We start from the raw sequence: 109,587 nt of genomic DNA on the forward strand, positions 1-109,587 counted from the left end.
GTGCTTCGCATTATACACCGCGTAACACAACGTAACAAGATAAATACTTAAAATTTGACATAAAAAATGCCCATCTAGCTGGGCAAGGGGTGGGAGGTCAGACTAGGGCAACTGCAAAACTACGGAGTGCTCGCAGCTCATGCCGCCAATCTCAAAGTCAGCCTGGTAGGGATAGTGGCTCTCGTTGGTGTCCTCGATCTTGGTGGCCTTGAACCGCTTGACGTTGGACTTCTTCTTCGCCCCGCTGCAGCAGTCGCGCGTGCCCGTTGCCGTGCCAATGAAGCGACGGATGGCAACGACAAGGATGGCGATGACGGCAGCGATGAGAATGACGTCGACTGGTTTCATGGCTTACTCCTATCTCCGCCCAGCAAGTCACCACGATGAAACGACAAAGCCGTAGCGACAATTTGTTAACGATGGATAACTATAACATCGCCGAGACGTACGAGGGCGCGGCAGGTGCCGCAGCGAATATGTGACTTAACTACGAGTCGAGGCCCATGCTGCTGAGAGAAACAGGCAGCGAGCTTGCAACCTTCCCGGCACACGCAATTACGTCACGGGCTTGCTCCGCTGGCGCGTAAGTTGGGTCGTGCGTACGCACGACCAAGGAAATCCACCAAGCCCCTGTCGTTCTCCCCAGTTGGGCGAGAGGGACATGGCAACAGACGAGAATCGTGCGTACGCAGGATGGTGGTTTCCTGCCAGCAGGAAGCTCCTAGAGGGCTGAATTGGCGGAGAGTCGCAGTCGTGTGTACGCACGATGTCGAGTTTTTGCCATCGGAGGCCACCACCCCCTACCGCTCCGCCATTAAACCGCAGATTTCCCTCAGGTCGAGGCCCGTGGACCCGCTGTGGACCCGCTCACCTGCGCCACTCACGCGTCCGCGTCCGTAAAGCCCTCGTCCTCCACCAGCGCATCGCCATCCGCCGCCAACGTGGCAAGCTCGTCGCAGCGCTCGTTGAGGTCGTGCCCGGCGTGGCCCTTCACCCAAATAAAACTCACGTCGTGCGGCGCCATGGCGGCCAGCAGGCGGTTCCACAGGTCCATATTCATGACCGGCTTCTTCTCCGCCGTCTTCCAGCCGCGACGCAACCAGCCGTCGATCCAATGCTGGTTGAAGGCGTCCACCACGTACTTGGAGTCGGAGTGGACCTCCACGCTGCACGGCCTCGCGAGCGCCTCCAGGGCGGCGATGACCCCCATGAGTTCCATGCGATTGTTGGTGGTGTGGCGATACCCCTGCGAGAGCTCGCGGGTGTGGGTCTTGCCAGCGGGGTCGGTGTAGAGCAGCACCGCCCCATAGCCTCCGTTACCGGGATTGTGCCGAGAGGATCCGTCAGTGTACACCACCACGCTCATGCGCTTCCCTGCCATACGTCCCCTACTTCGCGTCAGCCCATGTGGGACCATACGAGACCTCGGCGATGAGCGGCACCTTGAGCTGGGCCACGCCCTCCATGGTCTCCTTTACCAGCACGGATGTCGTGCCTATCTCGTCCTTAGGCACCTCAAGGTCCAACTCGTCGTGAATCTGCAGCGCAAGCTTGGAGCGCAGCCCCTCCTCGGCCAGGCGCCTCTCCACGCAGACCATTGCGATCTTTATGATGTCCGCTGCCGTCCCCTGCATGGGGTGGTTCATGGCCGTGCGCTCGCCAAAGGCCACAAGCTGCTTATTTCTCTGCGAGAACTCCCTGATGTGGCGCTTGCGGCCGTACATGGTGATGGCATAGCCGTGCTCGTGTGCAAATGAGACGGACTGGTCGAGGTAAGCGCGAACGCCTGGATACGCCTCAAAGTAGCGGTCGATCATCTCCTGCGCCTCGGCGCGCGGGATCTTGAGCGAGGTGGCAAGTCCATAGGCCTGCTGACCGTAGACAATGCCAAAGTTCACGGCCTTCGCACGACTGCGCAGCTGAGGGGTGACCTCCTCTACGGGAATCCCAAAGACGCGTGCAGCAGTTGTTGCATGGAAGTCCGCGCCCTCGTTGAAGGCCGCAATGAGGTGCTCGTCTCCGGAGAGGTGGGCAAGCAGCCTCAACTCGATCTGTGAGTAGTCGCAGGCGAGAAAGACCGAACCCTCCGGCACCGTAAAGGCGGTGCGCACGCGATGCCCCAGCTCGGAGCGGGTGGGGATGTTCTGCAGGTTGGGATCAGAGCTCGAGAGACGCCCCGTGGCAGCCACGGTCTGGTTGAACGTGGTGTGGATACGCCCGTCTCCCTTGACGAGCGCCGGCAGCGCATCCAAGTACGTGGACTTGATCTTGGCACGCTCACGGTACTCCAGCACCTTGGCTACCAGCTCGTCTGTCTGGGCAAGGTCGGCCAGGACCTTGGCGTTCGTGGAGTAGAACCCACGCTTCGTGCGCTTCATCCCAAAGGTGGGAAGCTTCCGCACATCAAAGAGGATGTTCGAGAGCTGCTGCGGAGAGTCGATGTTGAACTCCTCCCCTGCCATGGCGTATATGTCGGCAACCATCTGGTCAATCTCGGCGCCAAGTTCGGCAGACTGGCGAGCAAGAATGCCGGGGTCCACCGAGAGGCCGATGCGTTCCATCTGCGCAAGCACCGGCAGGAGCGGCATCTCCATCTTGTTCATGACGTCCGCGGAGCCGTCGTCGGCAAGGCGCTGCGCAAGCACGGGCACAAGGAGCCTTACGGCAACGGCCTCGATTGCTGCGAGGGGCGCCGTGCCCTCCTCCGGAAGCGCAGGCGAGAGGAACTGTTCGGCAAGCCCACGCACCTCAAAGGACGGACGGTCGGATTCCAGCAGGTAGGCTGCCACACCTACGTCGAAGATGCGCTCAGAAGACACTTCTTTCGCCGCCATGGACTCAGGCAGCGACGAGTCAACCGGCGAGAGATGGTGGAAGAGCGCCTTGACGTTGCCCGAGGCCACGTGACCCTCCGCAAAGGCGAGCTTGAGCGCGGCATCCGCCATGTCTCCGGAAAAGCGTAGCAGCGTATCGCCGGAGGCGGAGACCCACAGCGTGTAGCCTTGCGAGAAGAGCGTGCCCGCAGACGGGTCCTCCTCGACGGCGCAGCCGAGCCACTCCTCGCCCTTGACCACATCCTTGAGTGCCGAGAGGGCGGCATCGTCCTCGAGAGGCTCCGGAATCGAGACGGTCGCTGGGACCGAGGGTGTCGCGTCGTTCTCGCCCACGCCGGCAACGGTACCGCTCTTCGCGCCAGCAGCCGCAACGCTACCAGCAATGCCGCCCAGGCGTGCCAGTCTGCCCGTGAGCCCCGTGAACCCAAGCGCCGAGAAGGCCTTCGTGACCTCGGCAGGGTCAAAGGTCGGGAACTTGGCGTCGGAGAGCTCGATGTCGATGGGGGCATCGGTGCGGATAGTCGCGATCTCGCGGGACAGGAGCGCGTCATCCACGTGCGCGCGGAGGTTCTCGCCCATCTTGCCCTTGACCTCGTCTGCATGGGCAATGACCTCGTCGAGCTTGCCGTACTTCACGATGAGGGCTGCGGCCTTCTTGGGGCCGATGCCCGGCACGCCGGGGATGTTGTCCGACGAATCTCCCTTGAGACCGTAGAAGTCTGGCACAAGGTCGGGCGTGACGCCGTGGTAGAGGTCATCGACGCTCTCGGGGGTCATGACCTGGACCTCCGAGACACCCTTCTTGGTGGAGACGACTTTCACATGGTCGGTGGCAAGCTGGTACATGTCGCGGTCGCCGGTAAAGAGCAGCATGTCGTAGCCTGCTGCCTCGCCACGCCGCGCGAGGGTGCCTAGGATGTCGTCTCCCTCCCAGCCCTCGAGCTCGCAAACGGGCACGTCAAGGACATGGAGCAGGTCCTTCACCATGGGGAACTGCTCGTGAAGGGCGGGGTCCATGGGAGGGCGCTGCGCCTTGTACTGGGGGAGCTTCTCCATGCGGGCCTTTGGCTTTCCCTTATCGAAGGCACAGATGACGCCATCCGGGTGGAAGGACTCCACCATCTTGACGAACATGTTGAAGAACCCAAACAGGGCGTTTGTGGAGCGTCCGTCCGGCGCGGTCATGGGCTGCATGATGGCGTGGTAGGCACGGTGCATGAGCGAGTTGCCGTCGATGACGGCGATGGTGCGGCAATGCGGCTCGGCCACAGCGGTCGCAGTGGTCTCCTCGGATGCTGACATGAGTAATCCCCTCTCGTGTTTGACCAATCCATTCTACCGGGGAGCCGGACGGAAATTGCACGGCAGTTGCAGCTGGCGGAGAGATACACTGAGGAAGGCAGGCTTGGCCCATCTCACGAAAAGGCGCAAGTACACCACAGCTCCATGTTGTGGTACAGGGAAAAGTCATCGAACCCGAGGCGCTCAGATGCCGTTTGTTCGCCTGAGCAGACCCTCTCTAACAGCTCGAGAAGGCGTCTCCCCTCTTCGCGAACGCTTCTCCCCTGAGTTATGACCCCAGAGGCATCAAAGTCGATGTTTTCTCTCATGGATGAGTATGTTTCGTCATTGCCGGTCACTTTTATCACCGGTGCCAGTGCACAGCCCGTGGGAGTTCCCCTGCCTGACGAGAATACGACGACTTGGGCACCACCGGCAACCATGCCCGATACCGATTCGATGTCATACCCAGGCGTGTCCATGATTACGAGCCCCGGATGGGTGGGTCGAGCGCCATATTCAATGACCTGCTGGACATTGGTGGTGCCTCCCTTGCTTATGCCGCCAAGTGCCTTCTCTTCTAGCGTGCTAAGGCCACCCCTCATATTTCCCGGAGAGGGATTCGCCCCACGGACATCAGCCCCCGAGGCAACCAGATCGTGCTCAAGCGTTCCAACCAGTCGCAAGATGTCATCGCGCACGCGAGGCGTTGCTGCGCGACGGGCAAGAATGTGCTCTGTCCCGATGAGCTCGGTCGTCTCGCCCAGCAGGACCGTTCCCCCTGACCGAACAACGGCATCACTCACGACCCCAATCGTTGGGTTTGCCGCTATGCCACTCGTAGCATCAGACCCACCGCAGTTCGTACCAAGAACGAGGTCCCCTAATCCCATAGGAGTCTGAGCTGCGTCTGCGGCCTGCGCGACGAGTTTTCTGACAAGCGCGCGTCCCCTCTCAATCGCTGCGCTGGAGCCGCCCTCCTCCTGGATTGTGATGTCATAGACTGGCTTTTCAGAGAGGTCTCGCATGCGTTTTGCAAGCCCATGGGGCTTCGTGGTTTCGCATCCAAGGCCCACAACCACAGTGCCAAAGACATTTGGGTTCTGCGAGAGGTTCACGAGGCAACGGGACATCATCTGAGCGCTTGCCCCAAGCTGGCCGCAGCCCTTTGCATTGCGAAGCGATACAACGCCCGGGAAACCCCTAGCGATACGGTCCGCAACGTGATTTGCACACCCAACGCTCGAGAGCACAAGGACGTAGTTGCGGACACCGTATCTGCCGTCGGGCCTGAGGTAGCCCCTCACCTGCCAACACCAACTTTCGCGCTCACGATATTGTGCGTGTGTACGTAATCACCGCGAGAGATTGGCGCGCTGACAATGCCTATTACCTCGCCGTATTTGTGGAGAGGCTCACCGACGCACAGGCTGCGAAGCGCTACCTTGTGAAACCGGGGGACATCCCCATGGGCCTTGACTTGGTCGACTTCAATGCCCTTCGTATCGTACACGTCAATCATCTCTCCGGCCCATGCAGGCATGAGGACACAGGCCACATCGTCTCTATCGCTCATGCAAAGGGCTCGGACACTGTGGCCATGCGCAGCATTCATTTCCCCATCACTCCTCATCGCCCCCACCCATCGACGCCCCCTCCTCTGCGAGCCGCTCTCTTACCTCGCGTTCACGACGCCTCTGCTGACGCTCGAGACGCTCTCGGCCCCTTTTCGAGTGAGTGGCCAAGCTATCTTGGAAGCCCGTGCAGACGATAGATGGGTTATAGCGAGCGGCGAGCACGGAGATGTCATCGAATGCTTGCTCTATTCGCTTACGAGAGACCCACATGCCCGAGAGTTCGAGGGCGAAGTAGCCCCTGCCGTCGTTTTGCTCAAGCATCTGCCTCTGCTCTTTTGAGATTCCGTCTATCTCATCAAGCGTCTTGAAACCGACCACGTCCAGCATGAGGGCTTCGTTGTTAGCGGCCTTCAGGTCTATTCGCTCAATGTTGGCCCAGGGCAATGAGACTATGTCATCCTCTTTCGAGTAGTCCGTAACCCCCTCTGAGTCAGCCTTGAACAGGACCCTGGGGTGCATGAGCTCCCGCATATTGTGGATAATGCCAAGTAGGGCAACGACTGCAACGACATAACACAGGATTGCAACTACCACATCGTCAGCAACTGTTGCTCCCAGCCATGTGAACAATACGCCGAAGGCGCCATATGCAACCGATATGGACGCGAGCTTCCCCGCGTCGGTGCGAACGACAACATCCTGCATGCTCTTCCTCCCGAACTACGTGTTTGATTGCTTGATGATCGCGATGACCTCCTCGAGGTCATGAGGTTTGTAATCCGCGTATCTACCTGCGTCATGCGGGTCTGGCAAACCAACCAGCATTGGGTAGCCCTCCTCAAGGACGCCCAATCGCGAAACGTCGTCAAAAATGAACCCGCTCTGGAACCCACCCGCACGGGCGGCTTCAATACCCGCACGCGAGTCCTCTAGAACAAGCGTCTCCGGTGGGGCAACACCAAGACGAGTGGCCGCAGCCTCGAAAATCTCCGGATCGGGTTTTCCATGCGTGACCATATCTCCGCTCACAATAACGGGAAAGGCATGGATGAGATGTTCGGTGGCAAGAAGCTGATGGATCTTCTCCCTTTTGGTAGAGCTTGCCAAAGCGTAAGGAATTCTCATCTCGTTGAGAAAACAGATGAGCTCAAGCAGCCCCGGCTTCTTGCCGGCGCGACCACGCTCGCGGAGGATGGCGTCTTTTTGCTCGTTGATGTAAGCCCGCCATCCCACTATGTCCTTGTCATCACCAAACACGCGCCTAAGCTCAGCGATGATTTCAGGCTCGGTACGCCCCCCAACATCCATGTGAAGACGCTCGTTGACCTGGAATCCATACCTCTTCCCAGCACGAAGGTATGCTTCATATCCTATTGACTCGGTGTCGAGTGTGAGCCCATCCATGTCAAACAGGACGGCACTCACGTGTCCGCGTGGCATGAAAACCTCCGGTTGCAAAGCGGTGCCATCCCGCAATGTCGCAAGACAGCACCGCATCCTTACTACATTCTGGCACCAGCCCATCCAGATGGTTAGCCCCTCGGCGCGGGCTCGTTCTTCGCGTTGACAGGCTCCTCTCCCCTGACGTAGCGCTCAACGTCATCGACGCACTTCTCGCCCATCTCGGCAAGACACTCACGCGTATACGCAGAAATGTGAGTTGTCACAAGGACCTTTGGATGATTGAAGTATGGGTCGTCAGGTTTTGGCGGCTCGTCATGCATGACGTCGATGGCTAGGCCGGCAACAGTTCCATCCTCAAGGGCCTTAAGCATGGCACCCTGGTCGATGAGGTCCGCGCGTGCGTTGTCGACTACATACACGCCCCTCTTCATCTTGGCAAACTGCTCCTTGCTAAGGATGTGGTAAGAGGTGGAATTGAGGTCGGCATTGAGGGTGAGCACATCGCAGTTTCTCACGACAGTGCCCAAGTCGGTGTATTCGACGCCCAGAACGTCCGCCCAGTGATCGAAGTGCTTGGGATCGCAGGCAAGGACGCGCATGTCAAAGCCTCGCCTGAGAATCTCAACGACCCTGCTGCCGATGTTTCCGCAGCCAATGATGCCAAGCGTCTTGCCGGAGAGGCCATTGCCCAGGAAACTAGCGCGCTCCGACCAACGTCCCTCCTTTGCAGCCACGTGGGAGTCGCTCACGCGGCGCATACAGTCCATGAGGGTTGCCACGGCACCCTCTGCGACCGCGTCTCTCTCGACCCTGGGGGATACCGTGGTTACGAGAGTACCACAGGCAGCGGCGGCATCGACGTCAACGTTGTTGTAGCCGATCCCATGCCTGCTCAGGAGGAGAAGGTCGCGCTTGCGGTCAAAGAACTCCTTGTCGAAGAAGGGGGTCACCGATGCAATGACGATGTTGAAGCCCCCAAGTGCTTGGGCAAGCTCCTTGCCATGACAGTCACCGGGAACCATAACCCTCTGCACCGTGCCAATCTTCTCCAAGCGCTCGATATGCTCAGGGAAATGCTGCCCGAACGAAGACGAATTGACTATGGCGATCCGATACTCCATATCCTTACTTCCCCATCTTCTTGGCTGCATCAGCCATCGAGAGCCTCTCGCTTGATGGAATGTTCTGGAAATAGACTTCGACGCCCTTATCGGAAATCTCCTTGAGGTCTTCGTAGTCCTTATCTGAGAGGTATACGGTCTTGATCACCTGAACGGTATTGGGCTTGTTGCAGACGTTGCCCACATCGACAGAGGTAATTGGCACACCACCTTCGACCGCTGCCTTTACATAGTCAGCGTTCTTGAAGACCAGCATGAGCTTGCGATTGCCAAACTGGTTCTTCTCGTATTGCCTCACAAGCCCTTTTGCAGAGAACACTTTGATCTTGAGTCCTCCAGTGGACTGAGTGGACTCATAGATCTCTTTCATGAACGGATCTTTTGCAGTGGCATCGTCAACAACATAGATCGTGTTGGTGCCGTTGCCCTTTGACCAAACCTGCATGACTTGTCCATGGATAAGACGGTCATCGATTCTTGCCAGGTTGATGGTTGCCATTTGTATTACCTGCCTTATCTTCTACTTCTTGCCGAGCAGGGTTGCCCTGTCTTTCACAATGACGCCATCCCGGCCTGCCTGTGCGCCAGCGCTGACGAGACCATCGAGGTCCTCCGTGTCATGGATGTCCTGGACCAACTGGACGAGCATGGGCATATTGGCGCCAAGCATGACCTTGCAGTCGCTCTTGCCGAGACAGGACAGCGCAACGTTGCTGGGGCTACCTCCAAACAAGTCACAGCACACAATCGTATCGACACCGTCGGCGTCGTTCTTCGCAAGCGCCTCGAATGCCCTTTCCCTCAGGTCATCGACGGATTGCCCGGGAAGAAGCCCCATAGCCGTGATGTAGTCCTGCGGCCCCATAATCATCTCGACGCTCTTCACAAGCTCCTCGCCAAAGCGACCGTGGGTGATGACGAGGACTCTTCTCTCCTTCAACAGATGACCTCCCGTAGACAGACGATAGATGGTTTCCTTTGGGTGTCACTAGAGGACGTTCACAAGCCCAAGGGCGAGAAGCACGATGGTATAGATGATCATTGCCTTCGTAATCTTCAGGCCGTTCTTCTTGAAGTACAGGTAGAGGAAAACAACGGCGAGAAGCGGCAGGAATCCAGGCAGGATTCCGTTGAGGATCGTTTGGATGGCGAACGTCTTCCCAGAGAGCTCGAAGGAGATCGGGGTGCTGACCTTTACGTAGCTTGCGGCAAGGATTCCCATCATGAACAGGCCGAGGACGCCCAAGCCATCAATGACGGCCTTGATCTTGGAACCCTTCATGACCTCAAGGGCAGCACGACGGCCCATCTTGTAGCCGAGCCTCACAAACGCAAAGCCGTAGATGAACGTTGCAGCCGTAAAGCAAATCCACGGGAGCAGGGCACCCCAAGCACTGCCTTGCTGAGCAAGCGGCAGGAACATTGCAATGAAGATGTACTGGACCGTGCCGGAGTCGATGGAGTCTCCAATGCCGGCGAGCGGGCCCATGAGGCCAACCTTTGTAGCATTGATAATCTGCGGGCCAATGGCATCCTCGACCCTACCCTCGTGAAGTGCCTTCGCGCGCTCTTCCTCGAGTGAGGCAACGATTCCGGTGATAAGGCCTTGTCCCCAGATTGCCTGCGTGTTGAAGAACACCATGTGACGCTGGTATGCCTCGCCGAGCATGACCTTGTTCTTATAGAGCTTCTGGAGGATCGGCATGAGACCAAAGAGGAATGCCGGCGCAATCATACGGTCGAACGAGTGTGGAACCTCGTTTGCCCACCATCCGCGGAACCAAGCGTGAAGCAAATCGTGCTTTGTGATCTCCTCCGGTGCGTTCTCGTCGCCAAGCATAAGGGCCGGATTGCCCTCGATGATGCCGTCAGCGTTGAGATAGTCATGATAGTCGTTAGAGAACGTCTTTTCGGAAGTGCCTGTGGCTGCGGTTGCAACCTCCTGGCCATTCTTCTCTTCACTCATAGCAGTGCTTTCCCTTCTCGTCTGTCTTAACTGGGAGAGTCGTCGCTTCGCAGCTAATCCTCATCGTCCTCGTCGTCCTTGTCCTCTTCCTTCCTTGCGGTGAAGAGGGTGTAGAGGAAAGCGATGATGATGCCGAAAGCAGCCCAGGTAACAGTCGTAATGCCGGACATGGTGACATCAAGAGAGGCAGCGGAGCTCACGTTGTTGATTGCCGTGACAAACTGGCTGGCAGTGACAACCAGGAAGTAGCCCAGGAAGAAGAAGGGCAGGAGCTTCTGGTTGCCAATGACGTGCATGGTCACTGCGATACCGAGGGCAGCAAGTCCGCCACCAACCGTGTTGAGCGCGTGCAGCACTGGACCGTTGCTAATCGAGTTCATGAAGTCGGAAATAACAGGAGCGCCAAGGTATAGGGCGATGAACATGGTCGGCACGAACAGGGCGAAAGAAATCATTGTGGGAACTGCACCAATCCAGAACCCAAGCCTTCGGCTGTCACCCTCTGCCGCATAGACATCCATCTTCTGGATCGCAAAGGTGTTCAGGAAGAAACGGAGCTGGTAGAGATAGCTACCAAGAAGTCCAACAGGAACCGCGATGGCGACGGCTGCGTTTGGGTCGAGATTTCCAATGACTGCCGCAGAGACGGCGACTGCAGCTGAAATCGAGGGCTCAGAGGGAAGCGGGCCACCAGGCGCGACAACACCCATGTAGATGAGCTGGATGGCAGCGGTAGTGACCATGGCCGTCTCCATATTGCCCAAGACGAGACCGACCCACATTCCTGTCATGAGGGGAGAGAACCTCATCGTCAGAGTCGCATAGCCCAGGGCTCGAGACTCGATTGCGGCAACAAATACCGCAATAAGCAGTGCTTGTGTAATGCTCATACTCTCACCTTTCATTCGCCATGTCTGCCCACGCGGCAGACACACAGACACGAACCGGCATCGAAACGACAAGGGCGCGATGGTCTAGACGAGCTTCTCCCACGTGTGGTGGAAGGACTCATCGTGCGGGCGGTCGTCGCGACGGAACGTGTGCGCGCCGAACCAGTCACGCTGCGCCTGGCACATGTTGGCCTCAAGCCTCTCCGAGGTGTAGCCGTCGAAGTACTGCAGCGAAGCCGCCATCGTCGGGATGTAGAGGCCGCACTCGATTGCCCTAGCCACAACGCGGCGGTAAGCGGGGATGGCGGCCCTGATCTCATCGCGGAACTCGTCCGCGAGGATGAGGTTCACGACCTCCTTCCCCTCGCTGTACGCGGCCTTGATGCGGTCGAGGAAGCCGGCGCGGATGATGCAGCCCTCGCGCCAAAGAAGGGCGATGTCGCCGAGCTTGAGGTCCCAGCCGTGCTCGTCGGAGGCCGCGGAGAGCAGCTGGAAGCCCTGGGCGTACGCGATGACCTTGTTCGCGTACACCGCCTGCTCGAGGTCGGCAAGGAGGGCCTCCCTGTCCTCGACGTGAGTCGCCGGCCTCTCGGGGAAGACCTTGGCCGCGTCGACGCGCTGGCTCTTGATTGCGGAGAGGTTGCGGGCGAAGACCGCCTCCGCCATGGTCGGGATGGCCATATGCATCTCGAGGCCGTCGATGGCCGTCCACATGCCGGTACCCTTCTGGGCCGCCTCGTCCAGAATGTGGTCGATGAGGTCATCCCCGGTCTCCGGGTCCTTCTCGCGCAGAATCTTGTAGGTGATTTCGACGAGGAACGAGTTGAGACGACCCCTGTTCCACTCCTCGAAGACGTCTGCCATCTCGGCGTTGCTCATCCCGAGGAGCCGCTTCATAATCCAGTAGGCCTCGTCGATGTTCTGGATGTCACCATACTCGATGCCGTTGTGCACCATCTTCACGTACTGGCCAGACCCCTCTGGCCCGATGTAGTCGCAGCACGGAGTGCCATCATCGGTATGGGCGGAGATATCGGTGAGGAGCTTCGCCAGATACGTGTCGTACAGCCTCTTGTCACCGCTGGGCATGATGGAAGGGCCAACGAGGGCGCCCTTCTCGCCACCGGACACGCCCATCCCAAAGAAGTTGATGCCCCTCTCGGCATAGTGGTCCATACGACGCTTGGTGTCCTTGTAGTACGAGTTGCCGGCATCGATGACAATGTCGCCTGGCTCGAGGTGCGGGAGAAGCTCGTCGGTGACCGCATCCACGACAGGCCCGGCCTTGACCATGAGGATTATCTTTCGAGGGGTTTCGAGGGAGTCGCAGAACGACTCAAGGTCATACGAGTCGCTTACGAGCCCTTCCCTGCCCCCATGTCCATGGACGCGACCCTCCATGAACTTTTTGGTCACGTCGCCATGCCTATTGAAGACAGAAACGGAATACCCTTTGCTGGCGATGTTCAAGGCAAGGCTCTGCCCCATGACGCCCATGCCAAAGACCCCAACGTAACTACCCATCGTGCTCCTCTCGTCGGCAAAACTTGGCTACGTACCGACATGCACTATGACGCTTGTTCAACTAATTTTTTTCGTTTTTTCCATAAACGGCGAAATATTTTTTGTGAACGTCAGGTCAAGGGGCTCCCCTGCCCTCGTCTGCCCACCCATGAGCGGGAGGCGACATCGATGCATGGGAAGATTGCGGCATTCGCCAGCCCTAGCCGTAGTAGGAACGTTTACCTGCTAACGTTTCCTTATAGTATCGCCTGACAAGATGCGTCTTTTGGCAGGCGGTTGCTTCGAAGTTTCAGCGAGATCCACTCTGGAAGTGCGCTGTCATTGGGAATGTAGGAGTTTGCCATGCCTATCCACAACAGCTCGGTTTTGCTAAAAATCAAGGCTGCCATGCCATCCTTCTCCTCTAAGGAGAAGGAGATCGCAGAGTACGTTACCAACAACCCTGACCAAGCCTCGCTCATGACCATCTCAGAGATGGCATCGACCCTTGGCCTTGCGGACTCAACCATATTCAAATTCACGAAGAAGCTCGGTTACCAGGGTTTTCGTGACTTCAGAAACGATCTTCTCACCGATGCGTACAACCCAGAGATCTCTGTCCATGAGAACGTGTCAAGCAGTGACTCTGCAATAGAAATTGCAAACAAGGTTTTCCGCTCTTCCATAATGTCTCTTGAGGACACGGCGAAGCTTTTTGACGCAGATGACCTTGAGATGGCAGTAGAGTTGCTGCTCAAAGCAAGGCGCATTTCCTTTTATGGGAGTGGAGAGTCTAACGCCGTAGCATATGACGCCTACCAAAAGTTCCTTCGCTCCCCTATCGAGGTTCAATTTGCCTCCGACTATCACGTCCAACTTATGCAGGCATCCCTTCTTGAAGAAGATGACTGCATTTTCGCAATCACGCACACGGGTCTCTCAGAGAGCATGATTGAGATTTCCAGAATTGCAAAAGATGCCGGTGCCCAGATCATTGCGGTGACAAGTTACCCCTCAAAGTATCTAGAGCGCTATTCGGATGTCATCCTGCTCTCCGCGTCTGAAGAAACCGGGTATCGCTCCGAATCGCTTTCGAGCAGGATATCCCAGCTTGCCCTCATCGATTCTCTCTATACGACCGTCATGTTTCGCAAGCCGGGGGTTCCCGAGTCCCTGCACGCCATCAGATCTGCCATCAGCCTCACCAAGCTGGATAATCCTGAGAACTATATGTCGCAGCTGTAAGCTGTACGCCTTCGCAAAGCCGTGCGAGTGCAGCCCTTGGCAGAAATGTGGCCCTGGCTGTCTCTCCCCAAGGCAGCCAGGGCCGTTTGCCATTCGCTCCACGAGTCCCACCAGCTCATAGGTGCGAAAATAGGTAAATGGCACCACTCTCCTAGGCCATCTCGCGGACGGCATCGTGAAGCCGCTTGCGGTCTGCCGGGTCGGTGCTTGTGAAGTGTCGAGAGTTCGCGATGTACTCCTCGATCTTGTCCATGTTCCCTTCGGTCGGCTCGATACCAAGGTCGGAAAGAGTGAGCGGCAGGTCCATGCTGCGCATTAAATCGCGCAGCTCGGCCTCCTCGTCTTCCTGGCCGTTGAAGTAGAGCTGGCAGAAGAGCCCAACGCCGACTATCTCCCCATGGATTGCGCTGGCTGCCTCCTTGGTGAAGATGGTACGCACGCCGTCGTAAATAACGTGCGCGAGTTCTGACTGCTTGAAACTCTTGGTGGTATTTGCGATGACGCCTGTCACCGGGACGTTCATGAACGCCACATCATAGAGCGTTTTTGTGGCCTTATGCTGTCTGTTATCCTCGATTGCCTTGAGAGCATTCTGCTCAAGCACGGAATATGCATAGCACGCAATGCTGTAGGCTGAGAAGATATCGATGGGGGTCTCCTCCTCCTTCAGGGCAGGCTTCCCATTAAGCATCTCGATGCGCTTTGCCATCGCGTCCACGATACCTGCAGCGTTATAGCGGATGGGACAACCTGCAATCACATCCATGTCCATGAGGCAGGCGTCGACCTCGTGGTCAAACCTCCAGCTGAGCTTCTTGCCGCCTTCTGGGGTATACATGACGCTCATGCAGGTAAATGGTGCACACGTGGAGGCCGAGGTGGGCACGTTAACGGTTCCTAGATTAGCAACCTCGCCGACCGCCTTGGCGAGGTCCATAATCTTTCCCCCACCGATACCCACAATTTCCTGGGCACCATAGGAGCGCGCCTTGTCGGCAAGGATCTTTGATTCCTCGAAGGAGCACCAGCCGCCGAATATCTCCAGTTGAAAATCGATGCCAGAGGCATTCATGCTGTTCGTAAACTTATCCTTGACCGCATCCCATGCACACGGGCCTGTAATGACAAGGACCCTGCGTCCAAAGCGGCGAATCTCCTCACCCATATGGTCAAGTAGGCCGCCCTCCTGCCGATACCTTCCCGCACCAAACTTTATTGCGCTGTCGAGTTTAGTCGTGCTGCTTGCCATGAGCTTTGCTCCCCTCGTTTGCCGGTTGAGCGGCAACTGCGCCGTTCACACCTCGAAGCCGGTGCTTACAGACCCCTGACCTCACGAACCACCTGCGCTGCCTCGGCCGACTTACGCTCCACCTCGCTGAAGTCGCCATTCTGGAAGAGCGCTGGCCTCACCATCCACGTGCCGCCGGCCGCAATGATTGCCTTATCTGCCAGGTAATCTCGGAGATTCTCAGCGTTAACGCCACCGGTTGGCATAAAGCGATGACCAACAAACACCGAGGCCAGGGCATCGATAGCCTTAAGGCCACCGTAAATGCCAGCGGGGAAGAACTTAGTCACCTCAATGCCCCTGTTAACCAATGCAGTAAGTTCCGCGGGGGTGACGCCAGCGGGAATCACGTCGACTTCGTTCGCCAGGCACCAGTCGACAACCTGAAGGTCGAAACCAGGGCTCACTATGAACTTCGCTCCGGCGTCCACCGCCCTCTTCGCCTGGCCGAGGTTCAGAACGGTCCCCGCACCAACAAGGACGCCCTGGCAGTCGTTGGCAATAGCATGAATGCAGTCAGCCGCTGCAGGAGTTCTAAACGTAACTTCGGCTGCAGACAGTCCCCCCTGCTTAAGCGCATTGCCCATTGGGATGGCATCCTCGACCTTCTCAAGGACAACAACCGGCATTACGCCGATCCTCTCGACGCCTTCGTAAAAACCGTCTTGTCTCATATACTTGGCCATGTGCGTCTCCTTGGTTCTGCGCCAACCGGTACATCGCCCATTATAGAAAATTTTTTTGTTTTTAATTAGCTTATAAGAAAATTTTCTTTGTTTCTGGCATTCTACCCGTTTGGGGGCTTACGGCTACCGCTCGGCACTATGGAGCGCCCTGCGGGAACCCCTCTTGATGTGCCTTGCCAGCCAATCGCATGCATGGAGGCATCGATCTGCCCTTCGTTGCACAGCTTTGGCCATCCCGTGTATCGAACTGCCCCCCCGTTGCACGTAATTTCCGGCGAAGCGATAGCATCGGAATGCAGACGCCACAACATGTAGTACACGCGTGTGCGCCTATACCTGTACGCAGTCCCGCTACTCGACCCATCCCCAGAATCACGCGTGACGAAGCGGGTTTTGGCGCAGACGCGGAGCTTGATACCCACTCACAGGCGTGCCGTCAGACACGGCGCCCCTCCCAGCGGATCCTGAGTCCTGCCCCCAAACGTCCTCTCCTCGAAATTGCGTAGAAACACGCTCTGCCAACATTGGGAAACAAAGCCACGGTACAGTGGTGTGCATACAAGGGTGCCAGCGGATGCGCTTCACCGCGCGGTGCCTCCGGAACCAGGGACAGGAGAAGAGGCAGTATGGCCACAGACAAGGTCTCAGAGGAATACGGGAGCCTGCTGTTCACCGACAAGGACATGCAGGAGCGCCTTCCCAAACCCACCTACAAGAAGCTCATGCAGGTAATCAAGGACGGCGAGCCCCTCGACATCGACATCGCCAACGAGGTCGCCCACGCCATGAAGGACTGGGCGCTCGAGAAGGGCGCCACGCACTACACGCACTGGTTCCAGCCGCTCACGGGCATCACCTCGGAGAAGCACGACAGCTTCATCACCCCCACGGACGACGGCTCCATCCTCATGACCTTCTCCGGCAAGGAGCTGGTCCAAGGCGAGCCCGACGCCTCGAGCTTCCCCTCCGGCGGCCTGCGCGCCACCTTCGAGGCCCGTGGGTACACCGTGTGGGACCCCACCAGCTCCGCCTTCATCAAGGACGAGGTCCTGTGCATCCCCACGGCCTTCATCTCCTACACCGGCGAGGCGCTTGACAAGAAGACGCCGCTCCTGCGCTCCGAGGTCGCCCTCGAGAAGCAGGCCAAGCGCCTTCTCGCCCTCTTTGGCCAGGAGCCCCACCGCGTCTACACCACCATCGGCCCCGAGCAGGAGTACTTCCTCATCAAGGAGGAGGACTACCAGGCGCGCCCCGACCTCGTCCTCACCGGTCGCACGCTGTTTGGCTGCGAGCCCGCAAAGGGCCAGGAGCTTGAGGAGCACTACTTCGGCGCCATCCGCCCGACAGTCAACGAGTTCATGAAGGAGCTTGACGACGAGCTCTGGAAGCTGGGGATCCCGGCCAAGACCAAGCACAACGAGGTCGCACCGTCCCAGCACGAGCTTGCACCCATCTTCGAGAAGGGGTCGCTCGCCATCGACGACAACCTCCTCACCATGGAGAAGATGAAGCTCATCGCCTCCCACCACGGCTTGGTCTGCCTGCAGCACGAGAAGCCCTTCAACTACGTGAACGGCTCCGGCAAGCACAACAACTGGTCTCTGTGCGCCGATGACAAGAACCTGCTCGAGCCCGGTGACGACCCCCAGGACAACCTGCAGTTCCTGGTGTTTCTCGCCTGCCTGGTTGCCGCCGTCGACGACCACGCCGACCTCCTGCGCATGTCCGTGGCGTCCGCCGGCAACGACCACCGCCTCGGCGCCAATGAGGCACCCCCCGCGATCATCTCCGTCTTCCTGGGCGACGCCCTCACCCCGATCGTAGACGCCCTCATCAAGAAGGAGCAGCCGGAGGCCCACGACCGCGAGACCATCGACCTGGGCATCCCGCAGCTGCCCGAGGTCCTGCGCGACAACACCGACCGCAACCGCACCTCGCCCTTCGCCTTCACCGGCAACAAGTTCGAGTTCCGCATGTGCGGCAGCCAGCAGAACCTCGCCGACCCCAACGTCGTCCTCAACACCGCCGTGGCCGAGCAGTGCGAGCGCTTCGTTGACTACGTCGCCGACCGCGCCGACGAGGGCTTCACCACCGTCGCCATGCGCTTCGTGCGTCACACCTTCCGCGACCACCAGCGCATCCTCTTCGACGGCAACGGCTACTCCAATGAGTGGGAGGCCGAGGCGGCCCGCCGTGGCCTGCCCAACCTCAAGACCACGCCGGATGCCCTGCCTGCGCTCACCAAGCCCGAGAACATTAGGTTCTACGAGAAGTACGGCGTCCTCAGCGAGACCGAGGCCCACGCCCGCTACGTCGCGAAGGCTGAGCAGTACGCAAAGCTCTTGAACATCGAGGCCAACACCATGGTCTACATGACGCGCCACATGTACCTGCCCGCCCTCTTTGACTACTCCGGAGACATCGCCACAAGCGTCGCGACCAAGGCCGAACTTGGCATTGACGCCAAGGCCGAGAAGAAGATGGTGACCACGCTCACCGACGGCATCAACGCCATCTCCGACGCCGTGGACGACCTTGAGGCCAAGGACGCCCAGGCTAGGGCGCTGGAGGACCCGCAGGCTTCCAACGACTGCTACCGCGACGTCGTCATTCCCGCAATGGCTGCGCTGCGTACCGCCGTCGATGAGATGGAGAAGGTCTGCGGCCACGACTACTGGCCGGTCCCCAGCTACAACAAGATGCTGTTCTACGTGTAGTTGACGCACATATCAGCGCTTGGTTGCTCTTGGTTGCTGGAACGCCCTGGTGCCCCCGGGGGGATTTCCTCGGGGCACCCTTTTCGTGGGGCGGAAGGCGCTCGGCGGGCGAGGCAGGCTAAACGTTCGGGATTTCCGAGCTCCCATAATCTAGCCGTGGGATTTCTACGGTTAGGAGGGTTTAACCGGCGAGAAAATCCTTAACTGTCCGAAAGGTACGGCACCGAGCCGGAGGCGTACGCACGAGGGCGCTTCTCTGCCAATCTCGTCCGTCTGAGGGGTCGCTTGTCAGAAAACTACGGTCGTGAGTACGCACGATGAAACTTTTCTGCCAGTGCGCCAGCGTTTTCCCAGTTGGGCGAGAAGGCCATGGCAGAGGTTACCACTTATGCGTACGCACGAGGGTACTTCCCCGCCAAACCATGCCCCCCAGGATGCCCATCTGGCAAATGGTTCCCCTCGTGCGTACGCACGATGGCACTTCTCTGCCAACCTTACCCTTCTGGAAGCCCTACCAGGCAGAAAGCTGCGGTCCAGCGTACGCACGATGGAACCTCCCTGCCAGCGCTCCGGCGTTCCCCAAGAAAGCCTCACCCGAGGTGGCAAACCCCGGTTGTGTGTACGCACAACCGGGGCCTGCTGCCAGACGGCAAGGGGGCTTCTCGCCAGGCCCTTCTGCTACGGTACTTGCTCTGCTACACGGTCTTGTTGTCCTTGGGCATGCGCACGCCATCCACGATGCGAACGATGCCCGCATAAACCAGAGCCACGCCGCAGAGGACCATCGTCATCCCCGCCATGGCAAACGGCGATAGCATGACCATGATGCCAAGGACCACCGCGAGCACGGCACCTGCCATGGCGGCACTGGAGCCGCTCACGCCCAGCACTCGCAGGGCGTTGGCACCAAGTAGCGAGTTGATGCCCGCGACCATCACGAAGACGCCGAGCAGGATGAAGATCCACGCCACAAAGAATCCGGGCCAGTTAACGATGAGAAAGCCAAAGAGCAGCTCAAGGATGCCGAAGTAAAGGTCGGTCGAGGAGAGGATCGCATTGCGCTGAGTGAAGGCGCCGATAAGAGACGCAACGCCCATGATGACAAGGACCCAGCCGATTGTAAGCGTGATGGTCAGCGTAGCCTGACCAGGGTTAGAGAACATGATGAAGCCTAGAATGACCATCACCACACCGCTGAGGATGGTTCCCAGCTTCGACCTTGTAAATTTAATCTCCATGTTCATCCTCCAGCTACGGCGTCTATATTCTTACGCCTATTGATACCCAGACCCAAATCCACCAAAACAGCAGGGGTCCGCACATTCCTGCACGGGCCACCTGCACGGCATTCATCGCATCGCGCCCAGCGCTATAGTGCGTGGACGTCACCCCTCGTGAAGCTCACAAAGGCGTCATCCCCCACCTCGTAGACCTTGTGGGTCTTGGGGTTGAAGTCCTGGATCTTGACGAGGGTGTTGCCGACCATGACCTGGTAGTTCTGGTAGCTGCCCATAAAGCGGGAGAGCGTGACCTTGCAGCGGAGCACGCCCTCGTCGGCAAGCGTTGCCGCCTCCGGACGCAGAACCAGGGCGATGCTGTCGCCCACGTTGTGGGAGGCAACGCCATCGACCTCAACGCTGTGCCCCTCGATGGTTGCGACGCCGGAGTCACCGTCCTTCTCGGCCAGCTTGCCGCGTAGGAAGTTGGACTCGCCGATGAAGTCGGCCACGAACTCGTCGACCGGGCGATAGTAGACGGCGTGCGGGTCTCCCACCTGGTCGATCACGCCGCGCTTCATGACGATGATCCTGTCCGCGATGGCCATGGCCTCGGACTGGTCGTGCGTGACGTAGACGGCGGTGATGCCCGCCTCCTGCTGGATGCGGCGCACCTCGGTGCGCATCTCAACGCGGAGCTTGGCGTCGAGGTTCGAGAGCGGCTCGTCGAAGAGCAGGACCGAGGGCTCGATGACCAGGGCGCGTGCCAGGGCGACGCGCTGCTGCTGGCCGCCGGAGAGCTGGTTGGTCATGCGGTCCTCCATGCCCTCAAGGCCAACCATGCCCAGGATGCGCGTGACCTTCTCGCGTATCTCCTCGGCAGGGAGCTTGCGGATCTTTAGTCCATATGCCACGTTGTCGAAGATGTTGTAGTGTGGGAGCAGGGCGTAGCTCTGAAAGACCATGGCCGTGTCGCGCTTGTTGGGCGTGAGGTCGTTGATGGGCTCTCCACCCAGGTAGATCTGGCCCTCGTCCGGGCTCTCGAACCCGGCGATCATGCGCAGGATGGTCGTCTTGCCGCAACCCGAGGGGCCCAGCAGCGTCACGAACTCGCCCGGCACCATCTCGAGGTTTGCATCGCGGACGGCGTAGAAGTCCTTCTTCGTCTTTGGGTCCTGGTAGATCTTGGAGATGTGCTCAAGGCGCACACCCTTCTTCTCCTTGGCCATGGGCTATTCTCCCTCGCTCTTGGCATTGATCTTTGCGCTGGTGCCAAAGTGCTTGATGAACACGTTCATGAGCATGACGGCGGTGTAGGTGACGATGATAAGGATCGTGGCAAAGGCGCAGGCTATGCCATAGGCGCCCTTCTCGGCGTACTCGTTGATCTGCACGGTGATCATGAGCGTCTGCGGCGTGACCAGAAGAATGACCGCCGAGATTGCCGTGATGGAGCGCACGAACGCAGTCACGAGCCCGGAGAGGAACGAATCCTTGATGAGCGGCAGCGTGACGGTCATGAAGACCTGGAGGCTGTTGGCGCCCATGTCGTAGGCAGACTCCTCGATGGACTTGTCGATCTGGCGCAACGCCGAGATGCCGGAACGGGTTCCGGTGGGGAGAGACCTCACGATGAACACGATGACGAGAATGGCTGCCGTTCCGTAGAGTCCCTGCATGAAGCCAGTGTGGAAGACGCCGCTCGAGAAGCCGCGGATGAAGCCGACGCCAAGGACGGTCCCGGGGACCGCCATGGCGAGCATGGAGACAGACTCGATGAACCCACGCCCGGGGAAGCGACGCTTCACGACGAGGTAGGCGATCACCATCGAGAGGAGCGCCGTGAGCGGTGCCGCTACGAGCGACAGGCCAAACGAGTCGGCGAAGGCCTCAAGGCCGTGATGGAGCGTGAAGACCTGGATGAACCACTTTGGCGTGAGCGAGTAGTCGTAACCCCACGTCTTGAACAGGGCGCCAAACGGCACGCAGATGTAGAGGGCCACGACAAAGATGGCAACTGCACCGCAGAGGACGGCGAGCGGGATGCGCACGGAGTTGTCGGTGATGAGCATGCGGCCGCGTGCCGCCTTGCCGGTGAGGGTCGCCGTGCTCTTGCGCTCGAGCACGTACTTCTGGACGATGAACATCACGAGCGTGATGCCGAGGAGCACGCAGGACATGGCAGAGGCGCCCTGCTTGTCGTAGGCACCCGTAATCTGCAGGTAGATGGACGTGGCGAGCGTATCGTACGAACCGCCGATGATCATGGGGTTCGCAAAGTCGGCGATGGATTCCATGAAGGAGACGAGAAACGCGTTGCCCATGCCAGGCAGAATGAGCGGCAGTGTGACGCTGGTGAAGACCTTCCAGCGAGAGGCACCCATGTCGCGCGCGGCCTCCTCGAGCGAGGGGTCGATGTTTCTCAGGAGCCCACGGAACATCATGTAGCACACCGGGAAGAACGTGAGCGTCTGGACAAGGGCGATGCCCCAGAACCCGTAGACGTTGTTGTCGTAGATGCCCAGCAACGTGCGGGTGACAAGCCCCGCCTTGCCAAAGAGGAGGATGACCGAGAGCGACAGCACGAACGGAGGAGAGACGACCGGCAGCATGGAGACGAGCTTGTAGAGCCCGCTCATGAGGCGGGACTTGAGGTTCACGTAGACCTCGACGTAGGCAAAGAGCAGCCCGATAAGGGTGGCCACAACACCCACGAAAAGCCCCAGCACAAGCGTGTTCGTGATGGCCGTCTCGAAGGCCGGCATCGCAAGGACACGCTGGAACACGGAAAGCGTGGGGCCAGACTCCCCCACCACTGCATCAACGAGCAGGATTGCCAGCGGATACAGGATGAACAGCGTCAGAAACACAATCAGGACGATGATCGTGGTGACGAGTATGGGATCGGCAAGCAGCTTCCTCTGGTCCAGCCGAGTACTTTGACCTCGTGCCATGGCATCTCTCCTCTCGTTTGACACACTCCGCCCCGAGGCGCAGCGCGCTCGGGGCGGAGGGCAAGTGCTACTCGGTCTGGAAGCGGTCGTCACCACCGCCGAGGGCATTCATGATGTCCGCGACGTACTGCTCGGTATTCTCCTTGGCATCATCGAAGTTGTAATCCATGACGTTGTTGGGATCGAGGCCATACTCCTCGGCCACGGCAGGCTGCTTGGCATCATCGATAACGAGGAACTGATAGGCCCCGACCTCTTGCGCGCGCTCGACGCACTGCGGCGAGAGGGCATACTCGATCCAGAGCTTGGCGGCGTTCTCGTGTTTGCAGCCCTTGAAGATGGCAGTTGCGCCAACCTCGTAAGAGGCGCCTGAGGACGGAATCACGAGGCCAATGTTGTTGTAGCCGTTGTCGACAATCTGGTAGATGGCATCATGCAGGAAGCCAATGCCGATGGTGCACTCGCCGGTACCTACGTTCTTGGACGGGCCGGAGCCACTCTTGGTATAGACCTGCACATTCTTGTCGAGGTTGACAAGATACTTGATGCCCTCGTCGTGCCCGTACTTCTGGATGACCGTGTTCAAGATGAGCTTTGCCGTACCGGCGGTGTTGTAGTTGGACATCCAGATGAGGTCCTTGTACTTCTCGTCGAGAAGGTCCGGCCAATCCTGTGGAGCGTCGAGGCCCTTGCGCTCAAGCTCGTCCTTGTTGTAGAAGAAGCCAAGAATGCCCTTGTAGATGCCGTACCAGTTGCCATCGGCATCATGGAACTTGTCAGAGATGAGATGGGAGGAGTTCTTGGCCTCGTAGGGTTCAAGGATGCCCTTGGTCACGGCGACGTTATACGGGTCGGTGGTTCCGCCGAACCACACGTCGGCAGACGGGTTGCCGTTCTCCTCCTCGACCTTGGACTCGACCTCACCCGTGGAGAGGCGCTGATAGGAAGTCTCGATGCCGAAGAGTTCCTGGAAGTGCTGGGCGCAGGCGGCCACGTGCTGCTCCTCGCAGGAGCCGTAGACCACAAGCTCGCCGTCCTTCTTGGCAGCCTCGATCACGTCCTCGCTTGCGATGCGGGACAAGTCGTCGGAGCCGCCGCTTGAGCTGGTATCGGTACCGCTCGAGCTTTGGTTGGATGAGCTCCCACCGCATGCCGTAAGGCCGAGGCCGGCCGCGGCGATAGCAGACGTGCCGAGAAACTCCCTGCGAGATACGTTCCTCATATGACACCCCATTCCAACGAGCCCTCCCAAGGCCCGTTACATCGCGCCGTGGGCAGGCCACGGCTCTCCCCGTACTGGGCAACGTTGTCCAGCCACTGCCATAGCTTTACACTTTCTTGATTGATTATCTAAAGTAATCGACGAACGGATGCGAGGAGCGCTCCCAAGTGGCATGGCGTACGATGCCACGCAGTGCCGGGTTATCAAGGCTTGCGCCCGAGGAGGAGCGCGAAGACGCAGCAAACGGCAGTCGTAAGCCCAATGACGCACATAGCAAAGGCGAGGTCAACCACCTGCGCACGCAGCGAGACGCCAATGACAAAGGCGTCGACTGCGGTGGCGATGGCCTGCACGAAGAGGACCCAAAGGGTAAGCTCGCCCTTTGCGGGCGCAGGCTCGCAGCCACGGCAGGCACGAATGGAGGCCACGCCCTCACACACCGTGTTGCCGCCAATGATGCCGAGAATCACCATGTCACGGTGTTCGCATAGCCCTCGATGGAATCGGCGGCGACAACGCCCAAGAAGTAGCCCGCCGCGGGCATGAGAGCCTGGAACAGCCCAAAGAACGCCGGCATGAGCGCAAGCCTAGACATGCGCTCGTCTCTGTAGGCAAAAGTGTTAGAGATTGTGACCGAGAATGCGTCTGCAGAAAGGGCAAGACCGAGCAGGACGATCTCAAGCAAGCTCACTATAGCTCCTTGTTGGCAGGCAACAAACGAGCCCTCAATGCTACCTAAGCAATCCCAACGCAGGGCACCGCTCGCCGCACTCCCCAAAATACACAAGTTAGATTATCCTAAAGGCTTGATTTGCATCTGTCGCTGGACCAATGCCTTGGCCCGAGCACCATATATCCAAGGAGTTCGAACATGCCCGCCCTGATAACGCACCACATCTTTGGCGAGGACGCCGCGCGACGCCTACCCGAGGGTCTCATTGACGGCGAGGAGGAACTTCTCGCCTTCCTTCTGGGAAACGAAGGTCCCGACCCCTTCTTCGTGCGCTTCTCCACCATCCCAGCCCGTGTCGAGGCGTGTCACCACCTTGCGCACGACATGCACAACGGCCACATCGCAGAGGCATTTGCCGACATTCGGTCTTCAGTGGGGCGCCTCCCCGTTGAGGACGAGGGCATTGGCAAGGCGTTTACGCTGGGGCTTCTTGGCCACTACGTGTTGGACCGCACGGCACACCCGCTTATCTACGCGCAGCAGTATGCCCTGCTCGAGCAGCCCGGCCTCTCTGATGCGTCTCAGGAGATGCACGCAATCATCGAGAGCGACATCGACTCCTGGACCCTCTGGGAGAAGCGCCACGTCACCGTCTTGGAGCACGCCCCCGCCTCGGACCTCATGCGCACCGCACGCATCGAGCGCGTGGGCGGAACAATCTTCTCGCAGGTGGCGTTTGCCGTGTTTGGGCTCAACGTTGGCCCCGAGGAATACGGCGCCTCCGTGGCCAACTACCAGTGGGTCTATCGCAGGATCGAGCCGGCAGGCTCTTCCAAGACGAGGCTCATCGGCACCGTTGAGCGCCTGGCGCGCCCCCACTCCATGGCCGAGGCCTTCGCCCACCGCGTGACCGAGTCGGACGAGTGCGCCTCCGCCAACCTCGAGCGGCGCGAGTGGGTCAACCCCTTCACAAGCGAGAAGAGCCACAAGGGCTTTGCCGACCTCTTCGAGGAGGCGCTCTCGACGTATCCGCAGATGGCAGAGGCGTTTGTGCGCGGGGATATGAAGCGCTTCGACCAGCTTGTGGGCGGCATCAACTACGACGGGCGACCCTTCTGATATGTAGCTCTTTCTGCCTACAATACAGCTGTCTATCTGCGCCAGCCGGGGAGCTCCATGCGCGTCATCAAGAGTATCAACAACAACGCCGCCATCTGCGAGGATGGCAAGGGACGCGAGCTCATCGCTCTCGGCACCGGCATCGGCTTTGGAGCCGTCCCGCGCGAAGTCTCGCTCTCCGACATCACGCGCACGTTCTATGGCGTCGATCCCAAGTACCTGGGGCTTGTAAGCGAGCTTCCCGAAGACGTGCTCGAGTTCGCAGCCCAGCTCGCAGACCTTGCCCGAACGAGCCTCTCCTACGAGCTCTCGCCGAACCTCCCGGTCACGCTTGCAGACCACATCTCCTTTGCAATCAAGCGCGCTCGTGAGCATATGATCGTCGAGATGCCGCTCGCCTTCGACGTGCAGCAGAGCTACCCTGCCGAATACCGTCTCGGCGAGATGGCAGTTCACGGCATCGAGCGCACATTTGATGTGCGCCCTCCCCGTACGGAAGCGGTCGGCATCGCCCTCTCGATCGTGAACAGCGCCATCTCTGCAAGCGCACGCGACACAAGGCGCCAGAAGACGACGGAGTGCCTGATCGAAGGCAGCACGAAGATCGTTGAGCAGAGGCTCCACGTCTCAGTCGGGCGCGATTCCTTCGACTACGCCCGCTTTGCGACCCACATGCGCTACCTCATCGGCAGGCTCCTCTCAGGCGAGCGGATCTCTTCCGGCGCGGCAATCCTTCTGCCCGAGCTCGAGGAACGCTATCCAGAGATAGCAGCCACAGGAAATGCCGTGGCGAATTTCCTGGAGAAGAGCCTGGACAAGAGACTCGACGAGGAGGAGCGGGTCTACCTGATCCTCCATGTGAATCGCGTCTTCGAGCGGGAGACAGCAGAGAAAGCCTAGCCAAACTGCCGTTTGCGGCAGAAATCATACCGTTCACGCTCTGCGGTCCAGCATCTTCAGCCTCTCTGTCCTATTCTCAGCCCTGCATTGGGTGCTACGCACTGGACTTGGCTCCACGAGGCATTACCAAGGCTGGGACGCACAGGCTTTCTGTGTGCCCTGCTGCTCTGGTATGGCTCGAGGGGCTTTTTCATGCCTATAACTCCCCGAGCCAGCTGCCCGGAGGAAGGCGCCTTCTCCTGAGACACCAGAGCAGAGACCTGCATCCAGCTCACTGAGGGGGAAGACATGGCTGACAACGAACAGATCGCCAAAGAGGTCCTCGACGCAATCGGCGGCAAGGACAACGTCACGAGCATCGCGCACTGCATGACAAGACTGAGGATCAACCTGAAGGACGAGTCGGTTCCCGACGACGAGAAGGTCAAGGCAATCAAGGGGGTGCTTGGCTGCCAGTGGTCGGGCGGCCAGTATCAAGTCATCATCGGGCAGAACGTGCCGAAGGTCTATGATGCGATCGTGAAGCTCGGCGTCTCGGCGGGTGGCTCTATCGACGAGAACCTCGATGCCGATGCACCGAAGGAGCCTTGGAATGCCAAGCGTGTTGGCAAAGCAATCCTCAACTATCTCAGCAAATCGATGGTGCAGCTGATTCCTCTGATGATGGTAGCCGCTCTTTTCCGTACCATTGCTGCCGTTTTCGGTCCGTCAATGCTGAATCTCTGGGCCGCAAACTCTGACATCTATAACCTTTTCTACAACTGGCTGTATGATGCTGGCTTCTACTTCATGCCCGTTGTTCTTGGCTGGTCCGCAGCAAAGACATTGGGCGCCAGCCCGGTTCTAGGCATGATGTTGGGAGGAGTCCTCATCGCTCCCGAGATGATGACCACAGTGAGCTCCGGTGCTGCTACGACAACGGTTTATGGCCTGCCTGCCATAGTAAATAACTACAGCTCAACTGTTCTGCCAATCATTCTGTGCGTTCCCGTGATGTGGCAGGTCGAGAAGTTCTTCAAGCGTGTCATCCCCGACATGCTTTCTACGATGTTCGTTCCGTTCCTTACGATGTTTGTCATGGTTCCGGTGTCTCTGTGCATCCTCGCACCCATCGGCTCTGTTCTCGGCACACTGCTCGGCAACTCCCTGTTTGGTCTGGGCAGCCTGGGCGGCCTTCCGACCATCATCGCTCTGGTAGTTGTTGCAGCTCTCTGGGAGTTTCTCGTTATGACTGGCATGCACCAGGTCCTTATTGCTCTTGCGCTGGCAAACATGGCAACCGGAACGCCCGATGCTTGCATCATGATTGCAGGTTCCATGGCATCCTTCGCTTGCTATGGCATGGCACTTGGTGCCTTCCTGCGCCTGAAGGATCCTGACGATAAGGCAGAGAATCTTGGCTTCTTCGTCTCTGCGGTGGTCGGCGGCGTCACTGAACCTGTTCTCTATGGCTGCGGCATGAAATACATGCGCCCCTTCATCGGCCTCATCGCAGGAGGTGCGGCAGGAGGCCTCGTAGCAGCACTGTTCGGTCTCAAGGTATATGTCGTCAGCAACGCCAGCATTATTTCGCTCCTAGGCTTTGTTGCTGGTGGCACCTGGAATGTCATAGGCGCCGTCATCTCGATGCTCGTTGCGGTTGTCGTAACCGCTGCAGTCACGTATTTCTTCGGCTTCACCAAAGAGCAGCTTGAAGCCGACAGGCAGGCTGCTGATGCAGCTGCTGCCAAGAAGGCAGCACTCAAGGCATAAGATGGAATCAGCGAGACAGCGAAGAAGGGATGATGGAGCATGAAGCGCCTGCTTCTGAGAGCTGACGATCTGGGATACAGCTACGCCGTGAACCTTGGCCTCGTACGTGCCGTGAAGGAAGGCCTCATCTGTTCGGTAGGACTCATGCCTAACATGCCGGAAGCTGAGCGCGGACTCTCCTGGCTCAAGGGAGAAGACATCGCGATCGGCCAGCACACGAACGTCTGCCTCGGCACGCCCTGTGCCGACCCTGCGACAATTCCGAGCCTCGTGGACGAGAATGGCCAGCTCAAGAGCAGCGGGACCTTCCGCCAGGGCTTCAAGGAGGGCATCGACTTCGTCGACTACGACGATGCCATGCGCGAGATCGAGGCACAGCACGACCGCTTCGTCGAGATTGTCGGGCGCGAGCCCGACTACTTCGAGGCGCACGCGGTCATGTCGAAGACGCTAAGCCGGGCCATCTCGGATGTCGCGGCAAGGCACCACTTGAGGGAGCAGAAGGCCTCCTTCGACCCTGAGAACCATGTGCTCTGCGGCGCGACCGAGGTCCGCATGCTCTGCGAGGACATGCTCCCGTTCGAGGAATACCATCCCACTGACTTCATCCGCCGCACTGTGGAGGGCATGAAGGACGGCGAGACAGACGTCATGGTATTCCATCCGGGATACCTCGATGCCTATATCCTCGGCCACTCCTCCCTCACCGTGAACCGCACAAAGGAGGTCGATGCCCTCATCGACCCCGATCTCAGGGCCTGGCTCGAAGCGCAGCAAGATCTTGAGCTCATCGACTATCGGGATATCGCATAGAGACTGATACCAACACAGTGAGAAGGGAAGGCGGTCCTGTCATTGGACAGGACCGCCTTCCTCATGCCACTCCAGCACATCAATCAGATTCCTGCTTCCGCCCTGGCGCAAGCGTATAGCGTGCATAGCGTCTGTCGCTATGCTTCATCAGCACTTCAGCATCTGTCAGCTGCTGAAGTATCTCTCGGGCTCGTCGGGCACTAAGACCAAGAGCTCTAGCAACCATAGAAGCGCTAATTTCTTTATTCTCATCGAATAGTGCAAGCATCACGTTCATTCTATCGGCGGCTATCGGCGGTCTATCGGCGGCCTATCAGTGATAATGACATCATCACCGCGCAAAATGGCCTCGAATTCATCTGCGGTAGGACGACAGAAGTTCACCCTAATCGTATTGCCCATATCGATGAATTCTGGCGCTCTGAGATCGTATGCAACCGTATCGCTGATGACGCGTGGGGACCGCTACCCCAGCCTTCAATGAGCTTCATATACCGGAATGCCTGTGCCAATGCCTTGTTCCGGCACTCGGAGCGTCCGCCTAGGGCCTGCTTGAGTGTAAGGCCTCCTTGGCAGGCTGCCAGGAGATGAGATCTCGAGCCTGTCATCATAGAGCGCTACCTGCACATTGCCAGAACTGAGATAGTTCCTGTGCAGCACAGCATTCGTGATGACCTCACGGATAGGCCAGAGCGGCGGTTCATACACATCTCTTCTGACAGGCTCGCTGAGGTCTGCCCCAAGATTGAGCTTTGCCTTTACCCAGTTGAAGGCCTGCTCTATCTGCCCAGCCAGATTGCCTTTGAACTCCCTGCCTATTCAGAAAGACAGGCCTGCTCGTCGGGGATGCCCTGCACCTCATGGGTCTTGTCGTCGACGCTGAGGCACAACAATCCCAATTGCTATGTCTGGAGCCAAATCAGCTCGTCTAGCGGCGTCTGCCCCCCTTCCGCATCGTCACTACCAGAGGCTCCACCCGTACCCGTGGGCCTCGTCCATTCGGATGGCTCCTCGAGCCATGTCCCCGTGGGCTCATCGAGCTCGGGCGAGCCCTTCTCGACGCCATCCTCCATCCAGAGGAGCTTGTCGGGCTCGTCCGGCGTCTTCTGCGCGGGCCAGAGAAGGCCATCCCGGCCAGCCGCGACTTCGGCATGCCGGGCTCCTCCCCTCTTGAGCCAGAGATACCTTTCTCGCATCTCGGTCATCCTGAGTGGTGCGGACGAGGCGTGCGACATTGCCTTTCCTCCAATCGGGAACGAGACATGGTAGAGGCGGGCGCGCAAAAGGTGCCCGCAAGCGCTCGGCCGGCCCTTTTTCGGAGCCGGCCGAGAGACACGCCCTAGAGCCCCAGCTCGGCAGCAAGCTCGCTGGCGCAGGCAAGGCCGTCAGAGATGGCCGTGACCACAAGCGACGATCCGGAGCGTGCGTCACCAGCAGCAAAGACCGGCACCTTGCCATCGCTCACGGTGCGATGAGAGCCCGCGGAGACGAGCTTGGGCCTCACGCCACCGCGCAGCTCCTCGGTCGCGACGCCAAGCGCGTCGTAGACCGAGGCCTCGGGACCCGTGAAGCCCATGGCGAGAAGGACCAGCTGTGCGGGAACCTCGCGCTCCGTGCCCTCGATGGGCTCGGGCTTGCCATGCGACCAGTCGAGAGAGACCACGCGAAGGCCACGGATGCCGCCCCTATCGTCCTCAAGCACCTCGAGGGTGTTGGTGGCCCAGGAACGCGGGTCTTCTCCCTGCACGAGCTTGGCCTCGACCTGGCCGTAGTCGGTCTTCTTGGTGTTGGGCCACTCGGGCCACTGGTTGGAAGCCACACGCACCTCGGGAGGGGCCGGCAGGAACTCCAGCTGGCGGACGCTCTTGGCGTGCTGGCGCAACGCCGTGGCCACGCAGTCGGTGCCGGTGTCGCCGCCACCGATGACCACCACGTCTTTGCCGGCAGCGCTCACCGCAGGCGTGTCTGCATGGCCGTCGAGCAGGGCCTTGGTTTGTGCCATGAGATAGTCCACGGCAAAGGCCACGCTGGGGTTCTCGGCACCGGGCACGCGCAGGCCGCGTGCCTGGGCGGCACCGGCAGCGACCACCACGGCATCGAAGCCCGCAAGCTCAGCCGCGACCTCGGGCGACGTGGCGTCCACGCCGCAGCGAATCTCGATGCCGCTCTTCTCCATGAGGTCAAGCCTGCGCCCGACAACCTCCTTGGGGAGCTTCATGTTGGGGATGCCATACATGAGCAGGCCGCCTGCACGGTCGTGACGCTCGAGGAGCGTCACGCGGGCACCGCGACGCGCCAGCTCCCACGCGGCCGCAAGGCCAGCGGGCCCAGACCCAACCACGGCAACGCGGGGCGCACCCTCGGTGGCAGGCGCAAGCGGCGCAGGGCCGCCGGCGGCCCACTCGTGATCAGAGATGGCGCGCTCGTCGTCCTTGATGGTGGTGGGGTCGTCCTCAAGACCCAGGTTGCACGCCGCCTCGCACAGAGCCGGGCACACGCGACTTGTGAACTCGGGAAGCGGGTTCGTGAGCGCAAGGCGCTCAGCGGCGTCGGTCCACAGGCCTCGCCACATGAGGTCATTCCACTCTGGAATCAGGTTGTGCAGCGGGCAACCCGAGCTTCTCGCCTTGCCAAACGGGAAGCCCGTCTGGCAGAACGCCACGCCGCAGTACATGCAGCGGCTTGCCTGCGAGCGCTGGTCCTTCTCGTCCAGCGGCACCGCAAACTCGTCGAAGTCCCTTATCGTCTCGGCCGCGGTCCTCTCGCCGTGGGTGACCCTCCCGAGGCCGATGTACGCTCCGACCTTGCCCATGGCACTACCTCCCGTTCCTCATGGTCTCGAAGGCGACCTCGACCGCCTCGTTGTGGGTCTTTCCCGCGGCCTCAGCGGCCTCGGTGAGCTCGAGTGCAACCTCGTACTCGTGCGGGATGACCTTCACGAACTTGTCCTTGATGTCATCGAACATGTAGAGCATCTTGATGCCGCGCGGGCTCTTGGTCCTTCTCGCATGCTCCTCGATGAGGGCGCGGATGGACTGGAAGTCGCGCTCGGTGGGGCGCTTGAGCCCTACCATGTCGGTGTTGCAGCGGCTGGGAAGCGTTCCGTACTCGTCGTAGACGAAGGCCATGCCACCGCTCATGCCCGCGGCAAAGTTGATGCCAACCTCGCCAAGGATCAGTGCCACTCCACCCGTCATGTACTCGCAGCCGTGGTTGCCCACACCCTCGCAGACGATGGTGGCACCGGAGTTGCGCACGCCAAAGCGCTGGCCCGCCAGGCCGTTGATGAAGCCCTTGCCGGTCGTGGCACCGTAGAAGGCGACGTTGCCAATGGAGACGTTCTCATCGAACTTGTACGTGGCGCCAGATGAGGGTGCAACGGTGAGCACGCCGCCGGAGAGCCCCTTGCCAAAGTAGTCATTGGCATCGCCGGAGATGTTAATCGTGATGCCGGCGGGCAGGAAGGCGCCAAAGCTCTGGCCACCGGAGCCCTCGCAGTCGATGGTGATGGAGCCCTCCGGCAGCCCCTCCGGGTGCGCACGGGTGACCTCCGAGCCCAGCATGGTGCCAACGCAGCGGTTCACGTTGGCAATGTCGGCATGGAAGTGCACGGGGGCGAGCGTGCGGCGCGCGGTCTCGGTGTAGGGCACGAAGAGCGTCGAGTCCAGGGTGCTGGAGAGCCCGTCGGCAGGCCCCATCTCGGGCAGGAAGTGGCGGGCGGCAGCACCGGGGACGCTCTTGCCGTACTCGTTGGTCGCGCTTGCGAGGACGGGCGACAAGTCGATGGTGTTTGCCTTCCAGTTGCCCGGAACCTTGACCTGGCGCAGGCACTCGGGGTGCCCCACCATGTCCCGGACCGTGCGGAAGCCAAGCTCGGCCATGATGTGGCGAAGCTCCTCGGCCACGAGATACATGAAGTTGACCACGTGCTCGGGCTTGCCGTGGAAGCGGTTGCGAAGCTCGCAGTTCTGCGTGGCGATGCCCATGGGGCAGGTGTCGGTGTGGCAGTCGCGCTGCATGAGGCAGCCAAGCGCGAGCAGGACAACCGTGCCAAAGTCAAAGACCTCGGCACCGAGAAGTGCCGCCACGGCCACGTCGCGGCCATCCATGAGCTTGCCGTCGGCCTCGAGCTCCACGCGAGAGCGCAGGCCGTTTCTCAGCAGCGTCTGCTGGGTCTCGGCAAGCCCAAGCTCGAGCGGCAGGCCCGTGTGGTAGATGGAGTCGCGCGGAGCGGCGCCGGTGCCGCCGTTGGCGCTCGAGACCAAGATCTTGTCCGCACCGCCCTTGGCGACGCCAGTGGCAATGGTGCCCACGCCTGCCTCGGAGACGAGCTTGACCGAGACCTTTGCCTTGGGGTTGGCATTCTTGAGGTCGAAGATGAGCTCGGCCAGGTCCTCGATGGAGTAGATGTCATGGTGCGGCGGTGGCGAGACAAGGCCCACGCCAGGCGTGGAGTGGCGCACCTTGGCAATCCACGGCCAGACCTTGGTGCCGGGCAGGTGCCCGCCCTCGCCGGGCTTGGCGCCCTGGGCCATCTTGATCTGGATCTCCTCGCCGGAGACAAGGTATCGGCTTGTCACGCCAAAGCGTGCGGAGGCAACCTGCTTGACCTTGGAGTTTGCGGAGTCACCGTTGGCAAGCGCGGCCTCGCGGTCGGGACTCTCGCCGCCCTCGCCCGTGTTGGACTTTGCGCCAATGCGGTTCATCGCGATGGCAAGCGCACGGTGCGCCTCATCGGAGATGGCGCCAAAGCTCATGGCGCTGGTCTCGAAGCGCTTCACGATGGAGTCTGCGCTCTCGACCTCGTCCAAGGGCACAGGACCAGAGGCCAGTGGCACGAACTCGAGAAGGTCGCGCAACATGATGGTGCGTCCCTCGGGGTGCAGCGCCTTCGAGTATTCCGAGAAGAGCTCGGGGCTGTTCTCGCGCAGGGCACGGTGCAGGAGATAGATGACCTGCGGCGTGATGATGTGCTCCTCACCGCCAAGCGGACGCCATTTGGTGATGCCCGAACTGGCAAGCTGCGTGGGAGCGGGCGTCTTGAGCAGCGCCAGCGCCTCGTCATAGCGTTCGTTGCACTCGCGCTCGACGCCGTCCTCGTCAAGGCCTCCCACACGCGAGACGGTACCCGTGAAGCAGCGGTCAACAAAGCCCTGGTCAAAGCCAATAACCTCGAAGATCTGCGCAGAGTGGTAGCCCTGCATCGTGGAGATGCCCATCTTGGACATGATCGAGACGATGCCGGCGTTGACCGCGCAATCGTAGTTGGAGACGCCCTCCTCGGCGCTCACGTCTAGGGAGCCGTGCTCCGCGAGGGCGCGGATGCACTCATGCGCCATGTAGGGATAGATGCCCGAGGCGGAGTAGCCCACGAGCGTGGCATAGTCGTGCGGGGTGATTGCGTCACCGCACTCGACCACAAGATCGGCCTTCATGCGGATGCTGCTGCGAATCATGTGGTTGTGGACAGCCGAGACCGAGAGCAGGGACGGAATGGGCACCTGGCCCTCGCCCGCGCGGTCAGAGATGACCACCACATTGACACCGGAGCGCACGGCCTTCTCGACATCCTTGCACAGCGACTCGAGCGCAAGCTTGAGCGCGCCCTCCCCCACCTCACGCGGATACGTCGCCGAGAAGCACGCGGCGTGGAAGCCCTGGCGGTCGAGCGTGGCGATGCGCTCGAACTCGTCCCTGGTAAGGATGGGGTCGTCCAAACGGAGCAGCTGGCAGTTCTTGCGGGAGTCCTCGAGCATGTTGCCGTGGTTGCCCAGGTAGAGCACAGAAGACGTCACGAAGCTCTCACGGAGCGCATCGATGGGCGGGTTCGTGACCTGCGCGAAGAGCTGGTTGAAGTAGTCAAAGAAGGAACGCGGACGGGCAGAGAGCACGGCGAGAGGGACGTCGGAGCCCATCGAGGCCAAAGGCGGCTTGCCGGTGTTGGCCATGGGACGCACGGCTTCCTCGACGTCGTCGAAGTGGTAGCCGTGACGGGCGAGACGCTGCGTGAGCGGCACCTCGGCGTCAATGTCCTCAAAAGGGCTCTTCTCGCCCTTGGCAAGGTCACCCACCGAGAGGGTCTCCTCATCAATCCAGTCGCGGAAGGGCTTCTGCGAGGCAAAGCGTGCTTTGATCTCGTCGTCCCAGATGATGCGCCCCTGCGAGGGGTCAACCACGAACATCTGTCCGGGGCCAAGCGAGCCCGTCTGCAGAATCTCGTCGGGCTCGACCGCCAGGGCGCCTGCCTCGGAGGCAAGGATCAGGCGGGCGTCGTGCGTGACGTAGTAGCGTGCCGGGCGCAGGCCGTTCCTGTCGAGTGCAGCGCCGGTAATGCAGCCGTCGGAGAAGGCGATGGCAGCGGGACCGTCCCAGCTCTCGGTGAGCATGGACTGGTAGCAGTCGTAGGCACGACGCTCGTCGGAGAGCTGCTTGTTCTTGTCCCACGGCTCGGGAAGCAGCATCGTGACGGCGCGCGAGAGGGGCCTGCCGTTCATGGTGAGGAACTCGAGGACGTTGTCCAGGATGGCGGAGTCGGAGCCCTCACGATTGATGACGGGCATCACGCGGCCGAGGTCCGCACCAAGCACGGGCGAGTAGAACTCGGACTCACGGGCACGAATCCAGTTGACGTTGCCGCGCAGGGTGTTGATCTCGCCGTTGTGGACGATGTAGCGGTTGGGGTGCGCGCGCTCCCAGCTGGGGGTAGTGTTGGTGGAGTAGCGGGAGTGCACGAGGGCAAGCGCGGACTCTGCCGCGGCGTCGTTCAGGTCCAGATAGAAGTTACGCATCTGGGTGGCGACGAGCATGCCCTTGTACACGATGGTACGCGAGCTCATGGAGCACACGTAGAAGATCTTGCCCTCGAGCGCATGGTGGGCACTCGCGGCCTTCTCGATGGTGCGGCGGCACACGTAGAGCTTGCGCTCGAACTCGTCACCCGCGGGGACATCCGCCGGACGGCCAAGGAAGGCCTGATAGATGGTGGGCATGCAGGCAAGTGCCGTATCGCCCAGGTCATGCTGGTCGATGGGCACCTCACGCCAGAAGAGCAGGGGCACGCCCTGCTCGGCACAGCCCTCCTCGAAGACGCGACGCGCCACCTGGGCACCCTCTGCGTCTTGTGGAAAGAAGACCATGGCCACGCCATACTCGCCCTCATCCGGAAGGAGGTGTCCGTACTTCTGGGCCTCCTTGCGGAAGAAGCGGTGCGGAGTCTGGAACAGGATGCCAGCGCCATCACCGGTATTTCTCTCCAAGCCCTTGCCGCCTCGATGCTCGAGGTTAACGAGCAGCGTGAGGGCGTCATCGAGCAACTGGTGCGACTTCTGGCCCTTGAGGTGAGCAATCGCGCCAATGCCGCAGGCGTCGTGCTCGAACTCCTCCCGGTACAGGCCCTGACCGGCGCTGGTGTCCTTGGCCACCTGGTTGGATGCCATGTATTCCCCTCTCTAAGCACCCGCGCATGCGGGCGTACCATGCGAGGCGCCCGTCACCTTCCCGCGGGAGCCCTACGTACCGATGGCAGTCTATGCTGGGTGTGTTTCATCAAGAAAAACTCGGACAGGTTGCTTCCCAACATACACACACCCGAAACGCACTCGAAAAATGGGCAGGTGAGTGGATGAGACAAGGGGACAGTCCCCCCTGTCTCACTGGCAGAAAGTCTCGCTCGTGCGTACGCAGGATGATGCATTCCTGACAGCCGGGGAGTCGCGGCTGGCGGGACAACCGCCGCACCCCTCTTCACCCGCCCATCGTTCATCGCCCTTCTGAAACCGGGTCTGCGCTTGGCCGGTTGGCGAGGGATGCGTTTCAGAAAATGCGATGGACTCCGTAAGCGCGGCCCGGCACCCCGCCACCCGCAGCGTAGTCATCCCACTCGATGCAACCACACGCCGAAGTGGTGCCGAAAACGCCCTCAAGACGATGGATGCTAACCCACAGGGAATCGTGGGGAGAGGTGGGTTGCCATGCCCGAGCATCACATCACCGGCACCGGCAGGCTTTTAGACGAGGAGGGCTGCCTGAGGGAGCCCGGCTGGACCACGCGGCCGCCCTTCACCTACGACCACGCAGACATCCAAGCGCCGCCATGGCGCATCAAGGATTGGGACTATTACCTCATAAACGACAAGCACTACGCCGTGGCGCTCACCTTCAGCGACCTGGGATACCTGGGGCTTGTCTCGGCATCGGTCATGGATTTCGCGGAGAAGGCCTTCAAGACCACCTCTGAGCTCGTGCCGTTGCCCATGGGGTCAATGGGCCTTCCCGCAAGCTCCGATAAAGGGGACATCTCATGGGAGAACCCCCTATGCCGCGTAGACTGGCGCCACGTGGGCAACATGCGGCGTCTCTCGTTTTCCATGCGTGACTTTGACGAGGACGCGGGCGAGGACCTCGAGGTGGAGGTCCTGCTCGACCGGCAGCCGCGAGACTCGATGGTCATCTGCACGCCATGGGACGAAGACCCCCACGCCTTCTACTACAACCGCAAGATTATTGGCATGCGCGCATGGGGAGGCTTTCGTCGGGGCGGCCTCTTCCACGAGTTCCCGCGCGACGACTCGTTTGGCCTTCTGGACTGGGGGCGCGGCGTGTGGACAAACGAGAACACCTGGTATTGGGCAGCGGCGCAGGGTCGCCAAGCCGGGCACGTGGTGGGCCTCAACCTGGGCTACGGCTTTGGCAATACGCAGGCCGCCAGCGAGAACATGGCCTTCGTAGACGGCATAGCCCACAAGCTGGGACGCATTGACTTTGGCATCCCCGTGGGCGAGAACGGCTACGAGTACCTCTCACCCTGGCACATGACCGACGACGAGGGCAGGCTCGACCTTGTCTTCTCACCGGAGATCGACCGTACCGACAACACGAACCTCATCGGGCTCATCGTAAGCCGCCAGCACCAGGTGTTTGGGACGTTCAGCGGAACCGTAGTGCTCGACGACGGCAGGCCACTCTGCGTCACGGGGCTGCGCGGGTCCGCCGAGCACATCTACAACAAGTACTAGGGTGCGTTTGGGCGAGAAGGCTGGCCTCCTCGCCCCAGTCCTGGCGGCGCTCCTACCTAAAGACCGTCATGAGCAGCGTCGATGCCACGATGATTGCCAGGCCCGCAAGCGAGCGCTTGGTATAGGTCTCTTTGAAGACCGCCGCCGAGAAGGCCATGGACACCACGATCGACAGCTTGTCGATGGGCACCACGACGGAGACCACGCCGGTCTGGATGGCGTAGTAGTAGCAGAGCCACGAGGCGCCCGTAGCCACACCGGACAGGCAGATGAAGAGCAGCTCGTGACGGTCGATGCCGCAAACCTCTCCCATCTTGCCACGCATGCCGACAATGACCCACGCCATGACCAGCACAAAGCAGGTACGAATGGCGGTTGCGAGGTTTGACTCCACGCCCTCTATACCCACCTTGGCAAGGATCGATGTGAGTGCGGCAAAGACGGCCGAACCTATGGCATACCACTTCCACGATTGCCCCCGGACGTCGTGGTCCTGCCGCTTGCGCTCGACCATCATGAGGGTGCCCACAAGGATTCCTGCACACCCCACAAGCTTTACAGCAAGGTGGTTCGCCTCGCCAAACAACACGATGGCGAGAAGCACCGTGAGCACCGTCGAGCACTTGTCAATGGGGACGACCTTGTTAACGTCGCCCATCGAAAGGGCCTTGAAGTAGCAGATCCAGCTTGCACCGGTCGCAAGACCGGAGAGCGCCAGGAAGAGAAGCGAACGGGACGTCACCTGCCCGATGGTGGGAATTGAGCCCACCATGCCCGCCATAAGCCATGCGAACGCCAGGACGACGACGGTGCGCAGCGCCGTTGCGACGTCGGAGTCGGTGTGCCGTATGCCGCACTTGGCAAGGATCGACGTGATGCCCGCAAAGAGAGCGGAGCCAATGGCAGCCAGAATCCACATAGGACACGAGCCCTTTCCGTCCAAACGGACCAGCCAGCAGGTAATGCTAGGCCTTCTCGCCTGTGTGCTCAACCGCACCGCGCTCGGTCTCGTCACGTTCGGAGCGGTCGTCATGGCCACCCGTCTCGGCGAGAAGCCCCCGGCGCGCAGCCTCAAGGTCGTCAAGCTGCTCATCGGGAAGCTCCGGGTAGTGCGGGTCACAGCCCTCGAGCGTGTGAACGATAGCCTCCGAGACGAGCCAGCGCGCATAGAACTTCTGGTCTGCCGGGATGACGTACCAAGGTGCCTCCTTGGTGGCCGTGCGGTCGATGCAGCGCTCGTAGGCGTCCATGTACTTGGGCCACAACTTGCGCTCGGCCACGTCGGACGAGGAGAACTTCCAGTTCTTGGACTCGTCGTCGATGCGGTCGAGAAAACGACGACGCTGCTCGGCACTGCTTACGTTGAGGAAGATCTTGAGGACGCGGTAGCCGTTCTCCCAGAGGTAGCGCTCGAAGTCGCGGATCTGGCGGTAGCGCTGGTCGAAGAAGTCGTCTTTGGGTGTATCGAGCACACGTTTGGGCATGTGGTAGGTCTTCTGGAGATCGTGCACTCGTACCACGAGCACGTCCTCGTAGTAGCTGCGGTTAAAGAGGCCAATGCAGCCGCGGCGCGGCAGCCTGGTTGCGGCACGCCAGAGGAAGTCATGGGCAAGTTCCTCCGAGGAGGGCTGCTTGAAGCTTGCGACGGTAACGCCCTGCGGGTTTATGCCACTCATCACGTGCTTGATGGTGGAATCCTTGCCAGCGGCGTCCATTGCCTGCAGGATGACGACGACGCCCTCGCGACCCTCGGCGTAGAGCTTGTCCTGGAGCTCTGCCATGCGCTGCGTGTTTACCTCGGTGAGGGCCTCGAAATTGGGTCGGAGCCCCTTCTCCACGTGGACGTCTGCGGGGTAGTCATCAAGCTTGAAATGACCCGACCCGTCAAACCTGTAGTCCTTAAGCTCCTGGAATTCCATGCGGATGCATCTCCTCATGCACTTTTGGCCAGCGCTTGCATACCGTCTCTCTACGTACCCGATAAAAGGTTGATTAACGCGCGGAACTGCGCAGCGCATCCTCCTCACGCATAAATGCGGGCATGGAACCCGTATTGGCGGCGGCTGCGATGTCAAGAAGCGCACTTGCTACGGAGTCCTCGGCCACCGGCCCAATATGCCAGCGTGCGGCAGCCACGACCTCGGGAGAGGCGTTCGAGATGGCGACGGAGTTGGGAACCCCCCTCGATGATGGGCAAATCATTCTCCGAGTCGCCAAAGACGCAGACCTCATCGAGACCTATGCCCAGGTGCTCCATCAAGACCGCGAGTCCGGACATCTTGGAGATGCCCGTCGGCGGGATGTCCAGCGTCGAGGATGTGGGGCTGGGAAAGACGAAGTCGAACTCGGGGAAGTCTCGCGCGAGGCTCTCGCGCAGCGCCTCCATGTGGGCACGCGAGTGGTTGCTGTGGATGTTGGCCTTCACATGGGTGCCTGCCGGGACATGCGCGGACGTGAGGTGGAATGCGTGGAAGGCCTTGGGATGGCATGCGATTTCCTCGTCCGTGACGCCTACGCAGACGTCGCAATCCTCGCGCTCGTTGCCATAGACGGTAAGCGCAGTGCGCTCACAGCGATGGCCGCATCCGACGCGCGACCCTGACCATAGGGGATCAGGGTGTTGTCAAGGTCTGAGAGTGCCAGGCGAATCACGGTAGCCCCCTCTGCCTGTGCGCTGTCTGTCGAGAAGAGCATGCGGCAGCAAGGGCTGATGTGATGGGGGGCGCAAGTGGCCTTGGCGGCCATGCGCGCAACAAAAAACTGCCAAACTACACGCAAAAGTGAGGATATGAAGGTTATGTTCTGACTTAGAGAGAATTCTGGCGAATTGAACCTGTCGAATACCCCCAATGAATTACCGCCAACTGGGAAAACTCTCGCGGTGCAGGGCGGAACTCCGGCGCACATGCACCCCTGATGACCCCATGCCCTTCAAAACCTCAATTCTGTGTGCAGTTTTGGCATTTCTTCTTGCGCAAACGTTGTCCGAAGCCATCTAGATGTCGGCCAGGGCCCGGTAACGCTGCCGACCCGCAAAAACGTCCCGCTGCTGAAGTCATCCGACAATGGCAGCGGGGCGACGAGCGCGTTAGCACGAGAAGATCGCAGACACCTACCTGGCAGCGCTGACGGGCTCCTTCTTCTCGTTGAGCTCCTCCTCGATTTTGGCATCAAGCTCGGCGTCCTTCTCGGCAAGCATCTTGGCCTTCTTGTCGACATCCATCATAGAGATACTGTCCTCGTAGACCTTCTTGCCCGTGGGATGCTCCTCGGCCCAGATGCGATCGCCCTCGGGAGCCCACTTCTCGGCATATTGGGTCGTGCGAGCGCACAGATGGTCAACGTCCTCCGGGGAGGTGTACTCCGTGGACTTGGCGTTGGCATCGTGAACCATCTCGGGCAGGACCTCGGGGTTCTCGAGCATCGGGCAAGGGCGCAGCATGTTGTCATTCCAAGGCCAGTGGGAACGATACTCCTGGAAGATGGGCTGCTGCAGGCACTCGAGCCAGCTCTTCTCGTGAATGTTGGCGTTGGAGTAGTGAATGAAGACGCAGGGCTCAACATCGCCGCGGGCATTCACGTGGCAGAACACGCGACCGCCAGCGATGCAGCCACCAACAAACTCACCATCGTTCTGGAAGTCCATGGCCATGATGGGCTTGCCGCCCTCGTAGTCACGAATCTTGCGGATGCGGTCGATCATGTACTCGCGCTGCTCGATTGTTGGCATGAGGTCGGCGTTGGCGCCCTCGCCGACCGGCATGTAGTGGAAGTACCACTGCCACAGTGCACCATGTTCGAGGATGAAGTCGTAGTACTCGTCAGAGGTGACATCCTCGACGTTCTTGCGCGTGTAGCAGGTGGAGATGCCGAAGGGCACGCCGTTGGCGGTCATGAGGTCCATGGCACGAACGACCTCGTCGAAGGAGCCGTCGCCGCGGCGGCCATCGTTGGCGGTCTTGAAGCCCTCGAGCGACATCGAGAAGACGATGTTGCCAAGGCGCTTGCAATCGTCGCAGAGCTGCTGGTCGATGAGTGAGCCATTGGTGAAGAGGCCAAAGATGCAGTCATCGTGCTTCTCGGCAAGGCGGACGACGTCCTTCTTGCGCACCAGGGGCTCGCCGCCGGTCATCATGAAGAAGTGCGTGCCAAGCGCCTTGGCCTCGGTGACGAGACGGTCCATGTCATCGAACGAGAGGTTGAGCTTGTTGCCGTAGTCGGCCGACCAGCAGCCGATGCAGTGCTTGTTGCAGGCGCTCGTGGGATCGAAGATGATGATCCAGGGCACGTTGCACTGGTGCTTCTCGGCAGACTGCGTGGTCTCACGCAGACCGCGGAAGGCGGACTCGTAGGCACCATTCAGAACGGCAACCTTCAGGATGTGCGGATCAACGCGATCCCTCACCAGCTGGATAAGGAAGTTCTCCCACTTAGAGCCAGGATAGAACGCTTTGCCAAGAGAGTTTGCCATGTCTGGCGCGGTGTCGGCGAGGAGCCTGCCGCCCATGTCCAGGAATTTGTTGATGGCCTCCTCGGGATGGTCTCCCCTCACGCCCTTGATGACCTGGTCGATAACAACACTAAATGCCTTGCGTTCAGCTGCGTGCGCGATTTTCGACTGCATAACCGTTCCTTTCGCCTAATGGCGGCGGTCGAAACCCCTTCGACCGATGTGTCACACTTCTCGTGGATGGTCAAATATTTTGACTTAGATTTGAAAAAAATCAACCCGTATCAAGAAAGTCTGAAGAACCGTTAACACTCGAGGCGAGAAAGGCGTGGGCACGGCCCTGACAGCAGGCCGGCATCGTGTGTGGGCACAAGCCCCCTTCTTGTCAGACCAGCCTGGCACCCTAACCCCACGCCGTCCCTCTCGTCATTCGCGCGCAAATTCGCACGGCGTCTGGCCAATTGGCCGTCTATCATTACAAAGGCATCCGTTCGGGCGGCCGCCTGCGGCACCGGGCCCGCCGCCTGCACAGAACACCAGGTCATTTGGAGGCAACGTGACCATCGTCGACATGCTCCGCAAGAACGCCGAGCTCTATCCCACAGAGGTCGCTCTCGTGGAGGTCAACCCCCAACGCCACGAGAACCGCCACATCACCTGGCGCGAATACGAGCTCGTCGAGACCACGGACGACGAGCCCTTTCGTCGCGAGATGACCTGGCAGGTCTTTGACGAGAAGGCCAACCGCTTTGCCAACCTGCTGCTCTCTCGCGGCATCCGCAAGGATGACAAGGTAGCCGTCCTGCTCTACAACTGCATCGAGTGGCTCCCCATCTACTTTGGCGTGCTCAAGAGCGGTGCCACCGTAGTGCCGCTCAACTTTCGCTACTCTGCCGAGGAGATCCGCTACTGCATCGAGAAGTCCGACGCCGACATCCTGGTCTTTGGCCCCGAGTTCATCGGCCGCGTCGAGGAGATCGTGCCCCAGATCCAAAAGGGGCGCCTGCTCTTCTACGTAGGCGACGACTGCCCCACCTGGGCCGAACCCTACCAGGAGCTCGTAGGCCTATGCTCCTCGGCGGACCCCATGATTCCGCTCTCGGAAGACGAGGACGCGGCGATTTACTTTAGCTCGGGCACCACGGGCTTCCCCAAGGCAATACTCCACCACCACCGGAGCCTCACCCAGGCTGCCATCATGGAGCAGAAGCACCATGGCCAGACGCACGACGACGTGTTTCTCTGCATCCCGCCCCTCTACCACACGGGCGCCATCATGCACTGGATGGGGTCGCTCGCTGTGGGCGGGCGCGGCGTCCTTCTGCGCGGCGTGAGTCCCAAGTCCATCCTCGAGACCGTCTCAGCCGAGCGCTGCACCATCGTGTGGCTGCTCGTTCCCTGGGCGCAAGACATCCTGCTCGCCATCGAGCAGGGCACGGTCACGCTCTCCGACTACCGCCTCGACCAGTGGCGCCTCATGCACATTGGCGCCCAACCCGTACCGAAGAGCCTGGTGCACCGTTGGCTCAAGGTCTTCCCCAACCAGCACTACGACACCAACTACGGCCTCTCGGAGTCCTGCGGTCCCGGCTGCATGCACCTGGGCGTGAAGAACGTGGACCGCGTGGGCGCCATCGGCGTGCCCGGCTATAACTGGGAGTGCAAGATCGTGGATGAGAAGGGCGAGAGGGTCGCGCCAGGCGTGGTCGGCGAACTCTGCGTCAAGGGTCCGGGCCTCATGGAATGCTACTACAAGGATCCCGCGGCAACAGCCGAGACCCTCGTCGACGGGTGGCTTCGCACCGGCGACATGGCCCGCCAGGACGAGGACGGCTTCTGCTGGCTGGTCGACCGCAAGAAGGACGTTATCGTGATGGGCGGCGAGAACCTCTACCCCGTACAGATCGAGGATTTTCTCGCCTCCAACCCCGCCATCCAAGACGTGGCCGTAATCGGCCTGCCCGACGAGCGCCTGGGCGAGATACCCGCAGCAATCATCGAGCTCAAGCCCGGATACGAGGACGCCACCGAGGACGGCATCAACGAGTTCTGCCTGGCGCTCCCCCGCTACAAGCGGCCGCGCAAGGTGATCTTCGCCGAGGTGCCAAGAAACTCCACGGGAAAGATCGAGAAGCCGCTGCTGCGTGAGAGGTACGGGGCGACGTGCCTCGTCGACCAGGAGAACAAGGCATAGCGGGCTCATCGCGAGGATTCCAAGGCGGGCAGTCCGCCAGGAGAGGAGAGGGCATGGGAAAGCAGCTTCTGTCAGGCAACGAGGCCGTCGCCGAGGGCGCATGGTCGGCAGGCGTAGGCGTGGGTACGGGATACCCCGGTACGCCCTCCACCGAGACCCTCGAGAACCTCGTGCAGCACAGTGACGTCTACTGCGAGTGGTCGCCCAACGAGAAGGTCGCCCTCGAGGTGGGCATTGGGTCCGCCATGGGCGGCCTGCGCACGCTTGTCACCATGAAGCACGTAGGCCTGAACGTTGCGGCCGACCCCTTCATGAGCGTCACCAACACGGGCACCAACGCAGGCCTGGTGCTTCTCGTTGCCGACGACCCCTCCATGTACAGCTCCCAGAACGAGCAGGACACGAGAAACTACGCTGCGTTCGCCCGCGTGCCGTGCCTCGACCCCTCCGACTCCCAGGAGGCCTACGACTTCACGCGCAAGGCGTTCGACATCTCCGAGCGCTTCGACACGCCGGTCATCCTCCACGAGACCATGCGCATCGCACACACGAGGACCATGGTCGAGTGCACCCACGAGCGCGACCTTGCGGCGGCCGCGCCGCGCGGCTACGAGAGCCAGCCGAGCAAGTACGTCATGATGCCCGCCTACGCCGTGGCACGCACCCACGCGACCAACGAGCGCGAGGACGCCCTCGTGGAGTTTGCCGAGACGTGCAAGCTCAACCGCGTTGAGATGCACGACACAAAGGTGGGCATCATCGTTGCCGGTGCCCTCTACAACCACGTACGCGAGGCACTGCCCAACGTCTCCATACTCAAGCTTGGCCTCACCTGGCCGCTGCCGCCCAAGCTTCTTGCGAGCTTTGCCGCCTCGGTCGAGAAGGTCTACGTGGTGGAGGAGTCGTGCCGCTATTTCCGTGACCATGTGGCCGCACTGGGCGTGCGCCTCTCCGAGCCACCCGCCGCGCCGCTCCCCCGCTCCGGCGAAATCTTCCCCACAGACATCCAGAGGAGCTTTGGCGTGGCCACGGCCGCCCATCTCGAAGCCGCCACGGACCTCCCCCCGCGGCCACCAGCGTTCTGTGCCGGCTGTCCCCACCGCCCTGTCTTCCACGAACTGCGCCGCATGAAGGCCATCGTGACGGGCGACATTGGCTGCTATACGCTAGGTGCCGTCGCGCCCTTCCGCGCCGTTGACTCGGTCATCGACATGGGCGCCTCCCTCAGCATGAGCCACGGCATGGAGCTGGCCGGCGTCTCCGGGCGCACCAAGCGTCCCGTGGTGGGCGTCATTGGCGACTCCACCTTCGCGCACTCCGGCATCACGTCGCTTCTCGGCACGGCATACAACGGCGGCAGGGGGACGCTCCTCATCCTGGACAACCGCACCACAGCCATGACCGGTACCCAAGGCAATCCCGTGAACGGAGTCACCCTTTCCGAGCAAGGCGCGCGCATTAGCCCGCTTGTGGACGCAGGCGAGAAGCCCTCGGTTCTCGACCGCCCCGCGGGTCGTCCGCTCGACCTGCCGGCGCTCTGCCGCGCGATTGGCGTTGACGAGGTCATCGAGGCGGACGCGCAGGACCTTGCCGCCGTGCGAGCAGCACTCAAGACGGCCGTCTCCCACGAGGACCTGCTCTCGGTGGTGATCTTCCGCGCACCGTGCCGCCTGGTCGACCGCACGCACGCACCTGCACCCGTTATTCGTGACTGCCGCCGCTGTGGCACCTGCATCCAGATTGGCTGTCCAGCCCTGGGCAAGGACGAGACAAACTACGCCATCATCGACCCCACGCAGTGCGTGGGCTGCGGTCAGTGCGAGCAGGTGTGCCCCTTTGGGTGCATCCAGTCCGCGTAGGCCCAGCCGAAGCAAGGGAGGTAGAATACATGCCACACACAACAGCATCCGCAGCCAGCTCAACCGTCCACATGGGCGAACGCGTGCATCTCGACCACACCATGACCGTTCTTCTCGTGGGCGTTGGCGGACAAGGCACGATCCTCGCCGGCAACATCCTTGCCATGACCGCCTCTGAGGCTGGCCTCGACGTGAAGGTCTCCGAAATCCACGGCATGAGCCAACGAGGGGGTTCGGTCTCGACCATCATCCGCATGGGCGAGCACGTTGACTCCATGGCCTGCGATCCGGGCACGGCCGATGTGCTTGTGGCCTTCGAGACCATTGAGGCCCTGCGCAACCAGCAGTTTCTCAAGGAGGGCGGCCGTCTCTTTGTGAATGACGAGACGATCGTGCCCGTACCGGTGAACATTGGTAACGCCCACATGCCCCAACACGTGGAGGCGCGCCTGGACAGGATTGGTGCCGTGCGGATTGATGCCGGGGAGATTGCCCGACGCGTGGGAAGCCCCCGCTCGACCAACGTGGTGCTGGTAGGCGCACTTTCGACGGCACTTCCCTTCTCGGTGGATGAGTGGCGCGATGCCATTGGCCGCCGCGTGCCGCCAAAGACCGTCGAGGCAAACCTTGCTGCGTTCGATGCCGGCCGCAAGGCGGCGGAGCGCTAGGGCAGACGAGAAGGGCTTGCGCTGCTCGATGGTGCCCGGGTTCCCACGTGGGCCCGGGCGCCGCTTCTTGTCGCTGGAGGTGAGAGGGCGACCGGGGTGCACGGGTTGGCAACCGTACGAGGCTCGGTCGCTCACGCACAACGGTTGCCTTTTGCCTCAGAGACTGCCGCCATGGCAGAGGAGGGCCATCGTGCGTACGCATAAGTCAGGACTGTTGACATGGCCCTCTCGGCCAACTGGCCAAACGCAACTCCCCTGTCAGAAAGTCTCGGTCGTGCGTACGCACAAGCCTGACCCGTTGCCAAGGGATGCCTTCAAGACCCTCTTTGTGGCCGAGAACCTCGGTCGTGCGTACGCACGAGCATCGAGATCCGCCAATCGACGGCGCCGCTAGCAGCTCGATGGCGAGAGCCCCACGGTAGAGATTCCGTATGGCCCACCTTCTCCTCGCACCGTAAGGGTGCTTTCAGCTTTACCATCAGCGTGGGTTGCGGTTGCCACGGTTCCCGCCCCACCACACAACAGCCGAGCAAGGGGGGACGTTCGCATGCCGAAGCACTTCAGGCAGGACTGGACGCCGCGTCAGGACTCCAGGAGAAGTCTTGTCAGAAGCAGTCAGAGCAGGAAGGCCTTTCTCGCCCTATCGGTAGGGGCGCTGCTCGCACTGGGTGTGGGAGTCGCAATGACCCAAGCACCGGGCGCAACAGCCACCGCACCCCAAGCTGACAATACGCCCGACGCCCCTGACGCGTCCAGTTCGCAAGACACGCAAGACGCAACTGCCGCACAAGACGCCTCCGACGACCCGCGCGCGGCTGGGCTTACCGTGGACCCAGACGCCCAGACGGACTGGAACTTCAAGAACAACGGCGAGAGCATCGTCTATCTCACCTTCGATGACGGTCCCTCCGCAAACACGCAGCGTGTGCTCGACATTCTCGACCAGTGCGGCGCAAAGGCAACATTCTTTGTGGTGGGACACGACCCCGACCACTATGGCATGATCAAGAAGGCCTACGATGACGGCAACACCATTGGCCTGCACTCCTACACGCACGACTACGCGAAGGTCTACTCCTCCGAGGACGCCTTCTTCGACGACCTCGACCAGATCGCGCAAGTCGTGAAGGACCAGATCGGCTACGTGCCCTATCTCGTGCGCTTCCCCGGCGGCTCGTCCAACACCGTCTCGGAGAAGTACTGCTCGGGCATCATGGACGTGCTGGTAAACGACGTGCAGGAGCGCGGCTACCAGTACTATGATTGGAACGCTTCCAGCGGAGACGGGGCAGTGTGCACAACCGACCAGGTCATCGAGAACTCCTGCGCCTACGATGACTACCCCAACATCATCCTGCTCTGCCACGATGCCGCCACCAAGGACACCACCGTCGAGGCCCTGCCCAAGATCATCGAGCACTACCAGGCGCTGGGCTACCGGTTCGAGGCAATCGACCGCAGCACGATGGTGCCACACCATAAGGTCGCCAACTAGGCGCCACCGGCACGGCCGGCGTCGGCGGGCCATTGCACGTGCAGCCCGTCGTCGGCCGACCGACCAACAGCCGGTTCCGCACCCAATACGACCGCTCGCCATCTTGCTCGCATCGACCGGTCCCCAAGAGTGGAATCTATTCCATTGAGCCGGCATTTTCGGCCAGGGATCGTATCCGTCGCAGACGTTTGGGGTGAGCCGTATGGGTCAGTACGTACTTAACGAGAAGGATGGAAGGTACCTGTTTAACCTGTGCGCCAGCAATGGCCACATTATCGCCACGTCGATGGTCTTCCCCTCCAAGGACGATTGCCTGGATGGCATCGAGCGCATCCGCAAGACCGCAAGGGGTGCGGCGGTAGAGGACACGACCTCCCTCGACCAACAGCCCGTAGAGGCGCCAAAGTACCGCATCTTCCAGACCCTCTCAGGCAACTACTTCTTCCGCTTCTACCCCGATACGGGCAACGACCTAGCGCAGTCGCACTCCTATCCCCACAAGGACAGCCTGCTGAGAAGAATCGAGCGCATGCGCAACGAGGGCGATTCCCCGCTGTCGCAGACCGAGGAGTAGGCGCAGGGGCCCATCCTGCAACCTCGCACGAACGTCACGCCCAGTCGTCTTGGCGGGACACACGGCTTCTTTGTCCGCAGCGTGGCGAGGGGGGGCGGCCTGTCTCAGCGCTCCCCTCGCCACTCGGCGATGAACTCCTCGTAGAACCCCCTGAGGTAGGCCCCGCGCCCAGCCGCGAGGAGGCGTCCGGACTGCGTGTTCATGCCCTCGGCGAGCAGCAGGAGCTTGTCCTCGAAGTGCGCGATCGTGGTATCGCGGCGCTCCTCGCCCTCGTCCCAGAGGGCCCGCTTGTGCGCCCCGCCGAAGGCGAAGGCGCGACCCACGCCTATCGCGCCGATGGCGTCCAAGCGGTCGGCGTCACGTACGCAGGCCGCCTCGAGGCTGCTCGGGGGTTCCATCCCGTTGGTGGAGAAGGAGACCTCCCGTATGGCCTGGCAGACGCGGCGCCTCTCGTCCCCATCGACACCCTGGGCGTCCAGGAAGGAGGTCGCGTGATCCAGCGACGCGCACGTCTCGGGAAAGAGCTTATGGTCGTCCACATCATGCAGCAGCGCCGCGAGCCCGCAGATGCCAACGTCTGCCCCTTCGCTACGGGCGATGGCCGCGGCGGTGCGGCAGACGCGCAGGGCATGGTCCGCCCCATGGCCGGACGCCTCTCCTGCGAGGAGACCGTGCACGTACGCGGTGGCCGCCGCGATGGTCCCCTCGCCGATCACGCCCCGAGCCTCTCGGCCAGCAGCTTGTTGAAGAGCTTGGGATTGCCCGAGCCCTTCGATGCCTTCATGCACTGTCCAACCAGGTATCCCACAACCTTCTTGTTGCCGTCGCGGTACTGCTGGACCTGGTCGGCACAGCGCGCGAGGACCTCGTCCACGATGGGCTCGAGTGCGCCGGCGTCTGTCACCTGACGCATGCCGCGCTCATCCACCACGCTCTCCGGATCTGCATCCGTGCCGTTGACGGCCTCGAGCACCTCACGCGCCTGCGCAAAGGTGATGGCATCCTCGGCGAGAAGGCTGGCAATGCCTCTCACCTGCGCCGGTGCAAGCGCATCGAAGCTCGGCGCGAGGTTCACCATCACGTTGGCGACGGTGGACACGGCCTTGGCCGGCGCTCCTGCAAGGGACTCCTCGAAGAAGGTCGCGACCTTGGGATCTCCCGCCAGCTGGGCAGCGTCGGCCTGCTTGAGTCCGTAGTCGCGCATGTAGCGGTCTCGCTTGGCGTCAGGCAGCTCGGGGATCTTCTCGCGCGCCTCTTCGATGAAGTCGTCCGTGAGGTCGAAGGGCGCGAGGTCGGGGTCGGGGAAGAGACGGTAGTCATCGGCCGTCTCCTTCACGCGCATCACGACGGTGCGACGACGGCTGGGCTCCCAGTGACGCGTCTCCTGGTAGATGATGCCACCCTCTTCGAGTACCTCGGCCTGGCGGCAGATCTCGTACTCGAGCGCGTCGTGCAGGCTCTTGAACGAGTTGATGTTCTTCATCTCGGTCTTGGTGCCCAGGCGCGTCTCGCCGCGGCGGCGCAGGCTGATGTTGCCGTCGCAGCGCATGGAGCCGTTCTCCAGCGAGCAGTCGGAGATGCCCAGCGTCTTGAACGTCTGCTGCAGCTTCTCCATGAAGAGGCGGGCCTCCTCGGGCGTGCGCAGGTCGGGCTCGGTGACGAGCTCGATGAGGGGCGTGCCGCAGCGGTTGTAGTCGATAAGGGACTCAGTAGCAGCCGTGATGCGGCCCTCTTCGCCGCCTACGTGCACCATCTTGGCGGCGTCCTCCTCCATGTGGATGCGCAGGATGCGGATGGGCACCACGTAGGAGCCATCCTTCTCGCGCGCGATTGCGGTCGTGCCGTCGCCGGCCACGTCTTCCCATGCCGGACGCTCGGCCGCGCCCCCGCCAGAGACCTCAAGGTCGAGACGCCCGTGCATGCAGAAGGCGACGGGACCCTGCGTGGTCTGGAAGTTCTTGGCCATGTCGGGATAGAAGTAGTGCTTGCGATAGAACATCGAGTGGCGCATGATCTGGCAGTTTGTGGCCAGCCCCGCCATCACGATGGACTGGATGGCCGCGCGGTTGGGCACCGGCAGCGCGCCGGGCATGCCCAGGCACACGGGGCACACGTTGGTATTGGGCGGGTCATCGTGCGTGTTCTTGCAGTTGCAGAACATCTTGGTCTCGAGCGTAGTGAGCTCGGTGTGGACCTCAAGGCCAATCACGGCCTCCCAGTCCCCCAGGACCTCAGCGAGCCTCTTCATGCAAGCTCACCCCCCTTCCCGGCAAACTCGGGTGCGACAACGCCACGCGCCGAGAAGGACTTCTCGACGGCACGGGCAAAGCGCAGGAGCCTGCGGTCCGAGAAGGCAGGGCCCTGCAGCTGGACCGAGACGGGCAGCCGAGACTCGGCACCCAGACCCAGTGGCACCGAGATGCCGCCGTTGCCTGCGATGTTGTTCGAGATCGTGAACATGTCCGACGCGTACATCTGCGTGGGGTCGCTCATCTCGCCGAACTTGAAGGCGGCGCGCGGCATGGCAGGCATGAGAATAACGTCGCACTGCCCGTAGGCGTGGCTGTAGTCCTGCGTGATGAGGGTGCGCACCTGCTGTGCCGGGTAGTAGTACTTGTCGTAGACGCCGCTGGAGAGAAGGTACGCGCCAAGCATCTGGCGTCGCTTAGCCTCCTCGCCAAAGCCGTGGGCACGGCTCTTGGAGGTCTGCTCGGCCAGCGTGGTGCAGCCCTCCTCCTGGTAGCCATAGCGCACGCCGTCAAAGCGGGCGAGGTTGGAGAAGGCCTCGCACGGTGCGATCACGTAGTAGGCAGCGATTGCAGATTTGATGTTAGGCAGGTCGACCTCGACGAGCTGGGCACCGGCGTCCTCGAGGGCCTTTGTCGCACCATCCACGGCCGCGCGGACCTCCGCCGCAAGGCCGGCGGCGTTCATGAGCGCAGACACCACGCCCACGCGCATGCCCTCAACGCCGTCCTCGAGGTGCTCGAGGAAGTCGACGGCGCAGGGCTGGCTCGTGGAGTCGTACGGGTCACGGCCGGCAGCCGTGAGCGCGTTCATGGCAAGCGCCACGTCTTCGACGGAGCGACCGAAGGGCCCAACCTGGTCAAGCGAAGAGCCGAACGCCACCACGCCGTAGCGGCTCACGGCACCGTACGTGGGCTTCATGCCCACTACGCCACAGAGGCTCGCCGGCTGGCGGATGGAGCCGCCCGTGTCGGAGCCAAGCGAGATGGTGACCTCACCGGCGGCGACCGCGGCCGCCGACCCGCCCGAAGAGCCGCCCGGAACGCGGTCGGTATCCCAGGGGTTGTTCGTGCGGTGGAAGGCCGAGGACTCCGTGGACGAGCCAAATGCGAACTCGTCCATGTTGGCCTTACCCATGGGCGTGGCACCCGCGTCAAGCATGCGCTGGACGCAGGTGGCGGTAAAGGTGGATTCGTAGTTCTCGAGCATCTTGGAGGCGCAGGTCGTGCGCGTGCCCACGAGATGCATGTTGTCCTTGAAGGCAACCGGCACGCCAGCGAGTGGGCCGAGCTTCTCGCCTGACGTACGACGGCGGTCCGTCTCGGCGGCGACCGCGAGGGCAAGGTCTGACGAGACCTGCAGGAATGCCTGGACCTTGTCGTCACGCGACTCGATGGCGTCGAGGGAGGCCTTGGCAACCTCGGTTGCGCTGAACTCCCCTGCCGCCACGCCCGCGGCAATGCGCGCGGCAGAGAGCTGGTCGATGTTGGCCATCAGGCAAGACCTCCCTCGTCCTCGTCGGTACCCAGGATTGAGGGCACGCGGAAGTGGTGGTCGCGCGTGGAGCCGGCGTTCTCGAGCGCCACGTCGACGGGCAGGGCGCGGACGGAGTCGTCGATGACGTCCTCACCCATCACGTTTGAGAGGTCGCCGATGGGGTGGAAGGTGGGATCGACCCCATCGAGGTCGTACTGGCGGATGGGCTCGAGAAGGTCGACCGCCTCGTTCATGTAGGCGGTCATCTCGTCGAGTTCCTCGTCCGTGAGGGCAATGCGCGCGTAGTCCGCGATACCCTGCACGTCTTCCCTGCTTAGTGGCATAGGCCCTCCTGTCTGGAGCTGTTTCACCTCGACCATTTTACGGGACAAGGACAGGCCGGGGGCGCCACATTACCAAGGCGCAACACGACAGGGCGAGAAGGGCTTGGGCAACCGGGGGCGAAAGGCGGCTCTCGGCACGAGGCAAACCCGTGTCCGCCGGCGATTGTGTGACGGTTCGTCACAGGTTCGCATCCGAATGTGTGACCCGCGCAGGACGTCACACATTCGTCGACGTTCGTGTTGCGAACCGTCACACATTCGAAGCCAGCACGGCCGAGAACCGGCGGCGGCGCCGGGAAGCCGAAGCTTACGAAAGCGTAAGACGCCCGTAAGTTCACTCGATGGCACCAAAAGCCACCTCGCGGGATTATAGGGTCAACGAAAGGCAACGACCACAGCGTCGCGTCGGAAGGAGCACACCATGAACGTTCTCGAGCACATCGCCTTTATCGCCATCGTTTGCGTACTGAGCCTCATCGTTATCATCGGCGACGGTGGCAAGAGCAACCGGCGCCCCCTCGGCCGTCGCCGCCGCTAGCACCCGAAACCGCCGCGCACCGCGGCCTCCCAACCAGCCCACCTTCCTCCTGCGGGGAGAGAGACGCCATGTCCCTCTCCCCGCCCCCTTGTTTACGCAACCTCCTCGAACTGCGACTGGTACAGCTGCGCGTAGAAGCCGCCTGCCGCAAGAAGCTCCTCGTGCGTGCCCTTCTCGACAATGTCGCCATCCCTAAGCACCAGGATCGCATCGGCGTTGCGAATGGTCGAGAGCCGGTGCGCAATCACAAAGCTCGTGCGGCCGTCCATGAGCTTGTCCATGGCACGCTGGATGCGCCACTCGGTGCGCGTGTCCACGTTCGAGGTGGCCTCATCCAGAATGAGAATCGGCCGATCCGCAAGCACCGCGCGCGCAATGGTGAGCAGCTGACGCTGTCCCTGGCTTATGTTTGTGGCACCCTCGTCCAGCTCAAAGTCGTAGCCGTCCGGCAACGTCTTGATGAAGTGCTCGCAGTGCGCGTAGCGCGCGGCAGCCTCCACCTCCTCGTCGGTGGCATCGAGGCGACCGAAGCGGATGTTCTCGCGTATGGAGCCCTTAAAGAGCCACGCATCCTGAAGGACCATCGAGAAGTTCTGCCGCAGGTCGGCTCGCTCAACGTTGCGCACGTTGTGGCCGTCCACGCGCAGCGCTCCCCCATCCACGTCATAGAAGCGCAGCAGAAGCTTCATGAGCGTGGTCTTTCCGGCACCGGTTGGCCCCACGATGGCCACCGTGCGGCCAGGCTCAACGTTTGCCGTAAAGTCGTGGATGATCGTCTGCCCAGGCAGATAGCCAAAGGACACGTGATCGAAGTCCACGGCACCAGCAGCGTGGCCAATGGCCTCGGCCGCAGCCCCCGTAACGGGGTCGACCGCAGCCGTCTCTTCCTCCTCGGGCGCGTCGAGAAACTCAAAGACGCGCTCGGCACAGGCGGCCATCTGCTGCAGCACGTTCGAGACCGTTGCCAGCTGCGTGATGGGCTGCGTGAAGTTCCTCACGTATTGGATGAACGACTGGATGTCGCCCGGCTGGATGGAGCCGGTCACGGCAAGGCCCGCGCCCACAACGACAACGCCCACGTAGCCCATGTTGCCCACGAGGTTCATGAGCGGCTGCATGAGACCCGAGAGAAACTGGCTCTTCCACGCGCTCTCGTACAGGCGGTCGTTCTCCTCCCCAAAGCCTTCCACGGCGCGCTCGCCGCGGTTGAAGGCCTGGATGACCACCTGTCCCGAGAAGTCCTCCTCGACGCGTCCGTTCACGGTGCCGAGCTGCTCCTGCTGCAGGCGGAAGTACTTCTGCGACCTGCGGATAAGCACGCCCAGGATGAGTGCCGAGACCGGCAGCGTCACAAAGGTCACGCCCGCAAGCGGAGCCGAGATCGCAAGCATCATGATGGCCACGCCCACCACCTGCGTGATGGAGGTCACCAGTTGGATGAGGCCCTGGTTAAGTGACTGGCTCAGCGTGTCTACGTCGTTGGTCATGCGCGAGAGCACGTCACCCTTCGAGATGGCCTTCCCGTCAAAATACGAGAGGGGCACCTTCGAAATCTTGTCGGCTATCTCTCCGCGCATCCGGTAGACGACCTTCTGCGTGATCCCTGTCATGATCCAGCTCTGGATTCCCGATGCGGCCGCGCTTGCCAGATAGATGGCGAGAAGCGTCACCAGGATCTGCCCGACGAGGGCAAAGTCGATGCCGCCCGTCCCCGCTGCCGCAGCCTGGACGCCGAGAATGACCTCAGTCGTGGCGTTGCCCAGGACCTTTGGCCCCACCACCGAGAACACCACCGACGCCATGGCGAGAAGCACTGCCGCCACAAGGCCCACACGGTAGGGCCCCATGTAGCGCAGGAGCTTAGCAATGGTGCCCTTGAAGTCCTTGGCCTTCTCGCCAGGTGCCATGCGAGCCCCCGGCCCGTGGGAATGCATCGGGCGTCTGGGCTGCTCCGTTCTCCCCGCCATGCTACTCGCCCTCCTCAAGTCCAAGCTCCCTGTCGCTGAGCTGGCTCTTCGCAATCTCCAGGTACTCGGGGCAGCTGCGCAGGAGCTCCTCATGCGTGCCCTTGCCCACCACGTGCCCGTCATCGAGCACGATGATCTGGTCGGCACCCATCACGGTGGCTATGCGTTGCGCCACCACCAGCACGGCCGTGTCCGCCTGCTCGCGCGCAAGCGCCTGACGCAGCCGCGCGTCGGTGGCGTAGTCCAGCGCTGAGAAGGAATCGTCCAGCACCAGCACCTCGGGGTGAATCGCAAGCGCACGGGCTATGGCCAGGCGCTGGCGCTGCCCGCCCGATACGTTGGTACCGCCTTGCGCGATGACTGTGTTGAGCCCCTCTTCCCTCTGCACCACAAGCTTTGTGGCCTGTGCCACGTCTACAGCGTGGAGCAGGTCCTTCTCGCCAGCGTCCTCTGCACCGAAGGCAACGTTCGAGCCGATGGTGCCCGAGAAGAGAAATCCCTGCTGGGGCACATAGCCCACGCGAGAGCGAAGGTCGGCCAGGGCCATCTGACGTGTGTCCACCCCGTCGAGCGTGATGGTGCCAGCCGTGGGGTCGTAGAGGCGCGGCACCAGCTGCACGAGCGTCGACTTGCCCGATCCCGTGGAGCCCACGATTGCCGTCACCTTGCCGGGTGCGGTCGTGAGGCTGACGTCACTCACCACATCGCCCTCGGCGTCGGGATAGCGAAAGCTCACGTGGTCAAAGGCCAAGCGACCTCGCGGGGCATCCGGCGCCACCGAGACGGGCCGCCGCTCGGGCTCGCTCACCGCAGGGGTCACGTCCAAGACCTCCTGCACGCGGCCAACGGAGACCTCGGCACGTGGCAAGACTACGGCCACCATCGAGACAATGAGGAAGCTCATCACGATCATCATGGCGTAGCTGATGAAGGCCATCATGTCACCCGCCTGCAAGGTGCCGGCCGCAACGCCGTGTGAGCCAAACCACACGATGGCGACGGTGGTCACGTTCATCACGAGCATCATGAGCGGCATCATGAGCGTCATGGCACGGTTCACGAAGAGCTGCGCATCCCTCAGGTCGCCGGACGCACCGTCAAAGCGCAAGAGCTCGTGGTCCTGCCGACCAAAGGCGCGGATGGTCATAATGCCGTCGAGCATCTCTCGCGCGAGGAGGTTCACGCGGTCTACCAGCGACTGCATGACCTTGAAGCGCGGCATGGTAAGCGTGAAAAGGACCACCACGATGCCCAGCACGGCGAGAAGCGCAGCGCCCACGATCCACGCAAGCCCGCCGCCCATGGTCATGACCTGCACCACGGCAACAACACCCATGACCGGCGCAAACATCACCATGCGAAGCATGATCGCGATCATGTTCTGAATCTGCTGCACGTCGTTGGTGCAGCGCGTGATGAGCGACGACTGCGAGAAGCGATTGACCTCCGCAGGAGAGAGGGACATCACTTTTTGGAACATGTCCCGGCGCAGGTCGCGCGCCACGGCAGCCGCAACCCTAGACGCAATGAGCCCCGAGAGCACAGCGGCCACGAGCGACCCACCGCAGAAGCCAAGCATTACGAGCGCCATGTGCCCCAGGTAGGCGGTGTTTCCCGCCTCGGCGCCAACCACGCCCACGTTCACGATGTCGGACATGTAGCGTGGAAGCGAGAGCTCGCAGAGCGCCTGGGCGAGAAGAAGCGCGAATACCGCCACAACCTCGCCCACATGCCCGCAAAGAAGCCTAACGAGCCTCATCTGCGCCATCTCCTCCCAGGGGGCAGCCGCCCACATATCCCGTTTGTGCGTGCGCCGAGACGATCTCTGCAATCCGGGTAGAGATGCGCACCAGCTCTCGCGCGTCCTTCTCGCCCAGCTCGCGCAAGATTTGCTCAAGGTAGCCGTTGATCCTCTTGCTGCGTTGCGCGATCTCGGTCTCGCCGGCCTCGGTGAGGCGCACAGTCACGCTGCGACGGTCCTTGGGGCTTGGACGCCGCTCCACAAGCCCTCGCCCCTCGAGCTGATCGATTGTCTTGGTGATGCGCGCCGTCGACACCTGGCACGCACGCGCCAAGACCGTTGGGGTCACTCCCTCGGGATGGTGGTGAAGCACATGTAGGGCGTTTATCTCGCCGCGCATCTCCATGTCTTTGGGATGCGAGCCATGACCAGCCTTGAGGCCGTGCATCGAGTCCATGAGCTGCTGGGCCAGTCCGGACCAGCTTGTCTCGTCCCCCCTTGCCACGCCTTGCTCCTCTCTCCGTATAATTAATGCCGTTAGCTAGCTTGGTGATAGTACCCTGCCGCGCGAGTATCGCTAACGGCATGAGCGATATGGCCGTGTGGTTCATGATTCCTACATCTGTTAATGGGGCTAGCAAACTTTGGCATGAGGATGATGGCACAGGTAGCACAGGCTACATTAGTGCCTTGGGCCTTCTCCGCCTCGCCGCGTGAGCAGGAAGAACACGAGCGCCAGCAGCGCAACAATAACCGACGCCGCAAAGAGCGTGCCCTGCACCCCAAGCACATCTGCCACCAGCGGAGCCACGAGCAGAGGCAGGGTGCCCGCGCTGTTGGTGCCCACGTTCATGACGGCAGTCACGCGGCCTACGCACGAGATGTCGCAGCTGTGCTGCAGAACCGTGTCTTTCACAGGGCGCATGGCGCCAAAGCCCAGGCCGGTCACAAGCTGTCCCACAACGGCAATGGCAACGTTGGCCGTTCCCACATAGATCATGGAGCCCACACCCGTCACCAGGAGCAACGCAGCGATGGTCCCCAGCGTAAGGCGCTTCGTCGAGACGCGCAGCACCAGAAGCGATCCTGCCGTAGCACCAACCCCCGCGCAGGCCGAGAGCCACCCCATCCAATCGCCTGTCACCTGCAGCACGTCACGGTAGAAGAGCGACTCAAGCGAGTCGAAGGCTCCGTATGCAAAGAACCCCAGGAAGTAGAGGAGGAACAGCGTGCGCAGGGTATCATGCGAGAAGGTCACGCGAAAGCCCTCGACGAGCTGGTGCCAGAAGCCCTCGCGCGCTGCGGCCTTCTCGCCAGCCGCGTTGCCTGCGCGCTGCTTGCCCCTGGCCTCAGGCTCCTCCGGCGTCACCCAGGCAAGCGCGGCGGCGAGCAGCGCCGCCACCGGAATCGTGGCAAAGCTCACTTGGTTCGTGGCAACCACGGTGGCGGCACCGCCAATGAGTGGCCCGGCAATAACGGCAACCGAGACCGCTGTGCCACACAGGCTGTTCATGCGCTTGAGCTCGCGTGGGCGACTGGTGAGGAAGCGTGGGTAGGCGCTCACCGCCGTGCTGCAAAAGCCGTCGGCCAGGCCCTCGAGCATCGAAACGGCAGCGAGCGTGGGATAGCTCAATGGCATGAGCAGGGCAAAAACGCCGATGAGTGCCATGCCTGCGAGCGATGCCGTCAGCGTGAGGCGAGGCCCCATGCGGTCTGTGACAACGCCCGCAAGTGCGCCGCCTATCACAAGCGTGACGTTGATCAGCACGACCAGGGCCGAGACCGCAAGGGCGTCGGCCCCAAGCTCGTAGGTGGCACAGCCGATTACCCCCACAAAGTACGTAGCCGTGAAGCACACGACGAGCAGGAAGTTTGCAAGGACGAGGCGGGCCGTGGGCGTGAAAAGAGCGCGCCGAGCAGGGCGAGAGAACAAAGGCATGGCGATTCTCCAGGAATTTGGCGGCGAGAAGGACGTTGCCCAGCGACGGGCGGGTGACGCATCGCTACTTAGCGAACTCTCCTCCTGCGACTCCTGCCATGAATGCCTCCTTGGTTCACCAACGTTCGCACGAGATGTTACACGCACGCGGGCGACCGCGCAAGGCTGTTGCCTTCGCTCATGGGCCCAGAGACATGCCTCATCTAATTGAAGATAGATAGCCAAACCCTTCTCTTACGGGTTCGGCTCTCCGCGTAGATGCCCACGAGCGCCCGTAGTACGTCGACCATGGCCTCCAGCTCGCGGACCGGAACAACTCGGTCACGCTATGCGCGTTATGGCAGCAGGCCGAGAGGTTCGCGCACGGCAGGCCGCGAAAGGAGAGCTGCGCCCCGTCGGTGCCGCCGCGCATGGGGACTGCTCGCATGGTGACGCCGCGCGCAGCATATGCCCGCTGCGCGGACTCGATGAGGTGCGCATTCTCGGGACGAGTGATGACCTCGGCCATGTTGCGGTACTGGTCGCGGATGTCGATGGTGAGAACCGGCTGGCCGCTTTCTACGGACGGACGCAGCGCGTACTCCTCGTCCACCTGCACCACGTACGAGCGGAGCAGGTCCTTTCTCGCCTCGAAGCGGATGCGGTCGTGGTCGCGAATGATGTAATCCGCGCGGGCGTCCTCGCAGTTGCCCTCAATGCGCTCCAGGTAGAAGGAGCCCTCGCGGCCCTGCGTGAACTCCGGCCGGTCCTGGGGCGGAATGAGCTGATGCACGCGGAGCAGCGCTTCGGAGGCGTTCACCATCCCTTCGCAGTGCCGGTGTGGACAGAGCGCCTGTTTGCCCGGATTACTGCCTCGGCGGCGTTGAACGTCTCGCAGCAGAACTCGCCAAGCGGGCCGGCGTCGATGGTGTAACCGTAGGCGGCACCCAGTGCGTCGAGGTCGAGCAGTGCTGCACCGTGGCCAATCTCCTCGTCCGGGACAAACGCAAGGCCGAGCGCTGGGTGTGGGATGGAGGGGTTCTCGGCAAGGCGCGCAAGAAGCGAGACGACCATGGCCACGGCGGCCTTGTCGTCTCCGCCGAGAAGCGATGTGCCGTCCGAGGTCACGAGGTCCTCACCGACAAGGTCTGCGAGCTCCGGGTTTGAGGCGGGGTCGAGCATGACCTCCGCGCCGTCGCGGCCGCGCCCCAGAACCAGGCGACCACCCTCGTAGCGCTTGACCTGCGGGTGCGCAGGGCTGCCATAGGTCTGCCAGGCGGTGTCGAGGTGGCAGCAGAACGCAAGCGTGGAGCACTTCTCGGCACCGGCGCTTGCAGGCCAGTGGGCCGTGACGTAGGCGTGCTCGTCGAGCGTGACGTCTTGGGCGCCAACGGCGCGCAGGTCAGCGGCAACGACGTGCGCCATGTCGAACTGAGCCGAGGTCGAGGGCACCGTCGTCGCAGTGCGCGGGTCTGATGCGGGGGAACCTCGCAGTACCTCACAAGTCTCTCAAGCACGCCACTTGTCGCCCTGCATCCCATGCGGTAGGGCCTCTCCCCTTGCGTTATACGGTGGGCGCACGGCTGCCGCAGCCGTGCGGCCCCCTTCCCGGGTGACTACCCTAGCGCAACGGGGCAGACGACGAAGGCGGGCGCGGGGCTTCCTGGCAGCTGAGGGGCTTTGACGTACGATTTCGCCGTTTAGCCACCCCTAACCGTCGAGAATTCACGAGATAAAAATGGTCACGTAAAGTTTCGACGGTTAGGGGTGGCTAAACGTCCGCGAAATTCTTAAACGTCGAGAAATCCCAGAAGAGACCAGCAGAAGCGCGCTGCGACACCGGATTCGTGCCGCAGCGCCGATTGCCGGAGGGCGACTTCCTACGCCCCTCTCACCTAAAATGCCCCCTGCACAATAGGAATTTGTGAAACCGCCAAGAAAACTCCCCCATCGCACTTGCCTTCTATTTCCTACAAACTAGTATGAATTAGGCCGTGAGGGGTACTCTGCGAGTAGGTCGTCGGGGATTTCTCTGCAACCAGCTCGCCCAGAGCACCGTCCCCATGACCAAAATCGCGTGCGCCGGCCCGCCGGCACGAACGCGGAGAGGAAAACCTGCGCCGGCAGCCCCCCGGCCGCCTGCGCATTCGAGCTAGGAGAACAACATGGCAGACACGCTTCTCGACGTGAGCGGCATCTCCGCAGGCACGGAGGACAAACCCATCCTCCACAACGTCGATCTCAAGGTTGGCGCAGGCGAGACCCACGTCCTCATGGGCCCCAACGGCGCCGGCAAGTCAACGCTCGGGCATGTCATCATGGGCGACCCCACCTATAAGGTCACCTCCGGCACCATCTCCTTCGACGGCCAGGACATCACCGACCTCTCGCCCGACAAGCGCTCGCTCGCCGGCATCTTCCTGTCCTACCAGGCCCCCGTCGAGGTCCCCGGCGTGCCCCTCTACAGCTTCCTGCGCTCCATCTCGCAGATGCGCCCCGAGCTCAAGTGCACCGCGCGCGAGTTCCGCCGTCGCGTGGGCGCCATCGCCGACGGGCTCGACCTCGACCAGAGCTTCCTCATGCGCGAGCTCAACGTGGGCTTCTCGGGCGGCGAGAAGAAGAAGATCGAGATGCTCCAGCTCCTTCTCCTCCAGCCCAAGCTCGCCATCCTGGACGAGACGGACTCGGGCCTCGACGTCGATGCCCTGACCACGGTCTCCCGCGGCATCCAGCGCTATCGCGAGACCGTGGGCGGCGCGCTCATCATGATCACGCACAACACGCGGATCCTTGAGCGCCTCTCCGTTGACCGCACGCACGTGATGGTCAAGGGCGGCCTCGTGGCCGAGGGTTCCGCAAGCCTCATCGACGACATCGACAAGAATGGCTTCGAGCGCTTCGAGCGCCAGCCCCAGGACGAGGGTGATGCAAGGTGACGAGGGAGAGAACGCAGGTCGAAGACGTCGACCGCTCCCTCTACGACTTCACCAAGTCCGAGGAGGGATACGAGCGCTATGCCGACGGCCTCACGCCGGACATCGTACGTGCGATCTCGGCCAAGAAGGACGAGCCCCAGTGGATGCTTGACCTGCGTCTGAAGGCGCTTGACGAGTACCACAACCGTCCCATGGCCACCAACTGGGGCCCCTCGATTGCGGGGCTTGACCTCGACCACATCTCGACATACGTCTCGCCCAAGACCAAGCAGGTCTCGAGCTGGGACGACGTGCCGGCAGACATCAAGGACACCTTCGAGCGCCTGGGCATCCCCGAGGCGGAGCGCGAGTCGCTCGCCGGCGTGGGCGCCCAGTACGACTCCGAGATCGTCTACCACAACATGCGCGAGGAGGTCGCCAAGCGGGGCGTGGTCTACACCACGATCGAGGACGCGCTCCACGACCCCACCTGGGAGCCCGTGGTGCACCAGTACTTTGGCACCCTCATCCCCATGACCGACCACAAGTTTGCGGCACTCCACTACGCCGTGTGGTCCGGCGGCTCCTTTGTCTACGTGCCCGAGGGCGTCTCGCTTGACTACCCGCTGCAGAGCTACTTCCGCCTGAACGCCCAGGGCGCAGGCCAGTTCGAGCACACGCTCATCATCGTCGAGCCCGGTGCCAGCCTGCACTTCATCGAGGGTTGCTCGGCACCCAAGTACTACGCGGCAAACCTCCATGCCGGCGCCGTGGAGCTCTTCGTGAAGGACGGCGCACGCCTGCGCTACTCCACGATCGAGAACTGGTCCAAGAACATGTACAACCTCAACACCAAGCGCGCCACCGTGGGCGCAGACTCCAAGATGGAGTGGGTCTCGGGCAGCTTCGGCAGCCACGTCTCCTACCTCTACCCCACCACGATCCTCGCGGGCGACCGCTCGAGCTGCGAGTTCACGGGCATCACCTTCGCCGGCGCCACGCAGGACCTCGACACCGGCTGCAAGGTCATTCTCAACGGCCGTGACACCACGGCATCGGTGAGCACCAAGTCCATCTCCAAGGACGGTGGCATCAACACCTTCAGAAGCTCGGTCGTCGTGGGTCGCCATGCGGACAACGCGCGGTGCACCGTGAGCTGCCAGTCGCTGATGCTCGACAACATCAGCCGCTCCGACACCATCCCCGCGATGGACGTGCGCAACCCAACCGCGTCCGTGGGCCACGAGGCCACCATCGGTCGCATCTCCGACGACACGATCCTCTACCTCATGAGCCGCGGCTGCTCCGAGCAGGAGGCCCGCACGCTCGTGGTCAACGGCTTTGCAAACCCGGTCTCGAAGGAACTCCCCATGGAGTATGCCGTCGAGATGAACAACCTCATCAAACTCGAGATGGAAGGGGCGATTGGCTGATGGCAGACGAGAACACCACCGTCGTGCTCGACCGCGTGAACGAGCCCCCCGCTCAGACGTGGAACCGCCTGCGCGCCAATGGCATCACGCTCACAGTGCCCAAGCTCTCGCGCGAGGGCGACGTGTACTTTGCGCTTCCCAAGCTCTTCTCGCAGCTGGAGTGCGGCATGGGCGAGAAGGTCACCGACTGGGTCATCTCGCAAGCCGCCGACGCTCGTTACGTCGAGGTTCCCGCGCACACCGTGCGTACCGAGCCAATAGTGGTGACCATCGACACCGACAAGGGCGAGGTCGCCGACACGGGCGTCATGGTGCGTGCCGGTGCCACGGTCTCTATCGTGGTGGCCGCTGGCGGCACCGATGCGGCAGCTGCAACCTCGGCATCGCTTCTGCGCGTGATTGCGGAGGAGGGCACGCACGTCACAATCACCGAGGTTGTGGGCATCGGTTCCTCTCAGCAGCACCTCGAGAGCGTAGGCGTGGACGCCGATGACGACGCCCACATCGAGGTTCGCCAATACGCGCTGGGCGGCGGTGCCGTGACGTTTGGCACGGCCGTGTCCCTCTCCGGGGACCGTGCCCGCACGAACGTCTCCCTGCGCTACTTTGCCAACGGCAAGGACCATCTGGACGTGAACCACGTGGTGCGCCAGCGTGGCAAGGACACCATTGCCCACGTGCGCGAGCACGGCATCCTGGACGACGCAGCCGAGAAGGCCCTGCGCGCCACCATCGACCTCGTCCACGGCGCGCGCGGCTCAAAGGGCGACGAGGCCGAAAGCGTGCTGGTCTTCGGCGATGACGTGGTCAACAAGACCCTCCCCGTCATCCTCTGCGACGAGGACGACGTCCAGGGCAACCACGGCGCCACCATCGGCACCGTTGGCCCCGAGCAGATGGACTACCTTGCCGACCGTGGCCTTTCCCGCAAGGACGCAGAGGACCTCTTCGTGCGCGCCCTCTTCGAGGATGCCATCATCAACGCACCCGAGAAGCACGCCCACGACGTCGCGGTACGCCAGGCCGAACGCGTGCTGGGCACAGCGGTTGCGCACGACTTCGACGAGAGCGCCCAGCTCGCCGCAGACGAGGGGGAGTGAGGTCGCCGATGCTTACGCAAGACGAGCTCGCATCCATCGAGCAGAGCCCTTACAAGGCAGACTTCCCGCTGCTTGCCACTAACCCGGGCCTGGCCTTTCTCGACAGCGCCGCCACTGCGCAGCGCCCTGCCGCGGTCCTCGACGCGCAGCGCCGCTTCTACGAGACCATGAACGCCAACCCGCTCCGTGGCCTCTACAGGCTCTCCGTTGAAGCCACCGAGGCCATCGCCCAGACGCGCGGCAAGGTTGCCGCGTTTTTGGGTGCGGTTGACGAGAGCGGCAAGCCCTGTGGCAACCAGGTCGTCTTCACAAGGAATACCAGCGAGTCCTTGAACCTCGTGGCACATGCGCTTGGCCGCCAGGTGCTCAAGCCCGGAGACGACGTGGTCATCTCCATCATGGAGCACCACTCGAACCTGATCCCCTGGCAGCGAGTCTGTCGCGAGACCGGTGCCAACCTGGTCTACCTGCGCATGGATGAGAACTACCGCATCACGCCCGAGGAGGTTGCCGCCAAGGTTGGCCCGCATGCCAAGATCGTCTCGGTAACGCAGGTCTCAAACGTCCTGGGCGTTGAGAACGACATCCCCATGATTGCGAGGCGTGCCCACGAGATGGGTGCCTACATGGTGGCCGATGGCGCGCAGTCCGTACCGCACGTGCGCGTCAACGTGCGCGAGCTTGGCTGCGACCTTCTCGCCTTCTCGGCGCACAAGATGGGTGGCCCCATGGGGATAGGCGTCCTCTGGGGCACCTCTGAGGTGCTCGATGCCATGCCACCCTTCCTGACCGGCGGAGAGATGATCGACTCCGTGACCGAGACGGATGCCGTCTGGGCGCCCGTCCCGCAGAAGTTCGAGGCCGGCACGCAGGACGCCGCTGGCGCATATGCCTTTGGGGCTGACCTGGACTACCTCAACGAGAAGGGCTTTGACGCCCTCGAAGCACGCGAGCGTCTTCTCGCCCGCTACCTCACGGAATCACTTGCTGCCCTCCCCTACGTGGACGTTATTGGTCCCGCCGAGGGAGAGCGCCATGTGGGCTCCGTCGCCTTCAACGTGCGCGGCATTCACCCGCACGACGTGGCGTCGATTCTCGACATGGGCAACGTCTGCATACGTGCCGGCCACCATTGTGCACAGCCGCTTCTCGCCTACCTGGGCGTGGAGAATGGTGCCACCTGCCGTGCGAGCATTGCCTTCTACAACGACAAGTCCGATGTCGACGCGCTTGTCGACGGGCTGGGGAGGGTCTGGGAGGTCTTCCATGGACGTGACTAGTCTCTACAACGCCGAATTCATGGACCACGTGGCCCATCCCGACTACAAGTATCAGATGGAGGACCCCACCTGCACGCACGAGGGCGTGAACCCCTCCTGCGGGGACGAGCTCAGGTTCTCCGTGCGTCTGGCGGGCGACGGAACCATCGAGGAGGTCGCGTTCACAGGCCACGGCTGTGCCATCAGCCAGGCCTCGGCCGACATCATGAGCGACCTCATGGTGGGACAGACCCCCGAGGAGGCCATTCGACTTTGCGACCTCTTCGAGCGCATGGTGCGCGGTGAGGTCACCGACGAGGCCGAGCTTGCCCCACTCGAGGACGCCGGGATGCTCAAGGACATCTCGCACATGCCCGCGCGCGTGAAGTGCGCCGAACTTGCCTGGCGCACGCTCAAGGAGATGCTTGAGGGCCGCAAGGGCGCCGAAGCCGCACCGGCGACCGACGCCACCGACAAGGACGAGAAGGGAGCCTAGCCATGACCGGGATGTTCTCGACAAAGGGCATGTACGCCCTGCGCGCGATGGCCGACCTCGCATCCCACGAGGGGTGGGTTTCCCTGGGTGACGTCTCGAAGCGGCAGAACATCTCGCGCAAGTACCTTGAGCAGGTCATCTCCCTCATGCACAAGGCGGGCTACGTGGAGAGCCAGCGCGGCAAGGGCGGCGGATACCGCCTCACGCGCAAGCCTGAGGAATACACGCTGGGAGAGCTCCTGCGTGCAGCTGAGGGATCGCTCGCGCCGGTGGCATGCCTGCAGTGCACCAACGACACGTTCTGCTCGCAGATGGACACCTGCACCACCGTGGGCGTCTGGCGTGACCTCGGTCGCGTCACCTCGGCCTACCTTGACAGCAAGACCTTGGCCGACCTCCTCGCGCCCGACGAGGGGGACGAGGGCGCTGCTCGCCTCGGCCGCAACCCGGATGACGAGACAAGCGAATAGCGACGTGCCGTGGCACCACAACACCCCCCACAACCCGCATCAACCCCTGTGTGCGTCACAGACCGAAGGGCATACCACTGACAGGGGCCTTCTGCTATCTTACGTGCAATTACGGATGGTACGAACGAGCCTGTTTTCGTGACAGTTTCTATTCAATTGGCGCACGGTAGAAGTTCCCGAAGAAGCTCTCCGTGCGAAAAGCATTGACCACTGCGCCGCCATCGTACAGTCGGACAAGCTGCATTACATCATCAACCTCATAGGACGACACAACAGTATTGATGAGCCAGTAGCGCTGCTTGCTTCGCCCACCCATGACCTCCATCACCGAGGAGCCATGCTTGTGTGCTTTGTTGTAAGCCTCAAGAACCGGCTTTGGGCGTTGTGTGATGATTTGAAGGGTCACGCGATCATAACGATGGTAAAACGTCTCAATCGTCTTAGTTGAGATGAACTGAAAAATGATCGAGTAGGCCGCTGGCTCCCAACCAAACATGACACCGAATACTACGAGTACCGCACAATTCCCTGTGAATACGAACCCCCAGATTGACCTGCCCGTTTTATTGGACACCATGAGTGAAATGAAGTCTGTGCCCGCAGTGCTCGCACCACCGCGAAGTGCCACGGCAATAGAGAGACCGTAGAGGAATCCCCCAAAAACCACCTGTAGCATCAGGTTATCCAAGATGGGTCGGAAAGTGAACAGGCGCAGGAAGAGCGAAGCCAAGCAAACCTGAGCCATCGAAAACACTACAAAGCGTCGGGAGATGCTCTTCCAGCTGAGCAGCGCAACAGGAATGTTCAGCACCACCATTCCAGCGAAGGTAGGAAAAGTAAGCCCGAAGAGAGCGGCAACTCGGTCTATGAGAATGGCCACGCCCGTAAAGCCGCTCGACAACAGATTTGCCGGGTTCACAAAAGCCTGTATCGTATATGATTGGATTAATGCCGAAAGTACCACTGAAGCAAGCGTCTTGCACCGCCGAGCGGCCGTATACCTTCGAAGGTTTCGCAGACGCTCTATCTCCATTTTGAGGTCAAACTTGATCTCCGGAAAGACAACTGGGGGCGTCTGGCAACCCTGCCCGGAGGCAGGGTTGCCCTCCATGGCCTTGAGCTGACCCAACACTGCGGCCTGTTTTGCCAAACGCTCCTCGCGTGCCCGTAGCACAGCGTTTGTGCTTGAAATCCTGCACTGTGCTACAGCTCTTTCACGAAGTTCCTTTAACATGGAACACTCCTTGTCAAAGCCCTTAGAAGCATGCCTCTCGTCTGAGTGACGAAATGTCATTCCCGCACGTCAGACCTTGCGCTACGAGACACATGTTCTTGAGAGCTTGATTGAGTCCCATGCCCCCCTTCTTAGGTGTCCTCACAATGGTCACCTTGTCACGATAGCGAGCGATGGTCTCCTTATTCTCCTCGCTCATGGCGGCAAGGGCATGCACCTTCCCAGCAGCTTCAAGATCGGCTGCCACACGACCCGCCATCTCGGCATACTCAGCATAGTCGAAGGCGGGACCGCACATGACAACGTCGGGATTAATCTTGTGGCACATCGCTACAAGCTTTCGAGCAACTTCATCCGGGTCTGCCTCATACGTGCCCCACCCGCAGCAGAGCGTTGCCACTACTCGACCGTCCACCTGGTGGAGTGGGCCCTCCATCATGACAGCCGGTCCAACTGGCTCCTTGAGGATGCCGAGGGGCAGATCGCGGTCATCCTTAGCTCCCAGACCAGACTGGATTTGATCGTAAAACATAACGATTTTCATGATTGCTCCCCTTCTTTGCTCCTTATGCAGCAAAGCCCAAGTTTATTTGGAACTAACTAGCCCTCACATCCCGCTCCCCCACGTTGGAGGCTGGCACTTTCTCCGTATGCGCAACGAGCCTGACCTCAGTTCCACCAATGAAATCGTGGACGCAGCGATGGTCGTGACGGCAAAGGATAAGCGCACAGCTCACCGCTGTAAGGGCGAATCCGCCATACATAAGAGGGTGGACCAAGTTCACTTGCAGGGCGATTGTAGCCATTTGATGCCAGACAGAGCTCGCATTGGCGATAACGCCGGACAGCAGAAAAACGCCAACGACCTCGCGCAGCACTAGGTGCCACAAATCCACAGGAGAGCCGTCAACCATTTCGATGCGAATCCGACAGAGACGCTTGCCGGGCGTCTGGCCCCGCCAAACCAGCATCGGAATCGCTAGGTAATAGAGGCAGGAGAAGAGCAGGGCCAAGGCGCCTGCGACCATACCCCATGGAGCTGGGAAGTCGACAAGGCGTTGGTTTGCCATATCACCCATTACCCGCTGCGCAATGATGCTGATGGGCAGCGCAGCACAGAGCGAGCCGAGATACCAGTCGATTAGATATGCAAGAAACCTTCGAGACACCGGGGCAGGGCTATCCTCCCGCGCGTCCTGCGCCCCCGCAAACTCCGCAATCGTGATGTTAGGCCCAAGCTTGCGCTGGCCCGTCGTAGAGCACTTTTTCTTCTTTCCACGCCTCTCCGAGCTCATTGGCTTTCCCATCCCACGTCTCGTCCCGCGGCCAGCCCCTATTGAGACAGCAGGTAGAGACTTAGTGCGTAAATTTTTGCATTCGTGATGATGTCCGCTACGTCCATCCATTCGTTTGGTTGGTGCCCAATCCCTTTTTGGCCGGGAAATGACGGCCCGAAGGGCACGACATTGGGCATGAATTTGGCGTATGTGCCCCCCGTGGTCGTTACAGGGGAACCATCCAGTCCGGTAACCCGCTCGTAAGCGAGAGTGAGCGTGCGTACCAAACGGCAGTCCTTCTCAAAGCATACCGGGTCATAGTTTCCCATCACTTGGAAGTCAAACCCCTGCCTTCTGGCCACGGCACCCAATCGCTCTTCAAGTTGATTGGCGGTGACGCCCGCAGGATAGCTGACAGAGAACTCAACCGCAGGCATGCCTTCCTCAAAGACCAGGCGATAGTTTCTCAACTCAGTGACGCCAAACTCCGGGTCTGAGTAGTCAATGCCAAAGCGCTCGCCATTCGGCTTGGCATTCAAAACGTATTCATTCATGAAAGAGAAGAGGCGTTGTAGCGGCTCCCCCTCCTCTGTTTCGGCGGCACAGGCCGTCAGACGCACGCCCAGCCGCCCACGCTCAGCATAGACAACTGGATACTTGCAATCGGGCGTAAAGCCCATCTCTGGCGCGGGTTCGTGCCTCAGGTAGTATCGAAGGTCATTGAAGCCCGTCTCCTCATTACAGCCAAAGATGATTCGCACTTCTCGACGTGGGGAAAGGCCCAGCCGCTTCAGCGCCCAGAGCGCATAGAGGCAAGAGTATATGGGGCCCTTGTTGTCAAGCACGCCTCGACCCGTGATTCTCCCAGCCGTGAGATCTGCGCTATATGGCGGCACCTTCCAACCCGAGGTGCCCTCGGGTACCACGTCCAAGTGGCCCACGGCACACACGTAGCCTGGCAACACCGGCTCACCAGTCGCGCCAGAAGTGGGCTTCCAGCTCGCATAGCCCATATAGCCATCCAAATCCACTGTCGAAAAGCCCAGCGATCGGCTGCGATCGAGTGTCTGGTCGAGTGCCGCATGCACGCCGGGCCCAAAGGGCGCACCCGGTACAGCGTCCTCCCGAACGCTCCTTTGGCGCACGACGGCACGGATGGCCTCGACCATCTCATCCGACACCTTGTCGACCTCCGCAAGGATACGCCGCTCCAAGTTGGGGCCGAGTGCATATGGCCCCTGTTGATTTGCTGCAACGTCGTCAACGGATTCCATCGCTCCTCCTAAAGCCGTGATGGCAAGGCTAGTCCAAAGGCGACATGCGCGAACGCATGTACTCATCCTGCCAGGCCTGGCTCGCTATCTCATGGGTGCATCTCCCGTCCTGGCGCGGATGCACAAGGTACACGCAAGCGGCATCTTCTTTGGTCTGCACCACGAAGGAAAAGCCCTCAATATTGCTCGCCGCGCCCCAACGGCCCCGAGAGTCCATGGCCACGAAGGACATATCGCCCGCATGTCCACGACGGGCCTTGAGCTTCTCGGTAAAGATGCCTATCGCCTGCTCACAAGCGCGCTGGGGATGCAAGCCGTTACCCATGAGTCGGACGATCTCGTAACCAACGCAACCCTTCATTACGTCCTCGCCCAAGCCTGTTGAGGCGGCGGCCCCCACGGCGGAATCCGCGTAGAAGCCCGCCCCCGGAATGGGGGAATCGCCCACGCGACCGGGGCGTTTCATGAAAAGCCCGCTCGTTGAGGTGGCAGCGGCCATGGAGCCTGTGGCGTCCAAGCACACCACGCCCACGGTGTCGTGGCCGCAGGGGCTAGTGTCCTCTTGGTCAATGCCCACTCGCGACGGGACGGTGTCCGATACTGCCCCCTGTACGACGCCGCGAGCCCTCTCCTCAATGGCTTCGGGCTCCCCCAGACAATGGGCATCCTGAGAGAGACGCCCCCCTTCCTCGGCAACCCGACGAGCATAGAGCTTCTTGGCGCGATCAGTGAGCATGTTCTTGCGCTCGAAGCCCGCCCGATCGGCAAACTTCTCTGCACCCGCACCCACTAGAAAGTTGTTTGTGTTACCTGTGGAAAGCGCACGAGCAACACATATGGGGTTTGAAAAGTTCTTGAGCGCGGCCACAGCGCCGAACTCAAGAGTGTCCCCATTCATAAACGCCGCATCGAGTTCGACCTCCATCTCCTCGTTAGGCAGGCCTCCGTAACCGACCGACTTATAGTACGGAAAGTCCTCGACATCACGGATGGCGAGCTCAACGGCATCGCCTGCGAGCCCACCCTGCCCAAGCACGCCACTCGCTCTTTCAATGCCCTCAAGGGCCATACGCCAAGTTGCGATGATTCCCCACATAAGGTACTCTCCCAGCCGCTTACAGCGCCCATCTCCTGCTCCAGCATTGTCCAAAGTCCCGGGCACCCGTAGTAAAAGGGTCGCGCCCCACGACGGGCCGAAGGACGCGACCGGACATTACGATTGCTCCAACGCACATCCCGTAAGGAGGCCTAGCAAGGCTTACAGGTCATCGAAGGAGAGGTCGTCCAGGTCGATGTCATCGTCGGATATTGCACCCTCAACAGCGCTCTGCTCTTCGCGCAGGTACTGATTGTCGATGACCTTGATGAAGGGCAGATAGACGAAAACCCCCATTGCCAAGAGTAGTATCTGCAAGGCTCCACCAGCCCAGTTAGTTGCCAGAACGCCGGAAATGCCAAGGGGCATAGTCCAAGGAACCTGCACGCCCGAGCAGATGGGCACAACCCCCCAAGCCATGGCGAAGTACGAGATGATGATGTTGAGCGAAGGCACCAATATAAACGGCACCGCAATAATCGGGTTCATGACGATTGGCAGGCCGAACACAATGGGCTCGTTGATGTTGAAGATGCCAGGAACTAGGGCAAGTCGGGAGAGCTGCTTAATTCGAGAGGACTTGCAAAAGAGAATCATCGCGATCAGAAGGGAAAGCGTCGACCCACAGCCGCCAAACGTGGCGAAGAGGTCTTGGAACTGCTGGCAAATGATATGACCTTGGCCCACGCCAGTCTTGAAGAACTCAAGGTTCTCAGCCGAGAGAGTCTGCAGGATGGGATTGTAGACCGCACCTACTACGGAACCACCGTTAATACCAAAGAACCAGAAGGCGTGCAGGAAAACGTAGGCGAGGAGCATGGCGCCAAGCGTATCGCCCAGACCCAGCAGCGGCGTCTGAAGGAACTTGAACACGAAATCGAACACGTTGGTGTTGCACATGCCGACGATGAGATTAATAAAGAAGAATACGGCCATCGTAATCGTGATGGGAATCAGCGAGGAGAACGACTCCGTCACCGTGGGAGGAACGCCGGCGGGCATCTTGATGACCCAACCGCGATTCTTGACCCCAGCATAGAGAGCCGTGGCTCCAAAAGCGCAGAAAATACCAACGAAGATGCCCTTCGCTCCAACCCAGCCCAGAGGGATACCAGAGAGAACTGCGTCAACCGCCGTCCCGTTCACGTCAACAGTGCCCGATACGGTGAAGGGCATGATGAGAAACCATGCCATAAGCGCTGCGGCAGCGGAGAATACCTTGTCGGTCTTGATCTGCGATGCGTAGCTATAGGCGATTCCGAACGTGGCAAACACAGCCATGAGACCAAAGGTCACGTCGGAGGGCTTCGATAGGTACGCCCCAAGGTTGTCATCGCCTATGGCGATGCTCTCGCACCATTCGCTAAAACCGGGAACGGGCAGGTTTCCGATAATCAGGAAAATAGATCCCGCAATCAACAATGGAGTGGAGATGAGAAAGCCGTCACGAATGGCGATGAGGTACTTGTTTTTACCGATGGCCTCGGCAAGGGGCATAAGAACCTTTTCGATTTTCTCTAACACAAGGTGCCTCCTTCTCTCGGATACTTTGTGCTACTTCCTGTACGACTTAATAAGCTTGATTGCGTATTTGAGCGATGCCTCACCGTCCATCATGCCGTAGGCAGTCTGATCGAGGAGGCCAACAGGGGTATCGTAGGTTTCCTCGATGCGCTGTTTGGTCTCCTTGTACTGATAGCTCACCTGTGGACCAAGCAGAACGCATGCGGGATGCTCTTCGGCAACGACCTCATCCACCTTGCCGATGGGATACGCACGCACTTCGACGGGCAGGTTGTGAGCATCTCCCACCCCCTGCATGTTCTGCGCGAGCATGCTCGTAGACATACCGGCGCTGCAGAAAAGATAAATCTTCTTGCTTGCCATCTCTCTTTTCCTCTCTATTTGCGACATCACGGTCACAAGTCCACAGTCGCGGAGACACCGTCTTCGCAAGTTCCCAAAAGCACCCCCTGCTAGACCTCTTGAGCAAACAAATGACGATATACCTCGATAAACTCCTGTGCCATAAGCTTGAAAGACTCTGCGGCCATCAGCTGGTCCTCGGCATGGGAAATAATCAGGGTCATGTTCACCGGGTCTCCTCCCGCCTCGCGTTGGATGAGCGCGGCATGGACATCATGACCGGCCAAGTACTTCTCATCCCCTTTCTTCATGAGCTCTTCGGCATGATTGAAGTCACCCTCTCTTGCAGCGCGCACCGCCTCTACGTAGGCACTGCGCGCTCCGCCTACGACAGCGATGATCTGGAAGCTCGTTTTGAACAGTTCATCCATCGTTACTTTCCTTCCAGCTCGCTCAGGAGAACCTCGTAGCGCCTATCGGCAAGAAGTCTCTGAATGGATCGCTCACTCGTGAGTATCTTCGTCATCGAGCGATAGAACGACTCTGAGTCGGACCCAGCATCGCGCGAGACGCAAACCATAAACACAGCGCACACTTTGCGACCGCCCCAGTCGATAGCGTGAGACAGCAGAGCCACAGCGACGAATGTCCTTGGGCTCACCGCTTCAAGAGGATGGGGTAGCGCCACCAGGTTCCCATAGGCCGTCGACGAGGCTCGCTCGCGGGCCCACACCAGCTCCTGGAAGCTATCTGGGAGCCCAACCGCCTGGGTACAGCGATCGCACAAAAAACTGATGACACCCTCGCGCGTGCCGATCGAGACGTTTGCAAAGAAGAGCTTGGGAGAGAAGCACTCACTCGTAGATGGCTCCGCGACACGGCGAAGCGCATGTTTCACGTCGGCACTGCTGGTCTCGTCAATGAATGGGCTCACGTGGACCACTGGGATAGTGGTACGACGAGCAAGGGGAGCTGTCGTAAAGATGTAATCAACTCCATCAAGCTTGTAGTCATTGAAGTCGCTGGAGTCGCAGGCATCCACTGCTCCAATGCTGCTAAACTCCTCTTGCAGTTGGTAGGCAAGGAGCCGGGCACCATGTATCCCAGTGTTGCATACCACGAGCACGTGCTTCTTGGCCCTCCCTGTCCTAGCCCGCTCGAGTGCTAGCGCAAAAATCAGCGCAACATACCCCATCTCATCATCAGATATCTCCACTTGATAGCGCTTCGCAAGCAGGGCGAGCGCATCACCCGCCATCGCAAAGGGCAGAGGATAGTGCGCTCGAATATCCTTCAGCAGAGGGTTTTTTAGCATCATGTGGTAGCGGAGACGAACTATGAGCGGCATGGTATGCCGCGCAAGGTTCATGCGCAATTCCACATCATTGCGGAAATCAAAGCGAGAGGCCCGCCAAACTGCCTCAAGCATCTCGGCCGCCAAATTCCAAGCCTCATCCGTCACCTCAAGGCCAGGTTCGGTAGTACCGCCAGATGCGGGCAAGGCATCATCCAAACTAGGCCCGCATACGCCATCAACCAAGCGCTTGCTCGCCAAATGGATGGCGATATAGGCTATCTCCTCCTCGGGGAGATCAACGGAGAACGACTCCTCGATGGCCTGAGCCACCAGCACGGCAATGTCCCACTCCCGACTACTCTGCACGTCCTCCATTTGAGAAGTCTCCATGGGCACATAGCAGCCCTTGCCAATACGCACCAACGCAATGGCAAGATGGATCACGAGGTTTTGATGTAATACCGGGTTTACCTTGTAGCTCTCGCGCTCAAGCGTGGAATCTACGCAAGCACTTACCTCGTCAAGCATCGAAGGCGATATCGCACCACCCAGCCCATCGGCCTCAAGACACGCATTGGTAACCGCACCTGCAAGGCAGAGTCGTTTATCGATCTCGCTACCACTGACCCGGATGCCGTAGCGAGGACGCCTCTCAACGACGAGACCGAACTTCTCGAATGTACGCTCGAGATTCTGAAGGTCGCTCGAAATGGTAGATCGTGAAACGAGAAGTAGGCCCGCCAGCTCCTCGAGCGTAATCCAACCAGAACGAGAGAGAAGGTCTTGCTGCAGATAAACCATGCGCTCACTCGGCGTAGAGGGGAAACGGCCACACGTGTTATGGGAAAGTCGACCCGCAACCCAAGCGTCAAACGCCTGCTGATCGGAAATATTCACGACGTAAGCACCCTGGGCGCGATCATATGAGATGAAGGCGGCGCCCGACATAGAAGCATTCGCCCGATGGATGTTATCGCGCATAGCGCGCTCTTTAACGCCAAGATGGGCAGCAAGGTCTGCCGGAGAGACGCCCCGCTGACTCAGAAGATGTCGTACAAGCTGGACGTCATTCATCCCGTTACCCACCTCCTCCAGTTGTCCTCATGCTACTCACACAGAACCCCTCTCTCAAGGCTGTGTGATGCCGCCTCTCGCGGCAACAATCCTGTACAAAACAATTGGTGGAAGCACTTCCACTACCATCACAGCTGGCAAATCGCCTGGAATCGCTAGCTCTCATCGCAAGGCATGAGACCGTGCTACAACCTGACTTTTGCAATACAAGAAGGCCGTTTACCCTATATGAGCTGGATAAACGGCCTCTCCGTCAGCGACATTCCTTGTAGTGCAACGACCTAGCTCCTCGGCTTTTTCACAACCGACATCACCTTGTTCATCTGGGACTTCGTCATGGCCTCGCGGGACAGATCGATTCCGATGACCTTGCAGAGCGCGTCGGTCAGGTCGGTGCGGCAGTCGAAGTGGTGAACGTTGGCGTCAAGTCGGTGCCCCACCATGTTGGATAGCGCCTCGGCGACGGCCCCGGCCGAGGGGCGTGAGCCCGTCAAGCGCTCGACGTCGGCCTGCATGAGGCGCACAATCGTGAGCGCCACGTAGCAGACGAGGAAGTACGCGCGGACGTGCGGCTCTGTCCACACACAGACGGGGCGCGCATCCATGGTCCCCTTGAGCACGCGGAAGGACCCCTCGATGCGGGCGAGCCCCCGGTAGGCTTCGATGACCTCGCGCTCGGACCACCCCTGCTCGCTCGTGATGATGCAGTAGTAGCCGTCCATGGCCGCGTCGGCCGCGATCCTGTCCTCGTCAAGCACCCAGTTGTGGTCGGCCTTCTCACCGGTCGCCTTCACGACCGGCACGTCCTTGGCGTACTTGATCGAGGCCTTGCACGATGCAGCCGGCGTGTCGCCGCGCTCGATGGCGGCCTTGGATTTCTCGATGACCTTGGCCCGCTCGCGGCGGGCGCGCTCGCAGAAGTCACGCGACCAGAAGGCGACCTCCTTGACGGGCACCATGACCTTGTGCTTCTTGCCATCCCCGCCAGTTACGCAGATTGCTTTGTCGGCGATGCGGCTCTTCACCCCGAATGAGCCCGAATCCGTCTCGGCGCATCCTGTCTCGTCGAGCACCCAGGCCCTGAGCTTTCCCGTGGCCTTGCGGACCGATTGGCTGAAGACGAAGCCGTTGCCGTCAAGCGTGCAGGCGGCAATGTTGGTCGATGTGTCAAGCCCCTTGTCAGCAACCACAACCACCCGCTCGCCGTCGGGGTTCGCCGCGTCGCGCACACCCGCCTTCTCCATCATGGGAAGCATGGTCGACATGTCGTTGATGTTTCCGGGGAACAACTCGTAGTCCAGCGGGATCCCCTGTGCGTCAAGGAGCAGCCCCATCTGCACGATCGCCTCGGGACGATGCTCTTTGGACACGCCCCTCTTGCGCAGGCCCTCTTCGCCCTCGCCGTCGATCTCGAAGTAGTAGTTGGTGACATCGTAGTACAGCCGCGTGCGGTCTCGTGGGCCGCGTGCCTCCTCGAGCGAGGCGTTCATGTGCTTGACGAGCGCTTCGGCGTTGGCGTCAAGGTGGTCGAGTGAGCGGCACACGTCGTCGAGCGAGAAGCCGCACTTACGCGGGAAACGTTCCTTGGCGGCGAACGCCTGCTTTTTGGAGCCGGGGTCGGACATCCGGTTCCAGCACAGCAGCTCCAGGATTCGACACGGGTCGTATGCAAAGCCGCGCGCGGTCCGCTTGCGCTCGAAGAACTGGCCTATCCCGAGGTCGCGGTGGAAGTAGGCACTCGGCACCGCGGCGCCCATCTCCACGCGGCCCTCTGTGCGCTTGTCTATCTTCTTGGCGGCCGACAGCCTGACGATCACCTTGGCGGGCTCGGCCGCCGCCTCGGCGTTGCGCCTGGCGACCTCGGCCTTCCAGAACGCGATCGGGTCCGGGCAGCCGTCGCCGGCGAGCTCGTCCACATACCCGATGGACTCCAGGTGCCTCGTCCTCGTCTTGCCGCCGGCTCGGTAGTTCTCGCCGATGGACAGGTAGGCCCGCCCGTTCTTGCGCCTGTCTTTCCTGAGGTACACGATTCCGCTCCTGACATGCGGTTGTATATGCCCCGTTCTGTCACAATGCCACGCGTTGACACACGCACAAAGTCATATTTTCTTGACAAAAAGAAAGGTCCTTGCGGACCTTTGAGCTGGGCGTTTGAAAATGGAGGTCAGCTATATAGCTGCAAAACTCGGGAAGCACTTCCACTACCATCACAGCTGGCAAATCGCCTGGAATCGCTAGCTCTCATCGCAAGGCATGAGACCGTGCTACAATGGGTCAGTCTCATGCCGAACGGCGGCCAACTACGGACCTCGTAGGATGACGGATAGTGAATGGTCACTCACTGCGCTAAGTAGACGATGTTCCTAACGAACAAACCCAAACGGATACTCGGATTTGATGTAATCCAGCAGGAATAGCTCCTCCGAGGGAATACGCCCTACGCGGTTGCGCGTACCATCGTTGGGCATGTCGCGCAAAGCGATGTGCAGTTCGCCACGGTAATGCGCAAGGCTATCGTTCACCACAAGCACGTCGCCACGGTGGAATACCTCCGTCTTCGCATCGCGTGCGGGCACAGGGCGGTCACGGAAATTCAAGCGAGGCAGGCTCGACCGTAGTAGGTAGTCCGAAGAGTCAGACCGCTCAGTGTGGTCGTAACCCCATAGCACCTCGCGTTCTTCTGCAGTAGCGCCCGGATCAAGTTCGATGCGCAGGGTGGTACGTGTGGTATCCACCGCGGCTAAGGTGGCAAGTTCCTCCTCGCTGGCAAACGCGTTGCCAATGAGTATGTCATCGACCAAGTCGGTGGCAATCAAGTGGCGCAGTTGCAGATCAATGGCACGATGGCGGTCATCCTCGCAAGTGGGCAGACCCGCGAACACCTGCCAAGGGCCGAAGGTGTTGGACTGCTGACTTGAGACAAAAGCCGCTGTCTGGAAGCCTTGGGCCTTATACGAGGCAGAGAGTTCCACGAAGCGCTTCTCCGACATACCCGTAAAGGGCTCGGGATAGAAGTTGGCGCACGTAATCATGTTTCTGCTATCCGCGCCACGCTGAACCAGAAGACTCAGGGGGAGGTTGCAGCTGCCGTTGAACTCAACCTTAATGCCAGACCGATTGCGCGTTAGCAGGATGTCGCCCGTGTCGCCAAAATGACCATCCAGGCGGATGATGTCCACGCCCAGCTTCTTAAAGGGGTCTAGGTTGCCCGGCGTAGCGCCCAGACGGTCAAACACCTGCTCGTTGGTATCGACGGCAACCTCGAAACCAAGATCGTGAGCGTGTCTAATGAAGCCAGAGAACTCTTTGATAACTTCCTGGGGGTCCTTTTGGACCGAAAGCAGGCAGGTGAAGATGCGGCTAAAACCATATCGCTCCGCAAGCTCCATATATGCGAAATCATCCTGCGGATTAGAGTGCTCAGGGTAGAGAGAGATTCCAAGGCGATGCATGTGCCGTGCTCCCTTCTGTTAGTCGGCACCTCATGCCGGACGATAAGACGCGACCAGGAAGGCGCCTTCCCAGTCATTGTGGCAGCCACGCAAGGCTCGCTCAATCGAACGCGATGCCGCATGTGGCGGCAGCTAACGTGCACAATGCACGGGCAAAGAGCGACCTGGGAGGAGTACGCTCTACCAGGAATCAAACCATTGGAAGAAAGATCGAGGGAGAGTACCATGGCCATGCTCAGAGAGTTCTGCGCCGAAAACATGGAGCACGTCCCCGCCGCTATAGCCGCCGGTGCGGGCCGCATCGAACTCTGCGACAACCTGGCCGTGGGAGGTACGAGCCCCAGCTATGGCGTGATGCGCGCCGCAGTATCCTACGCCGCCGAGTATGGAGTAGCGGTAATGGCAATGGCTCGGCCACGCGGCGGGAACTTTGTCTACACCGAAGCCGAGACGCAGATGCTAATCGATGACGTTGCAGTTGCGCGTAGGCTTGGCGTGACCGGTGTGGTCTTTGGTTGCGTGCGCAGGACGGAGAACGGCCCTGCCGCCATCGATGTTGACCTCACCTCCCGGCTCGTCGAGGCTGCCAAGGGCTCGCAAGCCACAACAAGTGGAAAAAGCGCAGGCGCTCCGGTGCAGGTGACCTTCCACATGGCCTTTGATGCCCTTGACGAGGAGCGCCAACTCCAGGCCATCGACGTCCTGTCTCAGCTGGGCGTCGAGCGCATCCTTACCCACGGCGGTGCAGCGGGCACACCCATCGCAGACAACCTCAATCATCTGCGCCGCCTAATCTCCTATGCAAACGGCCGCGTGCGCATTCTCCCTGGCGGCGGCATCACTTGGCAGAACGTCGAGATGGTAGCCAAGGTCCTCTGTGTAGAGGAGGCTCACGGCACAAAGATTGTCAGAATCTAGTCACTATCCAGTCTCGCCTCACGCCAGCTGAGATGCTGGCTGCATCATATACTGCATCCTCAGCGTAGAGACCCTGACCCTTCCCACTCAGTCAGAGAGGGACAAACTGTTTTTTAGTATAACGCTTAGTGTGGAAGGTTATCCAGTCGTAGAGGGCTTTTTCAGCCCATCCAGTTTGATAGCCGGTCGGACGCTGATGTTGTCAAGCTTCTTGTTGAAGAGGTCGGTCAAGCGGACGGCAGACTCGGCCGTAATACGAAAGACCACGCGGAAGCAGACGACGGCGCTGTCCTTATCCCACTGTTCACCGTTGCCTCGAGGACCGATGATCTCGCCGGAGTTCCAATCCTTGAGCTTGAAGTGGCCAGCGCCGCCCAGCCTATGCTCTTACTTGTCCTAACCATTCATCTGACGCTCGAAGATGTTTGCCACAGTATCAGCGATAAAGTCGGTGCTGTCATGGAACTTCGAACTGGCCCCGAGGAATCGCATTGAGTCCGCCGCGTACAATCTCAGCCATGACCGCCAACGTGAACGTCGTGAAGACCGCAATGGAGCACCCCGGTGCGGACGATGAACTGCGCCCCAAAACTTGGACCCGATAAATCATAACCGCTAGGCGGCCCCCCGAAGGGCTTGGTCCCGGAACTCCACCGGGGTCAGGCCCTTCAGCTTGGCCTGGCGCCTCACATGGTTCCAATGGTGGATATAGGCCTCGAGGTCGCGCTTGAAGCTCTCGAAGTCGCTCCAGTCGCGTCCCCGGAAGAACTCGTCCTTGATGTGCCCGAAGACCTGCTCGGTCGCGCCGTTGTCGATGCAGTTGCCCTTGCGCGACATGCTCTGCACGAAGCCGTTCTCCCTGAGCTTCGCGACGTAGGACGCGTGCTGGTACTGCCAGCCCATGTCGGAGTGCAGGACCGGCGCCGCGCCCTCGGGCTTGGCGGCCATGAGCATGGCGAGCATCTCCTCCTGCTGGGCGAGGTCGGGGCGCTCGGAGACCGACCAGGCCACGATCTCCTTGCTGCCGAAGTCGTACACGGGCGCGAGGTAGGCCTTGCCGAACCCGCACTTGAACTCGGTGACGTCGGTGCCCATCTTCTGCCAGGGGCCGTCGGCGGCGAAGTCGCGGCCGATGACGTTCTCGAAGGTCTCGCCGACCTTCCCCCTGTACGAGCTGTACCTGTGGTGGTCGGCCTCCCGGCGGATGCCGCACCTGAGGCCCATCTCGTTCATCATCTTGAGCACCGTCTTGTCCGCTATCCGCGCGCCGTCGACGGCGCGCAGCTCCATCGCCACCTGCCTGTGGCCGACGCCGTTGGGGAGCCTGCCGAAGATCTCCGTCACCCTGGCGCGCAGCTCCGGCCTGGTGGGGGCCTTGGGGTGCGAGACGGCGTAGTAGTAGCTTGACCTGGAGAGGCCGGCGGCCTCGAGGAGGTCGGAGAGGTCGTGCCGCCCTGAAAGCTCGGCGACCGCTAGGGCCTTCTCCCGGTTCGGGAGCGCAGCTCCACCTTCAGGGCTATCGATTTTTTAGGTACGCCACCTGCGCCTCGAGCTTGCGGACGCGCTCCTCGAGCTCCTGCTCGCGGGTCCTCGGCGCGCCCTTCGCGCCGGACCCCCTCGGCCTGCCCTTCGGCTTGGGCCTCAGGGCCTCGGCCCCGTCCCCGCGATACAGCCTGCACCACTGCTTCAGCGGCGTCGCGCTCGCGATGCCGAAGCGCTCCATCGCCTCGGGCTTGGCCATCCCGTCGTCGACCACGGCCCTGGCCGCGGCGACCTTGGTCTCGAAGTCGTATCTCGCGTGCTTCTTGCCCATTTTCAGCAGACCGTCCCTCCCGGTCGCGCGGTACGTCTTCTGCCAGTCTCTCACAGCCTCGGCGGGCACGCCAAGCCCCCTTGCGACGAATCCGTAGCCGAGGCCCCTCTCGAACATCTCGGCTGCGCGCTCGCGCAGCGACCGGTCGTGCCTCAATCTCAGGTCGACGGACATGAAAAATGCCTCCCATCTCTCGGACTTCTATTTCCTTGTCCAAGAAATGGGAGGCAGTTCAACGACCCCAGTCGCCGGAGGGCCCATTTTGGCGAAGATTGCAACAATACCCTCGCTCCGGCAACTCCCCCGCCCCTCTCGCCTCGGCCTCTCAGCCTGTCAGTCAGAGAGGCCCCTGAGGTAAGCAAGAGACGTAGGAAAGGTGTCAGGGGTACCATTCTCCACGATGACGGGGCATGCCCGTCCGCTTTCCTTGTCCCAACGAATCACCGGCGCAAAGTCAAAGGCCCCAGTCGTACCCACCCCATGGCAGACAAGGCGGCTTCCCGATCCGTCGCACCAGCCTGCGCTGTCCTCGTTGTACACTACCTCGTAGTCCTTCGCATGGAGGACCGCTATGCGCTCCCCCAGAAGCTCGAGCACCTGGGAGAGGGTCTCTCCCTGCTTCGGCAGCGCAGCGGGATGGAGAAGCGAGACGGGGTCGAGTATGACGCAGACATCCGGACGCCCGATTGCCTCAAGCGCGTCGCGTGCTCGCTCGGGCGTGCAGGCAACCTCGTTCCAGCCTGGCTCGAGCGCAAGGCGAGATCCTTCGTCTGCGACACAGCACGCCACCTCCCGCGCCTGCCGCGCGAGCGTCTCGAGGGCGGCCTCGGAGAAGCGGTCCTCCCCAATCCACTTCTCCTTGTTTGGACGTCCGGTCTCAGATCCCACCGCGCCGGCACCGACCCAGCGCGCGAAGCGGGCGGATGCAGCATATTCCTTCAGGTTGTCCCTCTCCTCTGCAGGATCGGGAGTTGCCAGATTCTTATAGCACCCATAGACTGCGACGCCGAGTCCCGTTTCCTCGAGAAGGTCGCGGAGTCTCTTTGCCCGCTCTTCCGTGAGCCCCTCTTCCGTGCATCCCCAGCTCCGATAGAGTAGCTTCGATGCAAGGTGGATGGTCGAGAATCCCAGGTCGGCCGCATTGCGGATGCGTTCCTCGAGGCTGTTTCCCTCCACGTCGTGCAGACGCACGCCGAGAGGGACCGCTTTTCCGCTCATTGCCTCTTCCCTCCGTTGATGCCCGGCACATACCCATCGAAGGGGTCTTTCGTCGAGCAGCATCCCGAAGGGGCACAAGGATCTGCTGCCCCGTTTAGCCGGTCATGCTGCATGGTCTCGATATAGGCCAGGATGAGCGGTGCTACGCCCTTCGCATCGTTCTCGACGACCGGCTCGCGCATGTAGTAGTCGAAGGTCCCCTCACGATGTTCCTTGTTGCCAAGGCCCGCCACAAGGCAGATGCTCGTGAGGGCAAACTTGTCGTCCTTCTCGGAGAGGCAGGTCCGGCAGATGCCGTCGAAGGCCTTCCTGCCGAAGGCGTAGTAGGACTCATCGAGCACACCCAGGCGCACGCCCTTCATGATTGCGTTGGCGAAGATCGCAGATCCCGATTCCTCGAGGTAGTTGGGAGCGACGTTCGGCAGGTTAATGACCTGATGCCACATGCCGCCCTCCTTGTCTTGGTAGGGCAGCATCGCGTCGACGAGCTCCTGGAACATCTGCCTCAGGGCATCTTTCTCCGCCGACATCGAGGGCGGCATGAGCTCCCAGGTATCGATTGCTGCCATCGCGAACCAGCCCTCGGCGCGCAGCCAGAAGCTCGAGGAGAGCCCGGTCACGGGATCTGCCCAGAACTGCTTTCGCGACGCATCGTAGGCATGGTAGTAGAGCCCGTTCTGCGGATTCCTCATGATCTCGTGCACGGTCTGGAACTGGTGGAAGGAGTCCGAGCAGGCCCGCCTGTCATGGAAGCCGAGCTCGTACTGCATGTAGAAGGGCTGGGCCATGTAGAGACCGTCAAGCCAGACCTGATTCGGATAGATTGCCTTGTGCCAGAAGTTGCCCTCGCGGGTACGGGGCTGATGCTCGAGCTGCCCATAGATCGAATCCATCGCGAGGCGGTACTTCCTCTTGCCGAAGATCTTGTAGAGCCTGTAGAGGGTCTTCCCGGCATTCACGTTGTCGAGGTTGTAGTCGTTCGGGTTGTAGTGCTCAATCGTACCGTCCTCATGGACGAAATGGTCGATGAAGGCATCGGCGAACTCCAGATACCCCTCGTCGTGCTCGATACCGTAGAGCTCGATAAGGGCCTTGATCATGCATCCGTCGATGTAGTTCCAGGTGTTCTTCTTGCCGGCACGGATCTTCTCGATGTTCCAGGCGGGCGCCTCAGGCGTCGAGGTCTCGATTAGCTGCGCTATGTAGCGGTCCAGAATCGCGTTGGATCCCATGTCAGTGTCCTTCCAACCTTTGCGGCAGAGTGTGGATATCCTAGATCAGGGCGGCAAGGTCGCAGGCGATGCGCTCCGCCAGCCGCGCATATCCTGCAGCGGAATAGTGGAGTCCGTCAGGCATGTAGAGTCGGCGCTGCTCATCGACGAGGGAAGAGATGCCACTTTCGCGGAAGAGGTCAATCACAGGGATGGAGTACGTCCCTGCCACTTCGCACATCGCATCGGCATATTCCTCTTCAACGGCGCCGACGCCGTTTCGCACGTCGAAGGCAGGGAGCCCCTTCGCCGGGACGCCTGCCGTCTTTGCTGGTGTCATGAACACCACCTTCGCCTCCGGATAGCGGGAGACGAGGCCGCGCGCCAGATAGCCGAGCGCCCCATAGAAGGTATGCACGTCGCTCTCCCCCATCGCGCCCAGCGGCACCGCACGGCAGAAATCGTTCACGCCGCCGAAAAGGACAATCGCATCAGCCGAGAGGTCGAGCGTGCCGAAGCGTTCGACGAAGCTGTCGCTCCGGTCTGCCTTGACGGCAATGCTGGAGCCCTTGACACCGAAGTTCCTCGCCTCCTTCACATGGGCAAGCTCTGCCATGCGTGTGGTCCAGGAGATTTCGGGCCCACCCCCTCCCTCGCCGTTGTCTCCCCAGGTCGTCGAATCGCCGAGGCAGGCAAGGACCTTGCCAGCGAGCGCCATGTCAGATCCTCCTTCGTGATGCAGCATCGAGCCAGGCGCAGTCCGCTTCCAAGCGATCGATGCCAAAATGATGTTCTCCGGGAATCACCTGATACTTCAGACGGCCCTCGGCGCCGCACAGCCGATAGCCCGTGCGCACGATGTCGACCTGCTCCTCCACATTGACAAGGCCGCGCGACCCCATCAGGTGGTCATGGTCCGCACTCTCCACGATAAGGGGACGGGGGCATATGAGTGAGGCGATGTCCCCCATATCAAAGAGGCGCCAGAGCCCCGGCACATAGTTGCAGGAGCAGTTGCCATTGAGGCGGAGGAGAGAATCCTTCTCCCCGTAGAGATAGCCCGAGATGAGGACCTTCCTAATGCGAGCGTCCAAGGCAGCAAGGTAGAGCGTCTGCATCCCACCACCGGAAAAGCCGATGCAGGAAAGCTCGTCTGTCGAAATCCATGCTTGGCCCGAGAGCCACGAGACAAGTTGCTCGAGGTCGAAGACGAACTCGCCTAGAAGGGTCCTTCCCAAAGGCTCCACCATCCTTGCCTCGTTCAGGCAGGTGCCCCGAAGATAGAGCTCCTCGGCATCCCCCTGCCCCTTCCAGCTCCGACGCGCGCCCCAGCCACGAGCTTCCGGACAGACAGCCACATATCCGAGCTCAGCCAGCCTAAGCCCGTAGTCATAGTTGAAGCGGCGTATCGCGTCGTCGACGGCGGGCACCCCCATGATGCCCGCGACGGAGGCAGCGCCTGCCCCCTGATGCCCATGGGGACAGATGACGGCAAGGGAACGTCCCGCCCCGTCAAGCCGCGGATGGTCCGGCACCAGAAGGTAGACTGGCATCCAGACATCCGGCTCTGTGGGGAGCTCGTACAGGATGCGCCCGATGCCGCCGGCAAGCCTTGTACGAGAGGTGCAGCGAGGCTCTGCAGGAGACGCTTCCATGAGGTCGAGGCCGAGAAGGTCGCTGAGGCGCTGGCGGGAGTTCGCAGACCACTCCTGCCACGAGGCGGCATCGGCGCCCGTGAAGCGTGCCCTCCTGGACTCGCGGTCGAAGGCCCGCGCAAGCGCTTCATCGTCTGCAAGATAGCGCGTTTCGTGTACGGTCCTGCCCGTCGAGGAGAGCCGTTCCGTCTCGCACGGCTCGTCAGGCCCCGAGAGCGGGTCCCACCCATCGGAGCCTGCGAGGACCTTGCTCCGTGCAAAGCGGGGCAGGTCCCCCTCTCCCAGAAGGTGCGCGCATCCTGGCCAGGAGAGATCCGTGCTGCCTGGTCCCACAAGGCCCACTGCCACAAAGGAGAGATCGTCTTCGGGCCGCCCCCATAGATACCATCCTTCCGGCTTGATGTGGGGACCGAGCCAGCAGGAGACCAGCGCGCACTTCGCATACTCCCTCCAGGGACGTCCCAGATAGACGCTCCTATCTGCAGCCAGCCCGGTGAAGGAGCAGCCGTGGAAAACGAACCCGTAGGGCTCCCCGGCAGGCGTCGAGGAAGCCGTCACATATCCGGCAGGCTCAGCGTCCCGTGCAAGGGAACGGATCTCGCAGCCGTCGAAATAGGCGCAGGCACTTCCAAAGATGAAGTCGACATCGCCCTCGATGCGACAGCGCCTGAAGTACTGTCGGGTCATCGTCCGGGGGCTTCTCTCCTTCGGTCCCCTAAAGCCTCCAGGCTTCATCTCCTTGGGAGGGAGCGGACCCAAAAAGAGCGTGTCCTGGTGGCCTAGGATCTCGCAGCTATCGCAGACGAAGCGGTCGCCATCCGCATAGAGCGCGACTGCCTGGCCCGCCCGCCTTCCATCCCCCGCCTCGTTTGCGATAGTGAGATTCCTGATGGTGCAGCCGGGGGCATCCACCAGCACGGCATAGGTCCTGAAGGTGCCTCGAGCCGTGCCGTCCACCATGGTCTCGAAGGCACCCCTGTCGGACACGATTCTGGTCGATACGGCGCTCTCGCCCTGAAGCGTAAGGTTCGGCCGACGAATCTCGGCACATTCCCGGTAGGTGCCCGGCGCCAGGTGGATTGCGACGGGACTGGCGGGATCTTGCTGCTCTCGCTCTATAGCGTGAAGCGCATCCGCGATAGACGCAAAGCGCTCGCCTTCCGGCGCGACCCTATAGACAGGAGCATCCATCGAACACCATCCCTTCAAGAGAGCGCCGTACTCAAGGCAGATGTCCGGGCACGGCGCTGGAAAGGCCAAGGCAGGGAGCAACTACTCGGCAGGCATGACGCGGTCTCCCTGATAGCCGACGTTATTGTGGGCAAAGCACTTCTCGTACGGGAAGCCCGAGAGCTCTTCGCAGAGCTTCTTGACTTCGGGATCCACATCCTCCATGCGGCCGCCCTCGCGGACACGCTTAACCTCGGCGCAGAGGGTGTCGCACTGCTTCTTGTCGATGTGGATATGCGAGCCCAGGAAGCAGGAGAGGATGAAGAAGCCGGCACAGCCGATCAGCATATAGACGCAGATTGTGATGGGCACGCTTCCAGGCTGGACGACCGTGTCGCTGCTGCCGGTCGTGGTAATGAAGCCGGAGAAGGAAAGGGCAACGCCCCAGAGGCTGACGGCAAGCGCAGAGGCGATCTGCTGAACAAACTGCTGAGCAGAGCTGTAGACGCCCTCGCGGCGGCGCAGCGTGATGAGCTCGTCGATGTCAGGGATGTAGTTCATCGGGACATCGGGCAGATACTGGAATCCGACATAGAAGAACTTCCAGATGGCAAAGATGATCGGGTAGGCAATCATCGCGACGGTGACATCGAAGGTGCCGTTAATGCGGCCGAAGGCAAAGAAGTTGAAGGCAACGATGCAGAGGGCAGCGCCAATCGTGGAGACATACCAAGGCATGTGGAAGCCCTTCTTTGCCATCCAGGCAACCCAGGCTGCAGTGCAGACGATTGCGACGATCTTGCCCGGCATCTCCATCACGGACTCGTAGGACTTCGCGATGCCGAGGGCATAGACGATGAAGAAGGAGAGACAGGCGCTCCAGCAGGCTGCAGCGAACTTCATGCTCAGGAACACCGAGAGCACCTGGCGGAAGGAGCGGTTGCGAAACGTGGAGAGCACATCGATGAAGAGCTTCTTGATGGCCTCCCAGGCATTGCCGATCCTCTCCTGCGCAACCTCGTCAGGAGACTTCTCCCACGTGGAGCAGTACACAGCGATGAGGGAGATGACCATGATCGTGGCATTTGTCGTAGCGATGATGAAGTAGGACCAAGGGTTGGTCTCTCCGAAGAGGCCGAAGCCAAAGCCAACCAGAAGCGCCATCATGAAGCCGGAGACGTTGCCAAAGATGTGCTTGTAGCCGGTGAGGAGACTGCGCTCCTTGTAGTCGTCGGTCATCTCGATGGTAAGCGGAGCCAAGTTCGAGGTGATGAAGGCATAGGCGATGTTGTAGATCATGTAGAGCACGAAGTAGTAGCCAAATCCGAACGGCGTCACCAGGAAGATGAGGGGCTCTGCGATCATCATCGGGATGGCAAGGAGAATCCAGAAGCGGCGCCTGCCGAACTTGCGGCCGACCTTGGTGGCGTAGAAGTTATCTGCCACGAATCCCATGATTGGGCAGAGGAAGGCGTTCAGCCAGATGGCTGCGGATGCAATCAGCGCCGACTCAGCCGCAGAAAGCCCGCACTCCGTGGACAGGAACATGACCATGTAGCTATGGGTAAAGGTCAGGGCTCCGGAGTTTGCCATGCCTCCCATGCCGAACCCAAGCCTCGTCCAGAACGTTATCTCGCGTCTCTTCCCAAGTTTCTTGAACACGCTTCCTCACTCCTCCCTGGATACTGCCCCAGCCGCAGACACGAACGCCTGCTCTGCTCGAGACATCCAGCCAATCGGCGGCTCTACCGCCCCTATCCATGCACACCAGCTGGAATAACCGTAGAAAACTGCATAAGTAAACTGGTTTGCATCAGTTCCCCATTGTTATAGCACAGCAGTTTTGGGCTTTATTGGTATGTCAGTTATTTTCAGTGCAAAGTCGGGCAACGGCATATTTTTGAAGGTGAACGTTTACTTTCCTCATATGAAGCGAGTAAATGACATAATCTGGCATTCTTCTTTAATTCTAGGAAGATGCATACATTACCAATATATTTGCATATACTTATACGCCCCGCTACCGCAGGGACGGTGGGGCGCTGCTCGCAGAGCCTAGGTCCACGAGCCTTCTGGACTTCTGCCAGGCCCTATCGAAGGCAGGCCTGGAAGGCCGCGCGGACACCCTCTTTCCTCATGATGCCAAGGCGCTCGACGACGAAATCGCGCAGGCCTGCAATCTCGTGCAGGTCATGTCCCCAGAGGCCATCCTCGCCCATCGCTGCGTCAACGAGGTCGGCATCCGCATCGGCTGCATGCTCCTCGAAGAACGAAAGGACGCTCTCGTCATCCTTTGCGACGTAGGCCGTGCCATCCGGACGGACCAGATGCAGGCCATCCTCCTCCTTCGAGACCGTGCCCGTCGTATAGAAGGCTACGAGGGCAGCCAGGCTCGTAGCCAGACATGCGGGTACCTCATGGTTCTTCGCCACATAGTCCTCAAGTGACGGCAGGTTGCGGGCACGCCATTTTGCGCAGGAATTGAGGCAGATGGACAGGAGCTGATGGTCTATGAAGGGATTGTCGAAGCGGATTGCCACGGCCTTTGCGAATTTCTCCAGATCGTTGTGGTCAAGCTCGTCCGAGAGGGCCGGAATGACCTCGCTTTCGAGCATGCGGTCCATGAACCCGCGGATCACCTCGTCGTGCATGCAGTCGCGCACGATATCGAGGCCAGCGAGCCATGCACCAGGAGCGAAACCGGTGTGGGCGCCGTTCAGGATGCGGACCTTGCGCTTCTTATAGGGAGTGACATCCGGCGTCACAAAGGCACCGGGAAGGCCAGCCTTGATGAACGGCAGCCTCTCTGCCAGTGACTCGTCGCCTTCGATTCCCCACATCTGGAATGGCTCGCGCACGGTCAGGAACCGGTCCTCATAGCCGAGCCGCTCGGCAACTGCAGCAGCTTCCTTGGGGTCCCGGACGCGACCGGGAACGATCGAGTCGACCAGGGTCGTGCAGAAGGCGCACGCGTGCTCGAGCCAGTCCACGAATTCTGTCTCCCAGCCCCAATCCGCGCAGTGGCGTTCCACGATGCGGAGAAGCTCCTCGCCGTTGTGGTCAATGAGCTCGCAGGAAAGGATGACAGGCCCACTCTTCTGCGCCTTCCAGCGAGCGTGAAGCACCTGGGCAAGCTTGGCGGGGAAAGACTGGGGCCACGGCTCGTCTGCCGTGCAGGACGGATCGTAGGTGATGCCGGCCTCCGTCGTGTTGGAGACGATGAGTTCCAGATCATCGGAGACGGCAAGCTCCATCACCGAAGCGAGGTCCCGGGGATCCGACGGGTTGAGGCAGCGGCTGCAGCAGGAGACGATTCCGCTCGTGTCGACGGTCTTCCCGTCCTCTCCCTTGCCACGCACCAAAACGGTATAGAGGCCATCCTGTCCATTCAGCTGATTGCGCGCGGCATAGCCCGACCTTGCGGCATCGCGGGGCTGAACCAGCACGACCCTTCCCGACCAGACGCCTGCCTCGTTTGCCTGGTTGAAGTAGAGGTCGACAAAGGCACGCAGGAAATTTCCCTCGCCGAACTGGAGCACGCGCTCAGGCGTCTCCCGAGGTGCCAGATAGCCCGCATATCCCGATTCTTCCAGATGCTCATAGCTGAGCTGTTGCATGTCCACCACACCCATCGTCCCGGATACCCCCGCGGATTGCATGCTAGCACGAAATGGAGTGAACGTTCACCTTTAATCGGTGGAAGGGCTGCTGCTTCGATTGAGCCAGAACCCATCAGGAGTAGGGAATGCCCACATGGCGGCAGTATTGAGCAAGATTGCTCCGGAATACCATGTCGACATCGCCCACGACGGCCCTCTCAGACGATCTCTGTCCCCAGAGCAGGTAGCTACAGAGCGTCTCAATTGCCTCGCGAGCCCGTCCTGCCGGGTCCTTGAAGACGACGTTTCTGAGCACACCAGCCTTGAGCGCCTCCACGCTCTCGGGAAAGAGGTCATTCCCTATGGCAGGCACCTTGCCGGCAAGGCCGCTCTCCCTGAGTGCCTGGCAGAGCACTTCCGTGCCCACAGCAAAGACACTGCAGGCGAGTGCAGGATGCGGATCCGACAGAAGCGCGGACTTCGTCTCTTTGCGCAGCACGTCCACCTCGCTATGGGCTCCGAAGATTTCCCTGATCTGGTGGGCGGGTGCATGCTCCGCCATCGTCGAGAGGAAGGCTTCCCACACCTTGGCATGCGAAGACATCTGCCTGTCACCCGAGAGAAGCAGGATATCCTGCGGCTCGGAGGGCAGCATATTGAGCGCCTGCTCTGCCATGAGCTGGCCTGCCGAGGCGTAGTCCGCCACCATGCAGCCGATGTTGTTCGGAAGGTCCACGTCGCCGTCGAGAAGCTCTGTCGGCACACCTTCCCTACCCAGGCCGGATAGAAGCTCGAGCGATCTTGCGTCGGAGGGCGCATAGGCGACCATGCCATCGACCTTGCGGCCTTGGGATATCTCCTCCGCAAGCTCCTCGAGCGCCCGTGCGTAGGCACCCGTCGGATAGGGACGGCAATCAAGCACCACGGCGTTGTCCGCCTCCCTGGGATAGCGCTCTATTCCCTCCCAGAGATAGCGGAAGTAATAGTGCCCCTCCCCTTCGGGACTTGGCAGGAGCACGGCCACCACAAGGTCCTGGCGCCGAAGATTCGATGCGTTCGCATTGCGCCGATAGCCCAGCCCCTCGGCACAGCGGACGATGCGCTCGCGCATCTGTTCGCTCACACCTGGCTTTCCCGTCAGTGCCTTGTGCACGGTATTCACGGAGACGCCCACGCGCCCCGCAATCGTCTTCATGGTCACGCGCTCTGCCATTGCCCACCCCCTGCTGCGTTATCGATCGAGCGTACCTAGCATAGCGGTCCCACGCGACGCAGGCTGGCCTCATCGGCCCCCGGAACCAAGCGCCACGCACCAAGCACGGCATGGTGGCAGAGGGGGCGGACCTAGCTTTGAGCCTCAGCCGCCGGATCGAATACCGTCTCATGAAGCCGCCACATGATCCGAATCGAAGATGACCTTGACACTGTCGAAGCACCTACCCGCGCTCTCGGCAACCGCATGGACAAGGCCGTCGGGTGCGTTTGGCACGATGCCCATCCTCACCACCATGGCGACCCCCACCGCCGTCAGAGGTGGACAACCTCGTCGACGTTGGTGAGCTGCAGCTCATCTCCTGTTTGCCCTTCGATATCGACATTACGAAGGACCAGACGCTCCACATTCTGGGCTATGATGCCCTGATGGAGCACTGGCTCCACCCCGCATGCCATGGCAGGCACGCTCGGCTCGGCATCCGAATCGAAGCTCACCTTCACGTCATCGAAGACGAGTTTGGAGACCTTGCGCTCCGGCAGCCCCGTGATATAGGCTGTCGCGGCGGCGCAGTTCGTCGCGACGATGTCCCTAAATTCAAGCGCCCCAAAACCAGGCGTCCGCTCATCGATCGGAAGCGCCTTCCTGCTCTGGACGTAGTCGGTCTTGCCATCCTTGTCGCAGAAATAGAAGGCATTCACGACAAAGGGCGTCAGCACGTGGTCCATGTGGATGTTCGTGAAGAGGATGCCCTCGTTCACCGCAGCCGTCCCGCGTCCGCGGCGCGTCTTGATGCGCAGACCCCTGTCGGTGCGCCGGAAGTCGCAGTCGCGCACCGTGAGGTCCTTGATGCCTCCCGCCGCCTCCGATCCAAGGACCACGGCCCCGTGCCCATCATGCATGAGGCAATGCGCCACCAGCATGTCATGGGTTGCGGGGCGCAGCTCGGGGTCAATCCCGAGCTTGCCGCTCTTCACCGCGATGCAGTCATCGCCCACCGAGTACTCGCAGCCCATGATGCGGACGTATCCGCAGGACTCCGGGTCGGTGCCATCGGTATTGTGGGAGTTCTTCGGCCCCTCGATCTTGAGACAGAGCAGGTCCACGTGCTCAGAAAGAATTGGGTGGATGTTCCAGGCAGGGCTGTTTCTGACCGTGATGCCGACAAGCGATATATTGCTGCATTCGCTCATGAACACCATGCGGGGACGGGCGATGTCGCGGCCTTCGTCAGGGCGGTAGATGTCCTTCACGTTGTGCCACCAGTTGTCCTCGGCGAAGTCGGTCTGGCCGTCAATCGTGCCCCTGCCATAGACTCCCGCATCATGGACGCCAATAGCCGTGAAGAGGGAGCAGTAGGTGCTCACGCTCTCGCCTTCCCAGCGGCCAAGCGGGAAGAGCCCCGAGGCGTCGCGCCCCATGCCTTCCGTTCCCCTGAGAGTGCCTGGAATATAGGCAAGGGCGTCTCTGTCGTGGCGGGCAAGGATCTGGGCTCCCTCCTGGAGCTCGATCGAAACACCGCTCTTGAGGAAGAGCGACTTCACGACATAGCGTCCCTGCGGCACCATGACACGGCCCTTCTCAGGGCAGGCCATGATGGCGGCTTGGATGTTTGTCGTGTCGTCGTGTATGCCATCTCCACGGGCTCCGCAGTCGCGCACGTCAATCGTGGCAGACTCGGCAGGCGTCGTGACACCCACCTCATAGACATCCTCGCCACAGACGAAACGGACCAGATTGCGCGTTGCCGGAATAAGCCCATCGACATAGGTCTCGACCTTCTTGGTCGTCCCCTGCCGCTGGCCGTTGACATAGACCTCCCAGGAGAAGTAGGTCTCGAAGAGCCCTCCGTCGTCAAGCTCGACGACTGCTGCACGCGCATTCCTCCACACGACCCGGATATCCATGTTCACCCTTCCTGCCCGCTGCGTCGGCCCCCTTGGGCCTCTACAGGACGACCCCGTCTTTCCAGATGCTGATCTCGCGGCTGTTCCTGCGCTCGGCCGAGGTGAGCTTGCCTGATACCGTCTCGCGCACGAGCCTCCAGAGCTCCTCTGCCGTCTCGTCGATCGATGCCTTACCATCCGCAATGATGCCAGCGTTGAAGTCCATCCAGTTGGGTTTTCTCTTCGAGAGGGCTGTGTTGGTGAAGACCTTGATCGTTGGCACGGGAGATCCGAAGGGGGTGCCCCTGCCGGTCGAGAACAGAATCACATGGCAGCCGGCTGCCGTGAGTGCCGTAGTCGAGACCATGTCGTTTCCTGGGGCGCAGAGGAGATTGAGGCCGTGGACCGTAGCCTGGCCCGCATAAGGCACGACCGCCGCAATCGGCGCCGTGCCGCCCTTCTGGACGCATCCGCAGCTCTTGTCTTCGAGCGTTGTGATTCCGCCTGCCTTGTTGCCTGGGCTCGGGTTGTCGTAGATCACCTCACCGTGGTTCAGGAAGTAGCCCTTGAAGCCGTTGAGCATGGCTGTCGCCTCATCGAAGACCCCCCTCGACGTGCAGCGCCTGAGCAGGAAGCTCTCGGCTCCGAACATCTCGGGGACCTCGGTAAGCACGCTCGTGCCTCCCTCGGAGACCAGGATGTCACTCACGCGACCAATCGCAGGGTTTGCCGTGATGCCGGAGAGGCCGTCAGACCCTCCGCACTTCATGCCCAGCACCAGCCCGGATGTGCTGATGGGCTCGCGCTTGGCACGCTGTGCTACGGCACAGAGCCCGCGCACGATCTTGCGCCCGCTTGCAAGCTCGTCTTCCACGTCCTGGCAGGTGAGGAAGCGCACCCGTTCGTGGTCGAAGTCACCGAGTTCGTCCAGGATCTGCTGATGCGTGCAGTTCTCGCAGCCAAGCGACAGGAAGAGCACGCCTGCGGCATTGGGGTGGCGGGAGAGGGCGACCAGAAGACGCTTCGTCTGCTCGTGGTCCGCCCCCGTCTGCGAGCAGCCGAAGGGATGCGGAAAGTAGTGAATGCCATCCACCGTGCCCTGGATCAGATCCTGACAGGAGTCGGCCAAGGCATGCGCCACCTCGTTCACGCAGCCTACGGTCGGGATGATCCAGACCTCGTTTCTGGTTGCAGCCCGTCCGTCCTCGCGCCGGTAGCCCATGAAGGTCTCGCTCTCGCGATAAGGCAGCGAGCAGGGCTCGGGATTGTATGCATAGGCAACCTCGCCTGACAGGTTCGTTGCCATGTTGTGCGTATGTATCCACTGGCCAGGATGCACGTCTTTCGTCGCATGCCCGATTGCGACACCGTACTTGATAACGGGAGAGCCCTCGGCATGCTCCATCACCGCGACCTTGTGTCCCTGCGGAACATCTTCTGCAAGCGTGATGGTGCCATCCCCAAGAGAGAGCGTCTCACCCTTCTTCAGGGGGCGCAGCGCCACGGCCACCGTATCGGTGGGATAGATATGGACAAGCGGAGTCATAGAAATCGCCCCATTCTGGCAGCTGTATGCGCTGCTGCGTCTACCTAGAAAAAATAGGACCCCGGAGGCATTCCGGACACAGGGGCCCCGTCCCCGTACGCAAAGAATCTTCCGGCACGGGGACGGGGCCTTGCAGGGGAGCGAGCCTACTGCTCTTCTAGGTCGAACCCAAAGTAGCGCACGGCGTTGTTGTACGAGATGTCGCGAACGATGCGGCTCAGGGCCTTCGGGTCGTCCGGATACTTGCCATCCTCGACCCACTCGCCGAGAAGGCCACAGAGCACGCGACGGAAATACTCGTGGCGGGGATAGGAAAGGAAGGAGCGCGAATCGGTGAGCATGCCGACAAAGGTGCCGAGGACACCCTCGTTCGCGAGGGTGCTCAGCTGTGCGCGCATGCCGAGCTCGGAATCGTTGAACCACCAGGCAGAGCCGTTCTGGAGCTTGCCTGCGACCGGAGCCTGCTGGAAGCACTGCATGACCGTGTCAATCATCGTTGTGTCATTCGGATCGAGGCTGTAGAGGATGGTCTTGGGCAGCCCCGAGGTCTCGTTCGCGCCGTTCAGGAAGTCGGCAAGATCCGCTGCCTTCTGACCATTACGGATGCAGTCATAGCCGGTATCGGGGCCGAGCTCCTTGAACATCGTGGTGTTGTTGTCGCGCTTGCAGCCAAGGTGGATCTGCATGGCCCAGTCCAGGCGCACGTACTCTGCTGCCACGAACTTCATGAATGCCGCCTTGTACTTCAGGATGTCCCCCTCGGAGACCACCTTTCCCGCAACGCGGGCAGAGAAGACCTCCTCGAGCTCCTCATCCGTTGCCGGGACATCCACCACATAGTCGAGGGCGTGGTCCGAAGCCTTGCACCCCATCTCAGCGAAGAGGTCGAGGCGCTTGGAGAGTGCCCGCTTGAAGTCCCTGAAGGATGCGATCGGCATGCCTGCCACCTCGGAGAGCCTCTTGACATAGGCGCCAAAGCCCTCCTTCTCGATGCCGAGAGCCTTGTCCGGGCGCATGGCGGGAACGACCTGGACATCGAAGGAGCTGTCGGCTGCGATCTTCTTGTGCCACTCGAGGGAGTCGGCAGGGTCATCGGTCGTGCAGATCAGGCGGACATTGGAACGGCGAATCAAGTTCCTGCAGGAGAACTCGGGTGTGGCGAGCTTCCTGTTGGCAAGCTGCCAGACCTCTTCTGCAGTCTCCGGGCAGAGGTGCCCCTCATAGCCAAAGAAGCGCTTGAGCTCGAGATGGCTCCACTCATAGACCGGATTGCCGATGCAACGCTCCAAGGTCTTGGCCCACTCCTGGAACTTCTCGCGCGCAGGGGCATTCCCCGTGATATAGCGCTCGTCCACGCCACAGGCACGCATCAGGCGCCACTTATAGTGGTCGCCTCCGAGCCACACCTCTGTGATGCTCGAGAAGGACTTGTCCTCCCAGATCTCCTTCGGAGATATGTGGCAGTGATAGTCGAGGATTGGCAGATCCTCGGCATAGTCATGAAAGAGACGCTCCCCCGTCTTGGTGGAGAGCAGGAAATCCTTGTCGTCCATGAAGTTCTTCATTCCAGAGCACCCCTTCTTGCTTACCCTGCATCTGCAGGAGCCGTCAACCCTTCCAGACTGGATGGTCCCACGGTCCCCCTCGTTTAAGGTGAACGTTAACCTTATTTCTTGCGTCCTGCAAGAGGGCATATCTGAACGGCAGGCAGAAAGCTTCGGACGGCACCCCCTCCCCGCATCTCCCCACAGAAGCAGGGCGGGACAAAGATGCAGAAGCCGCCGCCCCCTTCCGCCAATGGTCGTGTTGAGAAGACCGATTGCCTATCCGCCCCTAGCCAATCGGACTCTGCAGGGCTGGGTCGCGCGAGCGGCACACGGGGACGGGAGTCGCGTGACAGGAAAGGGCCCGCCCGGACATGCCGGACGGGCCCTCAGAACGCCCTGCGACGAGCGGCGCTTGCGACGCAGCTTGCAACGGCAGGCCGCTAGTTCCAGCCCTTGCCGTCGGAGCCAAACTCCTTGATGAGCTCCTCGGTGCGGGCCTTGATGGCCTCGCGACCGGGCTTGAGGAGCTTGCGCGGATCGTAGCCCTTGCCCTGCTGGTCGAGGCCCCCCTCGATGTACTTGCGCGTAGCGGCCGCGAAGACCAGCTGCAGGTCGGTGTTGACGTTAATCTTGGAGATGCCAAGGGAGATGGCCTTCTTCACCTGGTCAACGGGGATGCCGGTACCACCGTGGAGAACGAGGGGCAGGTCACCCGTCTTGGCCTTGATCTCCTGCAGGCGGTCGAAGGACAGGCCCTCCCAGTTGGCAGGATAGATGCCGTGGATGTTGCCGATGCCGCAGGCCAGGAAGTCAACGCCGAGGTCTGCGATGGCCTTGCACTGATCGGGGTCGGCCAGCTCGCCCCTGGCGGTCACACCATCCTCGGTGCCACCGATACCGCCGACCTCAGCCTCGACGGAGATGCCCTTGGAGTGGGCGAGCTTCACGATCTCGGCGGTATGCTCAAGGTTGGTCTCGAAGTTGGCCTCGTGGGAGCCGTCGTACATGACGGACGTGAAGCCGACCTCAACGCACTCAAGAGCGGCCTCATAGGAGCCGTGGTCGAGGTGGAGGGCAACGGGGACGGTAATGTTCTTGGCCTCGATGAGGTCCCTCACCATGTCGGCAACGACCTTGAAGGAGGTCTGCCACTTGGCGGCACCACTGGTGCACTGGATGATGAGCGGTGACTGGAGCTCCTCGCCGGCATCGAGGATGGAAGAGGCCCACTCAAGGTTGTTGGTGTTGAAGGCACCAATGCCATAGTGGCCCTTCTCGGCGCTCTGAAGCATTGCAGTTGCATTGACAAGCATAGCGTGACCTCCATCTGTTGGAAGTTGAACGATGTGGTACTCCGTCAATAATACCCGATATGAGAGCCTTCACACCCTAGAGTGGCTGCAAGGATGCGAAATCTCGCATGTCCCATCCGAGTCTCGCATGTCCCATCTGAGAAGTGAGACGGAAGGACTGTCACCTTGTCCTTGTCCCATGGCGAGGCTTGTCTCTTCTTCGTGAGGATGGACGCCAGACGTTGGCCGCAAGCCTATACTCGGGTATCCCAAAGAGAGGGGCCGCGCGAGGGTACGCGACCGAAGGGGGGATGTGTCTTGGCGCAGGAATCCAAGGCGGATGTCAGCAGTCCGAATGACGAGAGGGACAGCCAGGACGAGCACGCGAGCGGCGTCTTCGGCGACCTCTCGTTTGCACAGATACTCGCCAGCGCACTTGCCGCGGGGGTGTCGTTCTCGCTCTCGTCGCAGATTGGCGTGGCGGGCTCGCTCATCGGCGCCATCGTAGGCGCCGCTGCTGCAACGGTGTCGTCGTCGGTCCTCAACAGCCTCTTCTCGAAGTCGGCCGAAGCGATCAAGGGCGCCGTAGGGCCAGACGACAACAGCGCGTCAGGCGCCGAGAAGACCGCAGGCACCTCCCCCGCCATGGGGCAGACCGTGCTCATGCCCCATCCGGTTGACGCCGAGAAGACCGTCGCCGCCGGGACGCCAGCAGGCACCAACCCCAGCGCCGACGGCCGAGAGGTCAAGTTCGCACCGTCCGGCACGCGCATCGTGCCCGAAAGCTTCCGTCGCGCCGCACGCGAGCGCCAGCGCCGTAACATCAAGCGCCGCCTTGTGGTGGCATCCGTAATCGTGGGCATCGTTGCCGTGCTTGTCTCGGCAGTGCTCGTGTACGCGCTTACCGAGGGCAAGGGCATTGGGGCCACACCCGGACGCACGCAGGAGACCACAACCGAAGAGACCCAGGCCACCCAGACCCAGCCCGGAAAGTCCCAGGAGAACGCGCAAGCCGAGAAGCCCGAAGAGCCCCAGTCCACCAGCACGACTGAGTCGACCCCCACGGCGACGGACAGTGGGTCGGATTCCTCGACGAGCGACTCGGGCACGTCGTCGAACTCCGAGAACAACAACAGCACGAGCAGCAACTCCGGGTCGAGCAGCAACTCGGGGTCTAGCAGCAGCAATTCCGGAACCAGCAGCGACTCCAGCTCCAACAGCGGACCTGGCTCCACGACGAGCGACTCGGCGAACTCCAACTCGGGCAAGTCGAACTCGAGTTCCGACTCGTCGGGCACAAGCAAAGACGGTTCGTCCAGCAGCTCGAGCAACAGCAGCTCGAGCAACACCTCGAGCTCCAACGGCAAATGAGACAAGGGGACTGTCCCCTTGTCTCATCCCAAAAGCGAGAGGACCGCGCGCTTTGCGGCTAGAAACTCCTGTGTAAGCGCAAAGTCTCCCTCGCCTGCGGCGCCATGGTCCACCTGGACCTCACCGGCAATGTGGCTCGGCACGCCCTCGGAGGGGCTTCCCGTCAGCACGTAGACGCGGCCCGCCATCGAGACCGCCTCGTCTACGTCGTGCGTGATCACAAGCGCGGAGAGGCCCAGGTCGCGGGCCATCTCGCAGAACCAGTGACGCACCTCGACGCGCGTGATGGCATCAAGCGCCGAGAAGGGCTCGTCCAGCAGCGTGACGTCAGCGCCCATGAGGTAGGTGCGCATGAACGCCGCACGCTGCCGCATGCCGCCGGAAAGCTCGGCCGGCCACTTCTCCTCCGTGCCCGCAAGCCCAAAGCGCTCGAAGAGCGGCTCGGCCTCTGCGCGGGCCCGCGCACGCGGGACACCCGCAAGGAGCAACGGAAGGCACACGTTGTCGATGATGCGCCTGCTGGGAAGGAGCAGGTCCTTCTGCAGCATGTAGCTTACGTGCCCGGGTGCGCCCGTCACGTCCTGGCCGTGGAGCAGCACCTGGCCCGAGAGGGGCTGCGTCAAGCCCGAGAGCGCATGGAGGATGGTCGTCTTGCCGCAGCCAGAGCGGCCGACAAGACAGACGACCTCGCCTGCGTCAACGACGAGCGAGATGTGATCGACCACGGTCGTCTCGCCATCCCACGAGAGCGTAAGCGCACGGGCCTCGAGCGCCGGCACAACGTCTGCGCCCGAGGTGACGGCACCGTCGGCACCGAAAGCCCGTTCCTTCTCGGCAGCTGTCTTGCCTGCGCTCACTTACGCCTCCAGATACGAGAGGTCGAAGCCCCTGTTCACATCGAGCTTGTTCTCGACCAGGTTCTGGTCGTTCAGCCACTGATAGAACTTGGCCCAGCGCGCAGAGTCGATTACGCCCCAGCTGGATGCATCAGCGATGTACTGCGTGGCAAGGTAGTTCTGGCTTGCGTGCACGAGGTCGGCGTCAAGCTCGGGCACAGCCGTGCAGAGGACCTCCGCCGCGTCATCCGGGTCCTCCACCGCATACTCGTAGCCCCTCTTGGCCGCACGGAGAAAAGCCTTGACCAGGTCGGGGTTGGCCTTGGCGAAGTCGTCGTTTGCGGCGATGACCGGCGTGTAGTAGTCAAACACGTCGTCAATCGAGATAAACGAGAAGTAATTGACATCGTAGTTCTGGACCTTGGCGTTCTGGACCGCCCAGCCCTCGTAGACCCACACGGTATCGAACATGTTGGCCTTGAGGCCCGAGACCTCGTCATCCACGTTGTAGGGCACGAGCGAGACCCTGGAGAAGTCGCCGCCATCGGCCTCGACCACGTCCTTGATCGTTGCCTGCTCCACGGGCTGGTCCCACGTTGCATAGGTGTGGTTCTCCATGAGCTTGGGGCGCGTGATGCCATCGGCTGCGCGGCTCATGATGCCCGAGGTGTTGTGCTGGATGATGGCAGCCACGGCCGTATAGGGCATGGGCTGGTCAGACGAGAGGCTATTGGCCATAACGTCCTGGTAGGAGACGCCCATCTGCGCCCCGCCGGCGCCGATGAGGGCATCCGCGCCGTCCTCGGGCGGCTGGACGATCTCGACGTCGAGGCCCTCCTCGGCAAAGAAGCCCTTCGACTGCGCCACGTAGATGCCGGTGTGGTTGGTGTTGGGCGTGTAGTCAAGCACGAAGGAGATCTTGGCGACCTCGCTCGAGCCGCTCGTGCTGGACGAGTCGCTCGTAGACGTCGCGTCAGAGGAGCCGGGCTGGTTGGAGCCAGGCTGCCCGCAGCCGGCAAGCGCCAGGGCGGCAGAGGCCGCAACGCCGCCACGGATGAACGAGCGGCGAGAGATGACGCCAGAAAGCGAGAAGTGAGAAGCCATTATCGTTTGTTCCCTTCTGCCCTCTTCCAGGGCATGCATGCGCGCTGCAGCAGGTCAACGAGCCTCATGAGGCCAAGCGACAGCGCAGAGATGACAATGATGACCGCGAACATGCGGTCGTACGAGAAGGACTTGCGCACGCGCGTCATGTAGACGCCCATGCCGGAGTTGCCGCCAAGCCACTCCGCAATAACCGCGCCCACGATTGCATAGGTGGCGCTGATGCGCAGGCCGCTGAAGAACTGGTCGGCGGCCACAGGGAGCTTTGCGTAGAGAAACACCTGCCAGCGCGAGGCGTTCATGGTGCGCATGAGGTCAATCACGTCGGGATCAACCGAGCGGAAGCCCGAGATGAGCGACACCGTGATGGGAAAGAACGTCGTAATCACGATGAGGATCACCTTGGGTGCCAGGCCATAGCCAAACCACAGCACCAGAAGAGGTGCAATGGCGATGGTGGGTATGGTCTGCGAGATGGTCACGAGCGGCTGCAGTGCCAGGTAGAACCCCTCAAAGCGGTCCATGAGCACCGCAATAGCAAAGCCCAGGGCAACACCAATGAGAAGTCCGAGCGCCGTCTCCTCGAGCGTGGTGGCAGCGTGGCCCACGATGAGCGATATGTCATTCGCGAATGCCTCGACCACCTGCACCGGCGTGGGTAGCAGGAAGTTGGGGATGATGCCCGTGTCAACGACCAGCTCCCACACAACGAGAAGCCCCACCACCGTAAGAAGCGGGGTAAGGATGCGGCGAGCGCGAGAAGCGCGTGGGGCCCGAGCCTGCCTGGACACCGGCTACGCAACCTCCTCGGCCTTGTGCGAGAACTCCGTATCTGTGGGGTGGTACTTCCCCACCTTGTGCTCGGTGGTCATAACGTCGCCATCGGGGCGGTAGTCGATCTTCACGTACGTGGACATCTTCCTGCAACCTGCCTTGGCACCCACGAGCTGGCAGTTTCTGACGATCTCCATGCAGGTGTCGTAGTCGGCCTCAATGGCGGTCTCGAAGGGACCTACGAAGTAGTCCACGCCGGTGGAGTCGATATAGGCGATAACCTCGTCGACCACGCGACAGACCTCATCGTCGGTCTGGGCGTCCATGGGCAAGAACTGAATCGCGACGGAACAGTTCATGCACCCTCCTTTCCGGGCACCAAAAAAGGCACCCACGTTTCCGTAGGTGCCCGAACATTCGGTGCTCTGGTCCCTACGCCGGCATTACCCGGATCAGGTACGGTCAGGGCCGCGATGGGCCCATTCTCAGCCGGCGTGCGCCAGCCCCCGTCTATCAAGGATTACTTTAACACGCGGTGACGCGCGGAGCAGGCGAGGTTCGACTGCGGGTGTGGGAGCGCCGCAAGGCCCCAGGCAAGGCCTCCCTTTGCTAGCCATATACTGTCCAAATATTTGGCTATAATTATGGGCAAATAGGAAGGAGACCAACATGCATACGACGACGATCGGCCTCGCCGAGGCAAAGAACAACTTCTCCCGCGTGACGGCGGAGGTGAACCGCTCCGGAAGGCCCGTCACCGTGCTCAAGAACAACAAGCCCTGGGTGACCATCTCCCCAGCCGCCGGCGTCGCCAATCCGGACATGGTGGACGTCGCAGTGGACTTCATGGACGAGTACGCCGACGTCTTCGAGGAGCTCGCCAAGTGAGCGAGTTCTTCTGGCCATCGCGCGAGCAGGTCATCGCCGTGCACGACGCGTCCCTGGCACGCTTTGGCGGGGCATCCGGCATCAGGGACCCCGGCATGCTGGACTCCGCCCTCGCCAGGCCCTTCGCCTCGTTCGACGGGGTTGACGCGTTCCCGGACGATATTTCGCGCGCATGTGCGATGGCCCACGCCATCATCTCCGACCACCCGTTCGTCGACGGCAATAAGCGGACCGGAGCGGCGGTGCTCGGCATGGTGCTCCGTTCGAACGGCATGAGGTTCAAACCGCGCCACGCAGAATTCTGCGAAGTGATGCTCGGCGTCGCTACCGGCAAGGTCTCTCTAGATAAGCTTGCGAGACGGGTCCGTAGCCAAGTGGCATAAGTAGATGAGCGCGATGCGCTCGTAGCCCCTCCATCTCCCTGCAGGAGGCGAAGCATTCTCGGCCCCTCGACGTGCAGCCGAACTCGTTCCTCGATGCTCCCAAGGCAATCACTCCCCCAGTCCCAGTCCGACGGACGGCGCCACTCTGCGACGCCCGTCCGCCGCGTCCGCTTTGGCAGGAGTGTCGCCCATGCGGCGCGCGTTTCTGACCACTTCGACGGGCGAGGAGTCCCCAGACAGTCCCCAAGGGTCCGAGTCATGGAAAGGCCACACTCCGCTACCGCGGCAGTATGTGCGGCGGGGTGTGACGAAGGCATGCTCGTGACGCAGCGATTGGCTTGGGATGTGTGGCGATATTGCCACGCGCCCCATACAGAAATGCCTTGATGTAATCGGTCGTGGAGCCTGCGAACCCCGACGCACTGTGGCGAGCTAGTACGGCTTAATCTTCCCGAAGGCGAAGGTCGACCCTAGCTTCATCCTGTTCTCGAACCCGTTGATATCCTCTATCGGGTCCTTGACCGCCGTCTTGCGGAACTGCTCCCTCGGAAACCTGACAGAGTAGATGTACTCGTCTGCCATGTCGCCGTTCCTGTCTCGGCGCTGCGTATAGCCTGAGGCGGTCACCTCCAAGATGTTCGCGTTCAGGTCGAAGATGTTGGCGGCCATAAAGAACGCCATGCCCAGAACGCAGGTCGCGTACTCCTGCTTGAGCTGCTTCTGGGTCTTGTTCACCACCTTCACCTGGCCGGACTTGAGCTGCTTCTGGGTCTTGTTCACCACCTTCACCTGGCCGGACTTGAGCTGCTTCGTCGTGGTCTGGGGCAGGCCCTCGATCTCCGGCAGGTCGAGGTCCAGGTACAGGTGGCCGCCCTCGCAGTCGATCTGCGCGCTCACGTCGGCGGGAATCGTGAGGTCGGAGAGCCAGTCCTCCACGAGGCCTGCCATCACCTCGTCGTCATCCGAGAGCGAGGCCTCCAGAGAGGCCTTCTCCAGCTCGTACTCGCCGCTCAGGCGCTCGTTCTCGGAGCGCTCGAGCTCGTCCTGTTCCGCCTCGAAGCCGGACCGCTTCTCCTCCCAGCGCGCCTGTTCGTCAGCGAGGCGCTTGGCAAGGGAGGCCTCCACGAACTCGCGCTCCTTCTTCTTCCTGCCGAATATGCCCTTCACGCTCTCCCATGCCTCGGCCTCGAGCGTCGACCTCACGCTATCCTCGGTGGGCTTCGGGAGCTCGAAGTTCTTCCTCTTGTAGGTCTCAGGCTTGAGCTTTGCCAGCCTCTGGTTGAACGCCCTGGCGGTGACGACCTTCGGGGCGAGCTTGTAGATGTCGATGAACTCCCGGCTCGCCTCTTCGGACTTCTCCTGCAGCTCCCTCCACACCTGGCGCTGCTTCGCCTCGAGGTCGAGAAGCTCGCTCTTGATCTCCGGCAGCTTTCTCAGCTCCCGAATCACCGCCTTGTCCGTAATCTGCTCGCCGGTTTCCTCGAGGGTGTACGTAACCTCGCCGTTGTCGTTCAGGCCGACCTTCAGCGGAATAGTGCCGTCCGGTCTTGCGTGCGGCCTCAACATGTCGATCGTCTGCTGCCGCGCCGGGGAGATATTCCTTGTCGCGCTCGTCCTTGAGGGGCTTGACCTGTGCGACATCGCGCTCTTGTGGGAGCGCGTTGAGCCGCCGATCTTCGTGCGGACGGAAAGCCCCGTGCCGGGGATGCCGAAGGTCGAGCAGGTCCCTCGCCTGCTGAGGTTGAGCGATGCACCCCTGTGCCCGACGCTGAGGTTGGAGCCAGACTTGCTGAAGTTGATCCTAGCACCCTTTCCCAGGGACACCGACTTGTGGAACCTGACGCCCATGTGCGCTCCCCCTCGCTCGCGACGAACCGCATCGATAAATACTTTATGACTTTCTAGCCTAGCAACGTGAGGCGGCATCACGGCCGAAAGAGTCCACAGGCGAGCGGGATTGGGCCACGCGCGTGACATTACGGTCTAACCCCGACGTGACAGAACTTCCTACGTAGATGGACTACCGTTCGCCGATTTATGACAGTTTGTGACATCCCAGATGGACTGTTCCGCGCACTTTCGCGTGGCTTCCAAGGAAATGGGAATGAAAAATGGCCGTCTATCTGCCGAAACGCCGGAGGCCACAAGGTTCTTCCTCCACTCGGATCAGGTTTACGGTCAGGGTCGCGATGGACCCATTCTCAGTCGGCGTGCGCCAGCCCCCGTTGTTTTGTCGGGGATACTTTAGCACACGGCCGAGCATGGGCGCGCCAGAAGGCTCCTTCGCATCCTAAACGCGGTGTTAGCGCCGGCATAAGACACCCCCAATCCCTCACGTTTTACGCTATGCAGCATAGCGGAATCCGTGCAACGCGTTTGCTGAATCAGCGAGAGATTGGGAGAAGCCCTGCGAAGAAGGAAGTTAAAGGCATGGATTTCAATCACCTAATGAGCCGTTCAAGACAATATCCATATCGCTCACAAAATGGACTGCCATCGAAATGCTGGCCGATGAAACCATGAGATGCGGAAGGTTTCAAAGCTGGAGGCAGCCCACGCATATTCAAGTGGCTATTCCGGCGCGGCCCTAAAGACGATAGCCGCTGCCAGAAGGCAGTAAGGACCGGAGGACATGATTGGCAGGAGGAGTTTCATTCTGGTAGCTTTAGCCCTTGTTCCAGCCCTTTGCGCCTCATGCAGAAAGGTCAGTGATGGGGATGACGAGGCTAATGGCAATGACCACCAAATAGCCAGAGAGCACATCTCTCAAGATAATGTGGTTGACGTTTTTCTGTTCTCCCTCGACGGCAAATCTGTTTCTAAGATTGACGAAAACGACCTTCCGGCAACAATTGGGGCCCTAGCCAACCTTGACTCAGAAACCTCGGAAGACCCCGCCGAGGTTCCCGAAGGCGGGGTCTCGGGTGGCCGAGAACGTATGTTCTTTGTCGTGCTTGAATCGTCAACGACGCTGACGGTCGGAACGGATGGGTCTTGCGCTATATATGATTCTATTCCATACGAAAGCAACTACGACGCATGCCAGCAGATTAGTGATTTATATTCCAGGCTTATAGAGACAACCTCATCTTAGGGCTTGGACATGACTGCGCTCTGACTTCCCAATGCCGCAGATGGAGACTGGTGTGACTGGTCTTCGCAAGCTACCGAGCCCGGGAGGTCCAACTCGATGAGCGCGATGCGCTCGTGGCTCAGGGACAGCACGTCACTCCGCGACCGCCCGGAGCGGCTGGGGACCATGGGACCTGCAGGAGGTGTTCGGAATCGGGCGCTCCAAGTCCTTCGAGATCTGCAACACTCTGTACCATATCAACATTGGGCGATTCATCCGATCGTGTCGAAAAAGTTGGTGTAAGCCCCGTACCAGGCGGGATTTGTAGAGAAGCGGGCCGTCGCCCTAGAATCTGAGATCGCGACAAATCGGATTCGTGGAAGGGAACGACGACCCAATGGACATCATATCAGAGGCCGCGATGACGGCCATGCGCATGCCGCGCTTCGAGGACGGCACCATCAACCTGCAGGAGCTGATCCGCCAGCTCACCGAGACCGTGGTCAACGGGGTCATGGACGCCGAGGCCGACGGGATGTGCGCCGCGCAGGGCAACGGCGGGAGCGGCTACCGCGAGAGGAGGCTCGCCACCTGCGTCGGCACGACCACGATGCGGGTCCCCAAGCTCAGGACCGGCAGCTTCCTCCCCGAGGACGTGATCGGGCGCTGCCAGAGGGTCGACAGGGCGCTCGTGGCGGCCGTCTCGGAGACGTGCGCGACCGGCACCAGCACCAGGAAGGTGCAGGGGATAGCCGAGAAGATGGGCGTCACGAGGCTCTCCGAGGACCAGGCGGACGCGATGGCGAAGGGCCTCGACGCCGACGTGGGGGAGCTGCTCTCCCGCGACCTGGCGGGCCTCCGCACGCCCTACGTCTGGCTGGGCGCCACCTACGTGAGGTGCAGGCGCGACGGCCGCGCGGCGTCCACCGCCGTCGTCACCGCGATCGGCTGCGACGAGCGCGGCTGGAGGCGCGTGCTGGGCGTCTCCGTCGTCGACACCGGGTCCTGCGACTCCTGGCTCGCGTTCCTGAGGGGCGTCAGGGCCCGCGGCGCCGACGGCGTGCGCCTTGTCACCCCCGACGCCCACGAGGGCCTCAGGCGCGCGATCGCCGAGGCCTTCCAGGGCGCGGCGTGGCAGCGCTGCGTCGTCCGCCTCATGCGCGGCTGCATGCGCGAGGCGAGGAGCAGGCAGCCCAGGAGGCGCGTCGGCAGGATCGTGGCGCCGGTGTTCCGCGCGAGGGGCGCCGACGCCGTGAGGACGATGTGCCACCTGGCGTGCGAGATGCCCCAGGACTGCTGCCCGGGCGCCGCGCGCTTGCCCGAGGAGGCCGAGCCGGACGCCCTTGCCTACCCGGACATGCCCGCCTCGCATTGGAGGCGCCTGCGCACGAACAACGCCCAGGAGCGCACGAGCAGGGAGACCAAGCGCGGGTCGAGGGTGGTGCGGGTCTTCCCGTCCGTCGCGCCGCTCGAGCGCCTCGTGGGCGCGGTGATGTGCGACCAGGACGAGGAGTGGGGCGACGCCAGGTACTTCGCGGAGGGGATGATGGCAGAGCCCTACGACGAGAAGAGGGAGGAGAAGGGGGCGGAGCCTCCGATGCCGGAGAGGCAGGCCGAGCTGCTCGAGTTCGCCAGGAAGGCGACAGAGGCGAGCCTGGGGCTTGCGGACGGGCTGGAGGCGGCATAGGATAGGCGAAGGTCTCAGCGAAGCGACGGTCCGCTCACTCGGCCGGGCTCAGGGCCCGGCACTCGCTCGTGGAGGTTACACCAACAATCCCGACACTACCTACTTGCACACGGTGTCGCGCGAGACCCCGGCCTCGCGGGCCATCGCGGCGGCGCCCTCGCCCCGCCTGTACCTCCTCCGCATGGAACCGGTCTTGTCCATGCCGGTCGTTCCCGTTCCGGGCCTCCCCGGTCGAAGACCGACCACACGACTGAGTCAGCCCCTCGGGGGGTGGCCAGCATGCCCGTGCGCGAAGTGTCGAAAACCCGTTGACTGAAGGGGGGTGGTACCGGAAATCCGTACCAGACGATGGCGTCTGGAGGATGGCGTGTATTCCCCTGAACAGGGGAAAAGGGCGGTCGAGCCCTACATCAAGTACGGCCTCAAGGCCACGGCAACCATACGGGAGCTCGGATGTCCCAGCCGCGCACGGCTGGTGAGCTGGCACGGGGAGTGGCAGGAGAACGGAGGAAG

The 109,587-nt window shown here is 61.2% G+C and carries 91 protein-coding genes, 1 pseudogene and 1 riboswitch; of the genes and pseudogenes, 24 read left to right on the forward strand and 68 right to left on the reverse strand.

All coding sequences use genetic code 11. The annotated features are described in order from the left end of the window. Positions 1-102: 102 nt before the first annotated feature. The 13 genes from E0E00_RS10980 to gndA all read right to left on the reverse strand — a co-directional run bounded on the left by E0E00_RS10980 (position 103) and on the right by gndA (position 12,597). Entirely contained in the window at positions 103-348 is a 246-nt protein-coding gene (locus E0E00_RS10980) for a hypothetical protein (protein ID WP_130812535.1), read from the reverse strand. A gap of 532 nt (positions 349-880) precedes the next feature. After that, positions 881-1,381, reverse strand: coding sequence for a ribonuclease HI (gene rnhA, locus E0E00_RS10985; RefSeq protein ID WP_130812536.1), 501 nt, complete (start codon positions 1,379-1,381; stop codon positions 881-883). 7 nt (positions 1,382-1,388) lie between these two features. Next, complete coding sequence (polA, locus tag E0E00_RS10990; protein ID WP_130812537.1) at positions 1,389-4,136, reverse strand: DNA polymerase I; 2,748 nt, start codon at positions 4,134-4,136, stop codon at positions 1,389-1,391. 113 nt (positions 4,137-4,249) lie between these two features. Continuing rightward, the gene (locus E0E00_RS10995) at positions 4,250-5,422 is read right to left on the reverse strand and encodes a UxaA family hydrolase (protein ID WP_130812538.1); all 1,173 of its coding nucleotides are present in this window, start codon (positions 5,420-5,422) and stop codon (positions 4,250-4,252) included. Beyond that, positions 5,419-5,748 carry a UxaA family hydrolase gene (locus E0E00_RS15435; RefSeq protein ID WP_130812539.1) on the reverse strand — a complete coding sequence of 110 codons (330 nt, stop codon included), beginning with the start codon at positions 5,746-5,748 and terminating at the stop codon, positions 5,419-5,421. Before E0E00_RS15435 ends, E0E00_RS10995 begins: the two co-directional genes overlap by 4 nt. Then, positions 5,738-6,397: a hypothetical protein gene (locus E0E00_RS11005; RefSeq protein ID WP_130812540.1), complete on the reverse strand. Its 660-nt coding sequence runs from the start codon at positions 6,395-6,397 to the stop codon at positions 5,738-5,740. Before E0E00_RS11005 ends, E0E00_RS15435 begins: the two co-directional genes overlap by 11 nt. A gap of 15 nt (positions 6,398-6,412) precedes the next feature. Next, complete coding sequence (locus tag E0E00_RS11010; RefSeq protein WP_165443674.1) at positions 6,413-7,132, reverse strand: HAD family phosphatase; 720 nt, start codon at positions 7,130-7,132, stop codon at positions 6,413-6,415. A 92-nt stretch (positions 7,133-7,224) separates the two neighbouring features. Continuing rightward, positions 7,225-8,217 (reverse strand): D-isomer specific 2-hydroxyacid dehydrogenase family protein, encoded by a 993-nt coding sequence (locus E0E00_RS11015; RefSeq protein ID WP_130812542.1) that lies wholly within the window; start codon positions 8,215-8,217, stop codon positions 7,225-7,227. A 4-nt stretch (positions 8,218-8,221) separates the two neighbouring features. Beyond that, positions 8,222-8,716 (reverse strand): PTS sugar transporter subunit IIB, encoded by a 495-nt coding sequence (locus E0E00_RS11020; RefSeq protein ID WP_130812543.1) that lies wholly within the window; start codon positions 8,714-8,716, stop codon positions 8,222-8,224. Between the two features lie 21 nt (positions 8,717-8,737). Continuing rightward, a complete protein-coding gene (locus E0E00_RS11025) occupies positions 8,738-9,157 on the reverse strand; it encodes a PTS sugar transporter subunit IIA (RefSeq protein WP_165443675.1) in 420 nt (139 codons plus the stop codon). A gap of 48 nt (positions 9,158-9,205) precedes the next feature. Further along, a complete protein-coding gene (locus E0E00_RS11030) occupies positions 9,206-10,183 on the reverse strand; it encodes a PTS system mannose/fructose/sorbose family transporter subunit IID (protein ID WP_207302724.1) in 978 nt (325 codons plus the stop codon). A 53-nt stretch (positions 10,184-10,236) separates the two neighbouring features. Further along, complete coding sequence (locus E0E00_RS11035; RefSeq protein ID WP_130812545.1) at positions 10,237-11,073, reverse strand: PTS sugar transporter subunit IIC; 837 nt, start codon at positions 11,071-11,073, stop codon at positions 10,237-10,239. Between the two features lie 84 nt (positions 11,074-11,157). Next, on the reverse strand, positions 11,158-12,597 hold the full coding sequence (gene gndA / locus E0E00_RS11040; RefSeq protein WP_130812546.1) for an NADP-dependent phosphogluconate dehydrogenase: 1,440 nt from the start codon (positions 12,595-12,597) through the stop codon (positions 11,158-11,160). A 342-nt stretch (positions 12,598-12,939) separates the two neighbouring features. Here gndA and E0E00_RS11045 point away from each other — a divergent pair, with 342 nt between their 5' ends. Continuing rightward, complete coding sequence (locus E0E00_RS11045) at positions 12,940-13,821, forward strand: MurR/RpiR family transcriptional regulator (protein ID WP_130812547.1); 882 nt, start codon at positions 12,940-12,942, stop codon at positions 13,819-13,821. Between the two features lie 151 nt (positions 13,822-13,972). Here E0E00_RS11045 and E0E00_RS11050 read toward each other — a convergent pair whose 3' ends face one another. Together E0E00_RS11050 and eda are read right to left on the reverse strand one after the other, a co-directional pair. Continuing rightward, positions 13,973-15,070: an iron-containing alcohol dehydrogenase family protein gene (locus tag E0E00_RS11050; RefSeq protein ID WP_130812548.1), complete on the reverse strand. Its 1,098-nt coding sequence runs from the start codon at positions 15,068-15,070 to the stop codon at positions 13,973-13,975. A gap of 65 nt (positions 15,071-15,135) precedes the next feature. Beyond that, a complete protein-coding gene (eda, locus tag E0E00_RS11055) occupies positions 15,136-15,795 on the reverse strand; it encodes a bifunctional 4-hydroxy-2-oxoglutarate aldolase/2-dehydro-3-deoxy-phosphogluconate aldolase (RefSeq protein WP_130812549.1) in 660 nt (219 codons plus the stop codon). Between the two features lie 626 nt (positions 15,796-16,421). Here eda and E0E00_RS11060 point away from each other — a divergent pair. Continuing rightward, on the forward strand, positions 16,422-18,512 hold the full coding sequence (locus tag E0E00_RS11060) for a glutamine synthetase III (protein WP_130812550.1): 2,091 nt from the start codon (positions 16,422-16,424) through the stop codon (positions 18,510-18,512). Between the two features lie 695 nt (positions 18,513-19,207). Here E0E00_RS11060 and E0E00_RS11065 read toward each other — a convergent pair. The 5 genes and pseudogenes from E0E00_RS11065 to E0E00_RS11085 form a co-directional block, all read right to left on the reverse strand. Continuing rightward, on the reverse strand, positions 19,208-19,750 hold the full coding sequence (locus tag E0E00_RS11065) for an HdeD family acid-resistance protein (protein ID WP_165443676.1): 543 nt from the start codon (positions 19,748-19,750) through the stop codon (positions 19,208-19,210). Positions 19,751-19,881: 131 nt separating this feature from the next. Then, positions 19,882-20,958 (reverse strand): ABC transporter ATP-binding protein, encoded by a 1,077-nt coding sequence (locus E0E00_RS11070; RefSeq protein ID WP_130812552.1) that lies wholly within the window; start codon positions 20,956-20,958, stop codon positions 19,882-19,884. Positions 20,959-20,961: 3 nt separating this feature from the next. After that, positions 20,962-22,683, reverse strand: coding sequence for an iron ABC transporter permease (locus E0E00_RS11075; protein WP_130812553.1), 1,722 nt, complete (start codon positions 22,681-22,683; stop codon positions 20,962-20,964). A gap of 67 nt (positions 22,684-22,750) precedes the next feature. Next, the gene (locus E0E00_RS11080; RefSeq protein ID WP_130812554.1) at positions 22,751-23,905 is read right to left on the reverse strand and encodes an extracellular solute-binding protein; all 1,155 of its coding nucleotides are present in this window, start codon (positions 23,903-23,905) and stop codon (positions 22,751-22,753) included. Positions 23,906-24,108: 203 nt separating this feature from the next. Then, positions 24,109-24,500 (reverse strand): annotated as a pseudogene (locus tag E0E00_RS11085) (manganese efflux pump MntP family protein). 276 nt (positions 24,501-24,776) lie between these two features. Between E0E00_RS11085 and E0E00_RS11095 the strand changes: the two are divergent. From E0E00_RS11095 to E0E00_RS11110, 4 genes are all read left to right on the forward strand, one after another. Then, positions 24,777-25,697 carry a zinc dependent phospholipase C family protein gene (locus tag E0E00_RS11095; protein WP_130812557.1) on the forward strand — a complete coding sequence of 307 codons (921 nt, stop codon included), beginning with the start codon at positions 24,777-24,779 and terminating at the stop codon, positions 25,695-25,697. Between the two features lie 57 nt (positions 25,698-25,754). Next, entirely contained in the window at positions 25,755-26,597 is an 843-nt protein-coding gene (locus E0E00_RS11100) for a PRD domain-containing protein (protein WP_130812558.1), read from the forward strand. Positions 26,598-26,885: 288 nt separating this feature from the next. After that, positions 26,886-28,349, forward strand: coding sequence for a PTS transporter subunit EIIC (locus E0E00_RS11105; RefSeq protein WP_130812559.1), 1,464 nt, complete (start codon positions 26,886-26,888; stop codon positions 28,347-28,349). A gap of 39 nt (positions 28,350-28,388) precedes the next feature. After that, positions 28,389-29,162: a ChbG/HpnK family deacetylase gene (locus E0E00_RS11110; RefSeq protein ID WP_130812560.1), complete on the forward strand. Its 774-nt coding sequence runs from the start codon at positions 28,389-28,391 to the stop codon at positions 29,160-29,162. A 380-nt stretch (positions 29,163-29,542) separates the two neighbouring features. On the opposite strand, the gene E0E00_RS15440 is transcribed toward E0E00_RS11110, so the two are convergent. The 4 genes from E0E00_RS15440 to gltB form a co-directional block, all read right to left on the reverse strand. Beyond that, entirely contained in the window at positions 29,543-29,773 is a 231-nt protein-coding gene (locus E0E00_RS15440; RefSeq protein ID WP_371683396.1) for an ATP-binding protein, read from the reverse strand. 291 nt (positions 29,774-30,064) lie between these two features. Further along, the gene (locus E0E00_RS11115; RefSeq protein ID WP_130812561.1) at positions 30,065-30,397 is read right to left on the reverse strand and encodes a hypothetical protein; all 333 of its coding nucleotides are present in this window, start codon (positions 30,395-30,397) and stop codon (positions 30,065-30,067) included. 104 nt (positions 30,398-30,501) lie between these two features. After that, a complete protein-coding gene (locus tag E0E00_RS11120; protein ID WP_130812562.1) occupies positions 30,502-31,974 on the reverse strand; it encodes a glutamate synthase subunit beta in 1,473 nt (490 codons plus the stop codon). A gap of 4 nt (positions 31,975-31,978) precedes the next feature. Next, the gene (gltB, locus tag E0E00_RS11125) at positions 31,979-36,598 is read right to left on the reverse strand and encodes a glutamate synthase large subunit (RefSeq protein ID WP_130812563.1); all 4,620 of its coding nucleotides are present in this window, start codon (positions 36,596-36,598) and stop codon (positions 31,979-31,981) included. 534 nt (positions 36,599-37,132) lie between these two features. On the opposite strand from gltB, the gene E0E00_RS11130 reads away from it, so the two are divergent. Then, positions 37,133-38,176, forward strand: coding sequence for a DUF2804 domain-containing protein (locus tag E0E00_RS11130; protein ID WP_130812564.1), 1,044 nt, complete (start codon positions 37,133-37,135; stop codon positions 38,174-38,176). Between the two features lie 52 nt (positions 38,177-38,228). Here E0E00_RS11130 and E0E00_RS11135 read toward each other — a convergent pair whose 3' ends face one another. The 4 genes from E0E00_RS11135 to E0E00_RS11150 all read right to left on the reverse strand — a co-directional run bounded on the left by E0E00_RS11135 (position 38,229) and on the right by E0E00_RS11150 (position 42,800). Further along, positions 38,229-39,095: an EamA family transporter gene (locus tag E0E00_RS11135; RefSeq protein ID WP_130812565.1), complete on the reverse strand. Its 867-nt coding sequence runs from the start codon at positions 39,093-39,095 to the stop codon at positions 38,229-38,231. A gap of 46 nt (positions 39,096-39,141) precedes the next feature. Further along, positions 39,142-40,095, reverse strand: coding sequence for a polyphosphate kinase 2 family protein (locus E0E00_RS11140; RefSeq protein WP_130812566.1), 954 nt, complete (start codon positions 40,093-40,095; stop codon positions 39,142-39,144). Between the two features lie 152 nt (positions 40,096-40,247). Next, on the reverse strand, positions 40,248-40,562 hold the full coding sequence (locus E0E00_RS11145; protein WP_130812683.1) for an HAD family hydrolase: 315 nt from the start codon (positions 40,560-40,562) through the stop codon (positions 40,248-40,250). Positions 40,563-41,288: 726 nt separating this feature from the next. Then, positions 41,289-42,800: a radical SAM protein gene (locus E0E00_RS11150; protein WP_130812567.1), complete on the reverse strand. Its 1,512-nt coding sequence runs from the start codon at positions 42,798-42,800 to the stop codon at positions 41,289-41,291. A gap of 382 nt (positions 42,801-43,182) precedes the next feature. On the opposite strand from E0E00_RS11150, the gene E0E00_RS11155 reads away from it, so the two are divergent. From E0E00_RS11155 to E0E00_RS11175, 5 genes are all read left to right on the forward strand, one after another. Beyond that, a complete protein-coding gene (locus tag E0E00_RS11155; protein ID WP_207302726.1) occupies positions 43,183-44,820 on the forward strand; it encodes a class I adenylate-forming enzyme family protein in 1,638 nt (545 codons plus the stop codon). Between the two features lie 53 nt (positions 44,821-44,873). Then, positions 44,874-46,679, forward strand: a complete 1,806-nt coding sequence (locus tag E0E00_RS11160; protein WP_130812568.1) for a thiamine pyrophosphate-dependent enzyme — start codon at positions 44,874-44,876, stop codon at positions 46,677-46,679. 29 nt (positions 46,680-46,708) lie between these two features. Continuing rightward, positions 46,709-47,347 (forward strand): indolepyruvate oxidoreductase subunit beta, encoded by a 639-nt coding sequence (locus E0E00_RS11165; RefSeq protein ID WP_207302727.1) that lies wholly within the window; start codon positions 46,709-46,711, stop codon positions 47,345-47,347. Positions 47,348-47,894: 547 nt separating this feature from the next. Beyond that, complete coding sequence (locus E0E00_RS11170; protein WP_130812569.1) at positions 47,895-48,842, forward strand: polysaccharide deacetylase family protein; 948 nt, start codon at positions 47,895-47,897, stop codon at positions 48,840-48,842. A 202-nt stretch (positions 48,843-49,044) separates the two neighbouring features. Beyond that, positions 49,045-49,416 (forward strand): YegP family protein, encoded by a 372-nt coding sequence (locus tag E0E00_RS11175; RefSeq protein ID WP_130812570.1) that lies wholly within the window; start codon positions 49,045-49,047, stop codon positions 49,414-49,416. A 104-nt stretch (positions 49,417-49,520) separates the two neighbouring features. On the opposite strand, the gene E0E00_RS11180 is transcribed toward E0E00_RS11175, so the two are convergent. The 10 genes from E0E00_RS11180 to E0E00_RS15080 form a co-directional block, all read right to left on the reverse strand. Next, on the reverse strand, positions 49,521-50,132 hold the full coding sequence (locus E0E00_RS11180; RefSeq protein ID WP_242622243.1) for an HD domain-containing protein: 612 nt from the start codon (positions 50,130-50,132) through the stop codon (positions 49,521-49,523). Further along, a complete protein-coding gene (gene gatB, locus E0E00_RS11185) occupies positions 50,129-51,664 on the reverse strand; it encodes an Asp-tRNA(Asn)/Glu-tRNA(Gln) amidotransferase subunit GatB (RefSeq protein ID WP_130812571.1) in 1,536 nt (511 codons plus the stop codon). The genes E0E00_RS11180 and gatB overlap by 4 nt, the downstream gene beginning before the upstream one ends. Further along, entirely contained in the window at positions 51,661-53,157 is a 1,497-nt protein-coding gene (gatA, locus tag E0E00_RS11190) for an Asp-tRNA(Asn)/Glu-tRNA(Gln) amidotransferase subunit GatA (RefSeq protein WP_130812572.1), read from the reverse strand. The genes gatB and gatA overlap by 4 nt, the downstream gene beginning before the upstream one ends. Next, a complete protein-coding gene (gene gatC, locus E0E00_RS11195; protein ID WP_130812573.1) occupies positions 53,157-53,483 on the reverse strand; it encodes an Asp-tRNA(Asn)/Glu-tRNA(Gln) amidotransferase subunit GatC in 327 nt (108 codons plus the stop codon). Before gatC ends, gatA begins: the two co-directional genes overlap by 1 nt. A gap of 630 nt (positions 53,484-54,113) precedes the next feature. Then, entirely contained in the window at positions 54,114-55,928 is a 1,815-nt protein-coding gene (locus E0E00_RS11200; RefSeq protein WP_242622244.1) for an ABC transporter ATP-binding protein, read from the reverse strand. Positions 55,929-55,989: 61 nt separating this feature from the next. After that, positions 55,990-57,747, reverse strand: coding sequence for an ABC transporter ATP-binding protein (locus tag E0E00_RS11205; RefSeq protein ID WP_130812575.1), 1,758 nt, complete (start codon positions 57,745-57,747; stop codon positions 55,990-55,992). Continuing rightward, a complete protein-coding gene (locus E0E00_RS11210; RefSeq protein ID WP_130812576.1) occupies positions 57,734-58,234 on the reverse strand; it encodes a MarR family winged helix-turn-helix transcriptional regulator in 501 nt (166 codons plus the stop codon). The genes E0E00_RS11205 and E0E00_RS11210 overlap by 14 nt, the downstream gene beginning before the upstream one ends. 177 nt (positions 58,235-58,411) lie before the next feature. Then, positions 58,412-59,668: an MFS transporter gene (locus E0E00_RS11215; protein ID WP_130812577.1), complete on the reverse strand. Its 1,257-nt coding sequence runs from the start codon at positions 59,666-59,668 to the stop codon at positions 58,412-58,414. Between the two features lie 199 nt (positions 59,669-59,867). Continuing rightward, positions 59,868-60,467 (reverse strand): hypothetical protein, encoded by a 600-nt coding sequence (locus tag E0E00_RS15075; RefSeq protein WP_242622245.1) that lies wholly within the window; start codon positions 60,465-60,467, stop codon positions 59,868-59,870. Then, positions 60,464-61,099, reverse strand: coding sequence for a hypothetical protein (locus tag E0E00_RS15080; protein ID WP_242622246.1), 636 nt, complete (start codon positions 61,097-61,099; stop codon positions 60,464-60,466). Before E0E00_RS15080 ends, E0E00_RS15075 begins: the two co-directional genes overlap by 4 nt. Before the next feature lie 713 nt (positions 61,100-61,812). Here E0E00_RS15080 and sufC point away from each other — a divergent pair. From sufC to E0E00_RS11250, 6 genes are read left to right on the forward strand one after another with little or no spacing between them, the layout of a single operon-like run. After that, on the forward strand, positions 61,813-62,583 hold the full coding sequence (gene sufC, locus E0E00_RS11225; RefSeq protein WP_130812578.1) for a Fe-S cluster assembly ATPase SufC: 771 nt from the start codon (positions 61,813-61,815) through the stop codon (positions 62,581-62,583). Continuing rightward, a complete protein-coding gene (gene sufB, locus E0E00_RS11230) occupies positions 62,580-63,995 on the forward strand; it encodes a Fe-S cluster assembly protein SufB (RefSeq protein ID WP_130812579.1) in 1,416 nt (471 codons plus the stop codon). The genes sufC and sufB overlap by 4 nt, the downstream gene beginning before the upstream one ends. After that, the gene (locus E0E00_RS11235) at positions 63,995-65,095 is read left to right on the forward strand and encodes a SufD family Fe-S cluster assembly protein (RefSeq protein ID WP_130812580.1); all 1,101 of its coding nucleotides are present in this window, start codon (positions 63,995-63,997) and stop codon (positions 65,093-65,095) included. Before sufB ends, E0E00_RS11235 begins: the two co-directional genes overlap by 1 nt. An 8-nt stretch (positions 65,096-65,103) precedes the next feature. Next, positions 65,104-66,375: an aminotransferase class V-fold PLP-dependent enzyme gene (locus E0E00_RS11240; RefSeq protein ID WP_130812581.1), complete on the forward strand. Its 1,272-nt coding sequence runs from the start codon at positions 65,104-65,106 to the stop codon at positions 66,373-66,375. After that, entirely contained in the window at positions 66,362-66,850 is a 489-nt protein-coding gene (sufU, locus tag E0E00_RS11245) for a Fe-S cluster assembly sulfur transfer protein SufU (protein ID WP_130812582.1), read from the forward strand. The genes E0E00_RS11240 and sufU overlap by 14 nt, the downstream gene beginning before the upstream one ends. Positions 66,851-66,852: 2 nt before the next feature. Then, the gene (locus E0E00_RS11250; protein WP_130812583.1) at positions 66,853-67,320 is read left to right on the forward strand and encodes an Rrf2 family transcriptional regulator; all 468 of its coding nucleotides are present in this window, start codon (positions 66,853-66,855) and stop codon (positions 67,318-67,320) included. A gap of 148 nt (positions 67,321-67,468) precedes the next feature. Here the strand turns inward: E0E00_RS11250 and E0E00_RS11255 are convergent, their stop codons facing one another. The 11 genes from E0E00_RS11255 to E0E00_RS11305 form a co-directional block, all read right to left on the reverse strand. After that, positions 67,469-68,554, reverse strand: a complete 1,086-nt coding sequence (locus tag E0E00_RS11255; protein WP_130812584.1) for a YitT family protein — start codon at positions 68,552-68,554, stop codon at positions 67,469-67,471. 22 nt (positions 68,555-68,576) lie between these two features. Next, a complete protein-coding gene (locus E0E00_RS11260) occupies positions 68,577-69,098 on the reverse strand; it encodes a GrdB-related putative oxidoreductase (RefSeq protein WP_130812585.1) in 522 nt (173 codons plus the stop codon). Positions 69,099-69,150: 52 nt separating this feature from the next. Next, positions 69,151-69,849 (reverse strand): RDD family protein, encoded by a 699-nt coding sequence (locus E0E00_RS11265; protein ID WP_165443677.1) that lies wholly within the window; start codon positions 69,847-69,849, stop codon positions 69,151-69,153. 38 nt (positions 69,850-69,887) lie between these two features. Then, a complete protein-coding gene (locus E0E00_RS11270; protein WP_207302729.1) occupies positions 69,888-71,105 on the reverse strand; it encodes a M20/M25/M40 family metallo-hydrolase in 1,218 nt (405 codons plus the stop codon). 28 nt (positions 71,106-71,133) lie between these two features. Continuing rightward, entirely contained in the window at positions 71,134-72,201 is a 1,068-nt protein-coding gene (locus E0E00_RS11275) for a N(4)-(beta-N-acetylglucosaminyl)-L-asparaginase (RefSeq protein WP_130812587.1), read from the reverse strand. 162 nt (positions 72,202-72,363) lie between these two features. Continuing rightward, on the reverse strand, positions 72,364-73,725 hold the full coding sequence (locus E0E00_RS11280) for a PTS sugar transporter subunit IIC (RefSeq protein WP_130812588.1): 1,362 nt from the start codon (positions 73,723-73,725) through the stop codon (positions 72,364-72,366). A 30-nt stretch (positions 73,726-73,755) separates the two neighbouring features. After that, the gene (locus tag E0E00_RS11285) at positions 73,756-74,088 is read right to left on the reverse strand and encodes a PTS sugar transporter subunit IIB (protein ID WP_130812589.1); all 333 of its coding nucleotides are present in this window, start codon (positions 74,086-74,088) and stop codon (positions 73,756-73,758) included. Between the two features lie 89 nt (positions 74,089-74,177). Then, positions 74,178-74,498: a PTS lactose/cellobiose transporter subunit IIA gene (locus E0E00_RS11290; RefSeq protein WP_130812590.1), complete on the reverse strand. Its 321-nt coding sequence runs from the start codon at positions 74,496-74,498 to the stop codon at positions 74,178-74,180. Positions 74,499-74,500: 2 nt separating this feature from the next. After that, positions 74,501-76,438 (reverse strand): BglG family transcription antiterminator, encoded by a 1,938-nt coding sequence (locus E0E00_RS11295; protein ID WP_130812591.1) that lies wholly within the window; start codon positions 76,436-76,438, stop codon positions 74,501-74,503. A 281-nt stretch (positions 76,439-76,719) separates the two neighbouring features. After that, positions 76,720-78,465: an IS1634 family transposase gene (locus E0E00_RS11300; RefSeq protein ID WP_130812592.1), complete on the reverse strand. Its 1,746-nt coding sequence runs from the start codon at positions 78,463-78,465 to the stop codon at positions 76,720-76,722. A gap of 336 nt (positions 78,466-78,801) precedes the next feature. After that, the gene (locus tag E0E00_RS11305) at positions 78,802-79,890 is read right to left on the reverse strand and encodes a DUF871 domain-containing protein (protein WP_130812593.1); all 1,089 of its coding nucleotides are present in this window, start codon (positions 79,888-79,890) and stop codon (positions 78,802-78,804) included. Between the two features lie 225 nt (positions 79,891-80,115). Here E0E00_RS11305 and E0E00_RS11310 point away from each other — a divergent pair, with 225 nt between their 5' ends. Next, complete coding sequence (locus tag E0E00_RS11310; RefSeq protein ID WP_305778333.1) at positions 80,116-80,808, forward strand: copper homeostasis protein CutC; 693 nt, start codon at positions 80,116-80,118, stop codon at positions 80,806-80,808. Positions 80,809-81,423: 615 nt separating this feature from the next. Here the strand turns inward: E0E00_RS11310 and E0E00_RS11320 are convergent. From E0E00_RS11320 to fba, 14 genes are all read right to left on the reverse strand, one after another. Beyond that, the gene (locus E0E00_RS11320) at positions 81,424-82,332 is read right to left on the reverse strand and encodes an IS3 family transposase (RefSeq protein ID WP_130812594.1); all 909 of its coding nucleotides are present in this window, start codon (positions 82,330-82,332) and stop codon (positions 81,424-81,426) included. Continuing rightward, the gene (locus E0E00_RS11325; RefSeq protein WP_130812595.1) at positions 82,325-82,795 is read right to left on the reverse strand and encodes a helix-turn-helix domain-containing protein; all 471 of its coding nucleotides are present in this window, start codon (positions 82,793-82,795) and stop codon (positions 82,325-82,327) included. The genes E0E00_RS11320 and E0E00_RS11325 overlap by 8 nt, the downstream gene beginning before the upstream one ends. Before the next feature lie 159 nt (positions 82,796-82,954). Next, entirely contained in the window at positions 82,955-83,839 is an 885-nt protein-coding gene (locus E0E00_RS11330; RefSeq protein ID WP_165443678.1) for a sugar phosphate isomerase/epimerase, read from the reverse strand. Beyond that, positions 83,836-85,071, reverse strand: a complete 1,236-nt coding sequence (locus E0E00_RS11335) for a glycoside hydrolase family 105 protein (RefSeq protein WP_130812597.1) — start codon at positions 85,069-85,071, stop codon at positions 83,836-83,838. The genes E0E00_RS11330 and E0E00_RS11335 overlap by 4 nt, the downstream gene beginning before the upstream one ends. A gap of 40 nt (positions 85,072-85,111) precedes the next feature. Next, positions 85,112-85,768 carry an SGNH/GDSL hydrolase family protein gene (locus tag E0E00_RS11340; protein WP_130812598.1) on the reverse strand — a complete coding sequence of 219 codons (657 nt, stop codon included), beginning with the start codon at positions 85,766-85,768 and terminating at the stop codon, positions 85,112-85,114. A 1-nt stretch (position 85,769) separates the two neighbouring features. Beyond that, on the reverse strand, positions 85,770-87,896 hold the full coding sequence (locus E0E00_RS11345; protein WP_130812599.1) for a pectinesterase family protein: 2,127 nt from the start codon (positions 87,894-87,896) through the stop codon (positions 85,770-85,772). A gap of 81 nt (positions 87,897-87,977) precedes the next feature. Beyond that, entirely contained in the window at positions 87,978-89,537 is a 1,560-nt protein-coding gene (locus tag E0E00_RS11350) for an MFS transporter (protein WP_130812600.1), read from the reverse strand. Between the two features lie 428 nt (positions 89,538-89,965). Beyond that, positions 89,966-91,492 carry a tagaturonate reductase gene (locus E0E00_RS11355; RefSeq protein ID WP_130812601.1) on the reverse strand — a complete coding sequence of 509 codons (1,527 nt, stop codon included), beginning with the start codon at positions 91,490-91,492 and terminating at the stop codon, positions 89,966-89,968. Between the two features lie 115 nt (positions 91,493-91,607). After that, on the reverse strand, positions 91,608-92,687 hold the full coding sequence (locus tag E0E00_RS11360; protein ID WP_130812602.1) for a LacI family DNA-binding transcriptional regulator: 1,080 nt from the start codon (positions 92,685-92,687) through the stop codon (positions 91,608-91,610). Between the two features lie 168 nt (positions 92,688-92,855). Continuing rightward, positions 92,856-92,984 carry a hypothetical protein gene (locus E0E00_RS15215; RefSeq protein ID WP_256386425.1) on the reverse strand — a complete coding sequence of 43 codons (129 nt, stop codon included), beginning with the start codon at positions 92,982-92,984 and terminating at the stop codon, positions 92,856-92,858. A gap of 17 nt (positions 92,985-93,001) precedes the next feature. Further along, on the reverse strand, positions 93,002-94,594 hold the full coding sequence (locus E0E00_RS11365) for a glycoside hydrolase family 28 protein (protein ID WP_130812603.1): 1,593 nt from the start codon (positions 94,592-94,594) through the stop codon (positions 93,002-93,004). A 40-nt stretch (positions 94,595-94,634) separates the two neighbouring features. Next, positions 94,635-96,119, reverse strand: a complete 1,485-nt coding sequence (locus tag E0E00_RS11370; protein WP_130812604.1) for a UxaA family hydrolase — start codon at positions 96,117-96,119, stop codon at positions 94,635-94,637. A 146-nt stretch (positions 96,120-96,265) separates the two neighbouring features. Next, entirely contained in the window at positions 96,266-97,684 is a 1,419-nt protein-coding gene (gene uxaC / locus E0E00_RS11375) for a glucuronate isomerase (protein WP_130812605.1), read from the reverse strand. Positions 97,685-98,106: 422 nt separating this feature from the next. Continuing rightward, the gene (gene fba / locus E0E00_RS11380; RefSeq protein ID WP_130812606.1) at positions 98,107-98,979 is read right to left on the reverse strand and encodes a class II fructose-1,6-bisphosphate aldolase; all 873 of its coding nucleotides are present in this window, start codon (positions 98,977-98,979) and stop codon (positions 98,107-98,109) included. 297 nt (positions 98,980-99,276) lie between these two features. Here fba and E0E00_RS11385 point away from each other — a divergent pair, with 297 nt between their 5' ends. Then, positions 99,277-100,329: a hypothetical protein gene (locus tag E0E00_RS11385; RefSeq protein ID WP_130812607.1), complete on the forward strand. Its 1,053-nt coding sequence runs from the start codon at positions 99,277-99,279 to the stop codon at positions 100,327-100,329. A 23-nt stretch (positions 100,330-100,352) separates the two neighbouring features. On the opposite strand, the gene E0E00_RS11390 is transcribed toward E0E00_RS11385, so the two are convergent. The 4 genes from E0E00_RS11390 to E0E00_RS11405 are packed head-to-tail and all read right to left on the reverse strand — an operon-like array spanning position 100,353 to position 103,402. Continuing rightward, complete coding sequence (locus E0E00_RS11390) at positions 100,353-101,186, reverse strand: ATP-binding cassette domain-containing protein (protein ID WP_130812608.1); 834 nt, start codon at positions 101,184-101,186, stop codon at positions 100,353-100,355. Further along, positions 101,187-102,269 carry an ABC transporter substrate-binding protein gene (locus E0E00_RS11395; protein WP_130812609.1) on the reverse strand — a complete coding sequence of 361 codons (1,083 nt, stop codon included), beginning with the start codon at positions 102,267-102,269 and terminating at the stop codon, positions 101,187-101,189. After that, entirely contained in the window at positions 102,269-103,060 is a 792-nt protein-coding gene (locus E0E00_RS11400; protein WP_130812610.1) for an ABC transporter permease, read from the reverse strand. The genes E0E00_RS11395 and E0E00_RS11400 overlap by 1 nt, the downstream gene beginning before the upstream one ends. A 3-nt stretch (positions 103,061-103,063) precedes the next feature. Next, positions 103,064-103,402: a thiamine-binding protein gene (locus E0E00_RS11405; protein ID WP_130812611.1), complete on the reverse strand. Its 339-nt coding sequence runs from the start codon at positions 103,400-103,402 to the stop codon at positions 103,064-103,066. 53 nt (positions 103,403-103,455) lie between these two features. Beyond that, positions 103,456-103,563: riboswitch (TPP riboswitch) on the reverse strand. Between the two features lie 149 nt (positions 103,564-103,712). Here E0E00_RS11405 and E0E00_RS11410 point away from each other — a divergent pair. Then, the gene (locus E0E00_RS11410; protein ID WP_130812612.1) at positions 103,713-103,931 is read left to right on the forward strand and encodes a type II toxin-antitoxin system Phd/YefM family antitoxin; all 219 of its coding nucleotides are present in this window, start codon (positions 103,713-103,715) and stop codon (positions 103,929-103,931) included. Then, complete coding sequence (locus E0E00_RS11415) at positions 103,928-104,314, forward strand: type II toxin-antitoxin system death-on-curing family toxin (protein ID WP_130812613.1); 387 nt, start codon at positions 103,928-103,930, stop codon at positions 104,312-104,314. The genes E0E00_RS11410 and E0E00_RS11415 overlap by 4 nt, the downstream gene beginning before the upstream one ends. 432 nt (positions 104,315-104,746) lie before the next feature. Here the strand turns inward: E0E00_RS11415 and E0E00_RS11420 are convergent, their stop codons facing one another. Continuing rightward, positions 104,747-106,162 carry a DUF4236 domain-containing protein gene (locus E0E00_RS11420; protein WP_165443679.1) on the reverse strand — a complete coding sequence of 472 codons (1,416 nt, stop codon included), beginning with the start codon at positions 106,160-106,162 and terminating at the stop codon, positions 104,747-104,749. A gap of 784 nt (positions 106,163-106,946) precedes the next feature. Here E0E00_RS11420 and E0E00_RS11425 point away from each other — a divergent pair. Next, positions 106,947-107,408: a hypothetical protein gene (locus tag E0E00_RS11425; RefSeq protein ID WP_130812615.1), complete on the forward strand. Its 462-nt coding sequence runs from the start codon at positions 106,947-106,949 to the stop codon at positions 107,406-107,408. A 376-nt stretch (positions 107,409-107,784) separates the two neighbouring features. Continuing rightward, positions 107,785-109,074, forward strand: a complete 1,290-nt coding sequence (locus tag E0E00_RS11430; RefSeq protein ID WP_130812616.1) for an IS256 family transposase — start codon at positions 107,785-107,787, stop codon at positions 109,072-109,074. Positions 109,075-109,587: the final 513 nt, after the last annotated feature.

Source organism: Olsenella sp. Marseille-P4559 (assembly GCF_900605015.1).
Taxonomy (GTDB): domain Bacteria; phylum Actinomycetota; class Coriobacteriia; order Coriobacteriales; family Atopobiaceae; genus Tractidigestivibacter.

Excerpts from the sequence above, each read along its gene's own strand:
- E0E00_RS11360 (WP_130812602.1), bottom strand. The coding sequence starts at position 92,687 with ATGGCAGAGCGCGTGACCATGAAGACGATTGCGGGGCGCGTGGGCGTC.
- eda (WP_130812549.1), bottom strand. The coding sequence starts at position 15,795 with ATGGCCAAGTATATGAGACAAGACGGTTTTTACGAAGGCGTCGAGAGG.
- E0E00_RS10980 (WP_130812535.1), bottom strand. The coding sequence starts at position 348 with ATGAAACCAGTCGACGTCATTCTCATCGCTGCCGTCATCGCCATCCTT.
- E0E00_RS11205 (WP_130812575.1), bottom strand. The coding sequence starts at position 57,747 with ATGAGGCTCGTTAGGCTTCTTTGCGGGCATGTGGGCGAGGTTGTGGCG.
- sufC (WP_130812578.1), top strand. The coding sequence starts at position 61,813 with ATGGCAGACACGCTTCTCGACGTGAGCGGCATCTCCGCAGGCACGGAG.
- E0E00_RS11285 (WP_130812589.1), bottom strand. The coding sequence starts at position 74,088 with ATGGCAAGCAAGAAGATTTATCTTTTCTGCAGCGCCGGTATGTCTACG.
- E0E00_RS11410 (WP_130812612.1), top strand. The coding sequence starts at position 103,713 with ATGCATACGACGACGATCGGCCTCGCCGAGGCAAAGAACAACTTCTCC.
- E0E00_RS11100 (WP_130812558.1), top strand. The coding sequence starts at position 25,755 with ATGCGCGTCATCAAGAGTATCAACAACAACGCCGCCATCTGCGAGGAT.
- E0E00_RS11430 (WP_130812616.1), top strand. The coding sequence starts at position 107,785 with ATGGACATCATATCAGAGGCCGCGATGACGGCCATGCGCATGCCGCGC.
- E0E00_RS11235 (WP_130812580.1), top strand. The coding sequence starts at position 63,995 with ATGGCAGACGAGAACACCACCGTCGTGCTCGACCGCGTGAACGAGCCC.
- gatA (WP_130812572.1), bottom strand. The coding sequence starts at position 53,157 with ATGGCCAACATCGACCAGCTCTCTGCCGCGCGCATTGCCGCGGGCGTG.
- E0E00_RS11075 (WP_130812553.1), bottom strand. The coding sequence starts at position 22,683 with ATGGCACGAGGTCAAAGTACTCGGCTGGACCAGAGGAAGCTGCTTGCC.
- E0E00_RS11425 (WP_130812615.1), top strand. The coding sequence starts at position 106,947 with ATGATTGGCAGGAGGAGTTTCATTCTGGTAGCTTTAGCCCTTGTTCCA.
- uxaC (WP_130812605.1), bottom strand. The coding sequence starts at position 97,684 with ATGAAGAACTTCATGGACGACAAGGATTTCCTGCTCTCCACCAAGACG.
- E0E00_RS11275 (WP_130812587.1), bottom strand. The coding sequence starts at position 72,201 with ATGTGGGGAATCATCGCAACTTGGCGTATGGCCCTTGAGGGCATTGAA.
- rnhA (WP_130812536.1), bottom strand. The coding sequence starts at position 1,381 with ATGGCAGGGAAGCGCATGAGCGTGGTGGTGTACACTGACGGATCCTCT.
- E0E00_RS11335 (WP_130812597.1), bottom strand. The coding sequence starts at position 85,071 with ATGGGATCCAACGCGATTCTGGACCGCTACATAGCGCAGCTAATCGAG.
- E0E00_RS11355 (WP_130812601.1), bottom strand. The coding sequence starts at position 91,492 with ATGCAACAGCTCAGCTATGAGCATCTGGAAGAATCGGGATATGCGGGC.
- E0E00_RS11345 (WP_130812599.1), bottom strand. The coding sequence starts at position 87,896 with ATGGATGCTCCTGTCTATAGGGTCGCGCCGGAAGGCGAGCGCTTTGCG.
- E0E00_RS11030 (WP_207302724.1), bottom strand. The coding sequence starts at position 10,183 with ATGAGTGAAGAGAAGAATGGCCAGGAGGTTGCAACCGCAGCCACAGGC.
- polA (WP_130812537.1), bottom strand. The coding sequence starts at position 4,136 with ATGTCAGCATCCGAGGAGACCACTGCGACCGCTGTGGCCGAGCCGCAT.
- E0E00_RS11045 (WP_130812547.1), top strand. The coding sequence starts at position 12,940 with ATGCCTATCCACAACAGCTCGGTTTTGCTAAAAATCAAGGCTGCCATG.
- E0E00_RS11150 (WP_130812567.1), bottom strand. The coding sequence starts at position 42,800 with ATGCAGTCGAAAATCGCGCACGCAGCTGAACGCAAGGCATTTAGTGTT.
- E0E00_RS11395 (WP_130812609.1), bottom strand. The coding sequence starts at position 102,269 with ATGGCTTCTCACTTCTCGCTTTCTGGCGTCATCTCTCGCCGCTCGTTC.
- E0E00_RS11065 (WP_165443676.1), bottom strand. The coding sequence starts at position 19,750 with ATGGAGATTAAATTTACAAGGTCGAAGCTGGGAACCATCCTCAGCGGT.
- E0E00_RS11290 (WP_130812590.1), bottom strand. The coding sequence starts at position 74,498 with ATGGATGAACTGTTCAAAACGAGCTTCCAGATCATCGCTGTCGTAGGC.
- E0E00_RS11130 (WP_130812564.1), top strand. The coding sequence starts at position 37,133 with ATGCCCGAGCATCACATCACCGGCACCGGCAGGCTTTTAGACGAGGAG.
- E0E00_RS11260 (WP_130812585.1), bottom strand. The coding sequence starts at position 69,098 with ATGAAAATCGTTATGTTTTACGATCAAATCCAGTCTGGTCTGGGAGCT.
- E0E00_RS11140 (WP_130812566.1), bottom strand. The coding sequence starts at position 40,095 with ATGGAATTCCAGGAGCTTAAGGACTACAGGTTTGACGGGTCGGGTCAT.
- E0E00_RS11005 (WP_130812540.1), bottom strand. The coding sequence starts at position 6,397 with ATGCAGGATGTTGTCGTTCGCACCGACGCGGGGAAGCTCGCGTCCATA.
- gatB (WP_130812571.1), bottom strand. The coding sequence starts at position 51,664 with ATGAAGAGGCTCGCTGAGGTCCTGGGGGACTGGGAGGCCGTGATTGGC.
- E0E00_RS11170 (WP_130812569.1), top strand. The coding sequence starts at position 47,895 with ATGCCGAAGCACTTCAGGCAGGACTGGACGCCGCGTCAGGACTCCAGG.
- E0E00_RS11370 (WP_130812604.1), bottom strand. The coding sequence starts at position 96,119 with ATGACTCCGCTTGTCCATATCTATCCCACCGATACGGTGGCCGTGGCG.
- E0E00_RS11035 (WP_130812545.1), bottom strand. The coding sequence starts at position 11,073 with ATGAGCATTACACAAGCACTGCTTATTGCGGTATTTGTTGCCGCAATC.
- E0E00_RS11405 (WP_130812611.1), bottom strand. The coding sequence starts at position 103,402 with ATGAACTGTTCCGTCGCGATTCAGTTCTTGCCCATGGACGCCCAGACC.
- E0E00_RS11295 (WP_130812591.1), bottom strand. The coding sequence starts at position 76,438 with ATGAATGACGTCCAGCTTGTACGACATCTTCTGAGTCAGCGGGGCGTC.
- E0E00_RS11145 (WP_130812683.1), bottom strand. The coding sequence starts at position 40,562 with ATGGAGGCGCTGCGCGAGAGCCTCGCGCGAGACTTCCCCGAGTTCGAC.
- E0E00_RS11120 (WP_130812562.1), bottom strand. The coding sequence starts at position 31,974 with ATGGGCAAGGTCGGAGCGTACATCGGCCTCGGGAGGGTCACCCACGGC.
- E0E00_RS11110 (WP_130812560.1), top strand. The coding sequence starts at position 28,389 with ATGAAGCGCCTGCTTCTGAGAGCTGACGATCTGGGATACAGCTACGCC.
- E0E00_RS11305 (WP_130812593.1), bottom strand. The coding sequence starts at position 79,890 with ATGCATCGCCTTGGAATCTCTCTCTACCCTGAGCACTCTAATCCGCAG.
- E0E00_RS11060 (WP_130812550.1), top strand. The coding sequence starts at position 16,422 with ATGGCCACAGACAAGGTCTCAGAGGAATACGGGAGCCTGCTGTTCACC.
- E0E00_RS11095 (WP_130812557.1), top strand. The coding sequence starts at position 24,777 with ATGCCCGCCCTGATAACGCACCACATCTTTGGCGAGGACGCCGCGCGA.
- E0E00_RS11135 (WP_130812565.1), bottom strand. The coding sequence starts at position 39,095 with ATGTGGATTCTGGCTGCCATTGGCTCCGCTCTCTTTGCGGGCATCACG.
- E0E00_RS11200 (WP_242622244.1), bottom strand. The coding sequence starts at position 55,928 with ATGGCACCTGGCGAGAAGGCCAAGGACTTCAAGGGCACCATTGCTAAG.
- E0E00_RS11240 (WP_130812581.1), top strand. The coding sequence starts at position 65,104 with ATGCTTACGCAAGACGAGCTCGCATCCATCGAGCAGAGCCCTTACAAG.
- E0E00_RS11070 (WP_130812552.1), bottom strand. The coding sequence starts at position 20,958 with ATGGCCAAGGAGAAGAAGGGTGTGCGCCTTGAGCACATCTCCAAGATC.
- E0E00_RS11255 (WP_130812584.1), bottom strand. The coding sequence starts at position 68,554 with ATGTTAAAGGAACTTCGTGAAAGAGCTGTAGCACAGTGCAGGATTTCA.
- E0E00_RS11010 (WP_165443674.1), bottom strand. The coding sequence starts at position 7,132 with ATGCCACGCGGACACGTGAGTGCCGTCCTGTTTGACATGGATGGGCTC.
- sufU (WP_130812582.1), top strand. The coding sequence starts at position 66,362 with ATGGACGTGACTAGTCTCTACAACGCCGAATTCATGGACCACGTGGCC.
- E0E00_RS11015 (WP_130812542.1), bottom strand. The coding sequence starts at position 8,217 with ATGGAGTATCGGATCGCCATAGTCAATTCGTCTTCGTTCGGGCAGCAT.
- E0E00_RS11165 (WP_207302727.1), top strand. The coding sequence starts at position 46,709 with ATGCCACACACAACAGCATCCGCAGCCAGCTCAACCGTCCACATGGGC.
- E0E00_RS11160 (WP_130812568.1), top strand. The coding sequence starts at position 44,874 with ATGGGAAAGCAGCTTCTGTCAGGCAACGAGGCCGTCGCCGAGGGCGCA.
- E0E00_RS11330 (WP_165443678.1), bottom strand. The coding sequence starts at position 83,839 with ATGAGCGGAAAAGCGGTCCCTCTCGGCGTGCGTCTGCACGACGTGGAG.
- gndA (WP_130812546.1), bottom strand. The coding sequence starts at position 12,597 with ATGGGTAGTTACGTTGGGGTCTTTGGCATGGGCGTCATGGGGCAGAGC.
- E0E00_RS11325 (WP_130812595.1), bottom strand. The coding sequence starts at position 82,795 with ATGTCCGTCGACCTGAGATTGAGGCACGACCGGTCGCTGCGCGAGCGC.
- E0E00_RS11420 (WP_165443679.1), bottom strand. The coding sequence starts at position 106,162 with ATGGGCGTCAGGTTCCACAAGTCGGTGTCCCTGGGAAAGGGTGCTAGG.
- fba (WP_130812606.1), bottom strand. The coding sequence starts at position 98,979 with ATGCTTGTCAATGCAACTGCAATGCTTCAGAGCGCCGAGAAGGGCCAC.
- E0E00_RS11365 (WP_130812603.1), bottom strand. The coding sequence starts at position 94,594 with ATGGATATCCGGGTCGTGTGGAGGAATGCGCGTGCAGCAGTCGTCGAG.
- E0E00_RS15215 (WP_256386425.1), bottom strand. The coding sequence starts at position 92,984 with ATGGTGGTGAGGATGGGCATCGTGCCAAACGCACCCGACGGCCTTGTC.
- E0E00_RS15440 (WP_371683396.1), bottom strand. The coding sequence starts at position 29,773 with ATGATGACAGGCTCGAGATCTCATCTCCTGGCAGCCTGCCAAGGAGGC.
- gatC (WP_130812573.1), bottom strand. The coding sequence starts at position 53,483 with ATGCCACTAAGCAGGGAAGACGTGCAGGGTATCGCGGACTACGCGCGC.
- E0E00_RS11310 (WP_305778333.1), top strand. The coding sequence starts at position 80,116 with ATGGCCATGCTCAGAGAGTTCTGCGCCGAAAACATGGAGCACGTCCCC.
- E0E00_RS11340 (WP_130812598.1), bottom strand. The coding sequence starts at position 85,768 with ATGGCGCTCGCTGGCAAGGTCCTTGCCTGCCTCGGCGATTCGACGACC.
- gltB (WP_130812563.1), bottom strand. The coding sequence starts at position 36,598 with ATGGCATCCAACCAGGTGGCCAAGGACACCAGCGCCGGTCAGGGCCTG.
- E0E00_RS11270 (WP_207302729.1), bottom strand. The coding sequence starts at position 71,105 with ATGGAATCCGTTGACGACGTTGCAGCAAATCAACAGGGGCCATATGCA.
- E0E00_RS15435 (WP_130812539.1), bottom strand. The coding sequence starts at position 5,748 with ATGAGGAGTGATGGGGAAATGAATGCTGCGCATGGCCACAGTGTCCGA.
- E0E00_RS11115 (WP_130812561.1), bottom strand. The coding sequence starts at position 30,397 with ATGTCGCACGCCTCGTCCGCACCACTCAGGATGACCGAGATGCGAGAA.
- E0E00_RS11250 (WP_130812583.1), top strand. The coding sequence starts at position 66,853 with ATGACCGGGATGTTCTCGACAAAGGGCATGTACGCCCTGCGCGCGATG.
- E0E00_RS11105 (WP_130812559.1), top strand. The coding sequence starts at position 26,886 with ATGGCTGACAACGAACAGATCGCCAAAGAGGTCCTCGACGCAATCGGC.
- E0E00_RS11265 (WP_165443677.1), bottom strand. The coding sequence starts at position 69,849 with ATGAGCTCGGAGAGGCGTGGAAAGAAGAAAAAGTGCTCTACGACGGGC.
- E0E00_RS11215 (WP_130812577.1), bottom strand. The coding sequence starts at position 59,668 with ATGCCTTTGTTCTCTCGCCCTGCTCGGCGCGCTCTTTTCACGCCCACG.
- E0E00_RS11175 (WP_130812570.1), top strand. The coding sequence starts at position 49,045 with ATGGGTCAGTACGTACTTAACGAGAAGGATGGAAGGTACCTGTTTAAC.
- E0E00_RS11020 (WP_130812543.1), bottom strand. The coding sequence starts at position 8,716 with ATGGCAACCATCAACCTGGCAAGAATCGATGACCGTCTTATCCATGGA.
- E0E00_RS11050 (WP_130812548.1), bottom strand. The coding sequence starts at position 15,070 with ATGGCAAGCAGCACGACTAAACTCGACAGCGCAATAAAGTTTGGTGCG.
- E0E00_RS11080 (WP_130812554.1), bottom strand. The coding sequence starts at position 23,905 with ATGAGGAACGTATCTCGCAGGGAGTTTCTCGGCACGTCTGCTATCGCC.